At 65.6% G+C, this 97,585-nt stretch carries 84 protein-coding genes and 1 pseudogene (1 of these 85 cut by a window edge); 45 read left to right on the forward strand and 40 right to left on the reverse strand.

Annotated features, from left to right (window positions below):
* From catA to ACZYZ5_RS10820, 3 genes are all read right to left on the reverse strand, one after another.
* On the reverse strand, window positions 1-174 hold the 5' end (the start) of the coding sequence (catA, locus tag ACZYZ5_RS10810) for a catechol 1,2-dioxygenase (protein WP_463901702.1). Its footprint begins 693 nt before the window's first position; only the first 174 of its 867 coding nucleotides appear in the window; it begins with the start codon at window positions 172-174; the stop codon falls past the left edge of the window.
* A gap of 68 nt (window positions 175-242) precedes the next feature.
* Window positions 243-1,352 carry a mandelate racemase/muconate lactonizing enzyme family protein gene (locus ACZYZ5_RS10815; protein ID WP_463901703.1) on the reverse strand — a complete coding sequence of 370 codons (1,110 nt, stop codon included), beginning with the start codon at window positions 1,350-1,352 and terminating at the stop codon, window positions 243-245.
* Entirely contained in the window at window positions 1,349-2,263 is a 915-nt protein-coding gene (locus tag ACZYZ5_RS10820) for a LysR family transcriptional regulator (protein ID WP_463901705.1), read from the reverse strand. The genes ACZYZ5_RS10815 and ACZYZ5_RS10820 overlap by 4 nt, the downstream gene beginning before the upstream one ends.
* Before the next feature lie 341 nt (window positions 2,264-2,604).
* Between ACZYZ5_RS10820 and benA the strand changes: the two genes are divergently transcribed.
* The 7 genes from benA to ACZYZ5_RS10855 all read left to right on the forward strand — a co-directional run bounded on the left by benA (window position 2,605) and on the right by ACZYZ5_RS10855 (window position 11,571).
* The gene (gene benA, locus ACZYZ5_RS10825) at window positions 2,605-3,975 is read left to right on the forward strand and encodes a benzoate 1,2-dioxygenase large subunit (RefSeq protein WP_463901707.1); all 1,371 of its coding nucleotides are present in this window, start codon (window positions 2,605-2,607) and stop codon (window positions 3,973-3,975) included.
* A gap of 28 nt (window positions 3,976-4,003) precedes the next feature.
* On the forward strand, window positions 4,004-4,549 hold the full coding sequence (benB, locus tag ACZYZ5_RS10830; RefSeq protein WP_463901709.1) for a benzoate 1,2-dioxygenase small subunit: 546 nt from the start codon (window positions 4,004-4,006) through the stop codon (window positions 4,547-4,549).
* A gap of 25 nt (window positions 4,550-4,574) precedes the next feature.
* A complete protein-coding gene (gene benC, locus ACZYZ5_RS10835; RefSeq protein WP_463901711.1) occupies window positions 4,575-5,630 on the forward strand; it encodes a benzoate 1,2-dioxygenase electron transfer component BenC in 1,056 nt (351 codons plus the stop codon).
* Window positions 5,627-6,433 (forward strand): 1,6-dihydroxycyclohexa-2,4-diene-1-carboxylate dehydrogenase, encoded by an 807-nt coding sequence (locus ACZYZ5_RS10840; protein WP_463901712.1) that lies wholly within the window; start codon window positions 5,627-5,629, stop codon window positions 6,431-6,433. The genes benC and ACZYZ5_RS10840 overlap by 4 nt, the downstream gene beginning before the upstream one ends.
* Window positions 6,434-6,530: 97 nt before the next feature.
* The gene (locus tag ACZYZ5_RS10845) at window positions 6,531-7,928 is read left to right on the forward strand and encodes an MFS transporter (RefSeq protein WP_463901714.1); all 1,398 of its coding nucleotides are present in this window, start codon (window positions 6,531-6,533) and stop codon (window positions 7,926-7,928) included.
* A gap of 71 nt (window positions 7,929-7,999) precedes the next feature.
* Complete coding sequence (locus ACZYZ5_RS10850) at window positions 8,000-10,876, forward strand: helix-turn-helix transcriptional regulator (RefSeq protein WP_463901716.1); 2,877 nt, start codon at window positions 8,000-8,002, stop codon at window positions 10,874-10,876.
* 311 nt (window positions 10,877-11,187) lie between these two features.
* A complete protein-coding gene (locus ACZYZ5_RS10855; RefSeq protein ID WP_463901718.1) occupies window positions 11,188-11,571 on the forward strand; it encodes a hypothetical protein in 384 nt (127 codons plus the stop codon).
* 197 nt (window positions 11,572-11,768) lie between these two features.
* On the opposite strand, the gene ACZYZ5_RS10860 is transcribed toward ACZYZ5_RS10855, so the two are convergent.
* The 3 genes from ACZYZ5_RS10860 to ACZYZ5_RS10870 all read right to left on the reverse strand — a co-directional run bounded on the left by ACZYZ5_RS10860 (window position 11,769) and on the right by ACZYZ5_RS10870 (window position 13,592).
* Window positions 11,769-12,332: a dihydrofolate reductase family protein gene (locus tag ACZYZ5_RS10860; RefSeq protein WP_463901720.1), complete on the reverse strand. Its 564-nt coding sequence runs from the start codon at window positions 12,330-12,332 to the stop codon at window positions 11,769-11,771.
* 581 nt (window positions 12,333-12,913) lie between these two features.
* Window positions 12,914-13,168: a hypothetical protein gene (locus tag ACZYZ5_RS10865; RefSeq protein ID WP_463901721.1), complete on the reverse strand. Its 255-nt coding sequence runs from the start codon at window positions 13,166-13,168 to the stop codon at window positions 12,914-12,916.
* Between the two features lie 154 nt (window positions 13,169-13,322).
* Window positions 13,323-13,592 (reverse strand): hypothetical protein, encoded by a 270-nt coding sequence (locus tag ACZYZ5_RS10870; RefSeq protein ID WP_463901723.1) that lies wholly within the window; start codon window positions 13,590-13,592, stop codon window positions 13,323-13,325.
* 25 nt (window positions 13,593-13,617) lie between these two features.
* Here ACZYZ5_RS10870 and ACZYZ5_RS10875 point away from each other — a divergent pair, with 25 nt between their 5' ends.
* Window positions 13,618-13,776, forward strand: coding sequence for a hypothetical protein (locus tag ACZYZ5_RS10875; RefSeq protein ID WP_463901725.1), 159 nt, complete (start codon window positions 13,618-13,620; stop codon window positions 13,774-13,776).
* Between the two features lie 3 nt (window positions 13,777-13,779).
* On the opposite strand, the gene ACZYZ5_RS10880 is transcribed toward ACZYZ5_RS10875, so the two are convergent.
* Window positions 13,780-15,696, reverse strand: coding sequence for a primary-amine oxidase (locus ACZYZ5_RS10880; protein WP_463901727.1), 1,917 nt, complete (start codon window positions 15,694-15,696; stop codon window positions 13,780-13,782).
* Window positions 15,697-15,818: 122 nt separating this feature from the next.
* On the opposite strand from ACZYZ5_RS10880, the gene ACZYZ5_RS10885 reads away from it, so the two are divergent.
* The gene (locus tag ACZYZ5_RS10885) at window positions 15,819-16,460 is read left to right on the forward strand and encodes a TetR/AcrR family transcriptional regulator (RefSeq protein WP_463901728.1); all 642 of its coding nucleotides are present in this window, start codon (window positions 15,819-15,821) and stop codon (window positions 16,458-16,460) included.
* Window positions 16,461-16,572: 112 nt separating this feature from the next.
* Window positions 16,573-17,532, forward strand: a complete 960-nt coding sequence (locus tag ACZYZ5_RS10890; protein WP_463901730.1) for an AraC-like ligand-binding domain-containing protein — start codon at window positions 16,573-16,575, stop codon at window positions 17,530-17,532.
* 132 nt (window positions 17,533-17,664) lie between these two features.
* On the opposite strand, the gene ACZYZ5_RS10895 is transcribed toward ACZYZ5_RS10890, so the two are convergent.
* A complete protein-coding gene (locus ACZYZ5_RS10895; RefSeq protein ID WP_463901732.1) occupies window positions 17,665-19,146 on the reverse strand; it encodes an APC family permease in 1,482 nt (493 codons plus the stop codon).
* Between the two features lie 329 nt (window positions 19,147-19,475).
* Between ACZYZ5_RS10895 and ACZYZ5_RS10900 the strand changes: the two genes are divergently transcribed.
* The gene (locus ACZYZ5_RS10900; RefSeq protein WP_463901734.1) at window positions 19,476-20,885 is read left to right on the forward strand and encodes an aldehyde dehydrogenase family protein; all 1,410 of its coding nucleotides are present in this window, start codon (window positions 19,476-19,478) and stop codon (window positions 20,883-20,885) included.
* On the opposite strand, the gene ACZYZ5_RS10905 is transcribed toward ACZYZ5_RS10900, so the two are convergent.
* Genes ACZYZ5_RS10905 through ACZYZ5_RS10925 form a run of 5 tightly spaced genes read right to left on the reverse strand, consistent with a single transcriptional unit; the run spans window position 20,875 to window position 26,032 of the window.
* A complete protein-coding gene (locus ACZYZ5_RS10905; RefSeq protein ID WP_463901736.1) occupies window positions 20,875-22,224 on the reverse strand; it encodes an LLM class flavin-dependent oxidoreductase in 1,350 nt (449 codons plus the stop codon). The two genes, ACZYZ5_RS10900 and ACZYZ5_RS10905, sit on opposite strands and share 11 nt — an antisense overlap.
* Window positions 22,221-23,168, reverse strand: coding sequence for a TauD/TfdA dioxygenase family protein (locus tag ACZYZ5_RS10910; RefSeq protein ID WP_463901738.1), 948 nt, complete (start codon window positions 23,166-23,168; stop codon window positions 22,221-22,223). The genes ACZYZ5_RS10905 and ACZYZ5_RS10910 overlap by 4 nt, the downstream gene beginning before the upstream one ends.
* A gap of 46 nt (window positions 23,169-23,214) precedes the next feature.
* Window positions 23,215-24,120 carry an ABC transporter permease gene (locus ACZYZ5_RS10915; RefSeq protein ID WP_463901740.1) on the reverse strand — a complete coding sequence of 302 codons (906 nt, stop codon included), beginning with the start codon at window positions 24,118-24,120 and terminating at the stop codon, window positions 23,215-23,217.
* Window positions 24,120-25,025 (reverse strand): ABC transporter ATP-binding protein, encoded by a 906-nt coding sequence (locus tag ACZYZ5_RS10920; protein ID WP_463901741.1) that lies wholly within the window; start codon window positions 25,023-25,025, stop codon window positions 24,120-24,122. Before ACZYZ5_RS10920 ends, ACZYZ5_RS10915 begins: the two co-directional genes overlap by 1 nt.
* Window positions 25,022-26,032, reverse strand: a complete 1,011-nt coding sequence (locus tag ACZYZ5_RS10925) for an ABC transporter substrate-binding protein (RefSeq protein ID WP_463901743.1) — start codon at window positions 26,030-26,032, stop codon at window positions 25,022-25,024. Before ACZYZ5_RS10925 ends, ACZYZ5_RS10920 begins: the two co-directional genes overlap by 4 nt.
* 584 nt (window positions 26,033-26,616) lie before the next feature.
* Between ACZYZ5_RS10925 and bioB the strand changes: the two genes are divergently transcribed.
* From bioB to ACZYZ5_RS10955, 6 genes are all read left to right on the forward strand, one after another.
* On the forward strand, window positions 26,617-27,642 hold the full coding sequence (bioB, locus tag ACZYZ5_RS10930; RefSeq protein ID WP_463901744.1) for a biotin synthase BioB: 1,026 nt from the start codon (window positions 26,617-26,619) through the stop codon (window positions 27,640-27,642).
* Entirely contained in the window at window positions 27,639-27,896 is a 258-nt protein-coding gene (gene bsaP, locus ACZYZ5_RS10935) for a biotin synthase auxiliary protein BsaP (RefSeq protein ID WP_463901746.1), read from the forward strand. The genes bioB and bsaP overlap by 4 nt, the downstream gene beginning before the upstream one ends.
* 102 nt (window positions 27,897-27,998) lie before the next feature.
* A complete protein-coding gene (locus tag ACZYZ5_RS10940; protein WP_463901747.1) occupies window positions 27,999-28,931 on the forward strand; it encodes a LysR family transcriptional regulator in 933 nt (310 codons plus the stop codon).
* A 125-nt stretch (window positions 28,932-29,056) separates the two neighbouring features.
* Window positions 29,057-30,154 carry a tartrate dehydrogenase gene (locus tag ACZYZ5_RS10945; protein ID WP_463901748.1) on the forward strand — a complete coding sequence of 366 codons (1,098 nt, stop codon included), beginning with the start codon at window positions 29,057-29,059 and terminating at the stop codon, window positions 30,152-30,154.
* 144 nt (window positions 30,155-30,298) lie between these two features.
* On the forward strand, window positions 30,299-31,801 hold the full coding sequence (dctA, locus tag ACZYZ5_RS10950) for a C4-dicarboxylate transporter DctA (protein WP_463901749.1): 1,503 nt from the start codon (window positions 30,299-30,301) through the stop codon (window positions 31,799-31,801).
* A 1-nt stretch (window position 31,802) separates the two neighbouring features.
* Window positions 31,803-32,969 (forward strand): glycerate kinase, encoded by a 1,167-nt coding sequence (locus ACZYZ5_RS10955; RefSeq protein WP_463901750.1) that lies wholly within the window; start codon window positions 31,803-31,805, stop codon window positions 32,967-32,969.
* 100 nt (window positions 32,970-33,069) lie between these two features.
* Here ACZYZ5_RS10955 and ACZYZ5_RS10960 read toward each other — a convergent pair whose 3' ends face one another.
* Window positions 33,070-34,692 (reverse strand): SLC13 family permease, encoded by a 1,623-nt coding sequence (locus tag ACZYZ5_RS10960; RefSeq protein WP_463901751.1) that lies wholly within the window; start codon window positions 34,690-34,692, stop codon window positions 33,070-33,072.
* A gap of 299 nt (window positions 34,693-34,991) precedes the next feature.
* Here ACZYZ5_RS10960 and ACZYZ5_RS10965 point away from each other — a divergent pair, with 299 nt between their 5' ends.
* Window positions 34,992-36,455 carry a sugar porter family MFS transporter gene (locus tag ACZYZ5_RS10965; protein WP_463901752.1) on the forward strand — a complete coding sequence of 488 codons (1,464 nt, stop codon included), beginning with the start codon at window positions 34,992-34,994 and terminating at the stop codon, window positions 36,453-36,455.
* A 94-nt stretch (window positions 36,456-36,549) separates the two neighbouring features.
* Entirely contained in the window at window positions 36,550-37,566 is a 1,017-nt protein-coding gene (locus ACZYZ5_RS10970; protein WP_463901753.1) for a LacI family DNA-binding transcriptional regulator, read from the forward strand.
* A 26-nt stretch (window positions 37,567-37,592) separates the two neighbouring features.
* Here the strand turns inward: ACZYZ5_RS10970 and ACZYZ5_RS10975 are convergent, their stop codons facing one another.
* The 3 genes from ACZYZ5_RS10975 to ACZYZ5_RS10985 form a co-directional block, all read right to left on the reverse strand.
* Window positions 37,593-39,062 (reverse strand): APC family permease, encoded by a 1,470-nt coding sequence (locus ACZYZ5_RS10975; protein WP_463901754.1) that lies wholly within the window; start codon window positions 39,060-39,062, stop codon window positions 37,593-37,595.
* A 189-nt stretch (window positions 39,063-39,251) separates the two neighbouring features.
* A complete protein-coding gene (locus ACZYZ5_RS10980; protein ID WP_463901755.1) occupies window positions 39,252-40,190 on the reverse strand; it encodes a 5'-3' exonuclease in 939 nt (312 codons plus the stop codon).
* Window positions 40,191-40,248: 58 nt separating this feature from the next.
* Complete coding sequence (locus tag ACZYZ5_RS10985) at window positions 40,249-40,728, reverse strand: GNAT family N-acetyltransferase (protein ID WP_463901756.1); 480 nt, start codon at window positions 40,726-40,728, stop codon at window positions 40,249-40,251.
* Between the two features lie 238 nt (window positions 40,729-40,966).
* Between ACZYZ5_RS10985 and ACZYZ5_RS10990 the strand changes: the two genes are divergently transcribed.
* From ACZYZ5_RS10990 to ACZYZ5_RS11000, 3 genes are all read left to right on the forward strand, one after another.
* Entirely contained in the window at window positions 40,967-42,076 is a 1,110-nt protein-coding gene (locus ACZYZ5_RS10990; RefSeq protein WP_463901757.1) for a cytochrome P450, read from the forward strand.
* A 61-nt stretch (window positions 42,077-42,137) separates the two neighbouring features.
* Complete coding sequence (gene ligD, locus ACZYZ5_RS10995; RefSeq protein ID WP_463901758.1) at window positions 42,138-43,388, forward strand: non-homologous end-joining DNA ligase; 1,251 nt, start codon at window positions 42,138-42,140, stop codon at window positions 43,386-43,388.
* 198 nt (window positions 43,389-43,586) lie between these two features.
* Complete coding sequence (locus ACZYZ5_RS11000) at window positions 43,587-44,114, forward strand: DUF427 domain-containing protein (protein ID WP_463901759.1); 528 nt, start codon at window positions 43,587-43,589, stop codon at window positions 44,112-44,114.
* A 78-nt stretch (window positions 44,115-44,192) separates the two neighbouring features.
* Here ACZYZ5_RS11000 and ACZYZ5_RS11005 read toward each other — a convergent pair whose 3' ends face one another.
* Window positions 44,193-44,624 (reverse strand): DUF7144 family membrane protein, encoded by a 432-nt coding sequence (locus ACZYZ5_RS11005; protein WP_463901760.1) that lies wholly within the window; start codon window positions 44,622-44,624, stop codon window positions 44,193-44,195.
* Between the two features lie 498 nt (window positions 44,625-45,122).
* Here ACZYZ5_RS11005 and ACZYZ5_RS11010 point away from each other — a divergent pair, with 498 nt between their 5' ends.
* The 7 genes from ACZYZ5_RS11010 to ACZYZ5_RS11040 all read left to right on the forward strand — a co-directional run bounded on the left by ACZYZ5_RS11010 (window position 45,123) and on the right by ACZYZ5_RS11040 (window position 52,612).
* Window positions 45,123-45,803 carry a DedA family protein gene (locus tag ACZYZ5_RS11010; RefSeq protein ID WP_463901761.1) on the forward strand — a complete coding sequence of 227 codons (681 nt, stop codon included), beginning with the start codon at window positions 45,123-45,125 and terminating at the stop codon, window positions 45,801-45,803.
* Window positions 45,804-46,053: 250 nt separating this feature from the next.
* Complete coding sequence (locus ACZYZ5_RS11015) at window positions 46,054-47,052, forward strand: sugar phosphate isomerase/epimerase family protein (protein WP_463901762.1); 999 nt, start codon at window positions 46,054-46,056, stop codon at window positions 47,050-47,052.
* Window positions 47,053-47,080: 28 nt separating this feature from the next.
* On the forward strand, window positions 47,081-48,862 hold the full coding sequence (dhaL, locus tag ACZYZ5_RS11020) for a dihydroxyacetone kinase subunit DhaL (RefSeq protein WP_463901763.1): 1,782 nt from the start codon (window positions 47,081-47,083) through the stop codon (window positions 48,860-48,862).
* Window positions 48,859-49,341: a ribose-5-phosphate isomerase gene (locus tag ACZYZ5_RS11025; RefSeq protein ID WP_463901764.1), complete on the forward strand. Its 483-nt coding sequence runs from the start codon at window positions 48,859-48,861 to the stop codon at window positions 49,339-49,341. The genes dhaL and ACZYZ5_RS11025 overlap by 4 nt, the downstream gene beginning before the upstream one ends.
* Before the next feature lie 2 nt (window positions 49,342-49,343).
* Window positions 49,344-50,312 (forward strand): 3-hydroxyacyl-CoA dehydrogenase family protein, encoded by a 969-nt coding sequence (locus tag ACZYZ5_RS11030; protein ID WP_463901765.1) that lies wholly within the window; start codon window positions 49,344-49,346, stop codon window positions 50,310-50,312.
* A gap of 116 nt (window positions 50,313-50,428) precedes the next feature.
* A complete protein-coding gene (locus ACZYZ5_RS11035; RefSeq protein WP_463901766.1) occupies window positions 50,429-51,808 on the forward strand; it encodes an MFS transporter in 1,380 nt (459 codons plus the stop codon).
* A 27-nt stretch (window positions 51,809-51,835) separates the two neighbouring features.
* Complete coding sequence (locus tag ACZYZ5_RS11040; RefSeq protein WP_463901767.1) at window positions 51,836-52,612, forward strand: SDR family NAD(P)-dependent oxidoreductase; 777 nt, start codon at window positions 51,836-51,838, stop codon at window positions 52,610-52,612.
* 125 nt (window positions 52,613-52,737) lie between these two features.
* Here ACZYZ5_RS11040 and ACZYZ5_RS11045 read toward each other — a convergent pair whose 3' ends face one another.
* Together ACZYZ5_RS11045 and ACZYZ5_RS11050 are read right to left on the reverse strand one after the other, a co-directional pair.
* Window positions 52,738-54,039 (reverse strand): MFS transporter, encoded by a 1,302-nt coding sequence (locus ACZYZ5_RS11045; protein WP_463901768.1) that lies wholly within the window; start codon window positions 54,037-54,039, stop codon window positions 52,738-52,740.
* Complete coding sequence (locus ACZYZ5_RS11050; RefSeq protein WP_463901769.1) at window positions 54,036-54,500, reverse strand: MarR family winged helix-turn-helix transcriptional regulator; 465 nt, start codon at window positions 54,498-54,500, stop codon at window positions 54,036-54,038. Before ACZYZ5_RS11050 ends, ACZYZ5_RS11045 begins: the two co-directional genes overlap by 4 nt.
* 376 nt (window positions 54,501-54,876) lie before the next feature.
* On the opposite strand from ACZYZ5_RS11050, the gene ACZYZ5_RS11055 reads away from it, so the two are divergent.
* Window positions 54,877-56,079 (forward strand): cation:proton antiporter, encoded by a 1,203-nt coding sequence (locus tag ACZYZ5_RS11055; RefSeq protein ID WP_463901770.1) that lies wholly within the window; start codon window positions 54,877-54,879, stop codon window positions 56,077-56,079.
* Between the two features lie 379 nt (window positions 56,080-56,458).
* Here the strand turns inward: ACZYZ5_RS11055 and ACZYZ5_RS11060 are convergent, their stop codons facing one another.
* On the reverse strand, window positions 56,459-57,232 hold the full coding sequence (locus ACZYZ5_RS11060; protein ID WP_463901771.1) for an N-carbamoylsarcosine amidohydrolase: 774 nt from the start codon (window positions 57,230-57,232) through the stop codon (window positions 56,459-56,461).
* A gap of 384 nt (window positions 57,233-57,616) precedes the next feature.
* Here ACZYZ5_RS11060 and ACZYZ5_RS11065 point away from each other — a divergent pair, with 384 nt between their 5' ends.
* The gene (locus ACZYZ5_RS11065) at window positions 57,617-58,996 is read left to right on the forward strand and encodes an MFS transporter (protein ID WP_463901772.1); all 1,380 of its coding nucleotides are present in this window, start codon (window positions 57,617-57,619) and stop codon (window positions 58,994-58,996) included.
* Window positions 58,997-59,375: 379 nt separating this feature from the next.
* Here the strand turns inward: ACZYZ5_RS11065 and ACZYZ5_RS11070 are convergent, their stop codons facing one another.
* On the reverse strand, window positions 59,376-60,167 hold the full coding sequence (locus ACZYZ5_RS11070) for an IclR family transcriptional regulator (RefSeq protein WP_463901773.1): 792 nt from the start codon (window positions 60,165-60,167) through the stop codon (window positions 59,376-59,378).
* Window positions 60,168-60,308: 141 nt separating this feature from the next.
* On the reverse strand, window positions 60,309-61,685 hold the full coding sequence (locus ACZYZ5_RS11075; protein ID WP_463901774.1) for an MFS transporter: 1,377 nt from the start codon (window positions 61,683-61,685) through the stop codon (window positions 60,309-60,311).
* Between the two features lie 405 nt (window positions 61,686-62,090).
* Here ACZYZ5_RS11075 and ACZYZ5_RS11080 point away from each other — a divergent pair, with 405 nt between their 5' ends.
* Window positions 62,091-65,945: a hydantoinase B/oxoprolinase family protein gene (locus ACZYZ5_RS11080; protein WP_463901775.1), complete on the forward strand. Its 3,855-nt coding sequence runs from the start codon at window positions 62,091-62,093 to the stop codon at window positions 65,943-65,945.
* 195 nt (window positions 65,946-66,140) lie between these two features.
* Here ACZYZ5_RS11080 and ACZYZ5_RS11085 read toward each other — a convergent pair whose 3' ends face one another.
* Together ACZYZ5_RS11085 and ACZYZ5_RS11090 are read right to left on the reverse strand one after the other, a co-directional pair.
* Entirely contained in the window at window positions 66,141-66,938 is a 798-nt protein-coding gene (locus tag ACZYZ5_RS11085; RefSeq protein ID WP_463901776.1) for a dioxygenase family protein, read from the reverse strand.
* A 144-nt stretch (window positions 66,939-67,082) separates the two neighbouring features.
* Entirely contained in the window at window positions 67,083-67,598 is a 516-nt protein-coding gene (locus tag ACZYZ5_RS11090; RefSeq protein WP_463901777.1) for a hypothetical protein, read from the reverse strand.
* Window positions 67,599-68,404: 806 nt separating this feature from the next.
* Here ACZYZ5_RS11090 and ACZYZ5_RS11095 point away from each other — a divergent pair.
* On the forward strand, window positions 68,405-68,638 hold the full coding sequence (locus tag ACZYZ5_RS11095; RefSeq protein ID WP_463901778.1) for a carboxymuconolactone decarboxylase family protein: 234 nt from the start codon (window positions 68,405-68,407) through the stop codon (window positions 68,636-68,638).
* A 146-nt stretch (window positions 68,639-68,784) separates the two neighbouring features.
* Here the strand turns inward: ACZYZ5_RS11095 and ACZYZ5_RS11100 are convergent, their stop codons facing one another.
* Window positions 68,785-69,303: a flavin reductase family protein gene (locus ACZYZ5_RS11100; protein WP_463901779.1), complete on the reverse strand. Its 519-nt coding sequence runs from the start codon at window positions 69,301-69,303 to the stop codon at window positions 68,785-68,787.
* A 175-nt stretch (window positions 69,304-69,478) separates the two neighbouring features.
* On the opposite strand from ACZYZ5_RS11100, the pseudogene ACZYZ5_RS11105 reads away from it, so the two are divergent.
* Window positions 69,479-69,694 (forward strand): annotated as a pseudogene (locus ACZYZ5_RS11105) (DNA polymerase domain-containing protein); the annotation flags it as partial.
* 98 nt (window positions 69,695-69,792) lie between these two features.
* Here ACZYZ5_RS11105 and ACZYZ5_RS11110 read toward each other — a convergent pair.
* A complete protein-coding gene (locus ACZYZ5_RS11110) occupies window positions 69,793-70,092 on the reverse strand; it encodes a hypothetical protein (RefSeq protein WP_463901780.1) in 300 nt (99 codons plus the stop codon).
* A gap of 1,633 nt (window positions 70,093-71,725) precedes the next feature.
* Between ACZYZ5_RS11110 and ACZYZ5_RS11115 the strand changes: the two genes are divergently transcribed.
* Complete coding sequence (locus ACZYZ5_RS11115) at window positions 71,726-72,274, forward strand: TOPRIM nucleotidyl transferase/hydrolase domain-containing protein (RefSeq protein WP_463901781.1); 549 nt, start codon at window positions 71,726-71,728, stop codon at window positions 72,272-72,274.
* Between the two features lie 60 nt (window positions 72,275-72,334).
* On the opposite strand, the gene ACZYZ5_RS11120 is transcribed toward ACZYZ5_RS11115, so the two are convergent.
* Entirely contained in the window at window positions 72,335-73,372 is a 1,038-nt protein-coding gene (locus ACZYZ5_RS11120; RefSeq protein ID WP_463901782.1) for a Gfo/Idh/MocA family protein, read from the reverse strand.
* 260 nt (window positions 73,373-73,632) lie between these two features.
* Window positions 73,633-75,993, reverse strand: coding sequence for a sulfatase-like hydrolase/transferase (locus ACZYZ5_RS11125; protein WP_463901783.1), 2,361 nt, complete (start codon window positions 75,991-75,993; stop codon window positions 73,633-73,635).
* 316 nt (window positions 75,994-76,309) lie between these two features.
* Between ACZYZ5_RS11125 and ACZYZ5_RS11130 the strand changes: the two genes are divergently transcribed.
* Window positions 76,310-77,272, forward strand: coding sequence for a formylglycine-generating enzyme family protein (locus tag ACZYZ5_RS11130; protein WP_463901784.1), 963 nt, complete (start codon window positions 76,310-76,312; stop codon window positions 77,270-77,272).
* A 91-nt stretch (window positions 77,273-77,363) separates the two neighbouring features.
* Here ACZYZ5_RS11130 and ACZYZ5_RS11135 read toward each other — a convergent pair whose 3' ends face one another.
* The 5 genes from ACZYZ5_RS11135 to ACZYZ5_RS11155 all read right to left on the reverse strand — a co-directional run bounded on the left by ACZYZ5_RS11135 (window position 77,364) and on the right by ACZYZ5_RS11155 (window position 83,003).
* Window positions 77,364-77,921, reverse strand: a complete 558-nt coding sequence (locus ACZYZ5_RS11135; protein WP_463901785.1) for a GAP family protein — start codon at window positions 77,919-77,921, stop codon at window positions 77,364-77,366.
* 234 nt (window positions 77,922-78,155) lie between these two features.
* Window positions 78,156-80,510 carry an arylsulfatase gene (locus tag ACZYZ5_RS11140; RefSeq protein ID WP_463901786.1) on the reverse strand — a complete coding sequence of 785 codons (2,355 nt, stop codon included), beginning with the start codon at window positions 80,508-80,510 and terminating at the stop codon, window positions 78,156-78,158.
* A 216-nt stretch (window positions 80,511-80,726) separates the two neighbouring features.
* The gene (locus ACZYZ5_RS11145; protein ID WP_463901787.1) at window positions 80,727-81,191 is read right to left on the reverse strand and encodes a DUF8821 family protein; all 465 of its coding nucleotides are present in this window, start codon (window positions 81,189-81,191) and stop codon (window positions 80,727-80,729) included.
* 145 nt (window positions 81,192-81,336) lie between these two features.
* Complete coding sequence (locus ACZYZ5_RS11150) at window positions 81,337-82,125, reverse strand: SDR family oxidoreductase (RefSeq protein ID WP_463901788.1); 789 nt, start codon at window positions 82,123-82,125, stop codon at window positions 81,337-81,339.
* Window positions 82,122-83,003, reverse strand: coding sequence for a helix-turn-helix transcriptional regulator (locus tag ACZYZ5_RS11155; RefSeq protein WP_463901789.1), 882 nt, complete (start codon window positions 83,001-83,003; stop codon window positions 82,122-82,124). Before ACZYZ5_RS11155 ends, ACZYZ5_RS11150 begins: the two co-directional genes overlap by 4 nt.
* 102 nt (window positions 83,004-83,105) lie before the next feature.
* On the opposite strand from ACZYZ5_RS11155, the gene ACZYZ5_RS11160 reads away from it, so the two are divergent.
* From ACZYZ5_RS11160 to arr, 9 genes are all read left to right on the forward strand, one after another.
* Window positions 83,106-84,557, forward strand: coding sequence for an MFS transporter (locus ACZYZ5_RS11160; RefSeq protein ID WP_463901790.1), 1,452 nt, complete (start codon window positions 83,106-83,108; stop codon window positions 84,555-84,557).
* Window positions 84,558-84,676: 119 nt separating this feature from the next.
* Window positions 84,677-85,672 (forward strand): aldo/keto reductase, encoded by a 996-nt coding sequence (locus ACZYZ5_RS11165; protein ID WP_463901791.1) that lies wholly within the window; start codon window positions 84,677-84,679, stop codon window positions 85,670-85,672.
* Window positions 85,673-85,795: 123 nt separating this feature from the next.
* On the forward strand, window positions 85,796-86,677 hold the full coding sequence (locus tag ACZYZ5_RS11170) for an aldo/keto reductase (protein ID WP_463901792.1): 882 nt from the start codon (window positions 85,796-85,798) through the stop codon (window positions 86,675-86,677).
* Window positions 86,678-86,713: 36 nt separating this feature from the next.
* Complete coding sequence (locus tag ACZYZ5_RS11175) at window positions 86,714-87,739, forward strand: aldo/keto reductase (protein WP_463901793.1); 1,026 nt, start codon at window positions 86,714-86,716, stop codon at window positions 87,737-87,739.
* Window positions 87,736-88,098, forward strand: coding sequence for a nuclear transport factor 2 family protein (locus ACZYZ5_RS11180; RefSeq protein ID WP_463901794.1), 363 nt, complete (start codon window positions 87,736-87,738; stop codon window positions 88,096-88,098). The genes ACZYZ5_RS11175 and ACZYZ5_RS11180 overlap by 4 nt, the downstream gene beginning before the upstream one ends.
* Window positions 88,099-88,165: 67 nt before the next feature.
* Entirely contained in the window at window positions 88,166-89,590 is a 1,425-nt protein-coding gene (locus ACZYZ5_RS11185; RefSeq protein WP_463901795.1) for a Na+/H+ antiporter, read from the forward strand.
* A gap of 53 nt (window positions 89,591-89,643) precedes the next feature.
* Window positions 89,644-89,976: a carboxymuconolactone decarboxylase family protein gene (locus ACZYZ5_RS11190; protein ID WP_463901796.1), complete on the forward strand. Its 333-nt coding sequence runs from the start codon at window positions 89,644-89,646 to the stop codon at window positions 89,974-89,976.
* An 8-nt stretch (window positions 89,977-89,984) separates the two neighbouring features.
* Window positions 89,985-90,386: a cupin domain-containing protein gene (locus tag ACZYZ5_RS11195; RefSeq protein ID WP_463901797.1), complete on the forward strand. Its 402-nt coding sequence runs from the start codon at window positions 89,985-89,987 to the stop codon at window positions 90,384-90,386.
* Between the two features lie 494 nt (window positions 90,387-90,880).
* Entirely contained in the window at window positions 90,881-91,291 is a 411-nt protein-coding gene (gene arr, locus ACZYZ5_RS11200) for an NAD(+)--rifampin ADP-ribosyltransferase (protein ID WP_463901798.1), read from the forward strand.
* 151 nt (window positions 91,292-91,442) lie between these two features.
* Here arr and ACZYZ5_RS11205 read toward each other — a convergent pair whose 3' ends face one another.
* The 6 genes from ACZYZ5_RS11205 to ACZYZ5_RS11230 form a co-directional block, all read right to left on the reverse strand.
* A complete protein-coding gene (locus ACZYZ5_RS11205; RefSeq protein ID WP_463901799.1) occupies window positions 91,443-91,655 on the reverse strand; it encodes a cyclophilin-like fold protein in 213 nt (70 codons plus the stop codon).
* A 1,013-nt stretch (window positions 91,656-92,668) separates the two neighbouring features.
* The gene (locus ACZYZ5_RS11210) at window positions 92,669-92,824 is read right to left on the reverse strand and encodes a hypothetical protein (RefSeq protein ID WP_463901800.1); all 156 of its coding nucleotides are present in this window, start codon (window positions 92,822-92,824) and stop codon (window positions 92,669-92,671) included.
* Window positions 92,817-93,656, reverse strand: coding sequence for an IS110 family transposase (locus ACZYZ5_RS11215; RefSeq protein WP_463901801.1), 840 nt, complete (start codon window positions 93,654-93,656; stop codon window positions 92,817-92,819). The genes ACZYZ5_RS11210 and ACZYZ5_RS11215 overlap by 8 nt, the downstream gene beginning before the upstream one ends.
* 190 nt (window positions 93,657-93,846) lie before the next feature.
* Window positions 93,847-94,827, reverse strand: coding sequence for an aldo/keto reductase (locus ACZYZ5_RS11220; RefSeq protein WP_463901802.1), 981 nt, complete (start codon window positions 94,825-94,827; stop codon window positions 93,847-93,849).
* A gap of 163 nt (window positions 94,828-94,990) precedes the next feature.
* Window positions 94,991-95,854, reverse strand: a complete 864-nt coding sequence (locus ACZYZ5_RS11225; protein ID WP_463901803.1) for an SDR family oxidoreductase — start codon at window positions 95,852-95,854, stop codon at window positions 94,991-94,993.
* Entirely contained in the window at window positions 95,847-96,809 is a 963-nt protein-coding gene (locus ACZYZ5_RS11230; protein WP_463901804.1) for a helix-turn-helix transcriptional regulator, read from the reverse strand. Before ACZYZ5_RS11230 ends, ACZYZ5_RS11225 begins: the two co-directional genes overlap by 8 nt.
* Between the last annotated feature and the right edge of the window lie 776 nt (window positions 96,810-97,585).

The raw sequence follows: 97,585 nt of genomic DNA on the forward strand, positions 1-97,585 counted from the left end.
GTGCTTTCGGACGGTCTCATAGACTGCGCCCAGGACCGCGTTGGCCAGCAGGGACACGCGTTCCGTCGGAACGTTCAGGGCCTCGGTCTTGCCGCTTTCACGGAACCGTTCGGTGGCGGCGTTGCCGGACTCTGCGGCTTTGGCGTCAAATTCATTCAGCTGGGATGTCATCATTGACTCACTTTCTTGGTCAGTGCCGGCGGCTGTGCAGGCACGTCGTTGGGAATTGATGTGTTCGGTCTTCAGTTGCCCTGGTCGAGGCGGTATCTGGCCAGCTTCTCCGGGTCGATGTCGATTCCGATCCCCGGCGACTGGCGCGTTGACAGGCGCCCGGAAACAATCTCCAGGGGCTCCGTCAGGAGGTCATCGCTCATGTCCAGGAAGTTGGAAAGCTCGCCCGCGCGCAGCGTGGTGGACTTGAAGGCGGCACCGAACGCGACCGTGCAAAGAGTGCCGACCTGGCCGTCAATTTGGTTGCCCATCACGACCTCCGCGCCCATTCCGTCGCACTGGAACAGGATGCGCTGGGAGTGGGAGAAACCGGTGCGGGCCGTCTTGATGCTGACCGCGTTGGCAGCCCCGCTCAGCAGCTCCCGGGTGACTTCACCGGGAGTTGTGGCGCTCTCGTCGGCCACAAACGGGACGGGGCAGTGATCCACGAGCCATCTGCGGCCGAGAACGTCATCTGCCGGACACAGCTCTTCGGCCAGCGTCAGGTCGAGGTCCGCCATGGCGTTGAGCGCCCGGAGGGATTCCGACGGCGTCCACCCCCGGTTGCCGTCGATGTACAGTTCAATGTCGTCGCCCAGGTCCTCCCGCAGCGCCCGGCAAACGTCGACGTCGAGCCTGAACGGCTTACGGCCCACCTTCACCTTGAAGGTGGTGATCCCGTAGGTGTCGCGCATGCGCTCGGCTTCGGCAACCATTTTCGCCGGCTCTGCGAAGCCGAGCATGTGGCTGACCCTCATGCTGCCGGAGTAACCGCCAAGCAGGGCCGTGACGGGCTGGTCCAAGGTCTTTCCGATGACGTCCCAGATTGCCATGTCGATAGCGGATTTGGCGGTCGGATTGCCGACCGTCCGGTCCATGACTCCATGGACCGCCTCGCGGTCCATGACGTCCATCCCCGCGATTGCCGGCGCGAAAAGCGTCTGAATGACAGCCACGATGGATTCCTGGGTCTCCCCGTAGGTGAACGGCCGGGCCGGCGCCTCAGCGACGCCCACGACGCCGTCGTCGCTCATGACCCGCACCAGAACGTGTTGTGCGGTATGAACCTCCCCGCTCGCGAAGCGCAGCGGCTTGCTATAGGGGATGGCGAACGGGATCGTCTCAATAGAGCGTATTTTCACGGGAGCCCTCCGGGGCGGGTCGGGTCGATAAAGATTTTGTTGTCGTCCAGCATCATGAGGAAGCTGCCGACCAGGGCCGAGCTGTCGTTGTGTCGCCACGCCAGCGCAAGGTCTACTGCGTCCGCTCCGAGCAGCGTCCGGTAGAGGACACCCTCCAGTGCGATCCCCCGCACGGACTCGGGCAGAACGGCGACGCCCAGGCCAGCGGCCACCAGCGACAGCTGGGTGGAAGTTTTTGCTGATTCGTGGGCAACGTGAGGGTGGAAATCGGCCGCCGTGCACGCGCGGATGACGGCATCGTTGACCACTGACCGTGACCCTGCCGGGTACATGATGAAGTCTTCGGCCCGTAGTTCGCCGATGGTCACGGAATCCTCCGCGGCAAGCCGGTGACCGGCCGGAAGGGCTACCACAAACTGTTCACGGGCAATGGGTCGCAAGGTCAGGGATGCATCCCGCACGGGCGGGCGCAGGACTCCGATGTCCAGCTCGCCTGACAACAGGGCCAGCTCGATGGCCGCTGTAAGCATTTCGGTGCTGATGTCCAGCGCAACGCCGGGCAATTCATCCTTGACGAGCCGGGCCAGGCGCGGGACCTGAGTGTACGACGCCGTCCCCGTCAGCCCCATGCGGATCGTACCGGCTTTTCCGTCTGCGAATTGGCGGGCCCTGCGGGCCGCGTCGTCCACGCTCCGCAGAATCCGACGCGCGTCCTCGAGGAAGACTTCACCGGCCGGCGTGAGTTTGACGCTGCGCGTGGTCCGGGCGAGTAGTTCGACCTTGAGTTCGGCTTCGAGTTGCCGGATCTGCTGGGACAGCGGGGGCTGGGCCATTTGCAGGCGTTCAGCCGCCTGGCCGAAATGGCGGGCCTCGGCCACCGCCACGAAGTAACGCAGGTGACGCAGTTCCATGCCGCACCGGCTCCTTCCGTCGTCATCGCTGGTCGGCGGGGCTCAAGGCGCCCCTCATTCCGCGGCCGGCTTCCGGGCCGCCGCAGCCCACCATGGTTGCTTGTTGGTTCAACAGCGTAGGGCCGAATTTAGTATTCAACAAATACTCAATTCGTAATTTTTCAGACGATCTAGATATCAATAGGACCCTAGGTGTTCCTAGGCAAATGCCTAGTGTGATGCGTGCCACGCACTGGCAGGGTTGGTGCATTCACCATTGACCGGCCGATCGTTCGGCGGTCCACTCGGGCGGCGTAGCCCGGCACCAAGGGCAACGCGGCCCGATATTGATAGGAGCCAACATGACAGAGACCCTGGCGGGCATCCGAGCCCACCTCGACGAGGCCCTCGTGGAGGACCACGAAAACGGCGTTTTCCGCGCCAACCGCAGCATCTTCACCGACGCAGACCTTTTCGAACTCGAGATGAAGCACATCTTCGAAGGCAACTGGGTGTACCTGGCGCACGACAGCCAGATCCCGAACGTGGGCGACTACTTCACCACCTACATTGGCCGCCAGCCCATCATCATCTCCCGCGACAAGCAGGGCGGGCTTAATGCCCTGATCAATGCCTGCAGCCACCGCGGCGCGATGCTGTGCCGCCGCAAGACCGACAACCGCACCACGTTCACCTGCCCGTTCCACGGCTGGACTTTCAACAACACCGGCAAACTCCTGAAGGTCAAGGACCCCCGCGACGCCGGCTACCCGGAACAGTTCAACAAGGACGGTTCCCACGACCTCACGAAGGTGGCCAGGTTCGAGAGCTACCGCGGATTCCTGTTCGGCAGCATCAACCCGGACGTGAAGCCGCTGGCGGAACACCTCGGCGAATCCACCAAGATCATCGACATGATCGTGGACCAGTCCCCGGACGGCCTCGAAGTCCTGCGCGGCGCGTCCACCTACACCTACGACGGCAACTGGAAGCTGCAGGCCGAGAACGGCGCAGACGGCTACCACGTCTCCGCGACACACTGGAACTACGCGGCCACTACCGCACGCCGGACCACCGGGGAGTCGGCCAACGAAACCAGGAACATGGACGCCGGGGGCTGGGCCAAACAGAAGGGCGGCTACTACTCCTTCGACCACGGCCACCTGCTGCTCTGGACCGAGTGGCTGGACCCCAGCAACCGCCCGCTCTTCGACCGCCGGGACGAACTCGTCGAGAAGTACGGCGCGGAAAAGGCCGACTGGATGATCAACATCTCCCGCAACCTGTGCCTCTACCCGAACGTCTACTTGATGGACCAGTTCGGTTCGCAGATCCGGCACTTCCGCCCCATCTCGGTCGACAAGACCGAGGTGACCATCTACTGCATCGCGCCGAGAGGCGAGAGCGACGAGGCCCGGTCCAACCGCATCCGCCAATACGAGGACTTCTTCAATGCCTCCGGCATGGCCACTCCCGATGACCTGGAGGAGTTCCGCTCCTGCCAGAAAACGTACATGGCCACCGCCGCTCCGTGGAACGACCTCAGCCGCGGGGTGATGCACCAGATTGCCGGACCCGATGCCAACGCCGACGCCATCGGCCTCAAGCCCATTTCCAGCGGTACCAAGACCGAAGACGAAGGGCTCTACCCCATTCAGCACGGCTACTGGGTGGAGACGATGCGCAAAGCGGCAGCCGCCGAAGCAGCAGCCGCAACCAGCGCACAGAACTAGGTCCGCAAGGAGCCCGAGGAGAATCCCCATGACACAAATCATCGAATCCGACCCGCAGGACGCAACGCCCTTCGCACCGGCGGGCCCGGCCACCCTGGAAGACATCCGCGCTTTCCTCTACCGCGAGGCGCGTTTCCTGGACGACCGCGACTTTGACCGCTGGCTGGACTGCTATCACCCGGAAGCCGAGTTCTGGATGCCGGCGTGGGCGGACGACGACCAGCTCACCGGCGATCCCCAACGCGAAATTTCACTGATCTACTACGCCAACCGGGGAGGCCTGGAGGACCGCGTCTTCCGCATCAAAACCGACCGCTCCAGCGCGACCAGCCTGCCGGAACCGCGCACGGGACACAACATCACGAACGTCGAAATCGTCGAGGCCCGTGGCAGCGAGGTTGATGTCCGTTTCAACTGGTTCACGCTGTACTACCGCTACCAGAACATCGACCCCTACTTCGGAACGTCGTTCTACACGATCAACTACGCCGGCACGCAGCCCGTCATCACCAGGAAAAAGGTCGTCCTCAAGAACGACTACATCCACCACATCGTGGATATCTACCACATCTAACTTCCGAAAGACTGGAGTCGAACCCATGACCTATCAGATTGCCCTCAGCTTCGAGGACGGCGTCACCCGCTTCGTCACGGCCAAGCCCAACGAAACCGTCGCCGACGCGGCGTATAAATCCCGGATCAATATCCCCTTCGACTGCCGCGACGGCGCCTGCGGCACCTGCAAAGCATTCTGCGAGTCGGGAAAGTACGACGGCGGCGACTACATCGACGAGGCCCTCACCGAGGACGAAGCCGAGAAGGGCTTCTGCCTCCCTTGCCAAATGGTTCCGGAAACCGACCTGGTCCTGCAGATCGCCGGCACCTCGGAAATGGCCAAGGCCGGCGCCACGACGTTCGAGGCCACCGTCAGCGACGTGACCTGGTTCGCGGACAACACCGCCGCCCTCACCCTTGCCGTGGCAAACCGCGCCGACCTGAAGTACCTGCCGGGCCAGTACATGAATTTCGCGGTCCCCGGCACCGAAGCCACACGATCCTATTCATTCAGCAGCGGCCCCGCCGCACAGGAGCTGCGCTTCCTGATCCGCACGGCACCTGACGGCGCCATGACCACGTACCTGTTGGACCGTGCCGCCGTCGGCGACGTCATCCCGCTGACCGGCCCCATGGGCAGCTTCTTCCTGCGCGACATCAAGCGGCCGGTGCTGATGCTGGCCGGCGGCACCGGGATCGCGCCCCTGCTGTCGATGCTCGAGAGTATCGCCACCAACGTGGACGAAGCCCCCGCCCATCCGGTGCATCTGGTCTACGGCGTCACGTTCGACAAGGACCTGGTGGAGCTGGAGAAGCTGGAGCATTACGCCGCCGAAATCGAGAACTTCAGCTTCGCCACCTGCGTGGCGGATCCGGCCAGCGCTGCGGAGAACAAGGGGTACGTGACGCAGTACATCACGGCCGCGCAACTGAACGACGGCGACGTTGACGTTTACCTCTGCGGACCACCCGCCATGGTGGACGCCGTGCGCAAGTATTGGGACGTCCAGGGCATCACCCCCACGAACTTCTACTACGAGCGCTTCGCCGTCGGCAGCACCGCGGCAGCAGCGCCGGTTCTCTCCGGGGTTGTCGCTTGAGAACGAACGGTGCCCGGGCCATCAGCCCGGGCCGGTTCGCCGGCAGGGTGGTGGTGGTGACCGGAGCGGCGCAGGGAATCGGGTTCGCCGTTGCCTCCCGCGTCGCGGCAGAAGGCGCCGACGCCATCCTGGTGGACCGGGCCGAGCTTGTCCGTGAAGCGGCCGGGGAACTCGCTGCCGGTGGAGCGTCCGCGTTCGCCATCACGGCCGATCTGGAAGATTACGACGGCGCCAGCTCCGCCATCGAGGCGGCCGTGGCCCGGCACGGTCGGATCGACGTCCTCATCAATAACGTGGGAGGCACCATCTGGGCCAAGCCCTTCGAACACTACGAGCCCGAGCAGATCAGCCAGGAAATACAGCGGTCGCTGTTTCCGACGCTCTGGACCTGCCGGGCGGTTCTCCCCCACATGATCAGCCAGCAGGACGGCGTCATCGTCAACGTCGCCTCCGTCGCCACGCGTGGCGTCAACCGCGTTCCCTACGCCGCGGCCAAGGGCGGGGTGAAAGCCATCACGGCGGCCCTGGCCCTCGAGGCGGCTCCGCATGGCATCCGCGTGGTCGCCACAGCTCCGGGAGGGACGGAAGCGCCGCCCCGCCGCGTCATGCGCGGTCCCCAGACCGAAGGCGCCAACGAACAGGCCTGGTACCAGCAGATTGTTGACCAGACCATCGGTTCGTCGCTGATGAAGCGGTACGGGACCCTCGACGAGCAGGCCGGTCCCATCGCGTTCCTTGCCTCGGACGAGGCGTCCTACATCACCGGCAGCGTCCTCGCCGTTGCCGGCGGCGACCTGGGCTGAGTTTCCACCACCCCGGCGGGAACTCAGCCCGAAATAGCACCCAGATTGACCCCCACCCTGCCGCAACGAAGCGGCCCAGGCCCCTGGAGCCAACAAAATGATCGCACTCGCCGCATCCACGGATGCCACCCGCAAGAGAACCGTCCGCTGGGTGATGGCCATCGCCGCTGCAGCCCTGCTCTTTGACGGTTACGACCTCGTGGTCTACGGAACCGTCGTTTCCTCGCTGCTGCGCGACCCCAGCCAGATTGGGGCCCTCGATGCCGCCCAGGCCGGCATCCTGGGTAGCTACGCCCTGCTGGGCGTGATGGTGGGCGCCCTCACCGCCGGCGCCGTTGGGGATTTCCTTGGCCGGCGGAAGCTGATGCTCATCAACATCGTCTGGTTTTCGCTGGGCATGGCTTTCACCGCCATGGCTACCAGCATCCCGGCCTTTGGGCTCCTCCGGTTCCTGACCGGGATCGGCGTCGGCGCCCTCGTCGCCACGGCCGGAGCCGTGGTGGCCGAATTCGCCCCCGCCGGCAAACGCAATTTCTACAACGCGCTGGTGTACTCCGGGGTGCCCGCCGGAGGCCTGCTGGCCTCGCTGCTGGCCATCGTGCTGGACGGGGTGACGGACTGGCGCGGCCTGTTCATGATCGGCGCCCTCCCCCTGGTGGTCCTGTTCCCGCTGGCGTACCTCAAACTGCCCGAATCACCCAGGTGGCTCCTGGCACGCGGCCGCACAGCAGAGGCCCACGCGCTGTCAGTGAAGACCGGTATCCCGCTCGAAGACGGCGACGCCGCCGCCGGCACGGGCTCCGGGGTTTTCGCGCTGCCGCCGGCGGCAGTCAACAAGGCCGGCCGACCGCTGACCGGTTTCTTCGCCCTCGCCACCGGCAACTACCGCACACCAACGATTCTGCTCGGACTGATGAGTTTCTGCGGCCTGCTGCTGACCTACGGGCTGAACACCTGGCTGCCCGAAATTATGGGCCAGCACGGCTATGGCAAGACCTACTCGCTCACGTTCCTCCTGGCACTCAACGCCGGAGCCGTGGCAGGCGGTCTCGTCGCCTCACGGTCGGCGGACTGGTTTGGTCCCCGCGCCGTGGTGGCAACAACGTTCGTTATCGCGGCGGTTTCCCTGGTCCTGCTGACCGTCGACTTCCCGCTCCCGGTGCTGCTGGTCGCCGTGGCTTTTGCCGGCGTGGGAAGCCTGGGCACCCAGGTCCTGATCTACGGGTTCGTTTCGAACTACTACCCGACCCCGGCACGCGCCGCCGGCGTCGCTTGGTGCGCAGGGTTCGGCCGCCTGGGCGGCATCCTCGGACCCCTTGTCGGTGGTTTCCTGATTAGCGCCCAGGCGCCGAGCAACGTGGCTTTCGTGGTCTTCGCAGCCGTCGCGCTGGGCGGGGGACTCGTCACCTTCTTCGTCCGCCGGCACCGCGTCGCGGCCGGACCTGTCCAGCCAGGCAGCGAGGAAGTGCTTGCACCGGCGTCCCGGGCAGGGTGACCGCAGGCGGGGCCGGCGGGAACTGCGACCCACTCACACTCCCGGCGCTCTCCCCCGTAAGGTTGGACTCGATGTTTGACAACGAAGCCGGACACGTGACCGGACGCACGGCGGCGACTCGACAGCTGGCGGAGCTGCTCCGGTCCGCCCGCTCGGGAACGCCCGCCGTCGGCGTCGTCCGCGGCGGCCAAGGGATGGGCAAAACCGCCCTGGTGGAGTCCTTCCTGCGGCTGGAGAACACCGCCATAAACCCGCCGTTGATTCTCCGGGCGGCCGGTGCCGCCTGGGAGCGGACCACAGACTTCGGGGTCGTCCAGCAGTTACTCTCCGGGGCGGCAGGGGCAATCGATCCCCCGGAGCCCGAACCTTCGGCGGAAGCTACGGCGGAAGTTCGGGCTCCGGGGGAACCAGTGCCGGCAACCGACCCTGGCGCCGCCGACGGTCCGGCGTATTACGCGAAGCTGCTGCTTTCCGCTGTTGACCGCTTCACCACGGAGGACCATGATGCGCTGGTCCTGTGGATCGATGACCTCCACTGGGCAGACGTACCCTCGCTGAAGGCCCTTCTTTACGCGCTGCGCCGCGCGGGCCCAAAGGCTGTGTTGACCATCGTTGCCGCGGACATGACCGTCAGCGGGCTGGACCCAGGCGTCGAGGGGCTTCTTGGTTTTCCGGGCGCCCGGACCATAAGGCTGGGCCCGCTCACGCCGGGTGAGGTGCAGTTGATGGCACGCCGAACGCCCGGATCCGCGGACACGGAACTGCCGCTGCCGGCCGCCCGGATCCTGGTGGAGCACACTGGCGGCCGTCCGGGACTGATCCAGCCGCTGCTGGAGCAATATCCGGCAGCGGTCTGGTCCACGGGTCAGCGGGTTCTTCCGGTGCCCTCGGAGCTTAGGGCATTTGTCCAGACTGCGCTGGCACGGCTGCCGCCGGCCGCAGCCGCGCTCACCGAGGCGGCAGCAGTGCTGGGGGTCCGTTCCCCGCTGTCGCTCGCCACGGAACTGTCCGGTGTCCCGGACGCTGTGGCTGCTGTGGACGCCGCCGTCGCTGCAGGTCTCCTGGGACTTTCGACGGCGGGGGCGGACACTCTTCTCCAGTTCCCGCTTCCGGCGGTGCGGGCCGCCATTTATCAAAACCTCGGGCCCGGCCGGCAGGCGGCGGCCCACGCCGCAGCCGCTCGCCTGTCGGCAACCGGGGCCGAACAATTGGCGCACCGGGCTGCTGCTGCACTGCTGCCGGACGCCCCGCTTGCCCGCGAACTCGAAGGAGCGGCGACAGCCTACGCCGCGGAAGGCGCCTGGGGTTCCGCTGCTGATGCCTATGCCGACGCCGCACGGCTAAATCCGGACTGTCTGGAACGTGAGTCGCTCCTGATCATGGCAGTCGACGCCATGGTCGGGGCCGGGCAGCTCCCCCGCGCGGTGACGGCCGTGGAGACCCTCGCACCGAGCCCGCGCAGCGACGCGGTGCGCGGGTACCTTGCTGTCCTCCGCGGCCGCCCCATGCAGGCCGACGCACTGCTCCGCAAGGCCTGGACGTCGGTCGACCCAGCCACCGACCCCGGGACGGCCGGGCAGATTTGCCAGCGGCAGGTGCTCCACGCCCTGGCCCGCTTCAACGCCAGGGACCTCGTGACGTGGGCTGTCCGGGCCAGGCTCACGGCTCCACCGAAGAGCCCGCCAGCCTTCGAGGCGCAGGCCATCGAAGGACTCGGACTCGGCGCCATGGGCCGGTACGCTGAAGCAGAAGCGAGTTACGAGTCAGCGGATCAGCCGTCCGAGAACAGCGCCCAATACCGGCGCATCCATATGGGCAGGGGGTGGCTGCACCTGGCCATGGACCGGCTCGACGAAGCCCGGACCGAACTGGCCGGCGCTGTTCCCACAGAGTTCGGCCGCGGTTCCCACCGCATTTCCCTGTGGACCCAGGCCTGGCTTGCCAGGACAGATTTTGCGTTGGGCGCGTGGGACGGCGCCCTGAGAACGGTCGAGAACGCCGTGGCCCTGCAGGAAGAGTCCGGAATAGCGCTGCTCAGTCCCCTGCTGCATTGGAGCGGCGCACAAATTCATGCGCTCCGCGGCAACTGGGACGCCGCCGCCGACCATCTGGAGCGGGCCGCCGCCGCCGCTGACAGCTACCCGATCATGGTCCTGCCGCACTGCCTCGCCCAGGCGCAGGTCGCGGAAGTGAGGGCAGACTATGAAGGCGTCATTCGTGCACTCCGCCCGGTCCTGAGAATGGACCGCAGCAGCGGCATTGACGAACCCGGCTTCTGGCCATGGCAGGACCATTACGCCAACGCTTTGGTCATGGTGGGACAACTGGAAGAAGCAGACGCGTTCCTGCGCCCGCACGAGCGGCTGGCCGGGCAGCGGCAGCATCAGTCAACCATGGCGCGGCTGGCTTCCGTTCGGGGCCGAATCCAGGCGGCCGTGGGAGATTTCGACGCCGCCCGTGTCACCTTCCTGGACGCTCTCGCCCGGCTGGAGAATCTGCCGATGCCATATGCGCGGGCCCGGATTATGTTCATATACGGCCAGTCCTTCCGCCGGGCTGGGAAACGGCGCGAGGCGGCCGGGATGTTGATCCAGGCACGCGATTTGTTCTTGGTGCTGGGCGCGGCGGCCTATACCGACCGGTGCGAGCGTGAACTGCGTGCCAGCGGGGTCAGCACCGAGGAGAACCGGCGCCAGCCGGCATCCGCTCCAGCGGCGGCTGACACCGCAACTCGCTTCGACGAGCTGACGGACCAGGAACAGGCAGTTGCGTCGCTGGTCGCTTCGGGCCTGACCAACAAGAACGCCGCAGCCGAACTCTACGTGTCCGTCAAGACCGTGCAATATCACCTCACCCGGATCTACCGGAAGCTCCACATCTGCTCACGTTCAGAGCTGGCCGCTGCCTATCTCGAACGGGTTCCTAGCTCCGGGCAAGGCAAAAAGTGACCCGCCTGGTCCGCAGCGGCGCAGCATTCCTGCACCGCGCTACGCCGCCGCCGACTTAGAGGATGCACGACTTCCGGCCGGTAGCCCGCTTCTCGGAGATTCGCGGAGTGACCGCGGACGACGGTCGGCCTGAGCTCATTCTCGTCGAGGCGTCCCGATCCTCAACCGGACGACCGTGAGAAGCCGACATGGCGCTCGACCCGTCTTCCGCCAGCCGGCGGTCTGGCCCTTTTGCACCCTCCATCCGGCACTAGTTGACTGGCTGGGGCCTTCCGGGCAGGCTGCGAGGACATCCGGCAAGGAGAACCACGATGACTTACCGACGTTCGTTGGCCGCTATCACGGTGCTGCTCGGGTTTGCCCTTTCCGGGTGCCATTTTTGTTGCCGGGCCGCTTACGGTCAGGTCTCCGCCGGCTTCAAGTCGATGGGCTTCTGGTACACGGACTTTTCGACGACGATCACTGTGGAGTCAATCGAGGTGACCGATTCGGAAGCGAGCGTCCATTTCAAGGAATTGACCGAGGAACACCAGGCCTCGGCGGCGAATGGGCCAAGCAACGTCCCGTCCGGCTACTCGCTGCCCCAGACGGCAACGTTCCGGGCGTCCGCGGACGGCTGGCAGCTCGACAGCATCACGCCTTTGGTACATGGGGGCGGCTTGCCGATGTCCATCGTCGAGCAACCACGACGATGACTTCCATCAAGGTATCAACGGGTTCCAATCCTCAAGCATTTTCAGTTGCCCATGTCCCTTCAGGATGAGCTGCACAGACTCTACTCCCGCGGACGAAAACCGGACCGGGTTCAGTTGGTGGCCGTGATTCGCACGCCGTCGACGGGTCTGGGCCCGCTGGTGGTGGAGACTTCCCCGACCGCGCGGAGGAATCGCGCTCAGCGTCTCGTCTCGTACCTGGTCAGGACTACGCCGTCGGGAAACGTCCGCGTCTCCACCAGGTTCAGGTTCACCCAGCTGTCGAGCGAGGTGAAGAACGGAGTGCCGCCGCCCACCAGGACCGGATGGGTGGCTAGCTGGTATTCGTCGATCAGCCCGGCCCGCATGGCCGCCCCGGCGAGCGTTGCGCCGCCGACGCTCATCGGGCCGCCGTCCCCGGCCTTGAGCCGGGTGATCTCGGCGATCGCGTCGCCGGTGACCAGGCGGGTGTTCCAGTCGAGCTTGTCGATCGTCGAGGAGAACACCACCTTCGGCGTGTCCCGCCAGTTCCGCGCGAACTCGATCTCCGCCGGGGTGGCGTTGGGCTGCTGGTCGCCGGTCGGCCAGTAGGAGCTCATGGTCTCCCAGAGTTTGCGGCCGTACAGCGTCAGGCTGCTAGCCCGCTCATGGTCGAGCCACCATTGGAACAGTTCGTCGCTCGGCCCGCCCCAGCCGATGTCGTCGCCGGCCGCGGCGATGTAGCCGTCCAGGGTCAGATTCATGCCGTAGATCAGTTTCCGCACGGCGCCAGCCTTCCGTCTTGTCGTGGTCGAGGGCGTCATTGAACTCTGTCGTCCCGCATATGATCGGCAGCATCCTGTCCCTCATGGAGCCACCGTAACTGCCCATGATCTGGATGTCATAGCCTTCGGTCGGCGTTTCAACTGAGCTGCCCGGTGAAGGATCCTGGGTTTTTGCATCGGAACGGCCGGTGGTCACGGATCAGGCCGTCTCAGTGGTCCTGAATGGGGTTTACATACTCAGAAGTGCAGAATCAGTGGTGGACGCGGTGACATGTACGTTCAGAAGCAAGACGGATCGGTGGATCAGTTCCTCAACGCTCAGCACGAAGAATTGCTTCAGAAGCTGCTCCTGTCCGCAAGGGATGGTTCTCTCTCAAGGGAACCTTCACCTACGAAGTCATGACGGCGCCGGGAGTCACCCGCTTCGTAGGTCTGGACGAACTCGGTGCAGCTGTCGGCTACGGACCTCAGCACTCCCGTAAGGATTGGCAGGAGCGCCAGATGGTTGCAGACCGCCTCTTCAGGGAGGGACGCAAGGATGATTGGGTTCACTACTCCAGCTCCTATGACCGACCGCCTGGTTACCTCGCGTGGAAGCGGATGACCCGAACGGAGTGAAAAATGATCAACCCCACTCCAACGCTGACGAATACAACATCTGGCCAGCGGGGCGCCTCTGTGGCAAGCCGATACAAGGCTGGGACCATGATGAAGATGGCGAGGCCGATACCGATCCAGGCTGAGAGCTTGATTCGCCTTCGCTTTTCCGGTGTTTTGGCTGCGGGTTCACTGCTGGTGTGATTGTTGGCCGGCCTGCTGTAATGCTCGGGTTCCATGCGTCTGCCCCCTCAGGATTGGTGTCCCGAGACTACCCGAGGAACCCGTCCACTTTAGGAGCGGCTGCTGGTCCGCATTGGACCCGTAAAGAGTTCCCCGTAGGGGATCCCTGCCACAACGTAAGTGTTGCCCAGACCACTTCGGACATTCCTTTCAGACGCCTTCGGAAACTGACAGCCGGATTCGCAGCCGTGCCACCAGCGTCGCGGCGAGCAACGCCGTCGTAAGTTCCAACCCGATGACCGCCAGCGACATGGCCGCGGGGTGGCCTCCCGGTCCTGTCACGGCCGCGGCCGACGGTGCGTGGTTGTGGCCGCCGGCACCGGCTCCCAGGAACAGGAATGCGTGCAGGAGGGCCATGGCCACGGCACTGGCCATGACCCGTTGGAGGGCGTCGACGCGGAGGTGCCGCCAAATGTGCACGGTGCAAGGCAGACATACGGCAACCATGGCAACCATCAACGCATTCAGCCAGAGCGAGTGCCGGTTCTCCGCCACCAGCCACAAGTGGAAGAGGCAGGAGCCGGCCGTCACGGCGCCGCACATCCTGGCGTGGAGCGTGGGGCCGGCCGACCGGCCCCACGCCCGAATCCGCGCCATGCCTTAGCTGCTACGCATGGCAGTGGCCGCCGGCCGCCTGGGCGGAGGCGGGGACGTCCAGCACGGGACTGCGGTCAAAAAAGCCGTCCGGCCGCAGCTTGAAGCCCACGGTGTCCACCGGCATGATGGGCCAGTCCTCGGTCCGGGGAAAATGGGTCAGCCCGAAAGTATGCCAGACCACGATGTCCTGGCCGTCGATGTCCCGGTCCTGCGCGATATAGGCCGGCAGCCCCGCTCCCCCGGCATGCTGGTTCACGAAATCGCCGGTGGGGTAACGCTCGGCGTCGGCAAAGCGGGTCACCCAGAGGTCCTTGGTGGCAAATGCCGCCCGGCGGGCAATGGAGGATTCGGGATCCGCCAGCAGGGTGGGCTGTCCCTGGGCATGGAGTTTGTAGCCCACGGCTTCGCCCAGCCGGTTCCGCGATTCGGGGTTCGAGATGACCCAGGTCCGCCCGCTGCGGGCGTCGGCCTCGCGGACGCCGTCCGATTCGCGGCTGAGCACGGTCCGTTTCCGGGAGAAGGCGTTGCCGCGTTCGTTTCCCTCGCCCATCGCCTGCCGGACCACGTCCTCTTCTTCAACGCGGTTGGTGAAGCCGTCGATGGCCATGTCCAGCCGGGCGCTGAAGAGGTGCTGGTGGAACGGGGCGCCCAGTCCCGGCGCCAGCTGGGAGATGTTGTCCGAGCCGGCTTCGGGGTAGGCGCTGGTGAACACGACGCCGGTGGCCTTGGCCTCGAACTCGATGGTGCCGTCGAGGTAGAGGTACCAGTAGAACCCGTAGTCGTAGTTACCGATGGTGGTGAAGAACGAGATCACCAGGCGGCGGTTGCGCCGGGTGTAGGTGATGCCGGACCAGAGGTCGCTGTGCTTGGCCAGGATGCCCCAGTCCTCCTCGTGCATGCATATGCCGTTGCGGATCTCGCGGGGATTGCCGAAGGCATCACTGATTACGGGGCTGAGGTAGGTGATCTCCCCCAGGCAGTCACATCCGAGCTCCAGGGAGTTGGCGTACTGGCCCACGAGGTACTCGCCGGTGTCGAAGTAGTTCTGCCAGGAGCGGATCGGCGACGGGTCACCATAGGGCACCACCATCTCGGCGATGGACGCCCGGTTGATGATCGGTCGCAGCCGGTCGCCGTCCTGGAAGGCGATGTTGTGCAGGACGACGCCTTCCCGGACGTCGAAGCCGACGTCGACGCTCCACTTTTCCCATTCCACATGGTTCCCGTCGGTCACGGTGAAGCTGGGCCCTTCGGGCTGCGTGATGGAGATGGGCTTCTGCGTGGTCCGCAGCGGCCCGGTCAGCTCCGGATCGGTGTAGTTGCCGTGTTCGGCGGGAACCGGCACAGCGCCGGTGTCCAGCACCTGCGTCACCGTCTTGCTGACCACGTCGACGTAGGCCACGAGCCCATCGACGGGGTGCGCCCAGGCGCTGTCCTCCGGGAACTCCTGCACGAACGCCAGCCCGCGGAGGATGCGGCGGCCCCTCTCCTCGGGGTACTCGAAGACACCGGCAGACAGCGGGGCGACCCTGACCTTGCCGGCGTCCAGGCCGCGCGCGGCCAGCGCCTTGAGCCACCGCTCGTCCGAAGCCAGCAGTTCCTCGACCACCTCGAACTCTTCCTCCAGGACCGGTAACTCGCCGACGACGGCGGTGTCCAGTTCGACGGCGGAAACCACCTTCTGAGCCGTCACGGAGACGGTGACGTCCGCCGGACGGCCGCCGTCGACGTCGTGAATGAACACCCGGAAGCGGCGGTCTTCACGGTCCCTGGCGGCGCCGCGGGCCGGCTCCAGCAGGCCCAGGTAGGCAATGCGCTTCTCCGGTCCCAGCAGGCCGGCGGCCAGCAGAACGCTCCGGACCTCGGCGATTTCGGCGCCCGTCGCCAGGCGGTACGGCGCATCGGTGTCAGTAATTGAGGGCATCATGGCGGCCTTCTGTCCGGGACCTTTGCGGGTCGGATTTTTATTTTCTATAGTTGTAGAGAATACCGATCCGTAAGATGTGCCACAAGAGTCAGCCACGAAAATTTTTCCCGGGGAGCAGTTCCGTGCCAAAGATTGTTGATCATGATGAGCGCCGCCTGGAACTCGTGGACGCGACGTGGCGGATCATTGCCCGGCTGGGCATCGAAAGTGCCACCATGCGCGAAATCGCCATCGAGGCGGGGTTCGCCAACGGCGCCCTCAAGCCCTACTTCCCCACCAAGGACGTCCTGCTGGCCTTTGCCTTCAGCCATGTCTTCAACAGGACCAACGCGCGGGTGGCAGCGGTCACCGCCGGGAAATCAGGCCTGCCGGCGCTGCGGGACTTCTGCCGCGAGGTGCTCCCGCTCGACGAGGAGCGCATCAACGAGGCGCGGATCGTGATCCCCTTCTGGCAGAAAGCGGTCAATGACGAGGAGAAGTCCGCAATCCACCGCGCCTCGATGGACCAGTGGCACCACATGATCCTCGGATACCTCGGCCAGGCCCGGAGGAACGGCGACGTCACCACCCCGGTTCCGGATGACGCCATCGCCGGCCACCTGCTGAACATGCTGCTGGGCGCGCAGATTACCGCCGCCCTTGCACCCCCGGCACCGACGACGGAGGGGCCTGCGGCCGAGCCTCCAGCCGCCTCGCAGCCACTCGGTGAGGCCCTCTCGGCCCAGCTGGAGGGTTACCTTGGCCTTCTTGGCCCGGCCCGCTGATCTTTTTTCGCCGAGTGTTGAAAAAAGATGACACCGGCGGCCACCGGCGCTAACCTGAAAGGACTGTGTCCCATGACACACCCCCAGGATTATGACGGCGTCAGGATCTGCAATGGCCCCAGCTACAACCCACCGAGACTCCCAGGACGTCCGCACCAGCGTGGCAACCTCCTTTGACCACTGGAGGCACCTGGTCGCGGAGTCCTTTGTCCCACTCGTGGCCCGGACGGGCAATCCGGACACCTTCAGCGGCCGCATGAGGTCCCGGCTGCTCGACCGAGTCTGCATCGTCGAGGTCACGGCATCCAGCCACGAGGTCCACCGCACGCCCGCACTGATTGCGCAATCCGGCCAGCGCTACTTCAAACTCAATCTCCAGCTCCACGGGACCGGGCTCCTCATCCAGGACAACCGCGAAGCCGTGCTGCGCCCGGGTGACCTCGCGATCTATGACACTGACCGGCCGTACACCCTGGCGTTCGAGGAGCAGGCCCGGGTGATGGTGGTGATGTTCCCTTACGATGCCCTGTCACTGCCGCCCGACTGCGTGGGGCAGCTCTCTGCCGTGCGGATGGCCGCAGGCGGCAGCCTGACCGGCATCGTCGGGCCGTTCATTGCCCGGCTCGCGGAAAACCTGGACGTCCTGAACGGCCCCAGCGGTTCGCGGCTGACCACCAACGCCCTCGACCTCGTATCCACGATGCTCCATGCAGAACTGTCCATGACTCCGGACCGGATGAAGCCGCAGGCGCTCCTCGCCACGTCCGTCCGCGAGTACATCGAGGCCCATCTCTCCGATCCCGCACTCTCCCCCGCCTCCATCGCCGCGGCCCATTTCATCTCCACCCGCCATCTGCACAACGTCTTTCACGAATCAGGGGCCACCGTGTCCGGCTGTATCCGGAGCCAGCGGCTGGAACGGACCCGGCGGGACCTGCGGGATCCGCTGCACGCCGGGGACTCGGTGGGCACGGTCGCCGCCCGCTGGGGATTCCTGGATGCGGCGCACTTCAGCCGCACATTCCGGGTTGCCTTCGGCCAGTCCCCCAGCGACTGGCGCCGCGGCGCCTGAGAGGCCCCTGCCTAGACCGCTGTACCGACCGCTGCAACGACCGCTGCAACGACGGGAGGGTGCGGTTCCGGAAAATCCGGAACCGCACCCTCCCGTCGTTGTCCTGGCGCCGGCTTCCGGCGCAGTGGTGGCCTAGCCGGCGAACTCCGCCACTCCGGCCCGGCCTCCGCCCCGGCTCAGGACCCGGACCTCCACCAGCAGGCCGGCCACAAACACCGCGGGGACGGCCACCAGGAGCGCCACGGCGGTTTCGGCGCTGCCGCCGATGAGGGACGTGAAGTTGCTGACCACCAGGTACAGCACCCAGGCCAGGAGCACGGTGGCCGCCACCGGCGCCACGAGTGTCTGCCAGTACTGCCCGGAGACCCGTTCGCGCCGGAAATACACGACGACGGCGAGGGAGGACAGCATGTACAGCACCAGCAGTGCCGCAACAGCCAGCCCGCTGAACCAGGAGAACAGCGTCAGGACCGGGTCCATCGCGAGCAGGGCGAAGGGCGCCACCAGCAGCAGGGCGATGCCGGTCTGGATCCGCGCAGCCACCGCCGGGGCCCGGTGCGCGTTGGTCCGTGCCACGATGTCGGGCAGGGAACCGCGCAGCGCCAGCGAATGCAGGTAGCGGTTGATGCCATTGTGGAAGGCGATGATGCCGGCCAGCAGGGACGTCACGAGAAGAATGCCGGTGGTGACCCCTGCCCACGGCCCGAACAGCTCCACCATGGGCGTGAGCACAAACGCCGTGGAGTCACCGGACTCCAGGGCCGCCCCCGCCGCCCCGGCGACCTGCGACGGGCCGTAATAGCTGACCAGCATCCAGGAAATGAAGGAGAAAAAGACGGCGATGACGCCCACGGACAGGTAGGTGGCCCGGGCCACGGTCCGCTGCGCGTCCTTGGCCTCAGCCGAATAGATGGCGGTGGATTCGAATCCGAACATGGAAGCCACCGCGAACATGATGGCCACGCCGGGGGCGCCGCTGGCGATCGCCTCGGGCGAGAAGGACGCGGCGATGCTGAGACCTTCCGGTCCCCCGCCCCGGAACAGCACAGCCAGCCCGAACATCAGCAGGATTGCGACCTCCAGGCCCACGAGAACTGCCAGGACCCGGGCACCGAGTTCAATGTTCAGTGAACCCAGGACCTGCACGCCGGCCATGGTCACCACAGCAAGCAGCCACCAGGGGACATCGATTCCGGCACTGCCAAGGAGGCCGGAAAAAGCCGCGCCGTAAAGGCCGTACATGGCTGCCTGCACGGTGCTGTAGGCCAGCAGCGCCAGCCACGCGGCGCCGGCGCCGATCTTCCGCCCGAACGCCGCCGTGACGTAGGCGTAGAAGGCGCCGTTGGCCTGGATCTTCCGGCTCATGGCAACGAAACCCACCGCGAAAATCACGATGACAATGCCGACCACCAGATAGGCGCCGGGCGCTCCGGGGCCATTGCCGAGCGCTGCAGCCAGCGGGGACGCCCCGACGATACCGGTCAGCGGCGCCTGGGCGGACAGAACAAAGAACAGAATGCCCATGACACCGACGCTGCCGGCACGCAGGGCAGTGGAGTGCTCGTGCCGGGGAGTGGTTTCTGCGGTCCGGGACTCGGAATTTGAAATACTCATTGGATCCTTCTTAACGGTCATGAGTGCTGGGTCAGTGGTGCTTGGCACCGTGCAAACCAGCATGGCAGCGGCCCCGTGTCCGGCTTTTGTCGATCAGTGACCGTTTGTTGTAGCTCAGCGCAGCGACGCCCTTTCCCGACCGATCCGTGCTTCCCCCGTTGACGTGCTTCCCCCCGGAACCTGGCCGCCATCGTTCGCTCGTCGTCAAGAGTCGTTCCCGCAGAGACAAGCCACCGGGCTTCCGCCGGAGGACGCTTGTAGCAGCGTCTTCAGGCCGCAGGGCCGGGACGGATCACCAGCTGCGCCTTACTACTCGAAGTGGAGTCCCGATGGAAACCTACGATGCCCTTCTCGCCGCAATCACGCCGTCGTCCGGCCTGACCCGCACGATTCTTGACCCGGCCACGGGCGAGCCCGTGGGGGAAGCACCGGTTCATGACGTGGCGGACCTGGAGCGCGCCATCACCGCCGCCGCGGCCGCGCAGCCGGCCTGGGCCGCGCTGGGTCACGACGCCCGCAGCGCTGCACTGCTCAGGGCTGCCGACGCCGTCGACCGCTCCGCCGAGGAACTCGCCCTGCTCCTCTCCCGCGAGCAGGGCAAGCCGCTGAACGGCCCCAACGCCCGCTTCGAAGTCGGCGCCTGCTCGGCCTGGCTCCGTGCCACGGCCGCGACCGGGCTGGAGCCGGAAACCGTCGTCGACGACGGCGAGACGCACGCCGTCGTCAGCTACCGCCCGATCGGCGTCGTCGGTGCGATCGGGCCGTGGAACTGGCCCATGATGATCAGCGTCTGGCAAATCGCCCCCGCCCTGCGGATGGGCAACGCCGTGGTGGTCAAACCCTCCGAATACACTCCGTTGAGCGTCCTGGCGCTGGTCAGCGTCCTGAACGAGGAACTGCCGGAGGGCCTTCTGTCCGTTGTGTCCGGCGGACGCGAGGTCGGCGCACGTCTGGCCGAGCACCCGGCCGTCGGAAAAATCATGTTCACCGGCTCTACCGCCACCGGCAAGGCCATCATTAAATCCTCCGCCGGCACCGTCAAACGGCTCACCCTCGAGCTCGGCGGCAACGACGCCGGCATCGTCCTCCCCGACGCCGACCCGAAGGCGATCGCCGAAGGCCTGTTCTGGGGTGCCTTCATCAACACCGGGCAGACCTGCGCCGCGCTCAAGAGGCTGTATGTCCACGACGACATCTACGATGCGGTCTGTACGGAACTCGCCGCCGTCGCCGCGGCAATGCCGATGGGCGTCGGACTCGACGAGGTGAACGTCCTGGGCCCGCTGCAGAACAGGCAGCAGTTCGACATCGTGGCCCGGCTCGTCGACGCGGCGCGCGACTCCGGCGCCCGGATCCTGCTGGGAGGTAACCCGGAGACAGACCAGCCGGGCTACTTCTACCCCACTACGCTGGTGGCCGACATAGACAATGACAACCCCCTCGTCGCCGAGGAACAGTTCGGCCCGGCCCTGCCCATCATCCGCTACAGCAGCGTCGAAGAGGCAGTGGCCATGGCGAACGCCCTCGACGTCGGCCTGGGCGCCTCCGTCTGGTCAGCAGACCCGGCCGCGGCCCGTGCCGTGGCAGCACGGATCGAAGCCGGAACAGTGTGGATCAACAAGCACGGGGCCGTGGACCCTCGCGTTCCCTTTGGCGGGGCCAAGCAGTCCGGCTACGGACTTGAGTTCGGCGTCGAAGGCCTCAAGGCCCTCGGTGTCCCGCAGGTGATCAGCGGCTGACGCTGGACAGGGTCGCCGGAGCGAAGGTGTTGGCCGGCCGGGGCAGGCCGTAGTGTTCCCGCAGGGTCCGGCCGGTGTATTCGCGCCGGAAGAGTCCGCGGTCCCGCAGGATCGGGATGACGTGGTCGACGAAGGCGTCGAGGCCGGACGGGAGCACAGGCGGCATGATGTTGAAGCCGTCTGCCGCCCCGGCCACGAACCACAACTGGATCTCGTCGGCCACCTGCTCCGGTGTACCGGCGAACGTGCGGTGTCCGCGGCCGCCCCCGAGCCTGCCGATGAGCTGGCGCACGGTCAGGCGTTCCCGCCGTGCCAGGTCCACGATCAGCGTGTATCTGCTCTTGGCGCCTTCGATCTCGTCCTCGGAGGGGAGGTCCTCCGGCAGCTCGGCGTCCAGGGCCAGGGATTCCGGCGAAACGCGAAGCACGCCGGCCAGCTGCCGTCTGGCATGGTCGGGGTGAATGAGTTCATCGAGCTCCTTTTCGAGCCGCCGGGCTTCGGCCCCGGTGGAGCCGATGACCGGCACGATGCCCGGGAGCACCTTGATCGTTTCCGGGTCCCGGCCCGCGGCAGCTGTCCTCTGCTTCAGGTCGGCGTAGAAGCGCTGCGCGTCCGGGAGCGTCTGCTGGGCGGTGAACACCGCTTCGGCGTAGCGGGCGGCGAAGTCCTTGCCGTCCTCCGAGGAGCCGGCCTGGACGATCACGGGGTGGCCCTGGGCGGAGCGCGGCACGTCCAGCGGTCCCTGGACGCTGAAATACGTGCCGATGTGGTTGACCGGGTGGACGCGCGTGCTGTCCCCCCAGATCCCGGTGCTTTTGTCTCCCACAGTGGCGTCGTCCTCCCAGCTGTCCCAAAGCTTGCGTGCCACATCCAGGAATTCCGCGGCCCGCTCGTAACGCCGCGCGTGGGCAGGCTGGTCCTGCAGGGAGAAGTTCCTCGCAGCAGCGTCTCCCGCGGTGGTGACGACGTTCCAGCCGCTTCGTCCGCCGCTGATGTGGTCCACGGATGCGAACCTTCGGGCCAGGTTATAGGGATCGTTGTAGGTGGTGGACGCGGTGGCGATCAGCCCGATCCGTTCGGTGACGGCGGCGATGGCGGCCAGCAGGACGGTGGGCTCCAGCGTGCCGTAGGGGCGCTGGCCGACGTCGCCGTGCAGCACCGGCGAGTCCGCGAAGAAGATGGAGTCGAAGGTCCCGCGTTCCGCTGTCCGGGCCAGACGCTGGAAATGGGCGATGTCGGTGCCGGCGAAGCTGTCACTTTCCGGCAGCCGCCACGAGGCTTCGTGGTGCCCGGTGCTCATGAGGAACGCGTTCAGGTGCAACTGCCTCGACCCGCTCACAGCCGCACTCCGGACACGTCACCGGGGAGAACAACCGTCTCGGAGTAAGTGGAGGAATCCCCCTGGATAGGTGTGCTTCTGCGCCCATCGATGCCTTGGGGAACATCGCCGGCGACGGTGACCCGGTTGAGCTGGCGGGGCTGGCCGTCGTAGTTGTCCGGGGCGTAATGCTGGGTGATGCGGTTATCGAAGAGGACCAGCTGGTCCGGTTCCCAAGTCACCCGGACCACGTTCTCCGGGCGTGTGACGTAGGCCTGCAGCAGCCGCAGGATGTCCTTTGACTCGGTGTTGGACAGGCCCACGATCCGCAGCCTTTGGGCGAAGCCTCCGATGAACAGGCCGCGCTCTCCGGTCAGGGGGTGGACCCGGACCACGGGGTGGGCGGTTTCGAAGTGGATCCGGGTGAATTCCTTACGGCGTTCCGCGGCGTTGGCGTGCTCAAGGTTTTTCAGCACGGAGTAGTCGTAGTCGTTGGTGTGAACGGCCCAGAGGGTGTCGGCGAAGTTTCGCAATTCCTCCGGAAGGTCCTGGTAGGCCCCGGCCGACGTGGCAATGAGTGTTTCGCCGCCGTAAGCCGGAAGGGTGATGCTGCGCAGGGTCGAAGCCTGCGGCGGGTTCACCACGAACGTGACGTCGGTGTGCCAGTTGTTAGCCGACCCGTTCTCGCTGTCCACCGGCAGGACCGCCGGTTTGCCGTCCACGGACGCCACGGTGGGGTGGGCCTGGGTGAGCGGGCCAAAGCGGCTCGCGAAGCGGACCTGGGCGTCGTCGTCACGGATGTTCGCTTCCCTGAAGACCAGGGCCTTGTGGGTGTTGAGGGCCTCCCGGATCTGGGCGATGGTGGCGTCGCTGAGGTCGCTGCTGAGGTCCAGGCCGCGGATCTCGGCGCCGATGCGCGCGCCCAGTTTCCGGAATTCGAGTCGGGTTTCGGTGGTTGTTGACATGGTGTTTGTGTCCTTGCTGTGTCGGGGGAAGGTTAGTTTGGCTGGGTCAGTTTGCTTGGGATCCGACGGCGGTCCGCCACCGGGAGAAGTGCCGTTCGACGGCGACCAGCAGGTAGTTGACCAGCAGGCCGAGCAGCGAAACGGTGAGGATCCCGGCGTACATGTCCGGGATCAGGAAACTCATCTGGGAGTTGACGATCAGGTATCCGAGGCCCGCTTTCGCCCCGATCATTTCCGCGGCGATCAGCACCAGGATCGAGGACGTGCCTGCCATCCGGATACCCGTGAAAATGGTCGGCACGGCTGAAGGAAGGATGACCTTCTGGAACAGCCGGAAGTTGGACAGACCGAGGGAACGCGCGGCGCGGATGAGCAGCGGATCAACGCTCCTGACGCCGGCGATGGTGTTCAGCAGCACGGGGAAGAACGCGGCGTACGCCACAATGCTGATCTTGGACGTCTCCCCGATCCCCAGCAGGAGGGTGAAGACCGGGAGCAGAGCCAGCGCGGCGGTGTTCCGGAACACCTCCAGCAACGGGTTCAGGAAACGGTCCAGCGCCCGGTACCAGGCGACCAGGAGGCCCAGCGCGACGGCAGCCACAACGGCGATGCCAAATCCGCTGGCAGACCGGGTCAGGCTGGCCGCCAGGTGATTCTGCAGCTGCCCCTTGGCAATTAGGGCACCTAGTGCCTGCAGGACCTCGTGCAGTGGCGGGAGGAAGACCCGAGTCGACGGAGAGGCGAGATATGTCGGCCCCAGTTCCCAGAGCAGCAGGAACAGCAGGATGGCACCCGACGCCCAGATCCCGCGCCCGGCCCTGCGGGCGCCCGACCGGATCAGCGCGGGCAGTTGCCGGGTGGCCGGGCGCCGGGGGGCCTGTTCCGGGTCGGCCACCGTCACGGCAGTAATAGGCGGTGAGACTGTGTCTTTGGTCAGTGTCGGCGTGGTCATCAGGCTGCCCTTTCCTTGCTGAGTTGCGGTGCCTCATCGGGTGCTGAACCGTCGGGCAGGATCTTGGCGTGCCCGGCTTCCTGGGCTTTCCGGACTTCGTCGTGCAGCAGGGACCAGACCTTGTGCCGGTGTTCGACGAAGGCAGCGTTGGAACGGACGTCGCCGTCACCGGACCTGTCCCCCAGATCAATGTCCACGACCTGTTTCAGCCGGCCGGGGCGTGAGCTGAGCACAGCCACCCGCTGGCCCAGATACACGGCTTCATCGATGCCGTGTGTGATGAAGATGATCGTTTTGCCTGTGGAACGCCAGATGCGCAGCAATTCCTCTTGGAGCTGCTCGCGGGTCTGGGCGTCCAGCGCCGCGAACGGCTCATCCATGAGGAGGATGTCCGGCTCGTACGCGAGGCTCCGGGCGATCGCGACGCGCTGTTTCATACCGCCGGAGAGCTCGTGCGGGTACCTGTCCTCGAAGCCGGACAGGCCTACAAGCTCCAGATATTCTCGGGCCTTTTCGGCGCGTTCCTTGCGGCCCAGCCGCCGCCCGTCGCTCCCGGCTCCCTCGAGGCCGAAGGACACGTTGGCAGCTGCAGTGCGCCAAGGGAACAGGGCATATTGCTGGAACACCACGGCCCGGTCCCGCCCGGGCCCGGTCACCTCCTTGCCGTCCACGATCACCTGGCCCTTGTCGGGTTTGGTGAGACCGGCAAGGAGGTCCAGCAGGGTGGTCTTGCCGGATCCACTCGGACCGACGAGGGTGATGAACTCGCCTGCGGCGACGTCGAGGGTGATGCCGTCCAGCGCCGTCAGGGTGGAGCCGTCAGGGTTCTCCTTGCTGGGCCGGACGGTGAACTGCTTGCCTATGTTGCGGAGGCTGATCTTCGGCGTCGAGCCGCCGCCGGTCATGATGCCGCCCCCTTCAGCAGACCGTTGAAGTCGTTCGTGAAGTACTTGGACGGGGTGATGTCGCCGGTAACGATTCCGGTGTCTTTCAGCCAGGCAGACCAGCGGCTGAAGTCCTCGTCCCTGATGGCGCCCTTGGACGGGACCCCGACGCTCTTCCAGTACTTCAGCGCCGCAGTGCTCTCGGAGCGCTGGCGTTTGTCAATGATGCTCGTAAAACGCGCGATCACTTCCTCGCGGGGCGTGCTGCGCGCCCATTCGATGGCTTTGGCCACCCCGGTGGTGAAGATCCTGGTCGTTTCAGGATTCTTTTCTATGAAATCCTTGCGCAGCACGAGCTGGCCGCCGGCGAAGGTACCGAAGAGTTCGTAGTCATTGAACAGGGAACGCAGGCCGCCCTTAGCGACAGCGTTGTCCTGCAGCACTCCCCCAAGCGCCCCGACGTCCACCTGCCCCCGGCGGATAGCCTCTTCGGTGTCGTTCGGTGGCACGACGACCAGCTGAACCTGCTTGATGTCCTCCTGGCTGAGCCCGTTCTTCTTCAGATAGCTGTTGATCACAGCGTCCGAATGGGCGCCCAGGGTGTTGACGGCGACCTTCTTGCCGATGAGATCCCGAGGCGTCCGGATCGGGCTGTCCTGGGCGACGTAAAAGCCATTAAAGGTCTTCTCGTCCTCGCCGTAGTAGTTGATCACCGCGGTGACGGGGGCGCCGGCCTCGATGAGCTTCACCACGGCGCCCGAGAACGCGCCGCCAAAATCGGTGGCGCCTGTCGCGGCTGACTGGATGCTCGCCGGGCCGCTGATGGTGTTGCCCACCCAGTTCAGCTTCACGTTCCCGAGAAAGCCGAGGTCCTCAGCCAGCTCGGGCAACGTGACGCTGTTGGCAGAGCCCTCGTAACGGAGCTCGGTCACTTCGGCTGTGCCGGAGCCGCTCCCTGCCGGGGCCTGGGCCGTCGCCGGGCCGCCGCAACCGGACACCACCAGCGAGACCGCCACGGCGGCAGCCATGCCCAAAGCGGAAAAATGTCCTGCGGGTAAGAGTCGGTTTTTCATAGCGGATTCTTTCTGGATTCGATGGTGCGGACCGGGCCGGACGGCTCGTGTCCACCATCAGAGCAGAGATGAAACCCGGCGGCAGGGACCTGGACATCCAACGAAACCGCACGTAACGCACCGCCGGACTAGGGGCCGGACGACAATCGGGACCCAATCCGACGCACCAGGAAGCAGGCCGTAACCGGGCAGACTCATGCGGTCACTTGTCGCCGTTGGGGGTCATGCTCGCACCCTCCACACAGGCACCATGACGCCAGCGTTACTCCCGGGGACAGCTTGTGACAGGATCCGGCGCAGCGGCTGTCATGCCGATGACGAATAGATTTCTGAAGGATTCGATCGATTGTTACGCGTCGCCCCCCTGCCCACGGCCGGGCCGGTGGCGGACCCGGACGCTGGACGTCGATTCGGAGGGCCTCCGCCGATCCAAACTTGGGCCGGCAGCTTGTAGACATCCGACAAAACCCTCTTCCCAACGGCGAACTACCGTCTGATGGGATGACTATCCGCAGTAGGCCAGCGCAAAGGAACAATCAATGCCGATCCAGCCACAACCAGCAACCGGGCCCTATGCGATCCTCGAAACAGCCCGCCAGCAAGTACTGAACGAAGGCAGCGGCCTCAGCGAAAGGCAACTGCTGGAGGTACTCCAGCTTCCCGATGAAGCCGTCCCCGCCGCACTGCAGCTGGCCCACGAGGTACGCCTCAAACACTGCGGCGAGGACGTGGAGGTGGAGGGCATTGTCTCCATCAAGACCGGCGGATGCCCCGAGGACTGTCACTTCTGCAGCCAGTCCGGGCTCTTCGATTCCCCCGTCCGCGGCGTGTGGCTGGACATCCCGGAGCTGGTCAAGGCGGCAAAGGAAACGGCAGCAACCGGGGCCACGGAATTCTGCATCGTGGCGGCCGTCCGCGGTCCGGACCTCAAGCTGATGAACCAGATCAAGTTCGCAATCGACCGCATCAACGAAGCCGTGGACATCAACATCGCCTGCTCGCTGGGCATGCTCACCCAGCGCCAGGTCGACCAGCTCGCCGTTTGGGGCGTCCACCGCTATAACCACAACCTTGAGACGGCGCGCAGCTTCTTCCCTGAAGTCGTCACGACCCACAGCTACGAGGAGCGCCTGGAGACCTGCAACATGGTCAAGGCCGCCGGCATGGAACTCTGCTGCGGGGCCCTGATCGGAATGGGCGAGTCCCTCGAACAGCGGGCCGAGCTCGCCGCCCAACTCGCCGCACTCGAACCCGACGAGGTCCCACTCAACTTCCTGAACCCCCGGCCAGGGACTCCCCTGGCGAACCAGGGGATCATGGATGGAAAGGACGCCCTGCGCGCGATTGCCGCGTTCCGGCTGGCCATGCCCCGGACCGTGCTGCGCTACGCCGGGGGCCGTGAACTGACCCTCGGCGACCTCGGAACGAGGGCAGGCCTGCTCGGTGGCATCAACGCCGTCATCGTCGGGAACTACCTCACGACGCTGGGCCGCCCCGCCGACGCGGACTTGAGTCTCCTGGTTGACCTGAATATGCCCATCAAGGAATTCCAGAAGTCACTATGAACGGGGGCACGGACAGCAGCGTTCAGATCCCGCGGGCAGATGGTTATTGCGGGCATTGCGGCGAGGCGTTCGACGGCGGGGAGATGCCGGCGTCGAACGATCATCTCCGCTGCCGGGAACAGCTGGTGCTGGAACCGCCACGGTACTGCGGACGGTGCCGCCGCCGGATGAAAGTGCAGGTTACGCCGCTGGGCTGGACGGCACAGTGCTCGCGCCACATGCGTAGCGTTCCAGCTACTCCTGCTGCGTTCTGATAGGCATAAACTATATGCACTCCAGCGCAGCATCGTTCGTTCCGTCCGGTCCGGCACTTGCCCACGCGGGAACCCAAGGACCGAACCGGCGAAGGAGCTGGCGTGGACACGCGCAAACTGAAGTACTTTCTGGCCGTCGTCGACCACGACGGCTTCGGCCGGGCGGCAGAACACCTGCTCATCGCCCAGCCCTCCCTCTCCCAGACCATTGCCGGGCTGGAAAAGGAACTCGGCGTGCCGCTGTTCCACCGCATCGGACGCCGCGCCGTCCTCAGCGAAGCCGGCAAGGAACTGATCGGACCGGCCCGCCTGGTGATGCGGGACCTCGACGCGGCCCAGTCCGCGGTGCAGGCACTGCGGGGCGTGCGCAGCGGCCGGCTGGACATTATCACCATGCCCTCCCCCGGTATCGAGCCGCTGACATCGATGATCGCAGCCTTCACCACGCTGCACCCCTCGGTGCGCCTCAACGTCGGCGCCGCGTTCACGCCCGAGGAAGTCATCGAATCCGTCCGCAGCGGCAGCACCGAGATTGGCCTGGCAGGATCCTCCACCCCCATCCGGGTGCCGGGCGTCCAGGTGCTGGACCTCGAGCGCCAGCCGCTGATCCTCATCGTGAATCCGCAGGCCGACAGCTTCAGCCCCGGCGCGGCCATCCAGTGTGAGGACCTGGCCGGGCACCGGCTGATCGCCAGCCAGCGCGGATCACTGATGCGCTGGCTCGTCGACGATGCACTGGCCCACGGTGTCAGCGTTGAAATCGTCGTCGAGGTGGCGCACCGGACCTCTATCCTGCCGCTGGTGCTGGCCGGCGTCGGCCACGCGGTGATGCCGTCCTCCTGGGCACCCACCGCGCACAAGGCCGGGCTGCGCACCCTGCTGATCGAGCCGGTATCCCACCTGGATGTGGCGATCCTGAGCCGGAAGGACGGCCTCACCCCGGCCGCCAGGGCCTTCCTAAAGGTGGCGGAGCACCACGTGGCGTCCCACGCGGTCCCCACAGCAACGCCAGGAGAATCCGCAGCCCCGGCTTGATCCATAGGGTGAACCTATCTGCCGCATCGAATCTTGGTCTTGGACGGCGGGTGGCCCCAGACCGTCTACTTGAAGAGGACAAAGCAGTGTGACGCTGCTAACACACTCAACGAGGAGGTAGGCATATGAACGCCACCCAGAAATTCAGCATCGCTTCCATCCCGGCCGACGGAGTCGGCAAGGAAGTCGTCTCCGCCGGCCGCCGCGTCCTGGACGCCCTCGCGGAAAACTCCGGCGGCAAGTTCGCCTTCGAATGGACCGAGTTCCCCTGGGGCTGCGGCTACTTCGAAAAGACCGGCCAGATGATGGACCCGGCAGGCCTGGAGACCCTCAAGGACTTCGACGCCATCTACTTCGGCGCCGTCGGCTGGGAAAACGTCCCGGACCACATCAGCCTCTGGGGGCTGCGCCTGAACATCACGCAGAATTTCGACCAGTGGGCCAACATCCGCCCGGTGAAGTTCCTCCCCGGCATCCAGTCACCGCTCCGCAAGGCCGACAACACCGAACTCGACTGGATCGTTGTCCGCGAAAACAGCGAAGGCGAATACGCCGGCCTGGGCGGCCGCAATCTCAGCGGCCGCGGGCCCGGCAACGAGGTCGCCCTGCAGACCGCACTGTTCACCGAAAAGGGCTGCGAGCGGATCATGCGCTTCGCCTTCGACCTGGCCCGGACCCGCACGGTCAAGAAGGTCTCCTCCGTCACCAAGTCCAACGCCCAGCAGTACGGCATGGTCCTCTGGGACGAAACCTTCCAGCGCGTGGCCCTGGACTACCCCGATGTGACCACCGAAAGTGTCCTGGTCGACGCGATGAGCGCCAAGTTTATCCTGCACCCCGAGGACCTCTCCGTCGTCGTCGCCTCGAACCTGAACGCCGACATCCTCTCGGACCTGGGCTCTGCCCTGGCCGGAAGCCTCGGCCTGGCAGCCAGCGCGAACCTGAACCCGGAGCGCCGCTTCCCGTCCATGTTCGAACCCGTCCACGGATCCGCCCCGGACATTGCCGGCAAGGGCATCAGCAACCCGATCGGCGCGATCGCCAGCGCCGCCCTGATGCTGGACCACTTCGGCCTGCACGACGAGGCCCGCCTCGTCGAAGCGGCCATCGAGCAGACCACCGCCGCCGGGTACCTGACCCGCGACGTCGGCGGCGAAGCCAACACTGACGACGTCACCGAGGCGATCATCGCCGCGCTGGCCCGCACGCTGGCAGCCGTCTAGCAGCACACGCAACCGTCCGGCCAAGCCGGCGGTCAGTAAAGAGCCCGGAGTGGACGGCGGTGCACCAAACCGCCGCCGTTCACTCCGTCATGCCCTCATCCACCAAGCACCACTCCAGCGACATTCCACAACGAGGTAGGAATCATGGATCACATCACCACCGCCGGCCCGGCTGCCCCGGCAAAGACTCATGCAGCCAGGAACGCGTCCCCCAAGACACGCTGGTACAAGCAGCTGTACTTCTGGGTGCTGACCGCCATTGTTTGCGGCATCCTGGTCGGCTGGCTCGCCCCGACCGTCGGCATCGCCATGGAACCCATCGGCACGACCTTCGTCAATTCGATGAAGATGCTCATCGGCCCGATCGTGTTCCTGACCATCGTCGGCGGCATCGCCAGCGTCGCGGACCTGAAGAAGGTCGGCATGACCGGACTGAAGGCCCTGACCTACTTCCAGGTCGGCACCATCCTCGCCATGGTCTTCGGCCTGGTCGCGATCAACCTCTTCCGCCTGGGCGACGGCGTGAACGCCGACGCCGACTCGATCGAAACCTCCGACTCGGCTGCCAAACTCATCGACGCCGGCGCCAACCAGGAATGGTGGCAGTTCATCACCCACATCATCCCCACCAGCATCGTGGGCCCGTTCGTTGAAGGAGACATCCTCCAGATCATCTTCATCGCCGTGGTCTTCGGCATCGCCCTGAATGCCATGGGCAAGGTCGGAGCACCCGTCCTGGACGGCGTGCAGCGCCTGACCGGGGTCATGTTCAAGATCCTGGGCTTCATCATGAAGGCCGCCCCGATCGGCGCCTTCGGTGCGATGGCCTACGCCGTCGGCAAGTTCGGCGTCTCCTCCCTCACCAGCATGGGCGGACTGATTGCCCTCTTCTACATCACCTCAATCCTCTTCGTCGTCATCGTTCTCGGCTCGGTGATGGCCTTCCTCAAGCTGAACATCTTCACTATGATCCGCCACCTCAAAGAGGAATACATGCTCATCCTGGGCACCTCAACCGCAGAACCGGCCCTCCCGGGCCTGATGCGCAAGCTCGAGCACGCCGGCGTGAAGAAGGAAACCGTCGGACTCGTCGTCCCCACCGGCTACAGCTTCAACCTCGACGGCGCCGCGATCTACCTCTCCCTCGCCGCCCTCTACATCGCCCAGGCCACCAACACCGACCTGACGCTCGGCCAGCAGCTCGGCCTGCTCGCCGTCATGCTGCTGACCTCCAAGGGCGCCGCCGGCGTAGCCGGCGGCGGGTTCATCGCCCTGACCGCCACCCTGACCACGATCGGCACCATCCCGGCGGCCGGGATCATGCTCATCTTCGGCATCGATAAGTTCATGTCCGAGTGCCGGGCCCTCGTCAACTTCACCGGCAATGCCGTCGCCACCTTGTTCATCGCCTGGTGGGACCGCACCCTGGACGCGGACCGCGCCCGCCGCGTCTTCGCCGGCGAAACCGTTGAGCCCATGCCGGGCCAGGCCCAGCAGGAGCTCGACGACGGCACGGACTTCGACGCTGAATTGACCGAATACAGCCAGCCCGCCCTCGGGAACAGCGGCCCCCGGCACACAGGACCCGCCACCGATGGCGTGCTCCCGGCCAAGGACCGCACCCCCGCCTACTCGGAAACCGTCTGACATGCATAACGCCACCGCCCCCAGGGCCATCCGCACCCTCATCGCACCCGACGAGTTCAAAGGAAGCCTCACCGCCGCCGAGGTGGCGGACGCCCTGGCCGCGGGGCTCCGCTCTGCAACCGGTTCATCCGGCAGGGCCGGAGCCGGAGAGGTCCACTGCGACCTGCTTCCCCTGGCGGACGGAGGAGACGGAAGTGTCGACGCCGCCGTCGCCGCCGGCTTCAGCCGACGCGGCCACACCGTCGCCGGACCCACCGGCCAGCATGTCGCGGCCAGCGTCGCCTTCGACGGCAGCACCGCCGTCGTCGAGGTCGCCAACACCTGCGGCCTCGGGCTCCTGCCGGGCGGACGCCTGGAGCCGCTGGACGCCTCCAGCCGGGGCTTCGGCGAAGCGGTCCTGTTCGCACTCAGCCTGAACCCGGCACGGATTGTGCTGGCCCTGGGCGGCAGTGCCAGCACGGACGGCGGCATGGGAATGCTCACCGCCCTCGGCTACAGCTTCCGCGACGCCGCGGGCCGGCAGCTTTGCGGCTCCGGTAGGGAACTGGCCCTGATCCATTCCGTCCACCGGTCCACGCTCCCTGAACTGGCCGACACGGAACTCATCGTCGCGAGCGACGTCCACAACCCGCTGCGCGGTTCCCGGGGGGCGCCGGCGGTCTTCGGACCCCAGAAGGGCGCCGGACCCGGCGACGTCGCAGCCCTGGACAAGGGCCTGGAACATTTCGTTGCCAAAATGACCGAAGCCGGGTTCAGCTCTGCGGCGGCACTCGCCGGTCATGCAGGTGCCGGAAGCGCCGGAGGCATCGGCTACGCCTGCCTGCTGCTGGGGGCGACGCAGGTCTCGGGCGCCGACTACTTCCTGGACCTGCTGGACTTCAACACCCGCAAGGACAACTGCGACGTCGTCATCACGGGCGAGGGCAGCATCGACGAACAGACCCTGGCCGGGAAACTGCCCGCCGCCGTCGCACGCCGTTCGGGCCAACGCCCGATCATCGCCGTCGCCGGCCGCTCCCTCCTCCCCCGGGAACGGTGGTCCGAAATGGCCCTGTCCCGGGTCTACACCCTGGCGGACTACACCGACCAGGACTCCTCCAAGGACCCCGGGCTTTCCGCCGCGCTGCTGCAGCGGATCGGAAAGGACATCGGAACCAGCCTCCTGTAGCGGATCTTCACCTGCTGCTGGAAGCAGAAGCGCCCGTCCGGGGGTAACACGGACGGGCGTTTCTTGCTGCCCGGACCGGCTGGCTGGCGGCGCCGCCGGGTCATCCGCCGATGCCGGTGACCGCGACCATCACCGGGACGATACCGATGATGAGCAGTGCACCGATGATGTCGAATACCACCCCGGTGCGGATCATCCGGATGATCGGAACCGTGCCGGAGCCGTAGACGATCGCGTTCTGGGGTGTCGACACGGGCAGCATGAACCCGAATGAGGCGGCGAACGTGGCCGCCAGGGCGGGCACGAACGGGTCAACCCCGATCGCGGTGCAGAGCGGGATGACAATGGGAACAACGACGGCGGCCGAGGCCGTGTTGCTGGTCGTCTCCGAAATGAGGATCGCCAGCATCGTGGAGAAGGCGGTGATCGCGACGATGTTCGTGACGGGAATGTTCTGGGACGCGGCGGTCCCGATGGTCTCCGCGAGTCCGGTGGCTGCCAGGAGTGAGCCGAAAATGATGCCGGTGCCGAAGAGGATGATGGTCCCCCAGTCGATCCTGGCGGCGTCCGCCCAAGTGAGCGTCGCGCGGCGTTCCTTCCAGTTCGTCGGCAGGATGAACAGCAGCGAGGCCCCGAGCACCGCCACGATGCCCTCGTCCAGCCGGTCGTCCAAAAGGGCATACAGCGCGGAGTCGGTGCCGGCAGCCAGGCTGACGACAGCCGGGAGCAACCAGAGGGTGACCGTGAACCCGAAGGCGATGAGGGTGTTGATTTCGGCACGCGACATCCTGCCCTGGGCTGCCCTTTGCTCACGGATGTAGTCCTCGACGCCCTCGATCCGGCGGACCTCGGGCTTGTTGAGCAGGAACATGATCAGGGCCAGCACCACGAACATGGCCAGGCAGAGGGGGGCCGCGGTGGCGGTCCATTGGGCGAAGGAGATGCGCTCGCCCGTTGCCTCCTCGATGAGGCCGCGGCCGATGAGGTTGGGCGGAGACCCCACCGGTGTCAGCAGGCCGCCGACGCTGGCGCCGTAGGCGAGCATCAGCATCAGCGCCGCGCCGACCCGCAGCCGCAGCGGGTCAAAGTCCGCCCGGACAATGCCGCGGTCCTGCATGAGCTGGCCGATCACCGCCAGAATGCCGAGTGCCGTGGGCATGAGCATGGCAACCGTCGCCGTGTTCGACACGAAGGCCGACAACAAACACGTGATGACACCGAACGCGATGATCACGCGGTAGGTGGACCTGGCCACGCCGGGGATGGAAAGCACGGCGAACGCCAGGCGCTGCGCGATGCCGTGCTTGAGCATCGCCTGGGCCAGGATGAAGGCGCCGATAAAGGTGAAGATCGTCGTCGACCCGAACGGCGCCAGAACATCGCTGGCCGGGGCCACGCCGAGGATCACCACAGCGGCAACCCCGAGCAGGCCTCCCACCGGAATGGGCACCGGCTCACAAATCCACAAGATGATCACTCCCAGCAGGACCGCCGCGAGCAGCTGTTGCGTCCGGTCCATCGGCACCGGAAGCAGCGCGAACAGGACCGCGACCGTGGGCGCCAGGAAGAATCCCAGTGTCTGCCGCGCCCGCTCGAACTTCTCCTCCTTGGGCGACAGCGTTTGTTCGCTGAGGCTCCGGAAGGTCTTCCCGCCGAGCAGGGCAGTGCGGACGTCCGTGCGCCCGGACAATTTCCGGGGCCCTGCAGGCAGATCCGTGGACATCCGCGTCCTTCCGTCATGGTGTTAGCGGCCGGCGCCAGTTCACAGCCGGAACGGAACACCTGGAGCCAAGCCTTCACATCTTAGAACGCACCGCCGGACGGGGGCCTGGCCGAGACCCAAGATCGGATTCCGTCACATCCGCCCGGACCCGGCGGAACAGTTTGACCGCATGTCAGAACAAAGTCTTGACTCTCCCGTTAGAGCGCTCTAACGTTGTTGGAACGTGACTTGGCACACTTGCCGAAATTTCCCTACCACCGGTCCATCCGATCGGGCCACACGATCCGAGGAAGCCAACAATGTCGTTGCACGCAGCACGCCCCACCGCACAGCGGAACAACCCGGGGTCCAAGCATCGCGGGTATCTCACCCGCCTCACTGTCATCTCAACTCTCGGCGGACTCCTGTTCGGCTACGACACCGGAGTCATCTCCGGTGCCTTGCTCTACATGCAGGACTCGCTGAACATGAGCCCCGTCGAGGAAGCCATGGTGGTCAGCGCCCTGCTGTTCCCCGGCGCGGCGCTCGGCGCGCTGAGCGGCGGGCGGCTGGCGGACACGCTCGGCCGCCGGGGCACGCTCCTGGTCTGCGCGCTGCTCTTTCTGGTGGGCGCCCTGGGCTGCGCAGTCGCCCCGACCGTGGGCTTCATGGTCGTGGCCCGTGTCATCCTGGGCCTGGGCGTTGGCGCCGCAGCCGTTACCTGCCCCCTCTACCTCGCGGAAATGGCCCCGGCACACCTGCGCGGGCGCATGGTCACCATCAACGAACTGATGATCGTGACCGGACAGATGCTCGCCTTTGCCATCAACGCACTTCTGGACACCCTCATCCACGATCCGGAAGTCTGGCGCCTCATGCTGGGCGTCGCATCCATCCCCGCCATCGCACTGCTGATCGGGATGCTCGTCCTGCCCGAATCGCCGCGCTGGTTCGCGATCCGGGAGCGTTTTGCGGACAGCCGCCGCATCCTCGACCTCAGCCGCAGCCCGGCAGAAGCCGACGCCGAATACAAGGAAATCGTCGACGCCGCCAACACAGCAAAGAGCGAGCGATCCCACGCATGGCGTGACCTGAAGAACAATCCGTGGATGCGCAAACTCCTGTGGATCGGCATCGGCCTCGCAGTCGTCCAGCAGGCAACCGGCATCAACACCGTGAACTACTACGCACCCTCGATCCTGGAACGCAGCGGACTCGGCGTCAGCGCGTCCCTGGTGGCCACCGTCGCGGTGGGTGCGACGTCGGTGCTGATGACGGTCCTGGGCATCTACCTGCTCGGCTTCATCGGACGGCGCCGCATGCTCGTCATCGGATTCTCCGGCGTCGTCGCCTCCCAGGCGATCCTCGCCGTCGTCTTCACGCTGCCGCAATCGGACTTCGTCAGCTACACCATCCTTGCCGCCATGATGCTCTTCGTCGCTTTCGTGCAGTGCTTCATCGGCACCTGCGTCTGGCTTCTGCTCTCCGAGATCTTCCCGATGGCCATCCGAGGTTTCGCCATGGGCATCGCCGTCTTCGCCCTCTGGACCGTCAATGCCGCCATCTCCTTCCTGTTCCCGATCCTCGTCGTCGCACTGGGCTCCACGGGGACTTTCGCGGTCTTCGCAGCGGTGAACCTCGCATCGCTGCTTTTCGTGTCCAGGTTCGTTCCGGAGACGAAGGGCCAGTCGCTCGAGGAACTGGAGGTGCACTTCCGCACCGGCAGCCTGCCCGTCATCGTGCCCCCGACGGCTTCCGGCGAGAAGGCCGCCGCTGCCAAGTAGGGGTTCGTCCTCGTCAGAGTCAGGACACTTTGGCCGCGATAGGCTTAGCCGCAGAAAGCGGCCGATCGTCGGGGAATGAAGTTCGGGGAGTGGAGTGAAGGACCAGGAAGCGGCCAAACGCCCCACAATCTACGACGTCGCGCGGGAGGCCGGCGTCTCCCGCGCCCTCGTGTCGCTGGTACTGCGGGGCTCCCCCAAGGTCAGCGAGGAACGAAGGCAGGCGGTTGCCGAGGCCATAGCGGCGCTCGATTACCGGCCGAGCAACGCGGCCCGCTGGCTCGCCAGCGGGCGCACAAGAATTGTCGGTGTCCTGCTCGACGATCTGGCCAACCCCTGGTTCGTGGAACTGCTCGACGGGCTGCAGAGCGTACTCGGTGACGAGAACCTGCGGATGGTCCTTAGCGATCCCACCTATCTGGCCCGGCCCGGGGAGAGCCCGGTGTCCGCGTTCATGGATCTCCGTGTCGACGGGCTGATCATCGCCGGAGATGTCCAGCACGATGACACGCTCGCGCGGGCGGCCGCGCACACACCGACCGTTGTCGCCGGAGCCCGCGCCGTGCAGCTCCCGCCTGCGGACATCGTCACCAACGACGACGTCGCCGGAGCCCGCCTCGCCGTCGAACACCTGATCGGACTCGGCCATCACAACATCGCCCACCTCAGCGCGCCCACGGAATCCGCGGGACTGCGGGCGGGCTCCTACCGGGACACGATGGCCCGCCATGGCCTCCAGGAGCACATCCGGGTGGTGCAAACGGACCTCAGCGAACACTCCGGCTTTGAGGCGATGAACAGCCTCATCCAAACCGGGCGGCCTCCCACGGCAGTCCTCGCCGCCAACGACATCCTCGCCGTGGGAGCACTCTCGGCTGCCGACGACCATGGCATCGGCGTTCCGTCGCAGCTCTCGCTCATCGGCTATGACAACACCTACCTGGCCGGAATCCGGCACCTTTCCCTCACCAGCGTGGATCCCGTCAGCCGGGAGGTCGGCATCCGCGCCGCCCAACTGCTCCTCCAACGAATGGCAGACCCCGCCCTGCCGCAACGCACCGAAGTGCTGACCCCGCGCCTGGTCGTTCGAAACAGCACGGCGCTCCCGCGCTGACGTCCCGGTGATCCGGGGTATGGAAGCTATTCGTCCTTGCCGATGTTCTGGATGCCGACAGGTTCGCCCTGCCGGGTGTTGGTCCGCTTCGTGATCAGCCACGTGATGAACCACAGCACGACGCCGATCGCCATCAGCCCCCCGGCGATCTGGTACTGAATGACGGGCCGGCCGACCCACGGACCGGCGAGGAAGGCACACAGCAGGGCCGCGACGAACGGCAGTTGCCCGGGCGAGGTGAAGAACACCTTGCGGTTGGGGTCCCTCTTGCCGCGGAGCACGAGGCAGGCCACATTCACCACGGTGAAGACGCACAGCAGCAAGAACGCCGTTGTGCCGGAGAGGTTCGCGACGACGTTGCTCTCCGGGTCACTGGTGACGTACCAAATAAGCCCCAGGGCGAGGACGGTCGAGAAAACGATGCCGGCCCACGGCGTACGGCGTCCCGGGAGGACTTTCCCCAGCGCGCGCGGCAGGACGTCCTGGCGGGCCATGCCGTAGATCAGGCGGCTGGCCATCAACATGTTGATCAATGCAGTATTGGCGACTGCGAAGACCGCGAGGAATGGAAACACCTTGTCGATCGGGAAATCCGGTGAGCCCTTGTGCACCACCTCGAGGAGCGCGGCGCCCTCGGCCTCCCTGATCCCTTCGAGTTCGGTGGGCGTGAGCACGGTAACCACAGACACGGCCACCAGCATGTAGAGGATCACCGCGATGCCGAGACCGGTCAGCATGGTCCGGGGGAAGATCCGCTCCGGATTCTGGGTCTCCTCGACCATGTTCACCGAGTCTTCGAAGCCGACCATTGCAAAGAACGCGATGGAGGTGGCGGCGGTGACGGCCAGGAACAACCCCTTGTCCTGGTGGTCGGTGAAGACGGTGATCTCCGCGAAGTTCCCGGTCCCCTGGGCAATCACGTAGAAGCCGACGCCGATCACGATGCACAGGGCGGTCATCTCGACCAGGGTCAGGACCACGTTGAACTTCACGCTCTCGCCCACGCCGCGCAGGTTGATCGCCGCCAACAGCAGCATGAAGCCCATCGCGACGGCGGTGACCGCTCCCTGTCCGGGCATGCCCATCCAGCCGTTGACCACAAAGCCCCCAAAAAGATTCTGGGCGAGTACATTCGCGGATGTCGAGGCGCTTGTGATGCCGGAGCAAACGACGGCGAACGCCACCAGGAAGGTCACGAAGTGGATACCGAACGCCTTGTGGGTGTACAGCGCTGCACCGGCCGCCTGGGGGTACTGCGTGACAAGCTCCAGGTAGGAGAAGGCGGTCAGCGTCGCGACCATGAACGCGAGCAGAAACGGCAGCCACACGAGGCCGCCGACCGTGCCGGCCATCGTTCCGGTGACGGCGTACACACCGGCGCCGAGGATGTCACCGACGATGAACAGCAGAAGGAGCTTGGGTCCCAGGACGCGCTTGAGTTCGGGTGGGTTACCTTCAGGAGTTGCGTCGAACACTTTGTCTTCAGTGGTGCTCATGCTTACCTCCACAACAGGTACGCGGCTCCCTGATGAGCCGCGGCCGGACTCCCGATCTTGATGTGACCTACTTCACCTTGGCCTTCCGGCGTCGCTTTGGCAACAACCAACGCTCGGAACCGCGGAGTCGCGCCTGGATCGGCCGAGAACTCCCGTTCCGTGGCGGCGATTCAGTAGCGCAGCTTCCGCTCAGCGACGAGGGTCGAGCGCGTCGAAGAGCCGCCTGACCGAGCCGCCAAGGTTCCACTCGGTGGCGAGGCGTTCGAGTTCGGCGCGCGACTCGCCGGCGACGGGGCACAGCTGAGCGCCCGCCTCTTCCAGCGTCGGCAGGTCTAGGTCGCGGACCACGTTTACGACGGCGGGCGCGACCGCGAGGTAGTCCGTGGCCGCTGCGAGCTTCGACCGCACGGACGCGGACAGCCCGCTTCCGGCGTCCGCCGCGGCTGCGAGCAGCCCCTCGAGGGTGCCGTACTCGCCAAGCAGTGTCGCGGCGGTCTTCTCGCCGATGCCGGCGACGCCCGGAAGCCCGTCGGAGGTGTCCCCGCGGAGGGTGGCATAGTCGGCATACTGCCCGGGCAGCACGCGGTACTTGGCGACGATGACGGCGTCGGTGAGGACTTCAAGGTTTTTCATGCCGCGCGCGGTGTAGATCACCCGCACCTGGCGGGCGTCGTCCACGATCTGGAAGAGGTCGCGGTCCCCGGTCACCACGTCGACGGGCAGCCGGGCGTGGCTGGCGTAGGTTCCGATGACGTCGTCGGCCTCATGCCCGGCCGCCCCCACGACGGCGATGCCAGCGAGCTCGAGCACCCGGCGGATCATCGGAATCTGCGCCTCGAGCGCGTCCGGCACGACCTCCACGTCGGGGCCGCCCGCGACCTCCTCCGCGACCCGGTGGGACTTGTAGCTCGGGATGAGGTCGACCCGCCATTGCGGGCGCCAGTCGTCGTCCCAGCACGCCACGAGATGCGTCGCGTCGTAGTCGGTGGTGAGCCGCGCGATCATGTCCAGCAGCCCGCGCACAGCGTTCACCGGAGTGCCGTCGTCGCGGCGGATCGTGTCGGGAACACCGTAGAAAGCGCGGAAGTACAGCGACGCGGTGTCGAGCAGCATCAGGCGGTCGGGCATACCTGATCCTGACACGGAAGAACCCCCCTGAGAACCCGGCTCGGGCCCGGACTGCCGTTCAGAGCTCTTGGTAGTAATACAGCATCGGCTCTGTGCCGGTGGGCTCTGTGTTGGTGAAACCGCGTGCTTCGTAGAATCGGCGCGCCTCACCGTCCTCGCCGTCGACGTTGATTTCGATCAACTCGCCGCCGCGGTCCCGTACCAGCTCGCATGCGGCGGCGAGCAGCGTGCTGCCCAGAAGCTGGCCTCGCAGGTCCGGACGAACGTAAAGTTCGTCCAGGATCGCGACCGGACCCCGGTACCAGACATTGAGCCGGAAGCTAAGCACCGCGACTCCGCCGGCCGGTTCGCCGACCAGCAGCACCACCACGTCCTCGCCCGTCAACAACTGGGCCAGCCGCGACGTCAGCTCCTCGACGCCCGGGCTGGGCGTCTCAAACTCGGTGTTGAAATCGTGGAGCATTCGGGCAACTGTCGCCGCGTCGGCCGGAGTCGCCCGGCGCGGCGTCCCGCGGTTTCCGGAGTCATCAGAAGTCACCGCTTCATCATGCTGGGCGCTATGAGCCCGCGTCCACCCTGGCGTTGGGCGCGGCCGCCGCACTTGCCTACTGACATGTGGAGCGGGCGCGAATAAACTCAGGCTTCCACGGGTCAATCAATTCGACGCCCCGACGGTCATCAGGGCCGATAGATCGCCGGGCTGAGCAGGGAGGCTAGCCATGGACTTCGCCCCGGCCAGTGAGCATCCGTTAGATCCATTTCCCCACTACGAGAGAATGCGCGAGTCCGCACCTGTCTTTCACGACGAGCAATCGGGAAGTTGGCATGTCTTCCGGTATGACGACGTGCAGCAGGTGCTCTCGGAACATGCCAGGTTTTCCTCCCGGATGCAGGGCGACGATCCATCCGAGACAGGCCACCTGTTCGCGTCGAGCCTGATCACCACCGATCCCCCGCGGCACCGGCAATTGCGCTCCCTGGTGACCCAGGCGTTCACGCCGAAAGCTGTGGACGCGCTGGCTCCCCGCATCACGGAGCTCACGAACGAGCTTCTGGAGGGGATCGCTTCGCTCGGAACAGCGGACCTGATCCAGTCGTTGGCGTACCCGCTGCCGGTCATCGTGATCTCGGAACTCATGGGCATACCTGCCGCTGACCGTGACCGCTTTAAGCAGTGGTCCGACGTCATCGTCAGCCAAACGCGGACCGGAGCGACCACTGAGGACCATCAGGTCACCAACCAAGAGATGACCGGGTACTTCCTGGACCTGATCGAACGGCGACGGAGCCGGCCCGGCAATGATTTGATCAGCAACCTGCTCGCCGCCGAAATTGACGGGCAGAAACTGAACGTGGCCGAGCTGCTGGGCTTCTGCGCCCTGCTGCTCGTCGCCGGGAATGAAACAACCACCAATCTGATCGGCAACGCGGTTCTGTGCTTCACCGAAGTGCCCGGCACCATCGAACGGTTAGTGCAGGAACCCTCCCTGATTCCCCCAGCCATTGAAGAGGTGCTCCGCTTTCGGTCCCCGGTCCAGTCCATGTACCGGGTGGCGGCTGCCGACACCACCCTGGGCGACATGGAGATTCCGGCCGGCGCCCCGGTGGTGGCGTGGATCGGCTCCGCGAACCGCGACGAGCGGCAGTTCGAGCGGGCAGCCCAGTTCGACATCGACCGCGGCCAGATCCGGCATCTGGCGTTCGGCCACGGCATTCACTTCTGCCTCGGTGCCCCGCTGGCAAGACTGGAAGCAAGGATTGCACTGGAGGCAGCGCTGACGCGGCTGCCCGGACTGACCCTCGCCCCTGCGTCGCACCTTGAACGGATGGACAGCACCATCGTCTATGGGGTGAAGACGCTCCCGGCCAGCTGGCAGGCAGCCTGACCGCAATGGCGTCCATGCAGCTGGTCTGGCTGGGACATCCGATCGTTGCTAGCGTGGCAAAATGAACCCGTCGAAGGCTCCTGCCGAGATCCTCAACATTGCCGGCACCGAGGTTCGCATCTCGAGTCCGGACAAGGTGGTGTTCCCCGACCCCGGGCTGACCAAGCTCGACGTCGTTCGCTACTATCTCGCCGTAGCGGATGGTGCCCTGCGGGGCGCCGGCGGGCGCCCCATGGTGCTCAAGCGCTTCCCGAAGGGGATCGGCGCCGAGCCGTTTTTTCAGAAGCGCGTGCCTGAAAACCACCCCGACTTCATCCACACGACGACGCTGCACTACGCGTCGGGGACGTCAGCCGAAGAGGCCGTCATCCGGGATGCTGCGGGCTTGGCGTGGGTCGTGAATCTTGGATGTCTGGACCTCAACCCGCACCCCGTGCGCGCCGAGGATCTCGAGCACCCCGACGAGCTGCGGGTCGACCTGGACCCGATGCCGGGGGTCGGCTGGTCCCAGATCGTCGACGTCGCCTATGTCGCGCGGGAGGTGCTCGACGACGTCGGACTCGTGGGGTGGCCGAAGACGAGCGGATCGCGCGGACTCCACATTCTGGTGCGCATCGCGCCCCAATGGTCCTACCGCGACGTGCGGCTCGCCGCCGAGACCCTCGCCCGCGAGGTCGAGAACCGCGCTCCGGGCCTCGCCACCGCGCGGTGGTGGAAGGAGGAGCGCGGCGAGAGTGTGTTCGTCGACTTCAACCAGAACGCCAAGGACCGCACCGTGGCATCGGCGTACTCGATCCGCCCCCTGCCCGACGCCCGGGTCTCGACTCCTCTCACCTGGGACGAGGTTGGCTCCGCCCGTCCGGAACAGTTCACGGTGCCCACGGTGCTCGAGCGCTTCGCAGCGATGGGCGATCCCCACGCCGGCATCGACGACGCGACCGGCTCACTCGACGGGCTCCTTAGCCTGGCCGCCGAGCTCGGCCCCGCGGAAAAGCCGCCGCGCGGCGGCGACGGCTCGGGCCGCCGGCAGTCGGTGATGCCGCTTGTCGAGGTGGCCCGGACGAAGACCAAGTCCGAGGCGCTCGCGGCGCTCGACGAATGGAAGACCCGGCATGCGGACCTTGTCCCGGCCCTGCATCCCGCCGACATCCTCGTCGACGGGATGCGCGGATCGAGCTCGCTCTGGTACCGGGTGCGGGTGAACCTGCAGCACGTCCCCGAGAATGAGCGCCCGCCGCAGGAGGAGCTCATCGCTGACTACGACCCGTGGGCGGGCAAGGACTGGCCGGGGTCGAGTGCGGGCTCGGCGTGATCCTCCCCCCGGAGTCTTCCGTCGGGCAGCAGCGCGCACACTCGTCCGGCGTGACCTGGGAATTTCGCCAATCCAGGTCCATGCGCGGATGAAGCAATCCGCACCCTGCCGAGCGTCATCTGGCCATCGATCTGCCCCAACCGAGACCTCCCCCGGCGTTCACGGTGGCATCCCAGCAAAAGGTGCCAGCATGGGGACATGACTAACGCTCAAGGTCTTTCCGGCTTCTTCCGGCGTCCCCAGCCCATCCAGCCCAAGGCCGGTCAGGAATCGGTGTGGGACTACCCGCGGCCGCCAAGGGTCGAGCCGCGATCCGAACGGGTTATCGTGCGGCTTGGCGGGCTTGTAATTGCCGACACCACCGATGCAGTGCGCGTCCTGGAGACGAGTCATCCGCCTGTCTACTACTTGCCATTGGGCTCGTTCCCTGCCGGTGTACTCGTCCCGGTCGAGGGCACCAGCTTCTGCGAGTTCAAGGGCGAAGCGCACTACTTCGACGTCGTTGCCGGCGGAGTCGTTGCTCCCCGTGCGGGGTGGACCTACCCGAAACCCGCCCGGGGGTTCGGGGCGCTCAGTACCCGGGTGGCCCTCTACCCGGGTCACATGGACTCCTGCGAGGTCGACGGCGAGCAGGTGACCTCCCAGGAAGGTGACTTCTACGGCGGTTGGATCACCACGCAGATCGCTGGCCCGTTCAAGGGTGGGCCGGGCACTGCCGGGTGGTGAGCACATCGCGAACCGGAGCAACCTGCCGGTTTGCCGTTGCCTCCCGGATCAAAAGAAGAACCCGTTTGCCTTGCCGGTTTAGGAGTCGACCTTCGGCGTTTCTCCGGTCCGAAGCTCATCGCCGTGGGCGATGACCGCGTAGATGATCAGCACGTCGATGGCGATGACGATGAGGGACCACCATGGCTGCGCCGGAATGAGCATCAGTTGAACGACCGCACTGACGCCCGCAACGACGACGGCAACGATGCGAGCCCACGTTGCACCGGAGAAGAGCGCGACAGCGGTGAGGATCAAGAGCACCCCGAGAGCCACATTCCACCAGCCCCAACCCTTCGCATCGAACATGAACAGCGCGCCCTGGGTCGACAAATAGTACGTATCGGGCCCGGTGAGCGCGACGAGACCTTGAAGACCGCTGAAAACGCCGTTGATGATCAGAATGACTCCGGCAAAACGGACCCAACCGGTCCAGCCAGTTGAAGCGACGGGATGATGGGCAGTACTCATTTTGTCGACCGCTTTCCGTTGAATTCTCTGCCGTCGACCTCATGGTCGGCGCAGTCGTGTCGTGATGCTAATACCGATTACGCTGATTTTCCTCACAGTCCGGGCCGGTAAATTGAGATCCGACGGACCGCCTCAGCTCCATCCTGTGCCCCCGTGAGGTGCGGCACCTCATCCGCGCCGGGTGACCTCACGCACCGGGGGTAGGGCTTGTGATCCTGTTCCGGCAGTTCGGCGGCGCCGGCGGGGAGGTTGTCCAGGCCGTGGAGCTGCCCGGATGCGCGGTGAAGAACAGCAGCCCGTCAGGGCCGAGAGGCCGGAAACGCGGTGCCGGCGCTGGGCGGGCTGTGACCGCAGCGTGCTCTTGACGCAGCCCGGGCCACAAGGGTAGACAAGGGCCATCCCGGTGTCGTCGCGGGGGTCACGACCGCAGAACAAACGCGGGCAGCGCGGGGACCGTCATTCTGAACCACGGCGGAGCAGCGGATTGAGGTGTGAGCGATGACCGGATTAGCTGTCCTCCGCGTCGCGGCGCTCGGCTGGGCAGGCGTCATCGCCGCGGAAGCAGGGATTGCGGACGAATGGGGGTACTACTTCGGCGTCTTCGTGATTGTGCTGGCCCAGTGCGCCGGGGTCCCGCTGCCCGCCGTGGCCGTCCTGCTTGGGGCTTACGCCTCGGCGCGGCACGGAGATCTGAACCTTGCTGCCGTTATCGCAGTCGGCAGCCTGGGCGCCATGCTCGGGAGCACCATTGGCTACATTCTTGGGCGGGTGGGGGGCCGTCCGTTGATGCTGCGACTTGCACAGCGCTTCCACGCCGACGAGAATCGCATCGTCCAGCTGGAGTCGTTCTTCGATCGGCACGGCGGCAAAGCCTTGTTCTTCGGCCGCTGGGTGATCGTCGTCCGGCTCTGGGGCGCCATTGCCGCCGGGTCCGCCAAGATGCCGTGGCCCAAGTTCCTGCTGTGGACCATCACAGGGTCCATCGCCTGGGTCGCGAGCCTCAGCGTCCTCGCCTATCTGGCCGGGGCGCTGGCCCATGCGATCGGTGACGCTCTCGACATCGGCGGCTGGGTGCTGGTCCCCATCGTCGTGCTTGGCCTGGTGATCGTCTGGCGCCGGCGCAGACGCCGGAAGCTCAAGCCAACGAAAGGGTCAGGGGACGGCGTGCCCGACGCCTAATGAAGCCCGGGTCCAAACTGTCCCGCCCGAGATCCTCGGCCCCGACACTTGAACGTCCGGCACCTGATTGCCGTGAGGCTGATGAATATCGGCTCAGCGATGGACGCAGCACCTCAGAAGTGACCCTTCACAAGGAAGGGCCACCCGGATAGGTTTTGAGTGTCGCCAGGACAGTCAGTGTGTCGTTGACTACATCCTGCCTGCCGGCTGCAGATCCTAGGAAACAGGGATTCACGAAGGAGTGAACACCATGGCTTACACCGCGGAAAACTGGCCCATCACCGCAGCGCTGCTGCAGTTCCCGGGAACCGATGCGCGGGGCACCCACGTGAACGACGCCGAGGCCTCCGCCTGGGCAGAGGTCCTCACCGAGGTCAAGGACGCCGGCTTCACCAACGCGGACCTCACGGACAGCTGGATCCGCCCCGGTGACCTGAGCCCGGCCCGGCTCACCGAATTCAAGCAGACCGCGGACAACGTGGGCATCGGCATCCCCGTCATCTCCGCGATCCGCCGCAGCGTGATCGAGCAAGGCAACTGGGAGGCGAACCTTGCCTACAGCCACCGCACCATCGACGCCGCCGCCGAGCTGGGCTGCGAGGTTGTCTCCTTCGGGCTGCACCAGGCCATCACCGCCGAACAGCAGAAGCAGCTCTGGTTCTGGACCGTCGAAGGCTACAAGGACCCGGTGGGAGACAAGGAAACCTGGGGCCAAGCCGTGACCCGCCTGCGGGAACTCGGCCAGCACGCCGCCGAGGCCGGCGTCCTGCTGTCCCTGGAAATGTACGAGGACACCTACCTGGGCACCGCGGACCAGTCCGTGCAGCTGGTCCAGGACATCGGCCTGGCCAACGTCGGCCTCAACCCCGACATCGGCAACCTCATCCGGCTGCACCGCCCGATCGAGGACTGGCGCGAGATGGTCGCCAAGACCCTGCCGTACTCCAACTACTGGCACATGAAGAACTACATCCGCGACGAGGACGTGGCCCGCGACACCTACGTCGCGATGCCGGCCCCGATGGAGAGCGGCCTGATCAACTACCGCGAGGCGTTCAAGGTGGCACTCTCCGCGGGCTTCCAGGGCATCCTCTGCACCGAGCACTACGGCGGCGACGGCCTCAGCGTCACGGCCAGCAACCAGGACTACCTCCGCCGCCAGGTCCTGCCCAAGACCGACGGCTACACCCTGGGCCAGAGCCAGGTGGCCCAGGGCCGGCAGCAGCCCGCCGGTACCCATCAGAACTGATAAACCCCGACGGATTCGATGAGGAACGATGACTCAGATCTTTGACAATCCCGCTGATTTCGCGGATGAGGCACTGGACGGCTTCGTGGCAGCCAACCGCGGCTATGTAGCCCGCGTGGACGGCGGCGTCGTCCGCTCCACCGAGATACCGGCCGGGCAGGTCGCCCTCGTGGTCGGCGGCGGCTCCGGGCACTACCCGGCCTTCGCCGGACTCGTGGGACCCGGCCTGGCCGCCGCCTCGGCCTGCGGGAACATGTTCGCCTCCCCCGCCGCCGGGCAGGTCTACCGGGTGGCCAAGGCCGCCAACGCCGGCGGAGGCGTGCTGCTGAGCTACGGGAATTACGCCGGCGACGTCCTGCACTTCGGCCAGGCCCAACTCCGCCTGAACGCCGAAGGCATCCAGACCCGCACCGTGCTCGTCACGGACGACATCGCCTCCGCCCCGCTGGACCAGATCGAGAAGCGCCGCGGCATCGCCGGGGACCTGACGGTCTTCAAAATCGCCGGCGCCGCCGCCGAAGCCGGACTGGACCTGGACGCCGTCGAACGCCTCGCCATCCGGACGAACTACCGCACCCGCTCCCTCGGGGTGGCGTTCGACGGCTGCACCCTGCCGGGAGCCGACGCGCCGCTGTTCACGGTCCCCGCAGGGCAGATGTCCCTGGGCCTGGGCATCCACGGCGAACCGGGCATCTCCGAGCACCCGATGCCGACCGCCTCTGAACTGGCCGAACTGCTCGTCACGAAACTGCTCGCGGACAAGCCGCACGACGCCGGCACCCGCGTGGTGGCGATCGTCAACGGCCTCGGCACGGTCAAGTACGACGAACTGTTCCTGCTCTTCGGAAAAATCGAGAAGTTGCTCGACGCCGCCGGGCTGACCGTGGTGGAGCCCGAATGCGGGGAACTCGTCACCAGCCTGGACATGTCCGGACTGTCCCTGACCCTGCTGTGGCTGGACGAGGAACTCGAGCAGTACTGGGCCGCACCGGCCGACACCCCGGCGTTCCGCAAGGGGAACCTCGCACCGCGGGCCCGCCGCGAACTCGCCGCGGCCGACGAGACCGCCGCCGAAGCGACCGAAAACCCCACGACCGCGGCAGCGGACCTGGGGCGGCGGGCCGCGGGCGTGCTCACCGAGGTGCGCGACGTCGTCGTCGACCACGAAGAGGAATTGGGCAACCTCGATGCCATCGCCGGGGACGGGGACCACGGCATCGGGATGCGCCGCGGCGTGGACGCCGCAGTCGCCGCCGCCGAGCAGGCGGCGGCCGGAGGAGCCTCCGTTGAACGGGTCCTCACCGCGGCCGGGGAGGCCTGGAGTGAACGCGCCGGCGGCACCTCCGGCGCGCTCTGGGGCTCGGCGGTCATCGCGGCCGGCCTCGCTTTGGGAAACCGGGACAGCTACTCCGGCGGGGACGCAGCCGCCGCGGCCGTCACCGCCTTCGTCGACGCCATCACCGAACTCGGCAAAGCCGAGCTGGGCGACAAGACCATGGTCGACGCGCTCCTGCCGTTCCGGGACGCCTTCCTCACCGCGGTCGGCGCCGGCGCGCCCCTTCCCGATGCCCTCGCCGGCGCCGCTGCCGCCGCGCAGACAGCCGCGGACCGGACGGCTGATCTCCGACCGCTCAAGGGCCGCGCCCGTCCGCTCGCTGAAAAGAGCCTCGGACACCCCGACCCCGGCGCGGTCTCCTTCGCCTTGATCTCCGAGCGGATCGCCCGCCACCTCGCGTCGATTCGGGCCAAGCCTGAACCGGCCACATCCGACACGGCCTCAGGGGCCGGAAATGGAGCACAAAAGAAATGACTGACACCGAAGGTCTGCGCATTGTCATCGGCAACGATGAGGCCGGCGTCGACTATAAAAACGCCCTGAAGGCACTCCTCGAAGCGGATCCCCGCGTGGCGTCCGTGGTGGACATCGGCGTCGGCGCCAATGACGCCACCGCCTACCCCCACCTCGCCGTCAACGCGGCAAGGAAAGTGGCCGACGGCGAAGCCGACCGGGCGCTGCTGATCTGCGGCACGGGCCTGGGCGTGGCCATCGCGGCCAACAAGGTCCCCGGCATCCGTGCCGTCACCGCGCACGACAGCTACTCGGTGGAACGATCCGTGCTCAGCAACAACGCCCAGGTCCTCACCATGGGCCAGCGCGTCATCGGCCTGGAACTCGCCAAAAAACTCGTGGGCGAATGGCTCAGCCACCGCTTCGACGAAAGCTCCTCCTCCGCCGCCAAGGTCGACGCCATCGGCACCTACGAATCCGACTACACGGAGGCTGACTGACCATGACCGATACGCCGAATAGCTCACGACGAATCGCCGTCGTCGGTTCCGGTTACATGGGCGGCGGGATCGCCCAGGTCCTGGCCCTCGGCGGCGCCCGGGTGGCGCTGGCCGACGTGTCCGCCGAAGTGGCCCAGAAGAACTACGAGCGGCTGCTGACCGAATCCGATCAGTTCGTCGCTGACGGTCTCTTTCCGGAAGGCTCCAGGAGGATATTGGAGCAAAACCTCTGGGCCGCCCAGGACATCGAGGAAGCCGTGGCCGACGCCGACTTCATCGAGGAAGCCGTCCCCGAAGTCATCGCCATCAAGCACCAGACCCTCGCCCGCATCAGCGCCGCCGCCCGCCCGGACGCCATCATCGGCTCCAACACCTCCACCATCTCCATCGCGGAGCTGTCCGAGCCCGTCGCCAACCCGGGCCGGTTCCTGGGCGTGCACTTCTCCAACCCCTCCCCGTTCATCCCCGGCGTGGAAATCATCCCCCACGCCGGCACCTCGCCGGCCACCATCGGCACTGTCCGTGAACTCGTGCACGCCGCCGGCAAGCAGACCGCCGTCGTCAAGGACGTCACCGGCTTCGTGCTCAACCGCCTCCAGTACGCCCTGTTCCACGAGGCCGCCCAGCTGGTGGAGCAGGAAATCGCGACCGCGGAGGACATCGACACCCTGGTCCGCACCACCTTCGGCTTCCGGCTGCCGTTCTTCGGACCGTTCGCCATCGCCGATATGGCGGGACTGGACGTCTACAACTTCTGCTACAAGTCGCTGCAGACGGAATTCCCGGAGCGCTTCGCGACGCCGAAGATCCTCACCGACCTGGTGGAGGCCGGCAAGCTGGGCACCAAAACCGGGGCGGGCTTCCTCAACGTCCCCGCCGAGCGCACCCCGGAACTGATCGCCTACCGGAACAAGGCGTACGTGGCCATGCAGAAGCTCATTGAGGAGCTCGGCCCCGCCCCCATCAACTGAGCGATCCGGGCACGGTCGATCCAGTAAATCTGGTGACTATTGGGTTGCAGAGTGGTAAACCTGAACTGTTCCGCTGAAGGACCCCGGCGGGCTCGTTTCACAGAGCGAGGTGCACCATGACGTCCATGAATCCTGCTAACCATCTCGACGAGCTGGGCCAGCGCACTCTGCGCAAGGCCCGCCGCCGCATCATGCCGCTGATCGTCCTGCTCTACTTCATTGCATATCTGGACCGGAACAATGTCGGCTTCGCGAAGCTGACCATGAGCGAGGACATCGGCCTGAGCGCATCGGCCTATGGCCTCGGCGCAGGCATCTTCTTCCTCGGCTACGCGCTGCTGGAAATCCCGAGTAACGCCGGCATGTACAAGTTCGGCGCCCGCAAATGGATCGCCCGGATCCTTATCTCATGGGGCATCTTCGCCACGGCGATGTGCCTGGTAAACGGCGAGACCAGCTTTTACATCATCCGGTTCCTGCTGGGTGCGGCCGAGGCAGGGTTTTTCCCGGCCATCCTGTTCTACCTGACGCTCTGGTTCCCGGCGGCCCAGCGCGTCACGGTGCTGGGCATCTTCATTCTGGCGCAGCCCATCTCCAACGCCCTCGGCGCACCGGTCTCCGGCCTGCTGCTGCAGATGGACGGCATCTGGGGCCTGCAGGGGTGGCAGTGGCTCTACATCATTGAAGGCATCCCGGCTATTATCCTCGGCATACTGACCCCGGTCCTCATGACCGACCGCCCCAGCCAGGCGCATTGGCTGGCTGACGATGAGCGCGAATGGCTGACCAGGACCATGGACGAGGAGCTTGTCCGACACCAGAAGGGGCAGCCGCACCACTTCCTGGCCGGCCTCAAGGACCCGCGGACCATTGCCTACGCAGCGCTGTACTTCGGGCTGGTCTGCGGCATCTATGGGCTCGGGCTCTGGATGCCGACCATCGTGGCAGCACTCGGCAACTTCACCACCACGCAGGTCGGCTTCATCGTTGCCATCCCCTACACAATAGCGGCGGTTTTCGTGTACTTCTGGAGCAAGCGCTCGGACCGCACCGGCAACCGGGTCCTCCATGCAACCATCAGCATGATCATGGCGGCCATTGGCCTCCTGGCCGCCGGCTACCTGGTCCAGGTCAACGCGATCCTGGCACTTATGGCCCTGACGCTGGCGGCCATGGGGATTTACTCCGCTATTGCCCCGTTCCTGGCCATGCCCGCGACGGCCCTGGTCGGCGCCGCGGCAGCAGCCGGGCTGGCGATGGTCAACTCGCTTGGTAACCTCGGCGGGTTCGTTGCTCCCTACGCCGTGGGGCTGTTGAATGACGCCACCGGAGACAACCGTTCCGGCCTGGTGTTCCTGTCAGCCTGCCTCGGCATCACCGCCCTGGCCACCTACCTCTACGCACGCAAACGTCCGGAAGGGCATGTGAAGCCCGGTACGCCGGCCACGGTCGGCGAGGAAGCTGTAGCCGCCGACGACTTCGACATCAAGAACTGACAACCAGGCGACGAGGGGTTTAAGGCCATGACTCAGCAAGCAAAGTTCCCGGCTGAGCGGACGGCGGTGCTGACCGGTGCGGCCTCTCCGCGCGGCATCGGACGGGCGACGGCGGAAATGCTCGCCAGCGGAGGCTGGGCGGTTGCGATCCTGGACATCGACGGCGGCGCGGCGCGGAAGGCGGCGAAGGAAATCACCGACGCCTACGGCGTCAAGGCGGTCGGGGTTGGCGCTGACGTGTCCGATCCGGCCGCCGTCAACGCCGCCATCGATGAGGTCGAGTCCACGCTGCCGCCGATCATTGGCCTGGCCAACCTGGCGGGCATCAGCTCACCCACGGAGTTCATGGACGAGACACTCGAGGCCTGGGAGCGGGTGTTCAAGATCAACATGACCGGTACGTTTCTGGTCACCCAGCGCGTGCTCAGGGGCATGATCGAGCGGAAGCTAGGCAGGATCGTGAGCGTCTCGTCCATCTCCGCCCAGCGCGGAGGCGGCACGTACTCCAAGGTGGCCTACAGTGCCTCAAAGGCTGCCATCATCGGCTTCACCAGGGCGCTGGCCCGGGAAATGGGCCAGCACGGAGTGACCGTCAATTGTGTGGCTCCCGGCCCCGTGGACACTGACATCATGGGTGGAACCCTGACGGAGGAGCGAAAGACCGCCATGTCGGCCGACATCCTGGTGGGCCGGGTGGGATCCGTGCGGGACATCGCCGCGCTGATGGTATTCCTCATGGGCGAGGACGCCGGCTTCATCACGGCCGCGACGTACGATATCAACGGAGGACTGCAGATTTCCTGACCGCCGTGACGCGAAGGACCGCGCCGGACTACTGTTGGCCGACCTCCCGCACGCCCTGGTCGCAGGCGACGGACGACGGCGGGATATTTTCGCCGTCGTCCGTTGTCTGCGGGCTGCTTGCCGCCTTAGATACCATCAGCCTGGCCGGCGGGTTCCCCGTCCTGAGCCCGCCACTTCTGTGAGCGCTTGCGCACGAAGAGAGTCCTGAGTTGCTGCTGAAATGACAGTCCGCTGCTCCGGCTGACCACGATGGTCGACACGAGGCCGGTCAATAAGACGATTGCTCCACCGAAGGCCACCGCCCAGCGCGCGCCGAATTCCGTACCGATCCACCCCATCAAAGGCGCCCCCAAAGCGGTGCCACCTTGGAGGACAGCTAAATACAGGGCAAGCACGCGCCCCCGGAATTGCGGATTCACCGCGAGCTGGATGCTTGTGTTGCAGCTGTTGAGGAAGGTGATTGATGCCAGGCCAACGGGGACGAGGACGGCGGCGTAGAGCCAGAACGACGACGACACACTGCTGACCAGCGTGAAGATGCCTAGCCCGAGCGCCCCGCCGAGAAGGAAGCGAAGCCGCGGCCCCGACCTCCGGGCTGCCAGCAGGGCGCCGGCCAGTGTCCCCACAGCCATAATGGAGCCCAAAAGCCCGAATTCCCCCGGTCCCATGCCGAATTCCGTTGTGGACATCAGCGCATTGGTAATGGGGAAATTCATCCCGAACGCTCCGAGGATCCCGACCATGACGAGGATGAGCATCAGCTCCGGACGCCGCCGGACGTAGGCCAGTCCCTCGGCGACCTGATGTTGGCCGCGACTTGCCGGCACTGATGGGGACAATTCAGAGGAGCGTATCCGCCACAGAGAGAGCAGGACCGCGGCAAAGCTGGCGGCGTTGAGGAGAAACACGGGGCCGGTGCCGATCCAGCCGATGAGCACCCCGGCGATGGCGGGACCGGTGAGCCGGGCCGTGTTGAACGACGCAGAGTTCAGCGAAACTGCATTGGATATGTGTTCCTGACCCACCAGTTCCGAGACGAACGCCTGCCGCGCCGGACCGTCAACGGCACTGGCCAGCCCCAGACACAGGGCCGCGACGTAGACCTGCCACAGCTGCGCCGACCCGGAGACCACCAGCAGCCCAACCGCCAGGCCGATCAAACCCATAGCCGTTTGAGCCCATAACAGGATCACGCGTTTCCGGTAGCGGTCTGCGAGCACTCCCGCGTAAGGACCCAGCAGCAGCATGGGCAGGAACTGCAATCCAGTAGTGATGCCCATGGCGGTTCCGGAATGGTCGGTCAGGACGGTCAGCACGAGCCAGTCCTGCGCGATCCGCTGCATCCACGTTCCGATATTGGAGACGAGCGCCCCGCCCGCCCACAGCCTGTAGTTGCGGTTCTCGAGTGCGCGGAACATGGCGCTCATCGGGCGCTCAACTCCTGCATGATGTGCGCGGCCCGGCTCAGCGTCAGACGGTCCTCCTCGCTGAGTCCGGCGACCCGCTGGGCCAGCCACGCCGTCCGCTGGCTGCGGGCCTCATCGAGAACCGCCTCGCCCGCCGGAGTGATCCCGACGTGGATCTGGCGGCCGTCCTTGGGATTAGCTGCACGCGAGACAAAACCGTGTTCCGTGAGCGCATTGACTATCCGCGTCATCGAGGGCGCCTGCACGTGCTCGCGTTCCGCCAGCTCACGGAGAGTCATAGCGCCGTCGCGGACATGCGCCAGCACCGTGTACTGGCCCGGGGTGATGACATCGCCGGTTGCCTCGATGCGCAGCCGGCGGGACGTGCGCATCACGGCAATCCGAAGGTCGATGGCCAAAATGTCCGGTTGGATGCCAGCGCCACGCCCAGGGGTTGCGCCGGAAGGAATCTCAGTTGTCATTTTGCTGCCGCCATCATAATAATTAGCATTGCTACTTAGCCTTGCTAACTATTATTGAATAGTTCATACCGAATTGCCAGTGACCGGCCCTGGCTGTGCGAGGCATCACCATGTAGGCGGCTCCTTTGAAGCAGTTTCGGGAGGGCCTTTGGCACGTGGGCGCCGCGACTACTTTCGTCGGCATCGTGGTGCAACCGTTGGCACGGTCCGAATGCCCGCTCCGAAGCCCCAAAAGTGTGGAGAATGTCCACACCCCAAATCTGCCCTTCTGAGCGCCAACTTGCATTCGGATTGGCTGTTATGGCGTCATGGCTGGGGGTGGCGGTAGCTTTGGAATACTCTTCCTCGAAGCAGCCGAGGTATCGGAGGTACCCTGATGCAAGGCTTGACCACGTCATTGGTTCTGATCGCCTTGCTGGCTGTCGCAGCGCCCCTTGCGGCCCGCTTTCTTGATCGCGTGGTCAAGGTGCCGGTCGTGGTGTTCGAGATTGTCCTCGGAATCCTGCTCGGCCCCAGCCTGTTGGGGTGGATCCAATCCACCGAGTTCATGGATACACTGGCCGACTTCGGGCTGGCCATGCTCTTCTTCGTTGCCGGCAACGAGATTGATTTCGCCGTAATCCGCGGCCGGCCCGCCAACCGTGCGTCGGCGGGCTGGGTCATCTCACTGGCGGCAGGCATTTGCGCCGGTCTCGTCCTCGCCCCCACGCCGGAGGCTGCGGTGATCATCGGCGTCGCCTTGTGCTCCACAGCTCTGGGCGCGCTGCTGCCTATCCTTCGCGACGCCGGCGAATCGAAATCCCCAATCGGTATCGCAGTCGCCGCCCTGGGTGCAGTTGGGGAGTTTGGTCCACTTGTTGCGATCTCGCTGTTCTTCAGTGGCAGGCAGTTGGGACCGGCAACCGCAGTGCTTCTCGGGTTTGTTCTCCTGACCGGCCTGGCGATTTATCTCGCATCGCGCGCACGGCACACACTGCTCCACTCCCAAGTTTCCAGGACCCTCCACACCAGCGGCCAGTTTGCCGTCCGGTCCATCATGTTCATCCTCAGCGTGCTGGTCGTGCTGAGCATGGTCCTGGGACTCGACATGCTGCTGGGTGCATTCGCCGCGGGAGTCCTCTGGAAGGTTGCCATCGCGCGCGCTCCCGAACAAGACCGGAAGATCATCGAGACGAAAATCGATGCCATCGCATTCGGATTCCTGGTGCCGATCTTCTTCATCGACACCGGCATAGACTTCGACCTGGGCGCGCTAACTGCCAGCCCGGCCGCTCTCGCGCTGGTCCCTCTGTTCCTGCTCCTCCTGCTCATCATCCGCGGTCTGCCGTCGCTGCTCGCTGCTCCCCCGAAGTCCAGCGCTGCCGACAAACGGGCCATCATGCTGTTTGGGGCAACGGGGTTGCCGATTATCGTCGCGGTGACAGCCATTGGCCGGGACGAGGGGCTTATCTCTAGCGGAATCTCATCCGCACTCGTTGGAGCAGGAATGCTCTCGGTACTCCTGTTCCCGTTGCTCGCACTGCGTCTGCTGCAACGCAGACCATCGGCGGCCTCAACGCGGCCACGGGAAATCCCGTAGGAGACCGGACCACCTTTTGGCGCGGCGCGGCTACTGATCCTCCTGGTGAATGGCCCCGCCTTGTCTTCGGCCCGTGCCCGGAGGGGGACGGCCAGCGACGGGGTTCACTTGGGCTGACGCCGGCATCTGAACTGTGACTTAACTGCCGCCACGGCGGAGGAGCCTCTCTGATGGACGATCTGGTCTCGAATCTGCTCCTCACGGCATTGGGTAATGGATCGGCATAGCGGGATCCTTGGCGACTGCCGTGTTCCAGAAACGCACTCATCACCGCGGCCCAGCCCGACCCGACGACAGCCGGCACCCGCTGAGGGGTGCCGGCTGTCGTCGGGTCGGCCTGGGGATGCCGGGCCGCGGGGCTACGAGAGTGCGGTGCGGCTCAGGCCGGATCCGCGGGGGTCGCCACCTCGGGCTGGGGATCCGAGAGGGTCTTCGGGACCGTGTCCTTGAACTGCGGGAGGTTGTTCAGGTAGTCCACCACGGAATCCGTGGACTCCACGTCACCGAACTTGTTGTCGATGTCGTAGAGGTTCCACTGCACGACGCCCGGGACGCGGTCGCCGATGGTCTCCCGGGGGATGATCGGGCGGAAGCCTTTCGCGATCGCGTCCTCGACGGTGTGGCGCACGCACCCTGCCGCGGTCGCACCGGTCACGATCAGGGTGTCGATGCGATTGGAGGTCAGGAAGAGCTCGAGGTTCGTCCCCGGGAAGGCCGAGGCGCGTTTCTTCTCGATCACGACCTCGCCCTCTGCGGGCGCGATGCGGTCGTCGATCTGCGCCCAGTAGGAATCCGCCGGAAGGGTCTCCGTGGGGATCTTTGAGTACCACAGACCCATGTCGTTCGTCCCGGAGGTGGCGTCGCGGTTGCGATACACGTTCGTGGTGTAGAAGACCGGGACGCCCTTGGCGCGCGCGGCCTCGTTGATCCGCTGGACGTTCGGGATGATGGTCTCCATGCCCGGGCAGCTGAACGGGTGGCCCGGACGGGTCCACGCGTTCGCGAGGTCGATGTGGATGACGGCGGGGCGGTTACCGAAGCCGATCCGACGCTTGAAACCTCGCTCGTTGTAGATGTCCGTGCCTGCTTCGAACGCCTCCTCCAGCACTGCTGCAAGACGGGCTTCGATGTCGTTGTGCGTCTCTGTTGTCATGGTTCTCTCCACTCACTCGGCTGTTGCGTTTCTACGATAGCAACGAGGTTGCTGTAATGGAACTCTAGCGCACGTACCGGCATAGCACCAGAGATGCCCTGGCCAGAGTCTGCATGTCCACCGGACCAACTTCTCGACTGGGCGAGCATCGGCCAGCGCGTCCCTCCGGCAGCCCGGCGAGGGTCCGGTGCTGCAGGATCACCTTGAGTCTCCTCGCGTGACAGGAAGAGTCAGGGCAAAGTCCTTGACGCGTTGCTATGGAAGGAAATAGGTTGTTGTGTGACCAACGGTGATCTAGATCATATGTACAAGCACTGCCCCAATGGGCCGGGCTGGAAGTGAAGCACCTCGCGGTCTTGGCGCCATCCCCTGAATGGAGACAACATGGAACTCGATCTTGCAGACAATTCACTGGAGAAGGTGAGCCCGGAGCGCCTGCGGAAGGTGGTAAGGGCATCTTTTGCGGGGACCGTGGTGGAATGGTTTGACTTTGCCATCTACGGCTACATGGCAACTCATATTGCCGCTACTTTCTTCTCGTCCACGGATCCGGTCACGGGCCTGCTGGAGACGTTCGCCGTATTCGCTGTCGCGTTCGCGCTGCGGCCCTTGGGCGGGATCTTCTTCGGACGCCTGGGCGATCGCCTTGGACGCAAAAAGATCCTGGTGCTGACCGTCCTGCTCATGTCCGGGTCTACGGCCGCAATCGGCCTCATCCCAAGCCACGAGACGATCGGCATCTGGGCCGCCGTCCTGCTGGTGCTTGCCCGGTGTTTGCAGGGGTTCTCCGCCGGCGGCGAATACGCGGGCGCCACTATCTACGTCGTCGAGCACAGCCCCGACAAGCACAGGGCCCGTTACTCGTCCGCCATGTCGGCGGCGACGTTCTCCTCGTTCGCCCTCGCCGCCGGGCTCGGAGCGCTGCTCAGCTTCTTCCTGCCGGCCGCGGCCATGGGTGATTGGGGCTGGCGCATCCTCTTTCTGCTGTCCGTGCCGATGGGCCTGATCGCCTTCTACATCCGCGCCAAGCTCCACGAGTCCCCCGAGTTCCAAGCGATGATCGATGATTCCGCCTCCCGGCCCACCCCGTCCTTGGGGACCGTCTTCCGCACCCAGTGGCCCGCGATGCTGCGCCTGGGCGGGTTCGTGATGCTCACGGCCCTCTCCTTCTACATCTACTCCACGTACATGTCGACCTTCCTGATCAAGGTGGTCGGCCTGCCCCAGCACCTCGCGCTGTTCTCGAGTTTGATCTCGCTGACCCTCGCGACGGCGCTGGCCCCCGTCATGGGCCGTTTCTCGGATCGCATAGGGCGCCGCCGCACCATGCAGACCGCCGCCGGTCTCCTGGCGATTCTCACCATTCCGGCGTACATCATCGCCGAGCAGGGAACGTTCGCAACCGCCGTTGCCAGCCAACTGCTCATAGGACTCGGGGCCGTGACCGCTAACGTGGTGACCTCGGTCCTGATGTCGGAAATGTTCTCGACCGACGTGCGCTTCGCGGCATCGGGCACCTGCTACAACATCACCTACGCGGTGTTCGGCGGTACCGCACCCTTCCTGGCAACGTGGCTTGTCGCGGGAACCGGATACTCGCTCGCCCCCGCTATCTACGTCGCAGTGATAGCCGCCGCATCATTCCTCGTCGCCACCTACCTCATACCTGAGACCGCAGGACGGCCTCTGCGCCGGTACCACGACGACCCCGCGCCCGCAGGACATGCGCGCGCCGTGGCCCTGCAAGCGGCGCCTAGGGTCTGATGACCTGCCCGCTGCTCGAACCCGGTGGGGTCCGAACAGCTCACATCAGCAGAAATTTCACGGTTTTTGGCTGCGCCGACGCTGAAGTCCCCGCCGTCTCAGGGATCGGAGCCCGACTGGATCTTCAGTCAGCCAGCGGGACATAGCGGCAGACCTCTTACGTGCGCTTGGCGGCATCGGGCATCTGCTACAACATCACCTACGCCGTGTTCGGCGGCACCGCGCCCTTCCTGGCAACCTGGCTTGTCACCACGACGACCCCGTGCCCGCCGAGCCCGTGCGCAGCGTTGGCTGACCGGACTTGACTCCAGGTATCACAACGCTGGCCGCCCGCCGTTTGGACCCACAGGGTCCGGACGACAGGCCGGCCATCGTTGTTTCAGTCGCGGGCGCCGCCCAGCCGGTTGGTGACCTTCTCCGCGGCCAGCCGGACGGCGTTACCGAGATCCTCGTGCTGGTCCGGTGAGATGCGGCCGCGCGGCGCGGAGAGCGTTATGCACCCGACAGCTCCCCCGCGGTAGTCGCGGACCGGTGCCGAGATGCCGAACTCCTGGGGATCCGTGTAACCGTCGTTGAACGCCAGGCCGCGTGCGCGGACCTCCGCGAGGTGCGCCACGACGTCGCTGCCGAGGCCGGATGCGGCGGACCGGCCGATCTGGTCCGTCTCCAACAGTTGGGACACCGATGCCTCCGGCAGGAACGACAGGAAGATCCGGACGGACGAGCTCTCGTAGCGGTCGTAGCGCGTCCCGATGGGGGCGGAGTGCTTGACGAATTGCGGGCTGGAGACCTGCTCCACGACCACCGCCCCGGTCCCGTTCCACACCGCGAGGGCGCTGGTCTCGCGGGTCTGCAGCGTCAGGGACTCGAGGACGGGCTGCGCCAGGCGGCGCACGTCGAGCTCGGCCAGGAGCGGCCCGGCCAGGCCGATGACGCCGAGGCCCAGGCGGTACCGCCCGCTTTCCGCGTCCCGCTCCACGTATCCCGCCTCGGCCAGACCCGACAGGATCCGCGAAACGGTGCTCTTGTGCAGGTCGACCCGCTGCGCGACCTCGGTGACTCCGAGCGTTGGGGTGCCCGCGCGGAACGCCTCCAGGACCCTGAGTCCGTTGAGCAACGAAGCCGCCGCCCCCTGGGCCGCGTCGTTCCGGTCTTTCGGTGCTGACGGCACGAAATCTCCTCGATGGTGGTGGGGCCGAAGGCCGGCCCCCGCAGCGGGACGCCGTCCGTAAGTAAACACTATCGGAGCCGCACGTGCGGGGGGCCGGGCGGCGCGGCGGCGCGCGGCACCCGGCCCCCGGTGGATCAGCGGTCAGTCCAAACGCACCGTGGCCGGGTCGCGGTGGGGAGCGGCAAGAACCACCAGGCCGGAGACGAGGATGGGGATGCAGCCGACCAGCAGCGCGGTCGTGTTCCAGGTCAGGCCCGAGGCCAGGCTCGCCGTGACCAGGACACCGCCGATAATGGCACCCACCTGGCCCGAGGCGTTGATCAGGCTTCCAGCGGTGGCCCGCGTCGTGGCCGGGAAGCTCTCGCCGTTGAAGAACAGCAGCGCGGAGAAGGGGCCGATGAGGAAGAACAGTCCCAGGCTATAGAGCGCCACTGTCGCCCCGAACGAGGCCACTGGCAGCATCAGCATGCCGGTGAACGACAGCGCGGACAGGATCCAGCCGATGGAGATGGTGTTGCGCCGGCCAATGCGGTCGCCCAACCAGCCGTGGAACAGGTAGCCCAGGAACGAGCTGCCGTTGGAAACGATGAGGATCAGCAGGGCGTTGGTGAAGGGAACGGCGCGACCGGTGTCGGCGGTCAGCAGGGACGTGCCCAGAATGGCGAACACCAGCACCCCGATCCAGTTCATCAGGAACGCGAATCCGATGGTGACGACGGGCCGGAGCGACTCGCCGCGGAACGTGTCCCGGATCGGCGTGCGGATCCCGGTGTGGTCCTCGATGTGGAACTCCTCGGCCAGTTGGGCGGCCTCCTCGTGCCGGCCGGACTGATTGAGCTTGATCACCTCGGTGCGGGCACTGAACTGCGGGCTTTCCTTAAGCCAGCGCGCGGCGAACCCAATGAACAACGCCGGCACGGCCGCCACGATGAAGCAGAGGGCCCATCCGCCGATCGGCAGCAACACCGCGGTCGACGCCGCCGCGAGCACCGAGCCCAGCGGCCAGCCCGACTGGACGAGCGAGTACACCAGTCCCCGCCGGCGCAGCTGAGCGGTCGTCGCGCCGGAGGACGAATACACCTCGTTGAGGTAGACGGCGTTGATGGCCTGCTCGGCGTACCCGAGGCCGGCCAGGGAGCGGATGAGCACCAGGGCCACCAGACCGAGTCCGCCCAGCAGTCCCACGATCCAGCCGACGGTGGCCGTCAGGAGCGACGCGACGGCGGCACCCACTACAGCGAGGATGATGCCCTTGCGGCGGCCGAACCTGTCAACCACGGGGCCGATGCCGAACGCGACAAGGGCTGTGCCGGCGGTGATCCAGGTGTTGAGTCCCGTCGCCCCGGCGTCGCTGAGCCCCAGGTCCGCGGCCATGACCGGCAGCAGGTTGCCGAACAGGACGAAGTCGTAGACCGCGACGGTCCATGCAAAGAAACAGATCCAGCTGGCGATCTTTACGTCGCGGGGCGTGAAGGTGTGAATGGCCGGCCGAACCGGTATGGAGCCTGAGAGAGTCATAGTTGTGTCCTTCGGATGGTGGCAGGAAAAGGTGCCGTCATGGTGGAGGGATGGATCCGCGGAGGGTTCCCGGGCCCCTGCGGAGTGGGTGCCAACCGGCCGTCGCCGGAGCGGGGTTCATGCGTTGCTCCCCTAGAGACAGGGTTACCGGGATAGGAACAGCGTTGTATATCCGGAATGTTACGTTCCAACGCCCTTCTGCGATACCCCCTGCAACCCTTTTTCGCAGAGACAGCCCGTCCGATCACAACGAAATGACGCTTCGGTCCAGTTGTCACATTTAAGATGAATCGAGGATTTAACGTCCGTACCCCTTGCGCATGCGTTGCTGTAGGAGAAATATGGTTGCTGGAAACGCAACCATATTGTGGGTGATGTTGCCCACACCAGCGAAGGAGTAACGCCATGAAGCGAATCGGAGTCGACGTCGGGGGCACATTCACCGACCTTTACTATTCGAACGACGCAACGGGACAGGTGATCGTCGAGAAGGTTCCCTCCACGCCGCACGACTCCTCGGAGGGGGTGCTCAACGGCCTGCGCAAGCTCTGCGCCAAGGCGGGCATCTCGATGGCGGAGGTCGACATGCTGGTGCACGGCACCACCGTCGCCACGAACATCGCCCTGACCCACACCGGCGCATCCGTCGGCATGATCACCACCCACGGCTTCCGCGACATCCTCCACATCGCCCGCCACAAGAAGCCGCACAACTTCTCCCTCCAGCAGGAACTGCCGTGGCAGACCCGCCCGCTGGTCAAGCGCCGCCACCGGCTGACTGTGCACGAGCGGATCACCGCACCGCTCGGCGACGTCCTGGTGCCGCTAGACGAGGATGAGGTCCGCGACCGCGTCCGCCAGCTCAAGGCCGACGGCGTCGAGTCAGTCGCCGTCTGCCTGCTGCACAGCTACCTCAATCCGGCACACGAGCAACGCATCGGCGAGATTGTCAGCGAGGAGTTCCCGGAGGCATACCTGTCCCTCTCCAGCGACGTCGTCCCTCTCTACCGCGAGTTCGAACGCTTTTCCACCACCGCCCTCAATGCCTATGTGGGCCCTAGGGTCTCCCTCTACCTAGACCGCCTGGCCACCGCTGTCGCCTCCATGGGCTACCGCCGCGAGATCCTGTTGATGCAGTCCTCCGGCGGGATGATCGGCGTCGGACAGGCCGCCAAGCGGCCCGTTTCGCTGATGATGTCCGGCCCGGTTGGCGGCCTCATCGGCGGCATCTGGGCCGGAAAGCAGTCCGGCTTCGACAACGTCGTCACCCTCGACATCGGAGGCACGTCCGCGGACATCGGTGTCGCACCCGGCGGCGAGCTGCGCATGCGCCACCTCCTGGACACCAAAGTCGGCGACTACCAGGCCATGGTCCCGATGGTGGACATCGACACCATCGGAGCCGGCGGCGGTTCGATCGCCTACGTCGACGAGGGCGGGGTCTTCCGCACGGGCCCGCAGTCCGCCGGCGCAGTCCCCGGGCCCGCGTGCTACCAGCGCGGCGGAACGGAACCGACCTCGACCGACGCGCAACTGATCCTTGGCCGGATGCGCGCGGACCGCTCCCTCGCGGGCAGCGAGCTGCAGCTCGACCCCGAGCTGGCGCGGAATGCCATGGCAAAAGTCGCCGACAAGCTGAATATGGGTATCGAGGAGGCCGCACTCGGCGCCCTGCAGATCCAGAAGTTCGGCATGAGCCAGGCCATCGAGCAGAACTCGGTGCGCCGCGGCTACGACCCGCGTGACTTCACCCTTGTGGCCGGAGGCGGCGCGGGCGCCCTGTTCGCCTGCGAAATCGCCGAGGAGCTCGAGATTCCTCACGTGCTCATCCCCGCGCACCCGGGCATCCTGGCCGCAACTGGCCTCCTGGCCACCGATGAGAAGTTCGAGTTCGTGGGCACGGCGCGGTTCAGGCTCGCCTCGGCGGACACCTGGCAGCTCCAGACCTCCTACAGCGCCCTCGAGGCGGACGCACTGCAGCAGTTCCAGGCCAACGACATCGCCGAAGATCGGCGCGTTGTGCGTCGCCTGGCCGATGCCCGCTACGAGGGCCAGGGCTACGAGATCCGCTTCGCCGTCCCCGACGGCGAGATCACCCCCGAGTGGCTCGCCGAGACGGAGGCGCTCTTCCACGCCGCGCACGAGGCGGAGTACGGCCACCGTTTCAAGGACAGCGAGGTCGAGCTGGTGAACATCCGCGTGGAGGCCATCGGCAAGGTGGACGAACTCGCCCCGCCAGTCGCCCCGAAGGGCAACGACGACGTTGCCGCCGCCGTCATCGTCCGGCGTCCTGTGGTCTTTAGCAGCGGCGGAAAGCCCACGAGCTTCGACACGGCCTTCTACGACCGCGAGAGGATGGGCGCCGGCATGGCGTTCGAGGGCCCCGCCATTATCGAACAATACGACTCCACCGTCGTGGTGCCGCCGGGCTTCAAGGGACGGATCGACCACGTGGGAAACATGGTCATCGACTGCCCCGCCAAGGACGCCTCGGCCGAGCAGCTCGCCACGCCGATCCTGATGCGCGTCATCGGCGGCGCCCTGTCCTCGGCTGCAAAGGAAATGGCCTCAGTGCTGTTCCGGATGTCCTACTCCTCGATCATCCGCGAATCCGAGGACCTCGGCGCCGGCCTGTTCGACAAGGACGGGAACGTCCTGGCCGAGTCGGACTCCACCCCGATGTTCATGGGCGCCATGCCCAAGATCGTCCGCGGCGTGATGTCAGTGCTCGGCGACGACATCCACGACGGCGACATCATCCTCCACAACGACCCCTACCTCGGGGCCACCCACTCCCCCGACGTCGCGGTCATCACCCCGATCTTCCACGCCGGGGAGCTCGTCGGCTTCGCCGGGGCATCGGGCCAGCTCATCGACAACGGCGGCGCGTTCTCCGGACTCATGGTCGACATCCAGGACGTGCAGTCCGAAGGCACGATCTTCCGTGCCGTGAAGATCCAGGAGAAGGGCGTCCGGCAGGAGGGCCTGCTCAAGCACATCTTCGCCAACACCCGCACACCCACCAGCAACAAGGGCGATATCGAGGCCATGATCGCCGCGTGCGCCCTCGCCACCAGGCGGTACACGGTCCTGATCGAGAAGTACGGACTCGATGCCGTGCGGGACTCCGGTCAGGCGTGGATCGATTACTCCGAGCGCATGCTCCGCCAGGAGATCGCCAAGATCCCGGACGGCGAGTACGGGCCCGAACTGGGCTTCCTGGACGACGACGGGCGGAACTACGGCAAGAAGCTGCCGATCGCGGTGAAGGTCATCGTGAAGGGCGACGAGATCACCTACGACCTCACCGGCTCGAGCGACCAGGTTCCCACGGCCTACAACTGCGCCTTCGAGGGCACCACAGTCTCGGCGTTCACGTTCATCACGCGCATGATCTTCCTCGACGAGGTCGCCTTCCCGGTCTTCGTCCCGCAGAACGAGGGCATGCTCAAGCCGCTCAAGGTCATTGCGCCGGAGGGGACGATCTTCAACCCCACCTACCCGGCCGCGACCTTCTCCCGGTTCTCCCAGGTCCAGCGGGCCGTGGACCTGGCGCTGCGGGCCCTGGCGCCGGTCATGCCGGAGCGCGTCACGGCCGGCAACTCGGCACACATCCACTTCATGTCCTACTCGGGCTGGGACGAGAAGTCGGGCGAGTACTGGGTCTACCTGGAGGTCAACGAGGGCTCCTACGGCGGCCGCGCCACCAGCGACGGTCCGGACTCGGTGGACAACCTGATCGCGAACACGCGCAACAACCCGATCGAGGAGCTCGAGTGGCGGTTCCCGATGCGCACGGACCGCTACGAACTGCGCGAGGAGCCCGCGGCCGCCGGGGAGTTCCGCGGCGGCATCGGGATCGTCCGCGAAAACACGTTCCTGACCGACACGATCATCACCTGCGAAGGGGAGCGCCACGAGTCCGATGTCCCTTGGGGCGCGTTCGGCGGTCACGACGGCCTCAATGCCTCGCTGGTGAAGAACCCGGGCCGGGCCGGCGAGGAACAGTGGCCGTCCAAGGTCACCGGCAAGCAGATCCTGGCCGGGGACTCGATCCAAATCACCGTGCCCAGCAGCGGCGGGTTCGGGGATCCACGCAACCGAGATCCGCAGAAGGTCCTGGAGGACGTCCTCGACGGCTTCACCACCACGGACGCGGCCCGGCGGGACTACGGCGTGGAACTGGTCGAGGTCGACGGCAAACTGCGGGTCCAAGCCGACGTGACCGCCCAACTGCGGGCAGACATGGCCCGGGTGTAGCTGGTCGCGCCTAGCCAAGGAGAAGGCCCCGGTGGCGGGGACGGTCGCGAGACCGGTCCCGCCACCGGGGCCTTTCTCATGCCCGGCCTGCATTCGTGGGAACGCGCGACCCGATGGATGGATGATTCTGGCTTCGTCCACTGGTCTGAGCCGATGGTCGCCCACGGGGCGAACGGCCAGCGGTGTCGGAACAGCCTAGGTCAGTGTCCAGGACCGTTTTGACAGGCCAAACCAGAACCCGTCGATCGCGGTTTTGGCGTGCAGGTCACCGGACCCGTACGCTGCGCCGAGCGCGACATACAGCGGGGCCCAATGTTCGCTGCGAGGGTGCGCCTCGCGGGCTGCCGGGGCCTTGTGCAGGAAGTCCAGGATGGAGTCGATGTCGCCGCGCGCCATTGCTTCGTCCGCCCAGTGATCGAACTCTCGGGAAACCGAGGGCGGGGCACTGTCGGGTCCGCCGGAGGGGTTGAACCAGCGCAGATTGTGCGTGGTGAACCCCGAACCGACGATCAGCGTGCCGCGGTCGCGCAACGGCGCCAGCGACTTGCCCAGATCGAACAGGCCCTGCGGATCAAGAGTTGGCATGGACATTTGCACGACCGGTACATCCGCGTCCGGGAACATTTCCTTGAGCGGCACATAGGCGCCGTGGTCCAAGCCGCGGCTCTCGTCGCGCTCGACATGGTGGCCATGACCGGCCACCAGCTTCTCCACCTCGGTGGCCAGACCGGGAGCCTGAGGAGCGTCGTAGGTTACGTCGTAGTACTTCTGGGGGAAACCGCCGAAGTCATAGACCAGTCCCGGGTTGCGCCCGGTGGCGCTGAGCGTGACCGGGGCGTTTTCCCAGTGCGCGGACACCATGAGGATGTCTTTGGGCTTGTCAAAAGTGCCGGACCATTCGCTGAGTTCGCGGGTCCAAGTGGCGTCGTCAGCCAACGGCGGAGCCCCATGGCTGAGAAAGAGAACCGGAGGGCGGTCGAGGGTCGATGTCATGAAATCAGCCTACCCGGTTTTACTTGAAGGTTCAAGTTTATCATGTGTAACCATAGTGGCCGTCGTTGGGCCGCCGGTAGCCGAGCGCGGAGTGACGGCGGCGAGGGTGGCAGGGTCCCGCAGCTAAGTCCGATTCTTGCTTGTCTAACTCGCCGGCCGCAGCGAGGTGATCATCCGCTTGATATCCCGGTACTCGGCAGTTTCCGCATACTTCATTGCCTTCTCCAGGTACGGCAGGGTTGCGTCTCCGGGCGTCTCATTGTTGGCCGGATCGTAGAACGCCCCGAACATGGCAGCGTTGGGCGGCCATGTGAAGAAGTGGAAAATGGGGCACGCAGAATCCCCCGTGGGTGCCGGGCCGTGCGCGATGCCGTAGGCAGCTCCCGGCGTATTCGCCGGCCCCGGATTCTCGGCGTTGCCGCGGGTCTCGAACACGTACCGTGGCGTCGCACCGTTCTGCGTCAGCGCCGTCATCTCCTGCGAATCCAGGATGGAGTACGGGTAACGCTGGACGCAGGAGGAACCCGTGGCCATGTTGGTGCGAAGAGTAGCCAGTGGCTTCCCGGCCTGGTTTTTAACCTCCGCGAATGCGCCACCACCTTCAGCCAGCTCACCGGCGGGATCCGTGACGCTCCACGCGGCGGGAAAGTCGAACGTCAACTGGCCGTCCGCCGTCGTGTAACTGGTCCAGGCCGCTGACGCCGTGGGGGCGCCAGTAACGTTCGGTGTCCCGCCCGACGAGGGCCCTTGGCTGGGTGGTGCGGCTGTCGTGACTGAGGCGACGGGTCCGCTCGCAGTACCCGATGCCGGCGGCGCCGCCTGCTGACCGCACCCCGAAAGCAACAATGCGAATAGAAATGCCGCGGAAACCACAGCGCCGGACGATATTGATCTGCTCATGTGACTCTCCCTGCGCCGACAATGCTCCCTTAAGTGTCGCGCCCTCCGGAACTGTGGGATCTCAACTGCGGCGATTGGCACCGAACCGTTGCTGGGTATAACAATCCGCCCGCACGTGGTGACCTGGCGGTGGTGTCCAGCTGGTCAGCAGTCCCCTCCGCTGTTGTTGACGTCGATAGTGAGAATGCTGCCGTCGGGTGTCTGATCGCCAAGTATCACGGCCTGAGCAATGAGAGCTAGGAACGGCACCACACCGATGTCTACCTGCATCCACACCCACAAACCCATACTCGCGGGCACCACTATTGACGCCATATATATGACTGCGGAAACAATCCAGAAGACCTTCGTGCGCAAACGCACCGGCTCACGCCTCACAGCTTGGCGCAATCGCAACGGCTTACGCACCCGGGGTGACGCGCGACGCAGCTGACGTCGAGCTAGTTGAGACTTAGACGGCTTGGCCATGCCTGATCCTAACCCGCGTCTTTTAGCCCACTGGCCTGCCCGGGCTGTGTTGACTCCGCGTCGCAACTCTTCGCGGGATTTCACGATGGAACGCGGTGGTGGGGGCAGCAGCCGCGCTGGCCCAGACTCCCCCGCTGCTAACTCCGGCCCACCTCGAGGCCCTGCAGGACGAGGGACTGGATCCGCTGCAACTCGCCGACGTGATCCACGGCAACGCCGCCGGGCGAAGCACACAGCTTCCTTCAGGAATAGACGGTGAAGCCAGCGCCGACGCGGCGTGCCCGGTCTCGTCCGCGTCTCTGGCGCTTGCGTCAGACCTGCCGGCGGAATGACGTGGACGGTTGCGCCCACGTCAATGACCGCCAGTCCTGTGCGGGGTGGATGTGACCGGCAGGTTCGCGGAGGGCCACGTCCGGCAGCGCTGCCCCCTCCTGAACAGTGCGCCGGCGAAGCCTGCGGGAGCCTGACTTGATCCGCGTCATGCGACGCGGTCCAGCAGCCCGGCCCGCGATGGAACACCGTCGAAATACCCGCCTTTGAAGAAGAGCAGCGGCTCGGCCCCGTCCCGCGCACCGAGGGCGCGCACCGCCCCCACGACGATGGTGTGGTCGCCGCCGTCGTATTCCTGGTGCAGTTCGCAGTCCACCCAGGCGAGGGCCTGATCCAGCGCAGGGTTGCCCAGCGGTGAAGCGGAGAACTCGACGCCGGCGAACTTGTCCGTTCCGGAGCGGGCAAACTGGCCGGCAAGGTGCCGGTGCCCGGCAGGCAGGACGTTCACCGTGAAGCTTCCGGCCTTACGCAGCAACGGCCAGGTGCTGGAGCTGCGCGCGGGGCTGAAAGTGACCAGCGCCGGATCCAGGGAGAGAGAAGAGAAAGACTGGCAGGTGAAGCCTGCCGGTCCGTTGTCTGTCGCCGCGGTGATTACGGTCAGTCCAGAAGCAAAGTGGCCCAGGACGTGGCGCAGACGCTGCGGGGTGAGATCAAGGTGTTCGGTCATGTCTTGCCCTTTCAAAGCCGGTAGTCCAAACCAACCACCCGCCAGCACCCCTTTCAACCCGGGGTGAAACGCGCCGACGCGCAACGCAACCTAGCTTCACAGCCCGAAGCAGCAGGTAACGAAACGGTCCCCTCCTTAGCTGGGATCCAAATGCCGCGGCGGCTGATTCGTCGACCTGGCGGCCGAGCTCGGTTTCGCGGAAAAACCGCCGCGGAGCGGCGACGGTTCGGGCCGCCGGCAGTCGGTGATGCCGCTGTTCGAAGTGGCACGTACGAAGACCAAGACCGAGGCGCTTGCGGCGCTCGATGAATGGAAGGCCCGGCATGGGGACCTCGTCGCCGACTACGATCCGTGGGCGGGCAAAGAGTGGCCGGGGCGGCCTGGGTCCTGACACCCCCGGGCCAGATCGCGCAGGTCGTTGCCGACGTCGCGCGAAGTCCTTGACCGCCCCGTCCGTGTCAGCAGGGGTATCGTCCCCTCAGGGGACCGCTAGGAGTACTTCAGGCTCAACATCAGGGCCTTGAGCTGCGCGTACTGCTGGGTGGCCATCCACGATTTCGCTGCTTGGCGGCTCGGGAAGCCCGACACGTGGTTCGGGTAGACCGACTGGTTGAAGATGACCCGGTTCTGCGCGGCGCCGTTTCCCATTTTGAGTAACGCGCATTGCGACGAGACGTCCCCCTCCTCCAGGTTGCGGGGGTTCATGACCGCCATGAAGTACGAGTCATCGCCGCCACTCCTTTCCACAATAAATCCGAACATCGGCGTGGTGCCGTCAACTTCGCGCATTCCGGGGGGCGGGTGCTTTATCGAACACCGTACGGTTCACGGGTCCCGCCGAGCAGCCGATGCCATTGGCGCAGCTTGAGACGCTGAAGAGGTCGGCGCCGGTGCGGTCCGAGACGATCGCTTCAACCGGCTGCCAGGGAGGCCCCTCCTGGCCCGGCCCCCGCTGCGTCCTGACTGACCAGGAACCCGGGTAGGAGAAGGAGATGTGCCCGTCGGGAAATGTGAAGGTTTTCAGAGCTGGCTGGACCGGCGCAGCAGGCGCCGCTGGCGGGGCAGCTGGAGGCGCGGCTGGCGGCGCAGCTGGCGGCGCGGCAGGTGCAACTGGCGGCGCGGCAGGCGCGGCTGGCGGGGCGGGGACTTCAGTGGAAGGCACCTCGGCGCTGGGAGTGACTGTCGGGGTGGCAAGGGCCGTGGGTGAAGATGTCGCAGAGGCGCCCAGACTGGGGGCCGCACTCTGTGCTGTCGCATTCTCCGCCGGCTGGGGTCCACAGGCTGAAAGCATAAGGCTGAGAGTAAGACCGGTCATAGTCACGGCACTACAGAGTCTGAAGCGTTTGTACATCATGTTTCTAATTCCCCCTGAAAGGCGCGTAATAGCGCAGTGCCTGCCCCCTCAAAACCCCTTTTTCGGGACCAGCGGCATTAGTCAAAGACTAGGTGGACATAATTGCTCTGTCAGAGCTTTTTCAGAGGCAGAATCATAACTCCTCTATAACGAATCTGGCACGCCAGAACGGCACACTAGGAGGTGCTGATGCCTTGGTGAGATGAGGCGACCTCCAAGCTCAGTCCATATTCGTGTGCCACGTAGTCCCCAGCCCATCTATCCGGGTCTGCGATTGGTTTTGCAAAGGAACAGACTGGCTCATCAGCTACGAAGTGGCTTTTCAGACCCTGCCCGCGCGAATACTGAGGTCCTGCCGCCAATCTCCGACGACTCCTTGGTGGCCAAGCCGAAGATGCCATCCACCCAATCGCACCTCGTTGTCCGGCGTGCGCCCACGGTCGCGGCTGCGGCATCGGCGGGGCCGACAACTGCGCCGCTGCCAACGCCATGGCCGACTAGCCGTGAGTGCAACGATCCGGCGGTTCCAAAATGGCGAGGTGCCTCCCGAGTCAAGTTTGCCGCACCGTGGCATAGGCATACTCGACCGGCCCCTGCCCCCAGCCCGAGGCGCTCGGCGCTCGGCGCTCGGCGCTCGACAAATGGAGGGCCCGGCATGCCGACGTGCATCCCGCAGACGTACCATCGACGCAATGCTCGGGTCGAGTTCGCTCTGGTACCGGGCGCGGGTGAACCTGCACCACCCCGAGAAAGAGCGCCCGCCACAGGAGATTCCCATTAATGGCAACTGGAGGTGCGACGGACCTGGTAGGCAACTGGTCTGGGGCGGTATTGATGTTAGGTGGCCCGGGCACTGCCGGGTGGTGAGCCCATCGCCCTTGCGCCTGCCTCGGATATGTTTGCAAGGACAGCGCAATGAGGCCCCTCACCGTAATGTTCATACGGCATTCCCTGAGCAGGAATTCTGTGGACGATCGTCTGAGGTGTCGCGTGCGCGATGGGGCCCCTAACGGCACCGCTCGACAACAACGCGAGCCGCCGCGGGAGGGCGTCCGACATACTGGTCCTATGCAGGCGACGACGGTGTTGGTCGAGGGCGAGAGTGACCGGTTGGCGGTCGAGACGCTCGCCCTCCGCCTCGGCCATGACCTAAAAGCCCTGCGGGTGTCGGTCGTACCAATGGGAGGTGCGACCAGCATCGTCCACTTCCTCGACTGCTACGGCCCGAATGGCGCGGGCCACCGGTTGCTCGGCCTGTGTGATGCAGGGGAATCTCGTGGCATTGCCCGCGCGCTCGGCCGGGCCGGTATCGGGTCCGGTTCGCTGGCCGAGCTTGGATTCCATGTCTGTCAGGCCGATCTAGAGGACGAACTCATCCGCTGCCTTGGGATCGATGCCGTACTCAAAGTCATCGCGGCTCAGGGCGAGCTCGCGTCGTTCCGGCTCCTCCAACGCCAGCCGTCACTGCGGGAGCGGCCAATAACGGGGCAGTTGCGCCGGTTCCTCGGAGGACGCAGCGGTAACAAGGTCCGATACGCCCCACTGCTCGTCGACGCATTGCCGGTTGGACAGGCGCCTCCGCCGCTCGCTCGCCTCGTTGCGTCATTCTCACAGTGATCCGCGTCCAGGAATGGTCGCATGCCTTCACCGCGTCCAACAAGGCATGCCGAGCCGCACCTATCGTTGCCGTTCGCCGGGGAACTCGATTCCGAGCTGGTTCCGGATGGCGTCAGCTACGGCCATGGTCCGGATGGACTCGGCGAGCGGCCGCTGCGGGACTTCCAGTTGCCCTGCCGCAATGGCACGGGCGACAGCGGCAGCCTCGTAGTGCAGACCGTCAACTTGCGTTCCGACCGGCTCTTCATAGGCCAGTCGGGTGCCGTCCGGGAAGCGGATGGTGAAGCCGCCAGGCATGTTGAACGGCCCGTCAATGGTCAGGGAGGCCTCCGTGCCCACGATGGTGGCCGAAGTTGGCGTGAAATTGTGCAATTGGGTGTTCATCATGGCCTGGCGTCCGCCGGTAAAGGACATGACAGCGGAAAGCTGGGCGTTGACTCCGGATTCATGCGGTTCGCCGAGCGCCACGAGTCGGTCCGGTTCGCCCAGGACGGACGTGATGAGCGAGAGCGGATAGGTCCCGAGGTCCAGCAACGGGCCGCCTGCCAAGGCCGGGTCGAAGATCCGGTGGCTTCGGTCAAAGTACTCGCCGTATTCAGCGAAGACCGTTGTGAGGTCCCCGAGCATTGCGGAGTCGAGCACCTGACGGATGACGTCGAACTTGGGCAGGAAGAATGTCCACATGGCTTCGGCGGCGAACAGGCCGGCCCCGGCTGCCCGGCTGGCGATGCCTGCCGCCTGTTCGCGATTGATGCCGATTGGCTTTTCAACCAGGACATGCTTGCCGGCATCGAGCGCCAAAAGAGCAGCCTCGTAGTGGACGTTGTGCGGCGTGGACACGTAGATGATGTCGACGTCGGAGGCCGCCAGCTCCTCATAGCTGCCAAAGGCAGCAGGGACGCCGTGTCGACCGGCAAACGCCCCGGAGCGGTCCAGCGAGCGGGATCCGATCGCAGCAATCACCTGCGAGGTGTGCCCCTGCACGGATTCCGTGAAGCGTGCCGCAATCCAGCCGGGACCCATGATCCCCCAGCGGAGTGGGTGTGCATCGCGGGATTCTGGAACCCGATGCTCAGGGAGCGAGCGGTTCCCGGTCATGTCAGTCCGCCTTAAGGTCGTTTTCGATTCTCATGAGAGGAGCAAGCCGTCCCCGATTTGTCCTGACATAATAACAAATCTAATCCGCTCCGTACCAGTCCGTTGGCTGGTTCATCGACCTCGCACGACTGTACCTGTCAGAACACCACCGAAGGACCGAGCCGGTGAAAATGTGAAGGCGGACGAGGTGTTGCATGCCTTGGCGGAGCGCCTGTCGTCTTGCCCTAGACATGAACTTATCTGGGCTGATTCCCTCCGCCTTACTGCTGCGCGATCAGTCGGGCGATATCGGCGTCGTCGTCGCGAATCAGCTCGCCCGACACCTCGACCGTGACCGAGTGGATCGTGCCCGTGAACGTGAACGGCGGCTGGTAGCTCCTGGTTGCCGGGGCGCCAAAATCGTACCCGCAGCTGAGGCCCTCGAGCTCAAAGAAGTGCGGCGTGGTGTATGGGAAGTCTGCGTTCCCGACGAGTCTGCCGTCGATGTAAAGCTGGGCGCGTCCGGGTGTTCCTTGGCCCATCTTGAAGTCAGGCTGACCAGTGGGCTCGAACTCATAGCGAACGGCATGCCGCCCCGGAGATAGCGGTTCGGACGAGGAAACCTCAAACTGTTCGCGTCCGACATAGTTGTACACGTACCGCAAGCGTCCATCTTCCACGAAGAAGGCGTAGCCGCCGGCATCTCCACCCTGCGCTATGAGAACGCCGCTTGAGCCGTCGGTCGGAATCTCGACGTCCGCCTCGATGGAGTGGGGACGGTTGTAGATGGGTGGCGCCGCGAAGGCCGGGACCAACGAGGTGTGCGGGCGATAGACGAAGCGGGTGCGGGGCTTCGATGCCTGCGGACGCTCCGTCGCCAGGCGTGCCTGAAGCGAGCCGTCCAGCGGCAGCACTTTGTATTTCTCGGCCTCCTCCCACCAAAGGGCGATCAGCTCGCGCAGCCGGTCGGGGTGTTCGGCAGCGACGTCGGATGACTCCGTGGGATCCTCGTTGATGTCGTAGAGCTCCCATCCGCTCGAATCGAGCTGCTCTAGGACCTCCGGCGTGATCGGATCACCCAGCCGGCGGCCCATGGCTGCGGCCTCGGTGAAATTCGGCCCCGGCCAGGGACACACCGCCCGCCAACCGTCATCGTAGATCGCCCTGTGACCGAACATCTCGAAGTACTGCGTCGTGTGGCCGGTCGGTGCGTCCGCCGCGTCGAAGGAACTGGCGAAACTGACCCCTTCGATCGGTGCCTGGGTAACTCCACGCACGGCTGCCGGCGGCTCAACGCCAAGGGCATCGAGAACGGTCGGCACCAGGTCGATCGCGTGGGCATACTGGCTGCGGACTTCGCCGCGGGCCGCGATCTTCGCCGGCCAGGCGACGACGAACGGGTCGGTCGCCCCGCCGCGGTACGTCTCGCGCTTCCAGCGGCGAAACGGCGTGTTGCCCGCCCAGGTCCAACCCCACGCGTAGTGGTTGTACGTCCGCGGGCCGCCCAGCTCGTCGATCAAGGCGAGGTTGTCGTCGAAGCTCTCGGGGACCTGATTGAAGAACAGCATCTCGTTGAAGGAGCCCGTCGCGCCTCCTTCGGCCGAGGCGCCATTGTCGGAAATTACCATGACCAGCGTGTTCTCGAGCTCTCCGATCTGCTCGAGAGTGTCCAGGACGCGCCCGAGGTGATGGTCCGCGTGCGAGACGAACCCGGCGTAGACCTCCATCATGCGGGCATACAACCGTCGCTCGTCGTTGCTCAGCGAATCCCACTCCGGGACGTCTGGGTCCCGTGGCGATAGTTCGGCGTCGGCCGGAAACAAGCCAATCTTCTTTTGCTGGTCGAACACGGTTTCGCGGTAGGAGTCCCAACCCTCGTCGAACCTGCCGCGGTACCGGTCGGCCCAGTCCTTCGGCACGTGGTGCGGGGCGTGTCCCGCCCCGGTGGCGTAGTACATAAAGAACGGCTTTTCCGGCGCGTTGGCCTCGCTGTCCAGGATCATCTTGATCGCCTGGTCCGCCAGGTCCTCGCTCAGGTGATAACCGTCCTCGGGCGGCCGCGGCTGGCGTACCGACGCATTGTCCTGGATGAGGTCGGGATACCAGTGGTTGGTCTCGCCGCCAAGGAACCCGTAGTAGCGCTCGAACCCCCGGCCAAGGGGCCTCCGGTGGAACGGTCCGGCCGGGGAGTTGTCCTCCGACGGCGACAGGTGCCACTTGCCCACACAGAACGTGTTGTAGCCGTGGTCGATCAACATCTCGGGCAGCATGCCATTCTCGAACGGCATCCGGCCGTCGTAGCCCGGGAAGCCGGTTGCCAGCTCCATAATGCTGGCGACCCCGTTGGAGTGGTGGTTGCGGCCGGTCAGGATGCACGAGCGGCTCGGTGAACATAACGCGGTTGTGTGCATGTTCGCGTACCGCAGGCCGCTCGCCGCGACGCGGTCGATGTTCGGCGTATCGACCAGTCCACCGAAGCAGGAGAGCTGTCCGTAGCCCACGTCGTCGAGCACGACGAGCAGCACGTTTGGCGCATCTTCCGGTGCCCGTTGCGGAGCGGGCCAGGCCGGCTCCGACTCCTCGACGGTCCGCCCGGTCACGCCGGGGAACGGGTCTTCTGGGTTGTACTCCGTGATGGACATGGGACTCCCCTGGGTGGCTGCTCTACTGGGTCATCATTCACTCTGATCCGGCACGTCAACCTCCGCCTCACCCGCAGAGAATGAATCTGAACGCCGTTGGCGTCGGTTAGGCATTCGCGAGCTTCACCCCACACACGCTTAATGGGATGGTCGTGGTCGCCCTGGGCATTGCCAACGCCTGTCCCTTTGGGCTTAGGACGCAGTCTGGAACGATGCCGCGTTGGCAGGTAGCATCTGCCCAAGCCATGGCGCGCCGCAACCGGGTCCCACCTCCCGGAACAGCGGGCCCATGCGGACGGAAAGGATAACGCCCGGTATGCCTGTCACGACGACGATGTTGGATGTTCCGGCTGGTGAGTTCCTGATGGGATCGGGCGAGTTCTACGACGACGAGAGACCCCCACACCGGGTCCGCGTACCGGCCTTCGAGCTGGATCAGCGTCCCGTGACCAACGCGGAATTCGCTGCGTTTGTTGCGGCAACGGGCTACCTGACTGTGGCCGAGCGGCCGCTGGTCCCGGCCGAATTTCCCGACCTCTCGCCCCGTGACCTGACCCCGGGCGGGTTGGTCTTCACGCCTTCACCCGGGCCGGTGGACCTGGGCGACTGGAGACAGTGGTGGCGCTGGGTCCCGGGCGCGTCCTGGCAGCAGCCGCTGGGCCCCGGATCCTCCATCGAAGGCAGGGAGGACCACCCGGCAGTGCAGGTCTCCTTCGCGGACGCCGGCGCCTATGCGGCCTGGGCCGGCAAACGGCTGCCGGACGAAGCCGAGTGGGAATTTGCGGCCCGGGGCGGACTATCCGACGCGTTCACCTACGCGTGGGGCAACGAGCCCCGCCCGGACGGTGTGCTGATGGCCAACACATGGCAAGGACGTTTCCCGTACCTCAATACCGGCGCGAACGGGTGGAAGGGAACGTCCCCGGTCGGGACGTTCCCCCCGAACGGCTACGGGCTCGTCGACATGATCGGCAACGTGTGGGAATGGACCAGCAGCTACTACTCGACCCGCCACGACACGGTCGCGATAGCGGTAGAAGTAGCAGGGACTCACGACCGGGCAAGCGGGTGCGCATGCACTCCGCACCGGGATAAGGCCGCCGAAAGCGTGGAGCCCGGGTCCGGCATCCCGCGCCGCGTACTCAAGGGAGGCTCGCACCTGTGCGCCCCGGAGTACTGCCTGCGTTACCGCCCGGCGGCGCGCTCCCCGCAGGCCGAGGACACGGCAACCTCGCATATCGGTTTCCGGTGCGCACGTTCCCTGACACCGGATCAGTAATCCAGGGAGTCCCCGCGACGCCCGTAATTTTGGAATCCACCCGGTCCGCCGGCTGGGATGGTCGGACGCGTGTGCGGGACGTACGCAATTGTCAGCAACCGCGTAGGCAACTTCCTGGTGCACGGCAACTGCTCCCTTCACTCATCCATGGCCGATCGGCAGATATGCACATAACAACGGTGGCCGATCCGGTGCCCAGCCCGGCCGCACCGATCGCCAAACCAGCTGCAATCGCCATCAGGAGGTTCTTTGGGTTGACCGCTGCGAGCAGGAGGCCGAGGCCGAGTGCCTTCGCAGCAGTCAGACTGTCAATGGCCTGCATCCACTTCGGAAGGGCCGGTTCTTCATCTCCCCGGGGTCGGCCCCGCCACTCTTTCAGGCCGACCAGCAGGATCAGCACCGCCAGAGCCAACTGAACGACGCCGACAATCGGCTTGGTCTGGTCCGTATCTTCCTTCGGGATCGCCGAGGAGAGCAACGCGAAGACTGAGACGGCCACGAGGATGCCGGCGATCCACCCGACAAGGAAACCGACGCTCGTTCCCCGCGCCGTGGGCGATAACAACATCAGGATGGCAGCGATGATCGGGATGGGGCTGATCGCTATGCCGAGGGTCAGCGGCAGGATCTCACCTATAACTGCGAGCATCGTTTCTCCTACATGGGTCCGTCGCCGAAGGACAATTTTTGGCTCGCCTGACGTGTGTGCGGGTCAGGATGTGGGTGGTAGGCAGCAAGGCACGAGCACGCCACAGCTTAGGCAGTTCCTGCACAACCAATCTGGCACGTCACACGGAGAATCGCATGGGTGACCCGGGGAAGAACGCGGCCACCCTGGACGGGGTCTTCCTTGCGTTGGATGGTAACCGGGTGCCCGCGCCTCCTACTGCCGTGCCATGGCTATGTTCATCCGGTCCTCGGGGGTAATGAGATGATCGTGGCTGTCATCGCCCAGATCGATCTGCACCCATTCGATCTCCCCGGTGAATCTGCTGTCGGCGGCCGCGTAGCGGTCGGACACGGGGGATGCGTGATCGATGCCGATGTCTGCCGTTTCGTCCAGCGAGAACAGGAACGGATGGGTGCGCTCGAGGTGCCCTTCCGCTACCTGGTTGCCGTCCACGAACAGTGTGATTTTCGCGCCTTTGCCCAGTCCGCCGCCGTCGTAGACGGATTCCGCGCGGACCTGGTGGGCCCCAGGGGCCAGCGGCTCCGGGGCCGTGATGTAGGTGGCGTGGAGGCCCAGGAAGTTGTAGCAGTAGCTGAGTTTTCCGTCATCCATGAAGAGCGCCCACCCGCCGCCCGTGCCGCCCTGGACGATGATGACGCCGCGCGGACCGGACTCGGGGATGGAAACGGCGGCCGTGACGGCGTGTGACTTGTTCTTGGTGTTGATGATCGAGTGCTCGTTCAGGCCCGTCATGCCGCGGAAGAGCCGCTGGGAGTTTCCCCTAATAAGCCGCGGCCGTCCGGCGACTTCCGCATCCGCCCGCTCCATGAGGCGGTCGTCGAGCGGCAGCACGTTGTAGCGGACGGCTTCGATGAGCCAAAGCCGCTGCAGCTCGTGGAGGCGGTCCGGCTGCTCCTCTGCGAGGTCGTGTGACTGGGTCCAGTCGGTTTTGGTGTCGTAGAGCTCCCACACATCGTCGTCGAAGGCCGGCGCCTGGCCTTGTTTCCACGGGATGCTGTGGCATGTCACGGCGGTCCAGCCATTGTGGTAGATGCCGCGGTTGCCGCCCATCTCGAAGTACTGGGTGGTGTGCGTGTCGGCGGCGTCGGCGTCGTCGAAGGAATAGCGCATCGACGTGCCCTCGAAGGACTTCTGCGTGACACCGTTGATGGTGTTGGGCTCTGGCAGCCCGACGACCTCCAGCACGCTGGCGGCGATGTCGATCACATGGTGGAACTGGTTGCGGATCTCCCCGCGGGCCTTGATCCCGCCAGGCCAGTGGACAATAGTGCCGTTTCGGGTTCCGCCGAAATGCGAGGCGACCTGCTTGGTCCATTGGTAAGGCGTGTCCATGGCATGCGCCCAGCCAACGGCATAGTGGTTGAAGGACTCGGGGCCACCGAACTTGTCAATATGCTGGATCAGGAATTCCGGAGTCTCCAGGTCGCTGGCCTTGTTGAAGTACGTCATCTCGTTGAAGGTGCCGTTGAGCGAGCCCTCCGCGGAGGCCCCGTTGTCACCGACCATGTAATAGACAAGCGTGTCGTCCAGGATGCCGTCCGCCTCCAGAGAATCGATCAGGCGTCCCACGTGGTGATCGGCATATTCAAGGAACGCCGCGTAAACCTCCATCTGGCGTGCCAGCACGGGCTTGAGCTCCCCCGGCATGTCCTCCCATGCGGGAATTTCAGCGTGCCGGGCCGTCAGGACGGCCTCGGCGGGGATCACCCCAAGCTCCTTCTGGCGCGAGAAGGTTTCCTCCCGGACAGCGTCCCAACCCTGGTCAAAGCGCCCCTTCTGCTTGGCGATCCAGTCCGCCGGCACGTGGTGCGGGGCGTGCGTGGCACCGGGGGCGAAGTACATGAAGAACGGCCGGTCCGGGGCCAGGGACTTCTGCTGCCGCATCCAGATGATGGCCTTGTCTGTCATGTCCGCCATGAAATGGTAGCCCGACTCGGGCGACCCCACCTCGACCGGCGTCGTACCTTCAAAGACGTTCGGATACCACTGGCTGGATTCGCCTCCAATGAAGCCGTAGAAGTGTTCGAACCCCGAGTATGTGGGCCACCGGTCGAAGGGGCCCACCGGACTCGACTCCCAGAACGGGACCTCATGGCATTTACCGAACTGAGCGGTCGAGTAGCCGGCGACCCTGAGGATCTCCGCCAGCGGCACCGCCGTATTGGGGCGCGAGGACGTATAGCCCGGTGCCGCCGTCGCTATGTCGGCCACGCCGCCCATGCCGACCGAGTGGTGGTTCCGTCCCGACAGCAGCGCCGCCCGGGTCGGTGAGCACATCGCCGTTGTGTGGAAGCGGGTGTATCTCAAACCGCCGGCGGCAAGCCGCTCGGCGGTCGGTGTTGCGCAGGGACCGCCGAAAGTACTGGCGGCGCCGAAACCCACATCGTCCAGCAGGACGATGAGCACATTCGGCGCACCGTGCGGCGGCATCGCCGGCTGGATCGGCGCAAAATGCGACTCCGGATCCTTCGCATCGTAGGGCAGGAAACCGCGGTAGCCCCGATCCGGGACAGGCAGGGAAGCGGCAGTTGAACGATGATCTTCCATGACGCTGACTTCCTAGGCTAGGATCAGCCCCCAACTTAAGCCCATCGTAGGCTCGTGCCCTAGGCCTGTCTACGCACCGTATCGGTTCACCAAAGTACTGGCGCGGAACCATTGTTGGCTCTTAATTGACTTTGTCAGTCCGGGCGATAATGGGATGAGTTTCCGCAGCGGATTTCGGGCACCAGGGGGCGGCAGCGGGCGCGGAACGTCAGCTGATCAGTACTCGCCCTTGATCACGAAGTAGGAGCCGCGGATAACGCCTGCCAGCTTTGATTTCTGGCGGGCGAACTTGAAACGTGATGCCAGTTCCTCTGGAATCTCCATGCCTTCGGCCAGTTTGAATCCGACCGCGCGCTTCCCGCCGTCCTCGATGCTGTACATGACGTTGATCGACAGCCCCGACTCGTAGAACACGTAAGCCATCCGCAAACCGTCCACTTCGAAGGCCGTTGCTTCGAGCGGGCGGGAGCCTATGACAATGTCGCGCTCGTCCTTTAGGATGCGGCTCACCCGGTCGCCCACCTCGGGAACCTCGATCGCCGGGCTAACGGTGAAGACGTGGTCGTACTTGTTGCGGTAGTACCGGGCTTCGTTGGCGCGTAACCCAGCAAGCGACTCGGCGACCGGAGACGATTCCAGGCCGACAGTAGAAACGTTCTCGAAGTCAACAACGTACGGCATGCGTCCTCCTGAGCAGATGTGATGGACCAACGATAACGTGACGACATGCTTTCGCCGACGTCCGGGTGACAGGTACTGCCAGGCCACCCCTGGCATCCGCGTTCATAGCGGTCCATGCCTGTCATGCGGAGCAGGAGCCCCCGATTTAGTCCCCGGCTTTGAGGCGCCCTGCTGTGATTGTGGCGAGGTCGTCACGGAACATTTCGGGTTCATTCTCCGTGGGGAGGTCGACAATGTCTTCGGCCGCATCCAGAGATTCGGCCGGGTCTGGTGTCAGGGAGGTGAAGACGGTGGTGAGGTCGTCTTGTTCGGGTCCGTGCTCGGCAATGAGTTCGAGAGTTTTGTGGTTGGCGGCGTCAATGTGAAGGCTGTCGATGAGGACGCGGGCGATCTGGTCCCTGGCGATAACGCCGTCGGCGGGTGATCCGGACTGTCGCCTGTCGCCTTGCAGCGTGACAATCGTCCGCTGTTCGGGTTGGTTGTAGTCGAACCAGCCGGGCCGCACGATCGTGTAGGGGTTGCCGCTCGCCCGGACGAGCCGCTCGCTGCGCAGCTTCCACTGGGCGTAGGCGACGCCTGGTCGTGTGGTGCCGATAGCAGTCATGAGGGAAATACGGGTCCGGCGGCCGGCCAAGGCTTTGAGGACGTTGGCTACGCCGGTGTAGTCGTTGTCCCGCACGTCCCGTTCGCTGGTGGTGGTTCCGTGGGTGAACACGATCGCGTCGACTGCGTCGACAGCCGGGCCGAGAGTATCTGGATGGGTCAGGTCACCAATCACCAGGTCAACCCCGTCGGGAAGAAGGCGGGCGGCGCGGGCCTGGTCGCGCACGAGTGCCCGGACCGCGTAGCCCTGTTTCAGCGCCTCGGCCACGGCGTAGCGGCCGATGCTGCCGGTGGCACCGACGATCAGGACGGTGGAGGGACGGTGGCTCATTTTTTCTCCTTGACTGCGGGCTTTGTCGTTTCACGCTGGGTGGCGGCCCAGCTGGCGAGGACTTTCAGTGCGTCCTCGGAGGGCGTGGCGGGATCTGCTGTGTACACGTTGATGCGCAGTCCCGGGTCTGCTGGGAGTTCCAGCGCTTCAAAGCTCAAGTCCAAGTCACCCACGATCGGGTGGTGGAGCCGTTTGCGGCCGGTGCGGTGGTGCTTGACGTCGTGACGGGCCCACCGCGTGCGGAACTCCTCGCTGCGGGTGGAGAGTTCACCGATCAGGTCCGTGAGGTCCTTGTCGTAGGGATTTTTCCCCGCCGTGGAACGCAAGACTGCGACGACGTCGTCCGCTGCGCGTTCCCAATCGGCGAAGAACTCCCGCGCTTTCGGGTTCAGGAAGGTGAAGCGTGCGCTGTTCGGCGGTGTGGACCCCTCTGCCATCATGTCCAGATACAGGGCACGGCCCAGTTCGTTGGCGGCCAGGACATCTCCGCGGTCGTTGCGGACCCAGGCCGGCGCCGTCGTGATTGCATCGATGACGCGTTGCACGCTCGGCCGCACCGTCTGCGGGCTGCGCTTGCGCCGCACACGGGGGGAGGCGGTGGCGGCGCGGGCAAGGTCAAAAAGGTGGGCCGTTTCGGCGTCGTCGAGCTTCAGGGCACGCCCGAGGGCTTCAAGGACGCTGTCCGAGGCGCCGGAGAGGTTTCCCCGCTCAAGGCGTATGTAGTAATCGATGCTCATCCCGGCGAGCATGGCGACTTCCTCCCGGCGCAGCCCGGTAACCCGCCGGTTGCCGCCATAGACCGGCAGCCCGGCCTCGTCTGGCGTGATCCTTGCGCGGCGGGAGGTCAAGAACTTCCGCACGTCGTCGCTGTGTGTCATGGCTTCCACGCTACGCGCGGTCGAAGGGACGAGGGAGGGACTGGCGTTACCCGGAACGGCAGTGACTCCCGGCCGGTAAGGAATCAAGGTTGCATTGAAAGCATGAAACCTGCACCCGCAACCGCTCCCCACCCGGCGGCGATCCTGGCGATCATCCTGATCAGCTACTTCATGATCCTGCTGGACAACTCGGTCATCTTCACTGCCCTGCCGAGCCTGCAGTCGGACCTGCAGCTGAGCACCGGTGAGCTCTCCTGGGTCCAGGATGCATACACGCTGGTCTTCGGCGGACTTCTGCTCCTCGGCGCCCGGGCAGGAGACCTGCTCGGGCGCCGCCGGGTGTTCGTGTTCGGGCTGGTGGTGTTCTCGATCGCGTCCCTGCTGATCGGGCTGGCCCCGGCGGGCTGGTGGGCGATCGCCGGCCGCGCGGTCCAGGGCATCGGGGCTGCGATCGTCGCGCCCGCCTCACTGTCCCTGCTCACGGCCAGCTTCCCGGAGGGCCGTGAGCGCACCCGGGCCGTCGCTTTGTACGGTGCTACCGCAGGGATTGGAGCCAGCCTTGGCCTGGTCATCGGCGGGGCGCTGGCGCACTGGATCTCCTGGCGGGCCGGCTTCTTCGTCAACGTACCCATCGGCGCCGCGATGATCGCACTCGCGCCGCGGTTCATCCCGGAAACAGGCCGGGCCAGCGGACGCTTCGACGTTTTCGGCGCGCTCAGCGCCACATTGGGTGTCGGCGCGCTCGTGTTCGGGATCATCAACACAGTCGACACCGGGTGGACTTCCCCGGTTACGGTCACAGCCGTCAGCGCCGGCGTCGTGCTCCTGGTCGTGTTCGTACTGATCGAGCGCAGGGCGGCCCAGCCGATCATGCCGCTGCTGCTGTTCGCGAGCCGCCGTCGCACCGGCGCCTACGTTGCCCGCTTCCTGTACCTGGGCGCGATGATCGGATTCTTCTTCTTCACCACCCAGTACCTGCAGGAAGTGCTCGGCTTTGACCCGTTGCAGGCAGGCATCGGATTCCTGCCCATGACTGCCGTGAATTTCGCTGTCGCGATGAGCATCCCGCGTCTCATAAGGCAGATACCGGGCTCGGTTCCACTCGTGGCCGGCATCATGTTCACCCTTGCCGGGATGTTCTGGCTCAGCCGAGTCGGAGTCGACTCCGCATACCTGACCGAGGTGGCTCTGCCCATGATCCTCATAGGCGCCGGTCAAGGCCTCGCGTTTGCGCCGCTGACCTCGTTCGGCATCATCGGCGCCTCCGCCTCCGACGCCGGCGCCGCATCGGGCCTGGTAAACACCTTCCATCAGGTGGGCACCTGCCTCGGGCTTGGCATCGCGGTCGCTGCCGCAGCCACCCTCCCGACCACTGGTTCTGCCGTAGCGCACCTGGCCGCCGAGGTCAGTGTCGCCCTAACTACAGGCAGTGTCCTCCTGCTCCTTGCCTTGGCCGTCACCGCGGCCCTCATTCTGCCCGCAGACTTGGCTGCCCGCCGCACCAGGGCACCCCGGATGGCCGTTCCCGTACCGGAGGCCGAGCGCGTCCGCTGAGCTGCGGGAGAGCCTAGTCCCCAGGTTCTGCAGCCACTAGGACCACTTCTTCTGCGTGCTGAAGTACAAGCTTTCATTCCCTTCGACCCGCGCCTTCAACAACACAAAGGAAAACTCCCATGAAAACACGCATACTCGGCGACGGCCTTGAGACCTCGGCCATCGGCCTCGGCTGCATGGGCCTGAGCTTCGGCCTCGGCCCCGCCACCGACCGGACGGAAGCACTAGCCGTCATACGGTCCGCCGCCGAACGCGGCGTCACCCTTTTCGACACCGCCGAAGGATACGGCCCCTACGTCAACGAGGAACTCGTCGGCGAAGCGCTGCAGCCAATACGCGACGACGTTCTGGTAGCGACCAAGTTCGGGTTCGACATCAACAGGAACGGCGAAACAGTCGGACTCAACAGCCGCCCCGGACACATTCGGGAAGTCGTCGACGCCTCACTGCGCCGGCTGCGCACCGACCACATCGACGTGCTCTACCAGCACCGGGTCGACCCAAACGTTCCAATGGAGGACGTCGCGGGCACCGTGAAGGAACTCGTTACCGAGGGCAAAGTGCGTCACTTCGGACTGTCGGAAGCGAGCGAAACAAGCATCCGCCGGGCCCACGCCGTCCAACCAGTTGCCGTCATCCAGGACCACTACTCGCTGTGGATGCGGGAGCCGGAGACCAGGAAATTCAGGGTTTGTGAGGAGCTCGGGATCGGACTGGTCGCCTGGGGACCTCTCGGGCAGGGATTCCTCACCGGGGGCATCACACGGGAAATGCGGTTTGATAATCCGGATGACCTCCGCGCCGACTTCCCGCGTTTCACCCCGGAGGCGCTCGAGGCGAACTTCGCCCTCGTCGACTTCCTCAAGCAATTCAGCGCCGAAAAGGACGCATCCCCGGCTCAGATCGCACTGGCCTGGCTGCTGGCCCAGAAACCGTGGGTCGTGCCGATCCCCGGTGGCACCCGCATCGCGCACCTGGACGACAACCTCCCCGCAGCCGACCTCGAGCTCACCGCGCACGACCTCCGGCAAATCGACGAAGCCCTCGCCGCCCTCGACCTCGTCGGTGCACCGCTCTCGGCTGACCTTGACGCCGCGATCGACCGCGACCGCTAACCCGGCCGGTCCGGGGGCAACGACCGACGGGCGACACCCCTCGCCGGGCCGCCTCCGCTCGATAGAGGTAATGATGTGCCCTCCCACAACTGCGCACCTCTGAATACCGTGAAAGGCATGGACATGAAACTTACTCTCAACAACGGCATCACGATGCCAGCTCTTGGCCTGGGTGTCTTCCAAAGCGCCCTCGAGCAGACCACGGCCGCGGTCGAGGCCGCTCTGGCAACCGGCTACCGGCATATCGACACGGCGGCCGCGTACGGCAACGAGCGGGAGGTCGGGAAGGGCATCCGCAGCTCGGGCCTGGACCGTTCGGAGGTGTTCATCGAGACCAAGGTCTGGGTCAGTGACTACGGCTACGACCAGACCTTGCACGCCTGGGACAAAGCGACCGGCAAGCTCGGTGTGGACTACCTGGACCTGTTCATCCTGCACCAGCCCGCCCCCGACCGGTTCGAAAAAACCATCGCCGCATACAAGGCGCTGGAGACCCTACTTACTGACGGGCGCGTGCAGGCGATTGGTGTCAGCAACTTCATGCCCCACCACCTGAAGCAACTGCTCGACTCGACCGACGTCGTCCCGGCCGTGAACCAGGTCGAACTGCACCCCTACTTCACCCAGCCCGACGTACAGGCAGCCGACGCCCAGCACGGGATCCTCACCCAGGCCTGGTCACCGATCGGAGGGATCACCTTCTACCCAGGGTGGGGCCAGGACCGCCGGAACGTCATGGAGGACCCGACAATCGCCACCATCGCACGGGCCTACGGCAAGAGTCCCGCGCAGGTCATGCTCCGCTGGCACCTGCAGCAGGGCCGCTCAGCCATCCCGAAATCGACGAACCCGGCACGCATCGCCGAAAACTTCGACGTGTTCAACTTCGAACTCAGTCCTGATGAACTCACCGCCATCGATTCGCTCAACACCGGCAACCGCAACGGTCCGGACCCGGACGAGGCCCGCGAGGAACGCTTCGCCATGGTCATCCCCGAAGCCTAAGACCTCCGAAGCCTAAGACAGAGAGAAGGAGCCATCATGGAATACCGTCCCCTCGGCCGCACCGGTGTGCAGGTCAGTCCCTTGTGCCTGGGTGCGATGATGTTCGGCCCCTGGGGCAACAAGGACACCGCCGATTCCATCCGAATCATCCACCACGCCCTCGACGCCGGCATCAACTTCATCGACACCGCCGATGTCTACTCCGGTGGGGCATCCGAGGAAATCGTCGGCGAGGCACTGGAAGGCCGGCGTGATGACGTGTTCCTTGCCACGAAGTTCTTCATGCCCATGAGCGAAGATCCAAATCAGCGCGGCGGATCCCGCCGCTGGATCATCCGCGAAGTCGAAAACTCCCTCCGCCGGCTGAACACCGACTGCATCGACCTCTACCAGGTCCACCGGCCCAGCCCCGACACCGACGTCGAAGAGACCCTCGGCGCCCTCACCGACCTCGTCCGCCAAGGCAAGGTACGTTACATCGGCTCCTCGTCATACTCCGGAGCCCAGATCGTGGAAGCCCAATGGGCGTCCCGGGACCGCAACCTGGAGCGGTTCGTCACCGAGCAGCCGCCCTACTCGATCCTGGTCCGCGGCATCGAGGAAGACATCCTCCCGACGGTGCAACGCCACGGCATGGGCACCCTCACCTACAGCCCGCTCGGCGGCGGGTGGCTCTCAGGGCGCTGGCGAAAGGACGCAGTGTCCGCACCCACCTCCTCCGCACGACCGAGCGTCCGGTTCGATATGACAAGCGCGGCGAACCAGCGCAAGCTCGACATCGTCGAAGAACTCGCCCAGCTCGCCGAACAAACGGGACTGTCCCTCATCGAGCTGGCCCTCGCGTTCGTGATCAACCACCCCGGCGTTACGTCCGCCATCGTCGGGCCGCGCACCATGGAACAGCTGGAGTCCTATCTGCCCGCCGCGGACGTCAAACTGAGCACCGATGTGCTGGACCGCATCGACCAGCTCGTCGCGCCCGGAGTGACCGTCAACCCTGACGACAACAGCTACGGGGCACATGAACTCACAGCGCAGGCACGACGACGGACACAGCCGTGACCGCCGCGGCCCTGGAAGAGCTCCACAGCGCGTTGTTCGAGGCGATGGTGGCCCGGGACGTGGCAGAGCTGGACGCCATCCTCGCTGACGAATACACCCTTACGCACATGACCGGATATGCGCAGGCCAAGGCGGAATGGCTTGAAGACATCGCAACGGGCCAGATGCAGTACCACCGGATGGAAACCGTCGAGACCACCCTCAGCTCGGAGGGCACCTTGACCGCGCTGACAGCCCGAACACTCACCGACGCCACAATCTGGGGATCCAGGGCCACCTGGCGACTGACGCTGCGCTCCTGGTTCGAACCCCGCGGCCACGAATGGGTCATAACACGCACAGTCGCATCAACCTGGTAGCAACCCGACTATCACAACCCGTCCTTCGGGCGGGAGCAATAGCGCACACAGATCGAAAGGAGACGTCGTGGAGGGCCTGGAAACCGTTGTACTCCTGGGCGTGACCGTGCTCGCGGGTGCGATCCTGGCTCCCAGACTCCGGGTGGCCGCTCCCTTGCTGCTGCTGGTTTTCAGCCTTGTCCTCGGTTTCGTCCCGCAGCTGCGACAAATTGAGCTTCCACCGGAGACAGTGCTGCTGATCTTCCTGCCGGTCATGCTGTTCTGGGAGAGCCTGACCACCTCACTCCGGTCGATCCGGCGGGACCTGCGCGGCATCGTTTTGCTCAGCACTCTGCTGGTGGTTGCCACCGCTCTCGCAGTGGCAGGTGTGGCGAACCTCCTTGGTCTGCCATGGAGTGCCGCACTTATACTCGGCGCGGCCCTGGCTCCTCCGGACGCGACGGCGGTCGCAGCGCTCGGACGGATGCTGCCGCGCCGGAACTTCATGCTGCTCAAGGCCGAGAGTCTGACTAATGACGGTACGGCCCTGGTGCTGTACGCCATCGCCGTGGGTGCGGCACTGGGCGGCAGCTACACCCCGGTCAAGATCGCCGGCCTGTTCGTCCTCTCCTATGTTGGTGGGGCGGTCGCCGGAATCCTGGTCGCAGGCGCGGCCTACCTGCTCTTGGTCCGTGTACGCGACCCGCTCATCATCAACATTGCCCTGCTCATCACCCCGTTCGCTGCTTTCCTGCTCGCCGAAGCGGTTGAAGCGTCGGGCGTGCTGGCCGTTGTTGTCGCCGGGTTGATTATCTCCTTCACCTCCAGCCGGATCAGCACGGCAGCATCGCGTCGCCAGACCGAGTCCGCATGGCCTCTCGGTTCCTACCTTTTAAACGGCGCCTTGTTCGTTCTCGTCGGTCTTCAGGTGCAGGCTGCCGTGCACCAGATCAACCCCCGTGACGTGGGACGGCTTCTGCTGTCCACGGTTGCCGTTTGGCTGGTCCTCATCATCATCCGGTTCGTGTTCCAAACCGTGAGCATCGCCGTCATCCGAATTCTGGACAGGCGCCCCTCCCAACGCCAGCGCCGGATGACCTACCGGGCCCGGGTCGTCAGCTCCATTGCCGGCTTCCGCGGGGCAGTTTCCCTCTCGATCGCGCTGTCCGTGCCATCGGCACTCAATGACGGCAGCCCGCTCCCCGGACGCGAGGACATCATTTTCATCACTGCCGGCGTCATCGTGCTGACCATGCTCGTCCAGGGACCGTTACTGCCTGCGGTAGTCCGCTGGGCCAAGCTTCCCGATGAACCTGAAGATGAAGAACTCCGCCTGGCCGAGCTGGCCATCGCTGAGGAAATCACACTCCGCCAAGCCGTACTCGGCAAGAAACGCGAAGCACTCCTGGGGCTCCGCCTCGCTGGCACGGTCGATGACACCGTCGCCCGGCGACTTCAGACCAGGCTTGATGTCGAAGAACAACGCCCGACCGGCGTCGAAATCATCGACTGAGGGTCTTCGGACCAACCGACCACTTCAGAGTTCAAATCGAAAGAAGGATCATCATGACTGACCAGCCCAAGCAGCTCGGCGGCGGCCGAAAGATGTTCGGCAACTTCGCTCCGAAGCTCGCCGAGCTCACCGACGACGTGCTCTTCGAGGACGTCTGGAACCGGCCCGAACTGAGCGCACGTGATCGCAGCCTCATCACGGTAGCCGTACTCACCGCCGGCGGGAACACCGACCAGCTGGGCTTCCACCTGGGTCGCGCCATAGAGAACGGTGTGACCCAGGAGGAGCTCATCGAAGCCATCACCCACGTCACGCTCTACGCCGGCTGGCCCAAGGGCATGGGTGCGATGGGCGTAGCCAAACAAGTCTTCACCGACACCAAGTAAGGAACATCATGAATATCGAACCCACCGTCCCCACCTCGAAGAACCCGGCGGCCCAGTTCGCCGGCGACGTCTGGCTAGACCCGATCGCCCTGCCCCACGAGTCCGGCCAGACGATGGTCGTCGCGACCGTCCGGTTCGCTCCCGGCGCCCGCACCGCCTGGCACTCCCACGTGCACGGCCAGTACCTGCGCGTCACCCAGGGTGTGGCCCGTTTCGGCGGCCGCGACGGCACCATCATCGAGGTCCACCCCGGACAGACTCTGTACACCCCGCCCGGCGAGGAGCACTGGCACGCCGCGGCTCCGGGCTGCTTCATGGAACACATCGCCATGCTCCAAAACGCCGAGGACCCGTCCAAGACCACCATCTGGGGCGAGCACATCACCGACGACGAATACAACGGCCGCTAACCAGCGGACACCATTGACCAGCCCGGGACGCTCGGGGGTTGCGTTTCTGATTGGCGTGCCGGTTCACTGCTTGGAGACAGCTTTCCGCAAACATCGGCCCACAGGCCATGATGTTGCCGCCCTCCCAACCCGGCGCGCCGCGTCGTCGCGCAAGTCATGCAGTTCCAAGCGCTCGGCCACGAAGTTGTAAGCAGCAACACCGCAATCCGGCCCAGTCCGGAACGAGTACGACCCGGTCCGAAGCCCAGGGTGTGCGCAAGGTGCCACTTCACATTTACCGTTCCAGAGCGCCGCACCCTACGTCGAAGGGATGCGGCGCTTGTTAGTACTGGCAGATCCACCCGCTGCAGCGCCGTCGAACCCCGTACACGACTGAACCCGGCGGGGAGCAGAGGCTTCGCTCACAGCCCGGAACAACCTACCCGCCTGAAGGATATTCACGGCATCTACCTCCCGGAGGCTATTCGACGAAGTCGTCGGCTTAGGCTGTAGCTGTGAGCCAACCGCTGGACGAGGGTCCGTTCTTTCACGGCACGAAAGCCGACCTCCGGGACGGTGACCTCCTTAGGGCAGGCTTCAGGTCGAACTACCGTCCCGAAGTCGTGATGAATCACATCTATTTCACCGCTCTTCCGAACGGTGCGGGACTCGCTGCGGAACTCGCGGCGGGTGACGGCGCCCCGCGCGTCTACGCCGTCGAGCCGACCGGGGCATTCGAGGACGACCCGAACGTGACGGACAAGAAATTCCCCGGCAACCCCACCCGGTCATATCGCAGCAGTGCCCCGCTCAGGGTCGTCGGCGAAGTCACCGATTGGACACGACTGGCGCCCGAGGCGCTACAGGCTTGGAAAGAACGCCTGGCAGCACTCCGTGCGGACGAGCGAGGCGAAATCATCAACTGACGAGGATCACGCTCCTGCAAGAGCATAGAACGTATGCGTACCCCTGAGAGGGCGACCTCACCAGGGATCACCGCCGTCAGCTCGGACTTGGCCCATGACAGAACTACCGTTGCCCTGACGGCCCACGGGGGCTTGTTCGATTGAGTCCCAGCTACCCCCTGGAGCTAATCGGCCCGACTCGGAAGGGCCCGGTTTCTGTGAGCCGGGAGGCGACTGCCCCGAAATACTCGATGCCGGCGTTCCGGATCGAGGGCACCATGACGGGCATCGATTCGATGAAGTCGCGGGCGGCATCGGAGTCGTTGAGCGTCGCGGCGATGGCGGTGCCGTCGATCGTGATGGTGATCGGCGTGGCACCGGCCACCTGCTCTGCGTTGGAGGCATGCGAAGATGCGACCGCCGCGGGCGTTGTGGCCGTGATTGTCGACGAGGGCGATGTGGTCTGCGTCGATGTTGACTCGGAGGAGCAAGCGGCAAGGGCGAGAACCGCGGCCGTTCCGATCAGCAGTGTGATTGCCTTTTTTCATGGTCAGTCCTCCTTCGGTGGTGTCTGGGGCAGGGCTGTCCCTGCCCCAGCGGCTGGTGGGGTCGCGTTGCGGATGGTGTTTCGAAGGGTCGTGGCAATGATGATCGACCCGGCGACGAAGGCGATGGCGGCCAGTGGGATGGTGGCGACGCCGAAGGAGGCGAGGGTGAGGCCTCCGACGGCCGCGCCCGCGGCGATGCCCAGCCCCCAGAGTGCGACAGTTGGTCATGGACTTCCTGTTTCCTGGGAGAGTGCCGCGGGCTTGCGACCGGAAGCGGACGCGGAGAGGGGGCGCGGATCGGGCATCCGCGCCCCCTCGTGCTGGTTAGCTGTCAGCCGGCGTTGGCGCCTGCCTGGGATGCTCGTGCCGCGGTCCAGCAGGCCTCACGGGATGCCCATCCGCGGTTTGGGCCGTGCGCCTAGCTGGCTATAGGTCGTGTCAAGTCCATGGACGGGGGCACGGCAGTGCGCGCCTCGGGGGCGGGGGGCGTTCGTAAGTGGGTGTGGGCGGCTGATGGTTTGTTGGCTGGGCCGGGGGTGGTTCCGGGTCCGCGCCCACGCTGACTTATCCGACCTCGGGCAATTCTCCGGGTCATCTGGCGTCGTTCGGGCTGCGGCCGGGGCGAAGGGCCGGGCGCCAAGCTAGGCGCGGCGTAACGCGTGAGCGTCCGCCATAGCGGAGGCGGCGTCTGGTCCGGCCCTTCGTCGGTTCCAGCGTCTCACCGTCGGCTCGGGTTGTGAAGGGCTGTCGTGCCACCTCCTTCGAGTCCGGAACCGGGGGGCTTTCCCGGCTGGCCTCATGGTGCGCCGCGGCCGGGGACAGCCAGTGCCCGGAAAAGGTGGGGGCGTGTTCACACCCAGCGGGCGGGGTCGTACGCGGCCCCGTCCCGGACCATGGCATACGCGATACGGGTGGCGCGGTGCGCCATCGCGCAGGCGAGGACACCGCCCTTCTTTCCCCGGGCCTTGAGCCCGGCGGCGTAGGCCCGGCTGGGCGGGTCAGCCAACCACAGACCCATGCCGAGATCGATCAGGGCCCGTCGCAGCGCCACGCTGCCTTCCCTGCTGATGCAGCGCCAGATCCGCGGCCAACACACGTCTCGCCACCGCAGCATCGGCGGTCGTCAGCGCGTCGCGGGCGGCCTCGACCAACTGTTCGGCCAGCGGTTGGCGGACCTGGAGGCCGCGGACGGCCGCGAACCGGACGAAGCGGCCCGCCCCCAGCGCCGCGAGCCGCTTCGGGTCGGCGAATTCAGCGGCCACGAGCCTGCCGACCTTGGTGCCAAGGACGTCGGGCAGGGCCAGGGTCAGTCCGGGGAACGCCCGGTCCAGCTGGCCCAGCAGCTGGTTCTTTGTTGCGGTCCGCGCCTGGACCCGGCGGGTCCGGTGCGCGGCCCACGCACCCAGCTCACCGATCACCGCCTCACGGGCAGTGACCGTGATCCCGCGGCCGGCCAGCACCAGCTCCGTGATCGCCTCCAGATCCAGGGCATCGGTCTTGACCCGCCGGCGCCCCTGGACCCTGCGCTGTTCGGCGACATGCGCCGGATTCAACTCGAGCACCTGCCAGCCTGCAGGCCACACAGACGGTCCCAGCAGCGGCCGGTGATAGTGCCCGGCAGCCTCGATCCCGACTTTCACCGGAACATCCGCACCTGCCAGTCTGCTTCTGATCAACGCGAGGACCCCCGCCAGGCCCGGCCCTGTCATCTCAAAGTCCACCGGACCCAACAAGCGGTGCCGGCCCGCATCGGTGACCGACAACGCAACCACCGCCTTGCCGACATCCACAGCCACAACCACAGGAAAATCAGTGGAGACCGCGGCCTGAACAGACATAACGAACACCTCCGAAGGTATCGGGAGGACCCGCGGATCAACCCGCCCGGGGGCCCCCCAAGGGAATCTGATACATCCCGTCCTGACATCTCCGGAGGTGTTTGGGAAGGAGTAACTCAACTCATATCAGCGGGGCGAGATTAGAACGGAGGCCGATTTCGGGTCGTCGCCCTGCATGATCGACACAAAATCAGCGGTCGATTGAGGCCATGTTGGCCTCGTCGTGGCGTTCCCCCGCGGCGGGCCGGAGGGCGTTCAGCCGCTCCAGCTGGTCACCGGTGAGTTCGATGCCGTCGGCCGCGGTGTTCTCCTCCACCCGGGTGACCCGGCGGGTGCCGGGGATCGGGGCAATGTCGTTCCCGCGGGTCAGCAGCCATGCGAGGGCGGTCTGTCCGGGGGTCGCGCCGATCTCGGCGCCGATGGCCTTCACCTCGTCGACGATCGCGAGGTTGCGGCGGAAGTTCTCGCCCGTGAACCGGGGGTTTGTTTTGCGCCAGTCGTCGTCGGAGAAGTCGTCGACAGAGCGGATCTGGCCGGTCAGCAAGCCGTGTCCGAGAGGTGAGTACGGGACGAAGCCGATGCCGAGTTCGCGCAACAGTGGCAGGATCTCCGCCTCCACGTCGCGGGTCCACAGCGAGTACTCCGTCTGCAGCGCCGAGACCGGCTGCACGGCGTGTGCCCGGCGGATGGTCTCCGGAGAGGCTTCGGACAGCCCGAAGTGCAGCACCTTGCCCTCGGCGATCAGGTCCGAGACCGCGCCGGCGGTCTCCTCGATCGGGGTGTCCCGGTCGATCCGGTGCTGGTAGTACAGATCGATGTGGTCGGTGCCGAGGCGCTTGAGCGAGCCCTCGACGGCGGCCTTCACGTTCGCCGCGCTGCTGTCGATCACGCCGGGACCACCGCCGGAATGGGAGACCAAGCCGAATTTCGTGGCGATCTTGACCTGGTCGCGGCGTCCCTTGATGGCCTGGCCGACGATCTCCTCACTCAGGAACGGCCCGTAGATCTCCGCGGTGTCGATGTGGGTGACCCCGAGCTCGAGCGCACGGTGGATTGTGCGAGTCGACTCCGCGTTATCCAGGGCGCCCTCGCTGGTGTACGTACCGGCCATGGTCATGGCTCCGAGTCCGATGCGGGAGACCTCCAGGCCTCCGAGGCGTGCGTTCTTCATGTCGTATTTCCTTTCGGTGTGGTTCTCATGCTTGGGACGTCGGCTGTGGCCGGTTTTTGGACAGGCGCTAGCCATGTGCGTCCCACGGAAGTGTTGTGGGAGTTGCTTGAACTGGTCGGCCGGCGCCGTGGGCTCTGGGACGCGGCCGGCGCCGATAGGGAGGTCAGGCGTCCTCGTGGGCGAGGTTGCTGGAGAGCTCGCGGTGGGTGTCGGCCTGGGCGTGGAGTTCCTTGGACCTGGTCTCGAAGACTCCGACGGCGTCGGCCCCGGCAGCGAAGCGCAGCGGCGGTTCATCCAGCTTGGCCAGTTGGATGAGGGCGTCGGCAAGTTTTGCCGGGTCCCCGCCCTGCAGGCCGTTCATGCCCTTCCAGGCAGTGACCGTCTGGCGGGTGCGCTCGGCGTAGTCCTCGATGGTGGATGCGGCGTAGCTGGTGGATTCCGGGGTGAGGAGCTCGGTTCGGAAGAATCCCGGTTCCACGATCATGGTGCGGATGCCGAACGGGGCGACTTCCGGGGCCAGGGACTCGGCCCAGCCCTCCACGCCGAACTTGGATGCGGCGTAGGCGGTCAGGAACTCCCCGCCGACGATGCCGGCGGTGGAGGAGATAGTGACGACGAGGCCTGAGCGCTGGGCCCGCATGACCGGCAGGACCGCGCGGGTGACGTTCATGGGTCCGAACATGGTGGTTTCGATTTGTCTCCGGAAGTCCTGCGGGGTGATTTCCTCGAAGAAGCCGGCGTAGAAGTTGCCGGCGTTGTTGACAAGCACGTCGATGCGGCCGAAGCGTTCGACGGCGGCCTGCACGGCCGCCTCCGCCGCTGAAGGATCGGTGACGTCGAGCTTGACGGCCAGCAGGTTCTCGCTCGCGCCCACGGCCAGGGTGACCTTTTCCGGGTTGCGTCCGGTGGCGACCACCGCGTGTCCGGCGGCCAGGGCCGCTTTGGCGATGTCGGTGCCCATGCCGCGGCCTGCGCCCGTGATGAACCAGACCTTCTGCTCGGTCCTGGCGTGGTTTTGTTCAGTCATGTTCTGTCTTTCCTGGTTTTGATGTTCCGGGCCGCGCGTGGGAGCGCAGATCCGGGGGAAGATCCGCTGGTGGTGGTTGTTCGAGCGGGGATGCGGCCCAGCTGGCGAGGAATGCCAGCGCATGTTCGGATGCGGAGCCCGGCTCAGCGGTGAAGGTGAACAGGGTCTGACCCTCATCGCCGGGAAAGTGAAGTGTCTCGAACTGCAGCGACAAGTCCCCCGCGACCGGGTGGTGGAAGCTCTTGGTTCCCGTGGTGTGGATCCGTACGTCATGGCCGGCCCACAACGCGGCGAACAGTCCGCTGCGTGTAGTCAGCTCGCCGACGAGCTCGTTCAGCGCCCGGTCGTGCGGGTTCCTGCCCGCTTCCGAGCGCAGCATCGCCACCGTGGTGGCGGCGATTGCTGGCCAATCGGGGTAGAAGTCCCCGGCGCCCGGATCGAGGAAAAGGTAGCGCGCCTGGTTCGGCAGCTGGGCCGGAGTCTCCGGACCAGCAGCTGCTGCCGACTCGAATACTGGCCCGTATAGCGCGCGGCCCAAGAGGTTGGCAGCCAGTACGTCCGAACGTCCGTTCTGCACCATGGCGACCGCTCCGGTCATCCCGTCCAGCAAACGCAATACTCCGGGACGGACCCGGTGCTGTGGTGGCCGGCGCGCCGTACGCCGGGGCGGCGTGTTGACCGTCCTCGCGAGGTCCATCAGATGCGTCCGCTCTGCCTCATCCAGCTGTAGGGCGGAAGCCACAGCGTGGAGCACTGAGTCCGATACGCCGCGGATGCTGCCGCGTTCCAGCCGCGTGTAGTAGTCCGTGCTCACCCCGGCGAGTTGGGCCACTTCCTCACGGCGCAGGCCCGGCACACGGCGCAGCTCGCCATAGTTGGGGATGCCGGCCTGCTCCGGGGTGATCTTCGCGCGCCGCGAGATCAGGAAGTCACGGATTTCTTCTCTTCTTTCCACATCCACCACGCTACGCAGGCTGGACCGACGGTGGCAGTGTCTATCAGACACCCCCACTTGAGGAGGATGCAGGTGTGGACCCTCATAAATTGGATGTCTCCTTTATGAAATGGGGATTATCGACCACCAACCGACACGGTGTTCGTTGCCGAGCTGTGGATATCCGAGAGCGCTCACCGCGCCGCCTTGGCAAAACACCTCACTGCGTTCCGCATGCCGGCCCTCACCGCGACACCATCCGCCCGGACTGGCACTGCGGGAAATCCGATACAGATACTGGAATCCTGGATTCGCGAATACCCCGCCCGCAAACTGTCCCGCTCAGGTTGGACAATCGCGATAGTTGCACTCTGGTCCGCGCAGATCGTTGGCTACGCCCGGAGGTCCACCAATGAACAGGATCTGGCAGCGCTGCGCATGGCGCTCACTCACTGGTCTGGGCGCCCTCGAGGGACTCATCAATGGTGACCACGGCGTGACCGGAAGGAACGGGACGGCCGGGACTGAACGAAGCCCTAGCGGCTGTCCGGGCGGGCGACACTCTGGTCGTCAAGAGAAGGAGCCGGCAGGCCGCAACGGTCACCGAGAAGAATGGGCGCCGTAGGGGCCCACAGCGTTTCATGCCCAGTAGGTGCCCGCAGGGACGGCTTTCGTGCCGTCATGCCCGGCGCCAGAGCGCGGGACGTAGAATTTCGGTATGTCCGCGACACGCGTTGTTGAGATCGAACGGAAGTTTGATGTCGAGGAGGAGGCCCTTCTTCCTTCGCCTCAGGATT

Source organism: Pseudarthrobacter ribosi, assembly GCF_055412865.1.

Excerpts from the sequence above, each read along its gene's own strand:
- ACZYZ5_RS10945 (WP_463901748.1), top strand. The coding sequence starts at position 29,057 with ATGAACGCCACCCAGAAATTCAGCATCGCTTCCATCCCGGCCGACGGA.
- ACZYZ5_RS11215 (WP_463901801.1), bottom strand. The coding sequence starts at position 93,656 with ATGTCTGTTCAGGCCGCGGTCTCCACTGATTTTCCTGTGGTTGTGGCT.
- ACZYZ5_RS11085 (WP_463901776.1), bottom strand. The coding sequence starts at position 66,938 with ATGACATCGACCCTCGACCGCCCTCCGGTTCTCTTTCTCAGCCATGGG.
- ACZYZ5_RS11100 (WP_463901779.1), bottom strand. The coding sequence starts at position 69,303 with ATGACCGAACACCTTGATCTCACCCCGCAGCGTCTGCGCCACGTCCTG.
- ACZYZ5_RS11145 (WP_463901787.1), bottom strand. The coding sequence starts at position 81,191 with ATGCCGTACGTTGTTGACTTCGAGAACGTTTCTACTGTCGGCCTGGAA.
- ACZYZ5_RS11040 (WP_463901767.1), top strand. The coding sequence starts at position 51,836 with ATGACTCAGCAAGCAAAGTTCCCGGCTGAGCGGACGGCGGTGCTGACC.
- ACZYZ5_RS10895 (WP_463901732.1), bottom strand. The coding sequence starts at position 19,146 with ATGAGTATTTCAAATTCCGAGTCCCGGACCGCAGAAACCACTCCCCGG.
- ACZYZ5_RS11015 (WP_463901762.1), top strand. The coding sequence starts at position 46,054 with ATGGCTTACACCGCGGAAAACTGGCCCATCACCGCAGCGCTGCTGCAG.
- ACZYZ5_RS10820 (WP_463901705.1), bottom strand. The coding sequence starts at position 2,263 with ATGGAACTGCGTCACCTGCGTTACTTCGTGGCGGTGGCCGAGGCCCGC.
- ACZYZ5_RS11045 (WP_463901768.1), bottom strand. The coding sequence starts at position 54,039 with ATGAGCGCCATGTTCCGCGCACTCGAGAACCGCAACTACAGGCTGTGG.
- ACZYZ5_RS11035 (WP_463901766.1), top strand. The coding sequence starts at position 50,429 with ATGACGTCCATGAATCCTGCTAACCATCTCGACGAGCTGGGCCAGCGC.
- ACZYZ5_RS11140 (WP_463901786.1), bottom strand. The coding sequence starts at position 80,510 with ATGGAAGATCATCGTTCAACTGCCGCTTCCCTGCCTGTCCCGGATCGG.
- ACZYZ5_RS11010 (WP_463901761.1), top strand. The coding sequence starts at position 45,123 with ATGACCGGATTAGCTGTCCTCCGCGTCGCGGCGCTCGGCTGGGCAGGC.
- ACZYZ5_RS11165 (WP_463901791.1), top strand. The coding sequence starts at position 84,677 with ATGAAAACACGCATACTCGGCGACGGCCTTGAGACCTCGGCCATCGGC.
- ACZYZ5_RS11025 (WP_463901764.1), top strand. The coding sequence starts at position 48,859 with ATGACTGACACCGAAGGTCTGCGCATTGTCATCGGCAACGATGAGGCC.
- ACZYZ5_RS11075 (WP_463901774.1), bottom strand. The coding sequence starts at position 61,685 with ATGACTCTCTCAGGCTCCATACCGGTTCGGCCGGCCATTCACACCTTC.
- ACZYZ5_RS10875 (WP_463901725.1), top strand. The coding sequence starts at position 13,618 with ATGGCAACCATCAACGCATTCAGCCAGAGCGAGTGCCGGTTCTCCGCC.
- ACZYZ5_RS11050 (WP_463901769.1), bottom strand. The coding sequence starts at position 54,500 with ATGACAACTGAGATTCCTTCCGGCGCAACCCCTGGGCGTGGCGCTGGC.
- ACZYZ5_RS11155 (WP_463901789.1), bottom strand. The coding sequence starts at position 83,003 with ATGACACACAGCGACGACGTGCGGAAGTTCTTGACCTCCCGCCGCGCA.
- ACZYZ5_RS10980 (WP_463901755.1), bottom strand. The coding sequence starts at position 40,190 with ATGCCCGACCGCCTGATGCTGCTCGACACCGCGTCGCTGTACTTCCGC.
- ACZYZ5_RS10880 (WP_463901727.1), bottom strand. The coding sequence starts at position 15,696 with ATGATGCCCTCAATTACTGACACCGATGCGCCGTACCGCCTGGCGACG.
- ACZYZ5_RS11195 (WP_463901797.1), top strand. The coding sequence starts at position 89,985 with ATGAATATCGAACCCACCGTCCCCACCTCGAAGAACCCGGCGGCCCAG.
- benC (WP_463901711.1), top strand. The coding sequence starts at position 4,575 with ATGACCTATCAGATTGCCCTCAGCTTCGAGGACGGCGTCACCCGCTTC.
- ACZYZ5_RS10850 (WP_463901716.1), top strand. The coding sequence starts at position 8,000 with ATGTTTGACAACGAAGCCGGACACGTGACCGGACGCACGGCGGCGACT.
- ACZYZ5_RS11115 (WP_463901781.1), top strand. The coding sequence starts at position 71,726 with ATGCAGGCGACGACGGTGTTGGTCGAGGGCGAGAGTGACCGGTTGGCG.
- ACZYZ5_RS11060 (WP_463901771.1), bottom strand. The coding sequence starts at position 57,232 with ATGACAACAGAGACGCACAACGACATCGAAGCCCGTCTTGCAGCAGTG.
- ACZYZ5_RS11005 (WP_463901760.1), bottom strand. The coding sequence starts at position 44,624 with ATGAGTACTGCCCATCATCCCGTCGCTTCAACTGGCTGGACCGGTTGG.
- ACZYZ5_RS11110 (WP_463901780.1), bottom strand. The coding sequence starts at position 70,092 with ATGCGCGAAGTTGACGGCACCACGCCGATGTTCGGATTTATTGTGGAA.
- benB (WP_463901709.1), top strand. The coding sequence starts at position 4,004 with ATGACACAAATCATCGAATCCGACCCGCAGGACGCAACGCCCTTCGCA.
- ACZYZ5_RS10910 (WP_463901738.1), bottom strand. The coding sequence starts at position 23,168 with ATGTCAACAACCACCGAAACCCGACTCGAATTCCGGAAACTGGGCGCG.
- ligD (WP_463901758.1), top strand. The coding sequence starts at position 42,138 with ATGAACCCGTCGAAGGCTCCTGCCGAGATCCTCAACATTGCCGGCACC.
- dctA (WP_463901749.1), top strand. The coding sequence starts at position 30,299 with ATGGATCACATCACCACCGCCGGCCCGGCTGCCCCGGCAAAGACTCAT.
- bsaP (WP_463901746.1), top strand. The coding sequence starts at position 27,639 with ATGAACGGGGGCACGGACAGCAGCGTTCAGATCCCGCGGGCAGATGGT.
- ACZYZ5_RS10990 (WP_463901757.1), top strand. The coding sequence starts at position 40,967 with ATGCGCGAGTCCGCACCTGTCTTTCACGACGAGCAATCGGGAAGTTGG.
- ACZYZ5_RS10960 (WP_463901751.1), bottom strand. The coding sequence starts at position 34,692 with ATGTCCACGGATCTGCCTGCAGGGCCCCGGAAATTGTCCGGGCGCACG.
- ACZYZ5_RS10900 (WP_463901734.1), top strand. The coding sequence starts at position 19,476 with ATGGAAACCTACGATGCCCTTCTCGCCGCAATCACGCCGTCGTCCGGC.
- ACZYZ5_RS10915 (WP_463901740.1), bottom strand. The coding sequence starts at position 24,120 with ATGACCACGCCGACACTGACCAAAGACACAGTCTCACCGCCTATTACT.
- ACZYZ5_RS11135 (WP_463901785.1), bottom strand. The coding sequence starts at position 77,921 with ATGCTCGCAGTTATAGGTGAGATCCTGCCGCTGACCCTCGGCATAGCG.
- ACZYZ5_RS11125 (WP_463901783.1), bottom strand. The coding sequence starts at position 75,993 with ATGTCCATCACGGAGTACAACCCAGAAGACCCGTTCCCCGGCGTGACC.
- bioB (WP_463901744.1), top strand. The coding sequence starts at position 26,617 with ATGCCGATCCAGCCACAACCAGCAACCGGGCCCTATGCGATCCTCGAA.
- ACZYZ5_RS10890 (WP_463901730.1), top strand. The coding sequence starts at position 16,573 with ATGGCCCCAGCTACAACCCACCGAGACTCCCAGGACGTCCGCACCAGC.
- ACZYZ5_RS11030 (WP_463901765.1), top strand. The coding sequence starts at position 49,344 with ATGACCGATACGCCGAATAGCTCACGACGAATCGCCGTCGTCGGTTCC.
- ACZYZ5_RS11220 (WP_463901802.1), bottom strand. The coding sequence starts at position 94,827 with ATGAAGAACGCACGCCTCGGAGGCCTGGAGGTCTCCCGCATCGGACTC.
- ACZYZ5_RS11160 (WP_463901790.1), top strand. The coding sequence starts at position 83,106 with ATGAAACCTGCACCCGCAACCGCTCCCCACCCGGCGGCGATCCTGGCG.
- ACZYZ5_RS10975 (WP_463901754.1), bottom strand. The coding sequence starts at position 39,062 with ATGAGCACCACTGAAGACAAAGTGTTCGACGCAACTCCTGAAGGTAAC.
- ACZYZ5_RS10865 (WP_463901721.1), bottom strand. The coding sequence starts at position 13,168 with ATGGAACCCGAGCATTACAGCAGGCCGGCCAACAATCACACCAGCAGT.
- ACZYZ5_RS11055 (WP_463901770.1), top strand. The coding sequence starts at position 54,877 with ATGCAAGGCTTGACCACGTCATTGGTTCTGATCGCCTTGCTGGCTGTC.
- benA (WP_463901707.1), top strand. The coding sequence starts at position 2,605 with ATGACAGAGACCCTGGCGGGCATCCGAGCCCACCTCGACGAGGCCCTC.
- ACZYZ5_RS11000 (WP_463901759.1), top strand. The coding sequence starts at position 43,587 with ATGACTAACGCTCAAGGTCTTTCCGGCTTCTTCCGGCGTCCCCAGCCC.
- ACZYZ5_RS10955 (WP_463901750.1), top strand. The coding sequence starts at position 31,803 with ATGCATAACGCCACCGCCCCCAGGGCCATCCGCACCCTCATCGCACCC.
- ACZYZ5_RS10845 (WP_463901714.1), top strand. The coding sequence starts at position 6,531 with ATGATCGCACTCGCCGCATCCACGGATGCCACCCGCAAGAGAACCGTC.
- ACZYZ5_RS11080 (WP_463901775.1), top strand. The coding sequence starts at position 62,091 with ATGAAGCGAATCGGAGTCGACGTCGGGGGCACATTCACCGACCTTTAC.
- ACZYZ5_RS10920 (WP_463901741.1), bottom strand. The coding sequence starts at position 25,025 with ATGACCGGCGGCGGCTCGACGCCGAAGATCAGCCTCCGCAACATAGGC.
- ACZYZ5_RS11130 (WP_463901784.1), top strand. The coding sequence starts at position 76,310 with ATGCCTGTCACGACGACGATGTTGGATGTTCCGGCTGGTGAGTTCCTG.
- dhaL (WP_463901763.1), top strand. The coding sequence starts at position 47,081 with ATGACTCAGATCTTTGACAATCCCGCTGATTTCGCGGATGAGGCACTG.
- ACZYZ5_RS11225 (WP_463901803.1), bottom strand. The coding sequence starts at position 95,854 with ATGACTGAACAAAACCACGCCAGGACCGAGCAGAAGGTCTGGTTCATC.
- ACZYZ5_RS11065 (WP_463901772.1), top strand. The coding sequence starts at position 57,617 with ATGGAACTCGATCTTGCAGACAATTCACTGGAGAAGGTGAGCCCGGAG.
- ACZYZ5_RS10925 (WP_463901743.1), bottom strand. The coding sequence starts at position 26,032 with ATGGCTGCCGCCGTGGCGGTCTCGCTGGTGGTGTCCGGTTGCGGCGGC.
- ACZYZ5_RS11170 (WP_463901792.1), top strand. The coding sequence starts at position 85,796 with ATGAAACTTACTCTCAACAACGGCATCACGATGCCAGCTCTTGGCCTG.
- ACZYZ5_RS11120 (WP_463901782.1), bottom strand. The coding sequence starts at position 73,372 with ATGACCGGGAACCGCTCGCTCCCTGAGCATCGGGTTCCAGAATCCCGC.
- ACZYZ5_RS10855 (WP_463901718.1), top strand. The coding sequence starts at position 11,188 with ATGACTTACCGACGTTCGTTGGCCGCTATCACGGTGCTGCTCGGGTTT.
- ACZYZ5_RS11175 (WP_463901793.1), top strand. The coding sequence starts at position 86,714 with ATGGAATACCGTCCCCTCGGCCGCACCGGTGTGCAGGTCAGTCCCTTG.
- ACZYZ5_RS11150 (WP_463901788.1), bottom strand. The coding sequence starts at position 82,125 with ATGAGCCACCGTCCCTCCACCGTCCTGATCGTCGGTGCCACCGGCAGC.
- ACZYZ5_RS10965 (WP_463901752.1), top strand. The coding sequence starts at position 34,992 with ATGTCGTTGCACGCAGCACGCCCCACCGCACAGCGGAACAACCCGGGG.
- ACZYZ5_RS11190 (WP_463901796.1), top strand. The coding sequence starts at position 89,644 with ATGACTGACCAGCCCAAGCAGCTCGGCGGCGGCCGAAAGATGTTCGGC.